Annotated in this window: 103 protein-coding genes, 2 tRNA genes, 2 pseudogenes and 1 riboswitch (2 of these 108 cut by a window edge); of the genes and pseudogenes, 47 read left to right on the top strand and 60 right to left on the bottom strand. The window is 72.2% G+C overall.

From position 1 onward, the window contains the following. Positions 1-738: the 5' portion of a helix-turn-helix domain-containing protein gene (locus tag ACQP0T_RS06880; protein ID WP_433871815.1), read on the bottom strand. It extends 108 nt beyond the left edge of the window; the window shows 738 of its 846 coding nt (coding positions 1-738); its start codon is at positions 736-738; its stop codon lies off the left edge, out of view. A gap of 148 nt (positions 739-886) precedes the next feature. Between ACQP0T_RS06880 and ACQP0T_RS06875 the strand changes: the two genes are divergently transcribed. The 6 genes from ACQP0T_RS06875 (at position 887) to ACQP0T_RS06850 (ending at position 3,450) form a co-directional block, all read left to right on the top strand. Further along, positions 887-1,114 (top strand): zinc finger protein, encoded by a 228-nt coding sequence (locus ACQP0T_RS06875; protein ID WP_433871814.1) that lies wholly within the window; start codon positions 887-889, stop codon positions 1,112-1,114. Next, positions 1,111-1,320 carry a hypothetical protein gene (locus tag ACQP0T_RS06870; RefSeq protein WP_433871813.1) on the top strand — a complete coding sequence of 70 codons (210 nt, stop codon included), beginning with the start codon at positions 1,111-1,113 and terminating at the stop codon, positions 1,318-1,320. Before ACQP0T_RS06875 ends, ACQP0T_RS06870 begins: the two co-directional genes overlap by 4 nt. Further along, positions 1,317-1,604: a hypothetical protein gene (locus tag ACQP0T_RS06865; RefSeq protein ID WP_433871812.1), complete on the top strand. Its 288-nt coding sequence runs from the start codon at positions 1,317-1,319 to the stop codon at positions 1,602-1,604. The genes ACQP0T_RS06870 and ACQP0T_RS06865 overlap by 4 nt, the downstream gene beginning before the upstream one ends. A 172-nt stretch (positions 1,605-1,776) precedes the next feature. Then, complete coding sequence (locus tag ACQP0T_RS06860) at positions 1,777-2,526, top strand: DddA-like double-stranded DNA deaminase toxin (RefSeq protein ID WP_433871811.1); 750 nt, start codon at positions 1,777-1,779, stop codon at positions 2,524-2,526. Further along, complete coding sequence (locus ACQP0T_RS06855) at positions 2,523-2,963, top strand: Imm1 family immunity protein (protein WP_433871810.1); 441 nt, start codon at positions 2,523-2,525, stop codon at positions 2,961-2,963. Before ACQP0T_RS06860 ends, ACQP0T_RS06855 begins: the two co-directional genes overlap by 4 nt. Positions 2,964-3,012: 49 nt before the next feature. After that, positions 3,013-3,450 (top strand): Imm1 family immunity protein, encoded by a 438-nt coding sequence (locus ACQP0T_RS06850; protein WP_433871809.1) that lies wholly within the window; start codon positions 3,013-3,015, stop codon positions 3,448-3,450. A 3-nt stretch (positions 3,451-3,453) separates the two neighbouring features. Here ACQP0T_RS06850 and ACQP0T_RS06845 read toward each other — a convergent pair whose 3' ends face one another. Next, on the bottom strand, positions 3,454-4,293 hold the full coding sequence (locus ACQP0T_RS06845) for a sigma-70 family RNA polymerase sigma factor (protein ID WP_433871808.1): 840 nt from the start codon (positions 4,291-4,293) through the stop codon (positions 3,454-3,456). A 126-nt stretch (positions 4,294-4,419) separates the two neighbouring features. On the opposite strand from ACQP0T_RS06845, the gene ACQP0T_RS06840 reads away from it, so the two are divergent. After that, a complete protein-coding gene (locus ACQP0T_RS06840) occupies positions 4,420-4,773 on the top strand; it encodes a DoxX family protein (RefSeq protein WP_433871807.1) in 354 nt (117 codons plus the stop codon). A gap of 188 nt (positions 4,774-4,961) precedes the next feature. Here ACQP0T_RS06840 and aceA read toward each other — a convergent pair whose 3' ends face one another. Further along, the gene (gene aceA / locus ACQP0T_RS06835) at positions 4,962-6,272 is read right to left on the bottom strand and encodes an isocitrate lyase (protein ID WP_433871806.1); all 1,311 of its coding nucleotides are present in this window, start codon (positions 6,270-6,272) and stop codon (positions 4,962-4,964) included. Between the two features lie 118 nt (positions 6,273-6,390). Between aceA and ACQP0T_RS06830 the strand changes: the two genes are divergently transcribed. Then, the gene (locus ACQP0T_RS06830; RefSeq protein WP_433871805.1) at positions 6,391-7,857 is read left to right on the top strand and encodes a helix-turn-helix domain-containing protein; all 1,467 of its coding nucleotides are present in this window, start codon (positions 6,391-6,393) and stop codon (positions 7,855-7,857) included. An 84-nt stretch (positions 7,858-7,941) separates the two neighbouring features. Here ACQP0T_RS06830 and ACQP0T_RS06825 read toward each other — a convergent pair whose 3' ends face one another. Both ACQP0T_RS06825 and ACQP0T_RS06820 read right to left on the bottom strand, forming a co-directional pair. Then, entirely contained in the window at positions 7,942-8,814 is an 873-nt protein-coding gene (locus tag ACQP0T_RS06825) for a LysR family transcriptional regulator (protein WP_433871804.1), read from the bottom strand. A gap of 12 nt (positions 8,815-8,826) precedes the next feature. Beyond that, a complete protein-coding gene (locus tag ACQP0T_RS06820; RefSeq protein ID WP_433871803.1) occupies positions 8,827-11,172 on the bottom strand; it encodes an arylsulfatase in 2,346 nt (781 codons plus the stop codon). Positions 11,173-11,398: 226 nt separating this feature from the next. On the opposite strand from ACQP0T_RS06820, the gene ACQP0T_RS06815 reads away from it, so the two are divergent. After that, positions 11,399-12,151, top strand: a complete 753-nt coding sequence (locus ACQP0T_RS06815; protein WP_433871802.1) for a class I SAM-dependent methyltransferase — start codon at positions 11,399-11,401, stop codon at positions 12,149-12,151. A gap of 42 nt (positions 12,152-12,193) precedes the next feature. Then, entirely contained in the window at positions 12,194-13,621 is a 1,428-nt protein-coding gene (locus tag ACQP0T_RS06810) for a diguanylate cyclase domain-containing protein (protein ID WP_433871801.1), read from the top strand. Positions 13,622-13,730: 109 nt separating this feature from the next. On the opposite strand, the gene ACQP0T_RS06805 is transcribed toward ACQP0T_RS06810, so the two are convergent. Then, positions 13,731-14,273 carry a YceI family protein gene (locus ACQP0T_RS06805; protein ID WP_433871800.1) on the bottom strand — a complete coding sequence of 181 codons (543 nt, stop codon included), beginning with the start codon at positions 14,271-14,273 and terminating at the stop codon, positions 13,731-13,733. A gap of 115 nt (positions 14,274-14,388) precedes the next feature. On the opposite strand from ACQP0T_RS06805, the gene ACQP0T_RS06800 reads away from it, so the two are divergent. Then, entirely contained in the window at positions 14,389-14,853 is a 465-nt protein-coding gene (locus ACQP0T_RS06800; protein WP_345364672.1) for a MarR family winged helix-turn-helix transcriptional regulator, read from the top strand. A 152-nt stretch (positions 14,854-15,005) separates the two neighbouring features. Here ACQP0T_RS06800 and lepA read toward each other — a convergent pair whose 3' ends face one another. Then, positions 15,006-16,862 (bottom strand): translation elongation factor 4, encoded by a 1,857-nt coding sequence (lepA, locus tag ACQP0T_RS06795; protein WP_433871799.1) that lies wholly within the window; start codon positions 16,860-16,862, stop codon positions 15,006-15,008. A 129-nt stretch (positions 16,863-16,991) separates the two neighbouring features. On the opposite strand from lepA, the gene ACQP0T_RS06790 reads away from it, so the two are divergent. Further along, positions 16,992-17,522 (top strand): class I SAM-dependent methyltransferase, encoded by a 531-nt coding sequence (locus ACQP0T_RS06790; protein WP_433871798.1) that lies wholly within the window; start codon positions 16,992-16,994, stop codon positions 17,520-17,522. Positions 17,523-17,580: 58 nt separating this feature from the next. On the opposite strand, the gene ACQP0T_RS06785 is transcribed toward ACQP0T_RS06790, so the two are convergent. The 3 genes from ACQP0T_RS06785 to ACQP0T_RS06775 all read right to left on the bottom strand — a co-directional run bounded on the left by ACQP0T_RS06785 (position 17,581) and on the right by ACQP0T_RS06775 (position 19,848). After that, positions 17,581-17,958, bottom strand: coding sequence for a VOC family protein (locus ACQP0T_RS06785; RefSeq protein ID WP_433871797.1), 378 nt, complete (start codon positions 17,956-17,958; stop codon positions 17,581-17,583). 35 nt (positions 17,959-17,993) lie between these two features. Further along, positions 17,994-18,857: an EamA family transporter gene (locus ACQP0T_RS06780; protein ID WP_433871796.1), complete on the bottom strand. Its 864-nt coding sequence runs from the start codon at positions 18,855-18,857 to the stop codon at positions 17,994-17,996. Positions 18,858-19,041: 184 nt separating this feature from the next. Next, positions 19,042-19,848, bottom strand: a complete 807-nt coding sequence (locus ACQP0T_RS06775; RefSeq protein WP_433871795.1) for a TSUP family transporter — start codon at positions 19,846-19,848, stop codon at positions 19,042-19,044. A gap of 233 nt (positions 19,849-20,081) precedes the next feature. Here ACQP0T_RS06775 and rpsT point away from each other — a divergent pair, with 233 nt between their 5' ends. After that, complete coding sequence (gene rpsT, locus ACQP0T_RS06770) at positions 20,082-20,342, top strand: 30S ribosomal protein S20 (protein WP_345364658.1); 261 nt, start codon at positions 20,082-20,084, stop codon at positions 20,340-20,342. Between the two features lie 46 nt (positions 20,343-20,388). Here rpsT and holA read toward each other — a convergent pair. Continuing rightward, a pseudogene (gene holA, locus ACQP0T_RS06765) lies at positions 20,389-21,371 on the bottom strand (DNA polymerase III subunit delta). A gap of 96 nt (positions 21,372-21,467) precedes the next feature. Beyond that, positions 21,468-21,596: riboswitch (SAM riboswitch) on the top strand. A 12-nt stretch (positions 21,597-21,608) separates the two neighbouring features. Between holA and thrC the strand changes: the two are divergent. Then, complete coding sequence (gene thrC / locus ACQP0T_RS06760; RefSeq protein ID WP_345364654.1) at positions 21,609-22,880, top strand: threonine synthase; 1,272 nt, start codon at positions 21,609-21,611, stop codon at positions 22,878-22,880. 223 nt (positions 22,881-23,103) lie between these two features. Here thrC and ACQP0T_RS06755 read toward each other — a convergent pair whose 3' ends face one another. The 6 genes from ACQP0T_RS06755 to ACQP0T_RS06730 all read right to left on the bottom strand — a co-directional run bounded on the left by ACQP0T_RS06755 (position 23,104) and on the right by ACQP0T_RS06730 (position 29,219). Further along, positions 23,104-25,458: a ComEC/Rec2 family competence protein gene (locus ACQP0T_RS06755; RefSeq protein ID WP_433871794.1), complete on the bottom strand. Its 2,355-nt coding sequence runs from the start codon at positions 25,456-25,458 to the stop codon at positions 23,104-23,106. Then, positions 25,455-26,264 (bottom strand): ComEA family DNA-binding protein, encoded by an 810-nt coding sequence (locus ACQP0T_RS06750; RefSeq protein ID WP_433871793.1) that lies wholly within the window; start codon positions 26,262-26,264, stop codon positions 25,455-25,457. Before ACQP0T_RS06750 ends, ACQP0T_RS06755 begins: the two co-directional genes overlap by 4 nt. 143 nt (positions 26,265-26,407) lie before the next feature. Beyond that, positions 26,408-27,268 (bottom strand): DegV family protein, encoded by an 861-nt coding sequence (locus ACQP0T_RS06745; RefSeq protein ID WP_433871792.1) that lies wholly within the window; start codon positions 27,266-27,268, stop codon positions 26,408-26,410. 15 nt (positions 27,269-27,283) lie between these two features. After that, entirely contained in the window at positions 27,284-27,898 is a 615-nt protein-coding gene (locus tag ACQP0T_RS06740; protein ID WP_433871791.1) for a histidine phosphatase family protein, read from the bottom strand. After that, positions 27,895-28,287 carry a ribosome silencing factor gene (gene rsfS / locus ACQP0T_RS06735; protein WP_433871790.1) on the bottom strand — a complete coding sequence of 131 codons (393 nt, stop codon included), beginning with the start codon at positions 28,285-28,287 and terminating at the stop codon, positions 27,895-27,897. The genes ACQP0T_RS06740 and rsfS overlap by 4 nt, the downstream gene beginning before the upstream one ends. A gap of 125 nt (positions 28,288-28,412) precedes the next feature. After that, entirely contained in the window at positions 28,413-29,219 is an 807-nt protein-coding gene (locus ACQP0T_RS06730) for an inositol monophosphatase family protein (protein WP_433871789.1), read from the bottom strand. Positions 29,220-30,430: 1,211 nt separating this feature from the next. On the opposite strand from ACQP0T_RS06730, the gene ACQP0T_RS06725 reads away from it, so the two are divergent. Both ACQP0T_RS06725 and ACQP0T_RS06720 read left to right on the top strand, forming a co-directional pair. Next, positions 30,431-30,751, top strand: coding sequence for a chorismate mutase (locus ACQP0T_RS06725; RefSeq protein ID WP_433871788.1), 321 nt, complete (start codon positions 30,431-30,433; stop codon positions 30,749-30,751). A gap of 409 nt (positions 30,752-31,160) precedes the next feature. Then, positions 31,161-31,304 (top strand): hypothetical protein, encoded by a 144-nt coding sequence (locus ACQP0T_RS06720; protein ID WP_433871787.1) that lies wholly within the window; start codon positions 31,161-31,163, stop codon positions 31,302-31,304. A gap of 25 nt (positions 31,305-31,329) precedes the next feature. Here ACQP0T_RS06720 and nadD read toward each other — a convergent pair whose 3' ends face one another. The 5 genes from nadD to ACQP0T_RS06695 all read right to left on the bottom strand — a co-directional run bounded on the left by nadD (position 31,330) and on the right by ACQP0T_RS06695 (position 35,487). After that, positions 31,330-31,953 carry a nicotinate-nucleotide adenylyltransferase gene (nadD, locus tag ACQP0T_RS06715; protein ID WP_345364638.1) on the bottom strand — a complete coding sequence of 208 codons (624 nt, stop codon included), beginning with the start codon at positions 31,951-31,953 and terminating at the stop codon, positions 31,330-31,332. Between the two features lie 105 nt (positions 31,954-32,058). Beyond that, the gene (locus tag ACQP0T_RS06710) at positions 32,059-32,280 is read right to left on the bottom strand and encodes a ferredoxin (protein WP_345364636.1); all 222 of its coding nucleotides are present in this window, start codon (positions 32,278-32,280) and stop codon (positions 32,059-32,061) included. Continuing rightward, on the bottom strand, positions 32,277-33,506 hold the full coding sequence (locus ACQP0T_RS06705) for a cytochrome P450 (protein WP_433871786.1): 1,230 nt from the start codon (positions 33,504-33,506) through the stop codon (positions 32,277-32,279). Before ACQP0T_RS06705 ends, ACQP0T_RS06710 begins: the two co-directional genes overlap by 4 nt. A gap of 102 nt (positions 33,507-33,608) precedes the next feature. Beyond that, a complete protein-coding gene (locus tag ACQP0T_RS06700; protein ID WP_433871785.1) occupies positions 33,609-34,133 on the bottom strand; it encodes a TetR family transcriptional regulator in 525 nt (174 codons plus the stop codon). A 49-nt stretch (positions 34,134-34,182) separates the two neighbouring features. Further along, on the bottom strand, positions 34,183-35,487 hold the full coding sequence (locus ACQP0T_RS06695; RefSeq protein WP_433871784.1) for a glutamate-5-semialdehyde dehydrogenase: 1,305 nt from the start codon (positions 35,485-35,487) through the stop codon (positions 34,183-34,185). A gap of 105 nt (positions 35,488-35,592) precedes the next feature. Here ACQP0T_RS06695 and ACQP0T_RS06690 point away from each other — a divergent pair, with 105 nt between their 5' ends. After that, the gene (locus tag ACQP0T_RS06690) at positions 35,593-37,713 is read left to right on the top strand and encodes a RecQ family ATP-dependent DNA helicase (protein ID WP_433871783.1); all 2,121 of its coding nucleotides are present in this window, start codon (positions 35,593-35,595) and stop codon (positions 37,711-37,713) included. 505 nt (positions 37,714-38,218) lie between these two features. Here ACQP0T_RS06690 and ACQP0T_RS06685 read toward each other — a convergent pair. Together ACQP0T_RS06685 and ACQP0T_RS06680 are read right to left on the bottom strand one after the other, a co-directional pair. Beyond that, a complete protein-coding gene (locus ACQP0T_RS06685; protein ID WP_345364626.1) occupies positions 38,219-38,413 on the bottom strand; it encodes a DUF397 domain-containing protein in 195 nt (64 codons plus the stop codon). Positions 38,414-38,415: 2 nt separating this feature from the next. Next, positions 38,416-39,270, bottom strand: a complete 855-nt coding sequence (locus tag ACQP0T_RS06680; protein ID WP_433871782.1) for a helix-turn-helix domain-containing protein — start codon at positions 39,268-39,270, stop codon at positions 38,416-38,418. Positions 39,271-39,496: 226 nt separating this feature from the next. On the opposite strand from ACQP0T_RS06680, the gene ACQP0T_RS06675 reads away from it, so the two are divergent. Both ACQP0T_RS06675 and ACQP0T_RS06670 read left to right on the top strand, forming a co-directional pair. Next, complete coding sequence (locus ACQP0T_RS06675) at positions 39,497-39,694, top strand: zinc finger protein (protein WP_345364622.1); 198 nt, start codon at positions 39,497-39,499, stop codon at positions 39,692-39,694. Positions 39,695-39,790: 96 nt separating this feature from the next. Further along, positions 39,791-41,059, top strand: coding sequence for an MFS transporter (locus tag ACQP0T_RS06670; RefSeq protein WP_433871781.1), 1,269 nt, complete (start codon positions 39,791-39,793; stop codon positions 41,057-41,059). Here the strand turns inward: ACQP0T_RS06670 and proB are convergent, their stop codons facing one another. The 4 genes from proB to rplU all read right to left on the bottom strand — a co-directional run bounded on the left by proB (position 41,060) and on the right by rplU (position 44,338). Further along, the gene (gene proB, locus ACQP0T_RS06665) at positions 41,060-42,169 is read right to left on the bottom strand and encodes a glutamate 5-kinase (protein WP_433871780.1); all 1,110 of its coding nucleotides are present in this window, start codon (positions 42,167-42,169) and stop codon (positions 41,060-41,062) included. Beyond that, complete coding sequence (gene obgE, locus ACQP0T_RS06660) at positions 42,166-43,659, bottom strand: GTPase ObgE (RefSeq protein ID WP_433871779.1); 1,494 nt, start codon at positions 43,657-43,659, stop codon at positions 42,166-42,168. Before obgE ends, proB begins: the two co-directional genes overlap by 4 nt. 98 nt (positions 43,660-43,757) lie before the next feature. Next, positions 43,758-44,015: a 50S ribosomal protein L27 gene (gene rpmA / locus ACQP0T_RS06655; protein WP_345364614.1), complete on the bottom strand. Its 258-nt coding sequence runs from the start codon at positions 44,013-44,015 to the stop codon at positions 43,758-43,760. Positions 44,016-44,029: 14 nt separating this feature from the next. Continuing rightward, positions 44,030-44,338, bottom strand: a complete 309-nt coding sequence (gene rplU / locus ACQP0T_RS06650; protein WP_345364612.1) for a 50S ribosomal protein L21 — start codon at positions 44,336-44,338, stop codon at positions 44,030-44,032. 458 nt (positions 44,339-44,796) lie between these two features. Between rplU and ACQP0T_RS06645 the strand changes: the two genes are divergently transcribed. Together ACQP0T_RS06645 and ACQP0T_RS06640 are read left to right on the top strand one after the other, a co-directional pair. Further along, on the top strand, positions 44,797-46,482 hold the full coding sequence (locus tag ACQP0T_RS06645) for a hypothetical protein (RefSeq protein ID WP_433871778.1): 1,686 nt from the start codon (positions 44,797-44,799) through the stop codon (positions 46,480-46,482). After that, the gene (locus ACQP0T_RS06640; protein WP_433871777.1) at positions 46,479-47,429 is read left to right on the top strand and encodes a glycosyltransferase family 2 protein; all 951 of its coding nucleotides are present in this window, start codon (positions 46,479-46,481) and stop codon (positions 47,427-47,429) included. Before ACQP0T_RS06645 ends, ACQP0T_RS06640 begins: the two co-directional genes overlap by 4 nt. An 89-nt stretch (positions 47,430-47,518) precedes the next feature. Here the strand turns inward: ACQP0T_RS06640 and ACQP0T_RS06635 are convergent, their stop codons facing one another. The 9 genes from ACQP0T_RS06635 to ACQP0T_RS06595 all read right to left on the bottom strand — a co-directional run bounded on the left by ACQP0T_RS06635 (position 47,519) and on the right by ACQP0T_RS06595 (position 59,200). Beyond that, positions 47,519-48,130 carry a VC0807 family protein gene (locus tag ACQP0T_RS06635; RefSeq protein WP_433871776.1) on the bottom strand — a complete coding sequence of 204 codons (612 nt, stop codon included), beginning with the start codon at positions 48,128-48,130 and terminating at the stop codon, positions 47,519-47,521. After that, positions 48,127-49,596, bottom strand: a complete 1,470-nt coding sequence (locus tag ACQP0T_RS06630; RefSeq protein ID WP_433871775.1) for a carboxylesterase/lipase family protein — start codon at positions 49,594-49,596, stop codon at positions 48,127-48,129. Before ACQP0T_RS06630 ends, ACQP0T_RS06635 begins: the two co-directional genes overlap by 4 nt. Next, complete coding sequence (locus tag ACQP0T_RS06625) at positions 49,593-50,195, bottom strand: TetR/AcrR family transcriptional regulator (protein WP_433871774.1); 603 nt, start codon at positions 50,193-50,195, stop codon at positions 49,593-49,595. Before ACQP0T_RS06625 ends, ACQP0T_RS06630 begins: the two co-directional genes overlap by 4 nt. Before the next feature lie 119 nt (positions 50,196-50,314). Then, a complete protein-coding gene (locus tag ACQP0T_RS06620; protein WP_433871773.1) occupies positions 50,315-53,311 on the bottom strand; it encodes a translation initiation factor IF-2 N-terminal domain-containing protein in 2,997 nt (998 codons plus the stop codon). A 164-nt stretch (positions 53,312-53,475) separates the two neighbouring features. After that, on the bottom strand, positions 53,476-54,270 hold the full coding sequence (locus ACQP0T_RS06615) for a TIGR03936 family radical SAM-associated protein (protein ID WP_433871772.1): 795 nt from the start codon (positions 54,268-54,270) through the stop codon (positions 53,476-53,478). Between the two features lie 218 nt (positions 54,271-54,488). Continuing rightward, positions 54,489-56,453, bottom strand: coding sequence for a TIGR03960 family B12-binding radical SAM protein (locus tag ACQP0T_RS06610; RefSeq protein WP_433871771.1), 1,965 nt, complete (start codon positions 56,451-56,453; stop codon positions 54,489-54,491). An 89-nt stretch (positions 56,454-56,542) separates the two neighbouring features. Beyond that, positions 56,543-57,085 (bottom strand): N-acetyltransferase family protein, encoded by a 543-nt coding sequence (locus ACQP0T_RS06605; RefSeq protein ID WP_433871770.1) that lies wholly within the window; start codon positions 57,083-57,085, stop codon positions 56,543-56,545. Positions 57,086-57,090: 5 nt separating this feature from the next. Next, entirely contained in the window at positions 57,091-57,501 is a 411-nt protein-coding gene (gene ndk / locus ACQP0T_RS06600) for a nucleoside-diphosphate kinase (protein ID WP_345364592.1), read from the bottom strand. A gap of 172 nt (positions 57,502-57,673) precedes the next feature. Then, the gene (locus ACQP0T_RS06595) at positions 57,674-59,200 is read right to left on the bottom strand and encodes an alkaline phosphatase D family protein (RefSeq protein ID WP_433871769.1); all 1,527 of its coding nucleotides are present in this window, start codon (positions 59,198-59,200) and stop codon (positions 57,674-57,676) included. A gap of 136 nt (positions 59,201-59,336) precedes the next feature. On the opposite strand from ACQP0T_RS06595, the gene ACQP0T_RS06590 reads away from it, so the two are divergent. Continuing rightward, positions 59,337-60,434, top strand: coding sequence for a zinc-binding dehydrogenase (locus tag ACQP0T_RS06590; RefSeq protein ID WP_433871768.1), 1,098 nt, complete (start codon positions 59,337-59,339; stop codon positions 60,432-60,434). 38 nt (positions 60,435-60,472) lie between these two features. Here ACQP0T_RS06590 and ACQP0T_RS06585 read toward each other — a convergent pair whose 3' ends face one another. The 3 genes from ACQP0T_RS06585 to ACQP0T_RS06575 form a co-directional block, all read right to left on the bottom strand. Then, positions 60,473-60,922, bottom strand: a complete 450-nt coding sequence (locus ACQP0T_RS06585; RefSeq protein ID WP_433871767.1) for a DUF4233 domain-containing protein — start codon at positions 60,920-60,922, stop codon at positions 60,473-60,475. Beyond that, positions 60,919-62,286 carry a bifunctional tetrahydrofolate synthase/dihydrofolate synthase gene (gene folC, locus ACQP0T_RS06580; protein ID WP_433871766.1) on the bottom strand — a complete coding sequence of 456 codons (1,368 nt, stop codon included), beginning with the start codon at positions 62,284-62,286 and terminating at the stop codon, positions 60,919-60,921. The genes ACQP0T_RS06585 and folC overlap by 4 nt, the downstream gene beginning before the upstream one ends. Positions 62,287-62,485: 199 nt before the next feature. Further along, the gene (locus tag ACQP0T_RS06575) at positions 62,486-65,119 is read right to left on the bottom strand and encodes a valine--tRNA ligase (RefSeq protein ID WP_433871765.1); all 2,634 of its coding nucleotides are present in this window, start codon (positions 65,117-65,119) and stop codon (positions 62,486-62,488) included. Between the two features lie 117 nt (positions 65,120-65,236). Here ACQP0T_RS06575 and ACQP0T_RS06570 point away from each other — a divergent pair, with 117 nt between their 5' ends. Next, entirely contained in the window at positions 65,237-67,534 is a 2,298-nt protein-coding gene (locus ACQP0T_RS06570; protein WP_433871764.1) for an FdhF/YdeP family oxidoreductase, read from the top strand. A 47-nt stretch (positions 67,535-67,581) separates the two neighbouring features. Here the strand turns inward: ACQP0T_RS06570 and ACQP0T_RS06565 are convergent, their stop codons facing one another. Both ACQP0T_RS06565 and ACQP0T_RS06560 read right to left on the bottom strand, forming a co-directional pair. Continuing rightward, positions 67,582-67,689 carry an MFS transporter small subunit gene (locus ACQP0T_RS06565; protein WP_433871763.1) on the bottom strand — a complete coding sequence of 36 codons (108 nt, stop codon included), beginning with the start codon at positions 67,687-67,689 and terminating at the stop codon, positions 67,582-67,584. Beyond that, the gene (locus ACQP0T_RS06560) at positions 67,689-69,020 is read right to left on the bottom strand and encodes an OFA family MFS transporter (protein ID WP_433871762.1); all 1,332 of its coding nucleotides are present in this window, start codon (positions 69,018-69,020) and stop codon (positions 67,689-67,691) included. The genes ACQP0T_RS06565 and ACQP0T_RS06560 overlap by 1 nt, the downstream gene beginning before the upstream one ends. Positions 69,021-69,172: 152 nt before the next feature. Between ACQP0T_RS06560 and fdhD the strand changes: the two genes are divergently transcribed. Next, positions 69,173-70,009, top strand: coding sequence for a formate dehydrogenase accessory sulfurtransferase FdhD (gene fdhD, locus ACQP0T_RS06555; protein ID WP_345364574.1), 837 nt, complete (start codon positions 69,173-69,175; stop codon positions 70,007-70,009). A gap of 38 nt (positions 70,010-70,047) precedes the next feature. Then, a complete protein-coding gene (locus ACQP0T_RS06550; RefSeq protein ID WP_433871761.1) occupies positions 70,048-70,938 on the top strand; it encodes an alpha/beta hydrolase in 891 nt (296 codons plus the stop codon). 17 nt (positions 70,939-70,955) lie between these two features. Here the strand turns inward: ACQP0T_RS06550 and ACQP0T_RS06545 are convergent, their stop codons facing one another. The 5 genes from ACQP0T_RS06545 to tig form a co-directional block, all read right to left on the bottom strand. Next, entirely contained in the window at positions 70,956-71,531 is a 576-nt protein-coding gene (locus tag ACQP0T_RS06545) for an alpha/beta hydrolase (protein WP_433871760.1), read from the bottom strand. A gap of 154 nt (positions 71,532-71,685) precedes the next feature. Then, on the bottom strand, positions 71,686-72,966 hold the full coding sequence (clpX, locus tag ACQP0T_RS06540; protein ID WP_345364568.1) for an ATP-dependent Clp protease ATP-binding subunit ClpX: 1,281 nt from the start codon (positions 72,964-72,966) through the stop codon (positions 71,686-71,688). 369 nt (positions 72,967-73,335) lie between these two features. Further along, a complete protein-coding gene (locus ACQP0T_RS06535) occupies positions 73,336-73,968 on the bottom strand; it encodes an ATP-dependent Clp protease proteolytic subunit (RefSeq protein ID WP_345364566.1) in 633 nt (210 codons plus the stop codon). A gap of 92 nt (positions 73,969-74,060) precedes the next feature. After that, a complete protein-coding gene (locus ACQP0T_RS06530; protein WP_345365040.1) occupies positions 74,061-74,636 on the bottom strand; it encodes an ATP-dependent Clp protease proteolytic subunit in 576 nt (191 codons plus the stop codon). Between the two features lie 253 nt (positions 74,637-74,889). Further along, positions 74,890-76,299: a trigger factor gene (gene tig / locus ACQP0T_RS06525; RefSeq protein WP_433871759.1), complete on the bottom strand. Its 1,410-nt coding sequence runs from the start codon at positions 76,297-76,299 to the stop codon at positions 74,890-74,892. A gap of 168 nt (positions 76,300-76,467) precedes the next feature. Here tig and ACQP0T_RS06520 point away from each other — a divergent pair, with 168 nt between their 5' ends. Beyond that, entirely contained in the window at positions 76,468-77,325 is an 858-nt protein-coding gene (locus tag ACQP0T_RS06520) for a sucrase ferredoxin (RefSeq protein WP_433871758.1), read from the top strand. A 41-nt stretch (positions 77,326-77,366) separates the two neighbouring features. Here the strand turns inward: ACQP0T_RS06520 and ACQP0T_RS06515 are convergent, their stop codons facing one another. Both ACQP0T_RS06515 and ACQP0T_RS06510 read right to left on the bottom strand, forming a co-directional pair. Next, on the bottom strand, positions 77,367-77,537 hold the full coding sequence (locus ACQP0T_RS06515; RefSeq protein WP_433871757.1) for a hypothetical protein: 171 nt from the start codon (positions 77,535-77,537) through the stop codon (positions 77,367-77,369). 119 nt (positions 77,538-77,656) lie between these two features. Continuing rightward, positions 77,657-77,730, bottom strand: a tRNA-Pro gene (locus ACQP0T_RS06510). 150 nt (positions 77,731-77,880) lie between these two features. On the opposite strand from ACQP0T_RS06510, the gene ACQP0T_RS06505 reads away from it, so the two are divergent. The 5 genes from ACQP0T_RS06505 (at position 77,881) to ACQP0T_RS06485 (ending at position 82,441) form a co-directional block, all read left to right on the top strand. Next, a tRNA-Gly gene (locus ACQP0T_RS06505) sits at positions 77,881-77,954 on the top strand. A 188-nt stretch (positions 77,955-78,142) separates the two neighbouring features. Beyond that, complete coding sequence (locus ACQP0T_RS06500) at positions 78,143-79,612, top strand: MDR family MFS transporter (protein WP_433871756.1); 1,470 nt, start codon at positions 78,143-78,145, stop codon at positions 79,610-79,612. Between the two features lie 46 nt (positions 79,613-79,658). Then, complete coding sequence (locus ACQP0T_RS06495) at positions 79,659-80,297, top strand: 2'-5' RNA ligase family protein (protein ID WP_433871755.1); 639 nt, start codon at positions 79,659-79,661, stop codon at positions 80,295-80,297. 67 nt (positions 80,298-80,364) lie between these two features. Next, a complete protein-coding gene (locus tag ACQP0T_RS06490; protein ID WP_433871754.1) occupies positions 80,365-81,576 on the top strand; it encodes a GNAT family N-acetyltransferase in 1,212 nt (403 codons plus the stop codon). A 154-nt stretch (positions 81,577-81,730) separates the two neighbouring features. Beyond that, on the top strand, positions 81,731-82,441 hold the full coding sequence (locus tag ACQP0T_RS06485) for a hypothetical protein (protein WP_433871753.1): 711 nt from the start codon (positions 81,731-81,733) through the stop codon (positions 82,439-82,441). A 5-nt stretch (positions 82,442-82,446) separates the two neighbouring features. Here the strand turns inward: ACQP0T_RS06485 and ACQP0T_RS06480 are convergent, their stop codons facing one another. From ACQP0T_RS06480 to ACQP0T_RS06470, 3 genes are read right to left on the bottom strand one after another with little or no spacing between them, the layout of a single operon-like run. After that, the gene (locus tag ACQP0T_RS06480) at positions 82,447-83,253 is read right to left on the bottom strand and encodes an Fpg/Nei family DNA glycosylase (RefSeq protein WP_433871752.1); all 807 of its coding nucleotides are present in this window, start codon (positions 83,251-83,253) and stop codon (positions 82,447-82,449) included. Between the two features lie 30 nt (positions 83,254-83,283). After that, the gene (locus ACQP0T_RS06475; RefSeq protein WP_433871751.1) at positions 83,284-83,619 is read right to left on the bottom strand and encodes a hypothetical protein; all 336 of its coding nucleotides are present in this window, start codon (positions 83,617-83,619) and stop codon (positions 83,284-83,286) included. A gap of 25 nt (positions 83,620-83,644) precedes the next feature. Next, entirely contained in the window at positions 83,645-84,115 is a 471-nt protein-coding gene (locus ACQP0T_RS06470; protein ID WP_345364544.1) for a ribose-5-phosphate isomerase, read from the bottom strand. A gap of 62 nt (positions 84,116-84,177) precedes the next feature. On the opposite strand from ACQP0T_RS06470, the gene ACQP0T_RS06465 reads away from it, so the two are divergent. The 9 genes from ACQP0T_RS06465 (at position 84,178) to ACQP0T_RS06425 (ending at position 96,978) form a co-directional block, all read left to right on the top strand. After that, positions 84,178-84,969: an MBL fold metallo-hydrolase gene (locus tag ACQP0T_RS06465; protein ID WP_433871750.1), complete on the top strand. Its 792-nt coding sequence runs from the start codon at positions 84,178-84,180 to the stop codon at positions 84,967-84,969. Positions 84,970-85,094: 125 nt separating this feature from the next. After that, the gene (locus ACQP0T_RS06460) at positions 85,095-85,400 is read left to right on the top strand and encodes an ESX-1 secretion-associated protein (RefSeq protein ID WP_433871749.1); all 306 of its coding nucleotides are present in this window, start codon (positions 85,095-85,097) and stop codon (positions 85,398-85,400) included. Beyond that, positions 85,397-89,542: a hypothetical protein gene (locus tag ACQP0T_RS06455; protein ID WP_433871748.1), complete on the top strand. Its 4,146-nt coding sequence runs from the start codon at positions 85,397-85,399 to the stop codon at positions 89,540-89,542. Before ACQP0T_RS06460 ends, ACQP0T_RS06455 begins: the two co-directional genes overlap by 4 nt. Then, positions 89,539-90,405: an immunity 49 family protein gene (locus ACQP0T_RS06450; RefSeq protein ID WP_433871747.1), complete on the top strand. Its 867-nt coding sequence runs from the start codon at positions 89,539-89,541 to the stop codon at positions 90,403-90,405. The genes ACQP0T_RS06455 and ACQP0T_RS06450 overlap by 4 nt, the downstream gene beginning before the upstream one ends. Positions 90,406-90,740: 335 nt before the next feature. After that, positions 90,741-91,355, top strand: coding sequence for a YbaB/EbfC family nucleoid-associated protein (locus ACQP0T_RS06445; protein ID WP_433871746.1), 615 nt, complete (start codon positions 90,741-90,743; stop codon positions 91,353-91,355). Beyond that, on the top strand, positions 91,355-91,696 hold the full coding sequence (locus ACQP0T_RS06440; protein ID WP_433871745.1) for a WXG100 family type VII secretion target: 342 nt from the start codon (positions 91,355-91,357) through the stop codon (positions 91,694-91,696). The genes ACQP0T_RS06445 and ACQP0T_RS06440 overlap by 1 nt, the downstream gene beginning before the upstream one ends. Then, the gene (locus ACQP0T_RS06435) at positions 91,693-96,069 is read left to right on the top strand and encodes a hypothetical protein (protein WP_433871744.1); all 4,377 of its coding nucleotides are present in this window, start codon (positions 91,693-91,695) and stop codon (positions 96,067-96,069) included. Before ACQP0T_RS06440 ends, ACQP0T_RS06435 begins: the two co-directional genes overlap by 4 nt. After that, positions 96,023-96,493, top strand: a complete 471-nt coding sequence (locus ACQP0T_RS06430) for a hypothetical protein (protein WP_433871743.1) — start codon at positions 96,023-96,025, stop codon at positions 96,491-96,493. The genes ACQP0T_RS06435 and ACQP0T_RS06430 overlap by 47 nt, the downstream gene beginning before the upstream one ends. Before the next feature lie 59 nt (positions 96,494-96,552). Then, positions 96,553-96,978, top strand: a complete 426-nt coding sequence (locus ACQP0T_RS06425) for a hypothetical protein (protein ID WP_433871742.1) — start codon at positions 96,553-96,555, stop codon at positions 96,976-96,978. Here ACQP0T_RS06425 and ACQP0T_RS06420 read toward each other — a convergent pair. Together ACQP0T_RS06420 and ACQP0T_RS06415 are read right to left on the bottom strand one after the other, a co-directional pair. Continuing rightward, positions 96,971-97,615, bottom strand: a complete 645-nt coding sequence (locus tag ACQP0T_RS06420; protein ID WP_433871741.1) for an endonuclease V — start codon at positions 97,613-97,615, stop codon at positions 96,971-96,973. The two genes, ACQP0T_RS06425 and ACQP0T_RS06420, sit on opposite strands and share 8 nt — an antisense overlap. 3 nt (positions 97,616-97,618) lie before the next feature. Next, positions 97,619-98,233, bottom strand: coding sequence for a mycothiol-dependent nitroreductase Rv2466c family protein (locus ACQP0T_RS06415; protein ID WP_433871740.1), 615 nt, complete (start codon positions 98,231-98,233; stop codon positions 97,619-97,621). 230 nt (positions 98,234-98,463) lie between these two features. On the opposite strand from ACQP0T_RS06415, the gene pepN reads away from it, so the two are divergent. Next, entirely contained in the window at positions 98,464-101,046 is a 2,583-nt protein-coding gene (pepN, locus tag ACQP0T_RS06410) for an aminopeptidase N (RefSeq protein WP_433871739.1), read from the top strand. Between the two features lie 409 nt (positions 101,047-101,455). On the opposite strand, the gene ACQP0T_RS06405 is transcribed toward pepN, so the two are convergent. Both ACQP0T_RS06405 and ctaJ read right to left on the bottom strand, forming a co-directional pair. Continuing rightward, the gene (locus tag ACQP0T_RS06405; RefSeq protein ID WP_433871738.1) at positions 101,456-101,953 is read right to left on the bottom strand and encodes a DUF5130 family protein; all 498 of its coding nucleotides are present in this window, start codon (positions 101,951-101,953) and stop codon (positions 101,456-101,458) included. Further along, on the bottom strand, positions 101,940-102,200 hold the full coding sequence (gene ctaJ, locus ACQP0T_RS06400) for an aa3-type cytochrome oxidase subunit CtaJ (protein ID WP_345364515.1): 261 nt from the start codon (positions 102,198-102,200) through the stop codon (positions 101,940-101,942). Before ctaJ ends, ACQP0T_RS06405 begins: the two co-directional genes overlap by 14 nt. Positions 102,201-102,611: 411 nt before the next feature. Here ctaJ and ACQP0T_RS06395 point away from each other — a divergent pair, with 411 nt between their 5' ends. Next, on the top strand, positions 102,612-102,959 hold the full coding sequence (locus ACQP0T_RS06395) for a hypothetical protein (RefSeq protein WP_433871737.1): 348 nt from the start codon (positions 102,612-102,614) through the stop codon (positions 102,957-102,959). Positions 102,960-103,029: 70 nt separating this feature from the next. On the opposite strand, the gene ACQP0T_RS06390 is transcribed toward ACQP0T_RS06395, so the two are convergent. Next, the gene (locus tag ACQP0T_RS06390; protein ID WP_433871736.1) at positions 103,030-103,530 is read right to left on the bottom strand and encodes an HNH endonuclease; all 501 of its coding nucleotides are present in this window, start codon (positions 103,528-103,530) and stop codon (positions 103,030-103,032) included. A gap of 373 nt (positions 103,531-103,903) precedes the next feature. Between ACQP0T_RS06390 and ACQP0T_RS06385 the strand changes: the two genes are divergently transcribed. The 5 genes from ACQP0T_RS06385 (at position 103,904) to ACQP0T_RS06365 (ending at position 110,318) form a co-directional block, all read left to right on the top strand. Continuing rightward, positions 103,904-106,018 (top strand): prolyl oligopeptidase family serine peptidase, encoded by a 2,115-nt coding sequence (locus ACQP0T_RS06385; RefSeq protein WP_433871735.1) that lies wholly within the window; start codon positions 103,904-103,906, stop codon positions 106,016-106,018. Positions 106,019-106,204: 186 nt separating this feature from the next. Beyond that, positions 106,205-107,185 carry a mechanosensitive ion channel family protein gene (locus ACQP0T_RS06380; protein WP_345364509.1) on the top strand — a complete coding sequence of 327 codons (981 nt, stop codon included), beginning with the start codon at positions 106,205-106,207 and terminating at the stop codon, positions 107,183-107,185. A 73-nt stretch (positions 107,186-107,258) separates the two neighbouring features. After that, complete coding sequence (locus tag ACQP0T_RS06375) at positions 107,259-107,642, top strand: globin (RefSeq protein WP_345364507.1); 384 nt, start codon at positions 107,259-107,261, stop codon at positions 107,640-107,642. 224 nt (positions 107,643-107,866) lie between these two features. Further along, complete coding sequence (locus ACQP0T_RS06370) at positions 107,867-108,844, top strand: DUF3459 domain-containing protein (protein ID WP_433871734.1); 978 nt, start codon at positions 107,867-107,869, stop codon at positions 108,842-108,844. Positions 108,845-108,983: 139 nt separating this feature from the next. Next, positions 108,984-110,318 carry a heparan-alpha-glucosaminide N-acetyltransferase domain-containing protein gene (locus tag ACQP0T_RS06365; protein ID WP_433871733.1) on the top strand — a complete coding sequence of 445 codons (1,335 nt, stop codon included), beginning with the start codon at positions 108,984-108,986 and terminating at the stop codon, positions 110,316-110,318. 92 nt (positions 110,319-110,410) lie between these two features. Here the strand turns inward: ACQP0T_RS06365 and ACQP0T_RS06360 are convergent, their stop codons facing one another. The 3 genes and pseudogenes from ACQP0T_RS06360 to ACQP0T_RS06350 form a co-directional block, all read right to left on the bottom strand. Next, complete coding sequence (locus tag ACQP0T_RS06360) at positions 110,411-111,052, bottom strand: hypothetical protein (protein WP_433871732.1); 642 nt, start codon at positions 111,050-111,052, stop codon at positions 110,411-110,413. Beyond that, entirely contained in the window at positions 111,045-111,476 is a 432-nt protein-coding gene (locus tag ACQP0T_RS06355) for an acyl-CoA thioesterase (protein WP_433871731.1), read from the bottom strand. Before ACQP0T_RS06355 ends, ACQP0T_RS06360 begins: the two co-directional genes overlap by 8 nt. Positions 111,477-111,529: 53 nt before the next feature. Further along, positions 111,530-114,011: pseudogene (locus ACQP0T_RS06350) on the bottom strand (NAD-glutamate dehydrogenase) (it continues 2,470 nt past the right edge of the window).

Here is a 114,011-nt window from a genome sequence, read left to right as displayed (position 1 = left end):
GACGGCCCTCGCGTCGGTGATCGTCGCAGACGTGTCGTAGTGCTCGAACTGCACAACAGGCTTGGTACGAGCGAATTCAACGAGCGCCCAAGCACCGCTCAACGCAGGCCCGGCTGGTCGGTCGATGGGCAGTACGCGCATGTCGATGTTCGGAAAGCCACTGAACTGCCGCAGTTGCCATAGCTGCTCGACCATCACATCGTTCGGGCACGGCGGATACCGGAGGGCGACTTCGCCTACGAAGGCGACGAGATTCTTGGGCGCGTTGCCGGACAGCACGTGTTGTCGACCGATGCGCACGTGCGCCCTCTGATTCGCTTCGCCACGACTGGACGCACCGAAAGCAGTGATGATGTGCCGGGCATAGTCGTACGTCTGCAACAAGCCAGGCACCATCAGCGGTTCGACGTTGATGATGGTCTTAGCGGTCCGTTCGTACTCCGTCAGCACGGCCAGTTGCTTGTCCACTCCGGGTGCGACCCAGTTGGGGTCCGCGGCATCCCGTGCGAGCTCGATCATCCGGTCGCGATCAGCACCGTTGACACCGAGCACAGCGAGGACAGTGGCCGTATCGGCCTCCGTCGGTATCAGTTGTCCGTTCTCCCATCGGGAGATGTGCGATCCGCTGCGTCCGACGGCCTCAGCAAGTCGCCGCATCGACAGGCCGCGCCGCTCCCGCGCTTGCCGAAGCTCGGCCCCCAGAGCACGAGCGCGCGGGGTATCTGCGCTGCTGACCATGCCGTGATCCTATGCCGCAGCACATCAGCCTCGATGTACACCCGATCGAGGACTTCTCAAAGTGTTGCCCACACCTCATGATCGTTGCACGCACCGTTGCACGCAACAAGTGAAGTTGTTGCGGATCTGATCAAACGAGGTGGCGACCATGATCTACCGACCGCATCCGTTCAGCTGGTTTCCGAGCGCCGAGGAGCGGCACGCGACCCCGTCGGAGGACTGGCGGCACGAGGGCGCCGTCGCGTCGCTGTGCGGGCGCACGCTCGCGGGCGACGACTCCACCGTGGCGTGGTTGTGGCCCACCTGCGAGCCGTGCGACGTCGAGGCGCACCGCATCGCGGGCGTCCCGATGCACCGGAAGGCGGCGCCGCGATGACCGGACTCGGCCCGCTGCTGCGGGACATGCGCCTGACCATGATCGCCGTGGGCTGCATGGCGCAGAACATCGACGAGGGCTACCACCCGACCCCCGCCGAACTCGACGAGCTCGCCCGCACCACCGCTCTGCTCACCGAACGGTTCCGCGACGCGGCGGGCATCTCCGCACCGCTGGTCGTCGACGCCCGGAGGACCGACCGGTGAACGCGCCCGGCTGGCTGCTCGCGGCGGGCTTGGTGCTCGCCCCGCTGGCCGCCCTCCTGGTGCGACGGCACCGCGCCCCGGGACGCCACCGCCTCGCCCCGCTGCCGGTCGAACCGCCGACCGCGCGACCGCCCCGCCGGGTGTCGTGGAGCGGCGACCTCGCCGACGCGCTCGCCGACGAACCCACCCGCGTCCTCCCCCGCCTCGCCCCGCGACCGCCCACCTCGTACGCGCGCGATCCCGAGACGCTGCGTCGGCTCCTCGACGGGCTGCGCGCCCTGTGAGACCCGGCCCGACGCCGACCGCACCCGATGCTCGGCGCCGGACCGCGGCCGACCGGTGCCACCCGCGACCACCGGTCGGTCTTCCACTCCGCATCGGCGCCACAGGCGGTGCCGGGCGGAAGTGTCGGTGCGCTGGGCTTCACTGGGTTCCGCACCTCACACAGGAGGTTCCATGTCAGCGGTCGAGGAGCTGGCCCGCGCGCTCTCGCACGTCGAGGCCACCCTCACCCGCGCCCGCGAATCGCTCGCCCTCGCCCAGGACCTGTGGGACGAACGGCACGCCGCCCTCGCCGTGCTCGACGGCACGCGCGATCCCGAAGCGCTCGACGCGATCCAGGCCCACACCGCAGCGGGCGAGGAGATGTTCCGCGGGTGGCAACTCCTCGCCCAGGTCATCGCCACCGTCAGCGCGTACCGGGAAACGCTCCTGGTCGTCCAGGCGGTCGACGACACCCCTCCCAGCGCACCACATCCGTCGACGACCGGTCGGATCCCGACCGACGCGGCCCGGGACCGGTCGTGGATCGACGGAGTCCGCTCCCGGCTCCCCGGCCGCGATGGAGGCAAAGGACAAACAACCGGACTCGCCTACGACCGAGACGGCAACGAGCAGCGGATTGTCAGCGGACGCGAGGAAGTCTCCGAGCGGGTACGGATCGCTCTCCACAATTCCACAGCGTTTCCGGAACCAAATCCACTCGGCGCTCCCGGCGTGTACACCCACGTCGAAGCGAAGTACGCCCAAATGATGCGGGACGCGGGGCAGACCTACGGCGTGGTCGTCCTGAACAATGACATGTGCTTCGGACCCCGGAACTGCGCAGCCGCCGCGCGCGCCCTCCTTCCCACCGGCGCCACGCTGCTGGTCTGGGAGCCGGGAGCCACGAAACCCATCGTGATCGAAGGACAGGCAAGACCATGACCACCACAGAAGCGCCTACCGTCATCACGGCGATCATCGGGCGGGAATTCCACTACGCCCGGACGTCGGCCGAGCTCGAAGCGGTGCTCGACCTGCTCCTCGTCGATGGCGAGTCGCAGGTGTTCCAGTGGGACAGGCCCTGCCGCCAGAGCAAGGACGGGGCGATCAACGAGTTCCCGGCGGACCGGCTGCGCCTGACGTGCCGCGACGGTTGGGGAGCGCTGAACTACATGAGCCCGGGCACGCACGGCGACTTGGTCGATTCCCTCGGCGCGGAAGAAGCACCACCCGTGTTGCCGTTCGACGAGGAAGGCGACCTCTGGTTCCCCAGGTCCGCGTCCCTACCGCTGGCCGAGGTTCGGGACGCCGTGGCGGAGTTCTGCCGCACCGGCCTCCGCCCCACCTGCGTGCGGTGGCAGCCCGGCCACTGGTACTGAGCGAAAGAAGGCGAAGGGACCGCCAGGCAGCCGTGTTCGAGGGGAAGGCATGACAGCGGTTCAGCAGTACGTCACCGCGGTGCTCGACGGCGAGCGCCGCCATGCTCCGGCCGACACCGCCGACGAGCTGATCGACACCGCGCTGGCGACCGAGCGGGAGCGCGGCGCTTTCCTGTACGTCGCGGCGTCGCCCTTCGACGGCGCGGTCGAACATCGGCCAGGACACCAGATGCGCGTCAACGTGGACGAATCCCGGCGCTGGGGCGCGATCTCCTACGTCGCCGAAGGTGCACGGGGAGGCGCGTGGAACACGCGCAACCCGGCCCCACCGGCCGCGACGACCGTGTGGTTCGACGGCTCGACGCCCACGGCCTTCCCCCGCTCAGCGGTGTTGCCGCTGGCCGAGGTTCGGGAAGCCGTGGCGGAGTTCTGCCGCACCGGCCTCCGCCCCACCTGCGTGCGGTGGCAGCCCGGCCACTGGTACTAGGCGTCACGCCGCCGCCAGGACGTCCGCCGCGCCGACCCGGGTGATGGTGATGCGGGTGATCCGGGTGCCGCGCGTGGCGATCTCGATGGCGGCGAGGGGATGACCGCCGGGCGCGATGACGTCGACCACGCGCCCGTCGAGCCGCATCGGCGCGCTGGCGCGGATGCGGTCGGCGAACAGCCCGGTCTCCGCCGCGATCGCGACCGCGCCGGTCACCGTCGTCGCGGCGCCCGGCGGCAGCAGCGCGGCGTCGGCGGTGCGCACGCAGCCGGGCGCCAGCAGCGCGACCATCCGGTGCAGGTCCCCGCCGCGCGCGGCGCTGAGGAACGCCGCCACGACCTCGCGGTGCTGGGCCGAAGCCTCCGGAACCTCCTCGCCTCCCCCGATCCGGGCGCGGGCCCGGCTGGCCAGCTTCTTGGCGTTGCCGGGCGTGGTGCCGAGGGTGGCCGCGACCTGGCCGAACGGGACGGCGAACAGGTCGTGCAGCACGTAGGCGACGCGCTGGGCCGGGGGCAGCCGCGCGAGCAGCACCAGCAGCGCGCGGGACACGTCCTCGCGGCGGAGGAAGTCCTCGTCGGCGGCGATCTGGGCGGCGGGGAGCTCCGCCGCGAGCGGCACCACCTCGCCGCGCCGGCGGCGGGCGCGCAACTGGTCCAGGCACACCCGCGTCGTGATCGTGGTGAGCCACGCGTCCGGGTTGTCGACGCCGTCGCGGGGCGCGGCCCGGGCGCGCAGCCACGTCGTCTGCACGGCGTCCTCGGCGTCGTGCGCGGAACCCAGCATCCGATGGGCGAGGGACAGCAACCTCGGCCGGGCGGCCTCGAACTCCTCGATCGATCCCACTGCGATGTCACCTTTCGCGTGCGCGAGACGTCAGGACGGTGGAGCGACCACGTCCACGCACCCGGAAGGCGACGTCATGAGCATACCGACCCGGACCACCTCTCCCGGCGCGCGGCGAGGCCCCGCATGAGCGCGCTCGCCGTCGCGACGGCCGCCTGCATCGCCGCGAACCTGTTCATCGCGATCGCGGACCTCCGCCGGGCCGGGTTCGTGCTGGCGAACTCGGCCGAGGTGGGACTCCGCCCGTCGGCGCTGCCGCACCTCGCCGCGCTGAAGGCGGCGGGCGCGATCGGCCTGGTCCTCGGCTTCGCCGGTCTGCCCTGGCTGGGCCTGGCCGCCGGGATCGGCCTGGTGCTGTTCTTCGTCGGCGCGGTCGGTGCGCACGTGCGGGCGCGGGTGTTCCACAACATCGGCTTCCCCGCGCTCTACCTCCTGCTCGCGCTGTGCGCGGTCGCGCACTTCGCCCTCGCGGTCGGCTGAGCGCGCCGCCACCCACCTGCCAACGACGACGCCGAAAAGCGGGCGGGGACCCGACGCCTGGGTTCCCGCCCGCTTCCGCACCATCGCGATCTAACCGACACCCCGCCACAGGGCCGCTTGGTGCGTTCGGGGTGGCCGACCCGATTTCCGGGGAGTCACGGGCCGACCACGGTCCTTGGGCTCGTCCATCAGAACTGGGCGGTCTCGGTCGAACCGGCCAGCGCGGTGGTCGAGGAGTTCGGGCTGACCGCCGTGCTGATCAGGTCGAAGTAACCGGTCCCGGCCTCCCGCTGGTGGCGGGTCGCGGTGTAGCCGTCGGCCTCGGCGGCGAACTCCCGCTCCTGCAGCTCGACGTAGGACGTCATGCCGTCGGCGGCGTAGCCCTTGGCCAGGTCGAACATGCCGTAGTTCAGCGCGTGGAAACCGGCCAGCGTGATGAACTGGAACTTGTAGCCCATGTGCCCCAGCTCCCGCTGGAACTTGGCGATCGTGCTGTCGTCGAGGTTCTTGCGCCAGTTGAACGACGGCGAGCAGTTGTAGGCCAGCATCTGGTCCGGGTACTCGGCCTTGACCGCCTCGGCGAACCGGCGCGCCACGTCCAGGTCCGGCGTGGAGGTCTCCATCCAGATCAGGTCGGAGTGCGGCGCGTAGGCCAGCGCGCGGGTGATGCACGGCTCGATCCCGTTGCGCACCTTGAAGAAGCCCTCCGGGGTGCGCTCCCCGGTCAGGTACTGCTGGTCGCGCTCGTCGACGTCGCTGGTCAGCAGCGTCGCGGCCTGCGCGTCGGTGCGGGCGATCACCAGCGACGGCGTCCCGGCGACATCGGCGGCCAGCCGCGCGGCGTTGAGCGTCTTGACGTGCTGGCTGGTCGGGATGAGCACCTTGCCGCCGAGGTGGCCGCACTTCTTCTCGGAGGCGAGCTGGTCCTCCCAGTGCACCCCGGCCGCGCCGGCCGCGATCATGCCCTTCATCAGCTCGTAGGCGTTGAGCACACCGCCGAAACCGGCCTCGGCGTCGGCGACGATCGGGGCCATCCAGTGCAGCGGCTCGGTCGAGGTCTCCTCGGCCTCCGGGTCCAGCGCCTCGGACCAGGTGATCTGGTCGGCGCGCTGGAGGGCGTTGTTGATCCGCCGGACCACCGACGGGACCGAGTTGGCCGGGTAGAGGCTCTGGTCGGGGTAGGTCTCACCGGCGAGGTTGGCGTCGGCGGCGACCTGCCAGCCGGACAGGTAGATCGCCTGGAGCCCGGCCCGCACCTGCTGGACGGCCTGGTTGCCGGTCAGCGCACCCAGCGAGTTGACGTAGTCCCGCTCGTGCAGCAGCGCCCACAGCCGCTCGGCGCCCTGCCGGGCGAAGGTGTGCTCCTCCTGCACGGAGCCGCGGAGGCGGACGACGTCCTCGGCGGTGTGGGTGCGCTCGATGCCCTGCCACCGCGGGTTGGTGTCCCAGTCCCGCTGGAGTTCCTCGGCGGCCTTCTTCGCCTGCTCGCGGATGCCCATGACGTTCACCTTTCCGGATCTCTCGCGGCCTCGATGAATCCAGTCTTGCCCGGCGTCCGGCGAATCGGGAGAAGATTTCACGCTTAATTTCGTCGATTTTTCTGCTAGCATCAACGCCATGACCGGGTTCGTCGATGAAGAAGACCGAAGTTTTTCCACCGAACACGACCTTCTGGTCTTCGGTCAGCGGCTGCGCCACTTGCGCCGCTCCGCCGGGCTGACGCTGGTCGAGCTCGGTGAGCGGGTCGGGCGCGCGCCGTCCCAGCTCTCGCTGCTGGAGAACGGCCACCGCGAGCCGAAGCTGTCGCTGCTGCGCTCGCTGGCCGAAGCGCTGGGCACCTCCGTCGACGAACTGCTGTCCAAGAAGCCGCCGAACCGCCGGGCCGAGCTGGAGATCGCCGTGGAGCGCGCCCAGCTCGACTCGATCTACCAGCGGCTGTCGCTCCCGCCGCTCAAGGTCGGCAAGCGGGTGCCCACCGAGGCGCTGGAACACGTGCTGGCGCTCTACGAGGAGCTCAAGCGGCGCGAGACCAAGCAGGTCGCCACCCCGGAGGAGGCCCGCAAGGCCAACGCCGAGCTGCGCGGCACCATGCGCGAGCACGGCAACTACTTCCCGGAGATCGAGAAGTCCGCCGCGAACCTGCTGGAGCGGATCGGCTACCAGGGCGGGGCGCTGTCGGAAGGGCTGATCCAGTCCTTGTCCAGCCACCTCGGCTACGGCCTGCGGTTCGTCACCGACCTGCCGCGCTCGGTGCGCTCGGTGACCGACATGAAGAACCACCGGATCTTCCTGCGCCGGGAATCCCTCGGGATGCACAGCCCGCGCACCATCCTGCTCCAGACCCTCGGGCACCTCACCCTCGGCCACGGCCAGCCGCGCGACTTCGCCGACTTCCTCCGCCAGCGGGTCGAGGCCAACTACTTCGCCGCCGCCGTGCTGGTGCCCGAGCAGACCGCGGTGCCGTTCCTGCGCAAGGCCAAGGAGGACCGGGACCTGGCCGTGGAGGACCTCCGCGACGTGTTCTCGGTGTCCTACGAGATGGCCGCGCACCGGTTCACCAACCTGGCCAGCCAGTACCTCGACCTGGTCTGCCACTTCGTGCGCAACGACGAGACCGGGATCATCTACAAGGCCTACGAGAACGACGGGCTGGTGTTCCCCAGCGACGCCACCGGCGCCATCGAGGGCCAACGGATGTGCCGGTACTGGGCGGGCCGGCAGGTCTTCGCCGCCGCGGACCGCTACTCGACGTACTACCAGTACACCGACAAGCCCGGCGCGACCCACTGGTGCGTCGCGCACGTCGACACCAGCCGGGCCCGCGACTTCGCCATCACCCTCGGCGTCCCCTACGCCGAATCGCGCTGGTTCCGGGGCCGCGACACCACCAACCACGCCAAGTCCGGCTGCCCGCACGGCGAGTGCTGCCAGCGCCCGCCCGCCGAGCTGGCCAGCCGCTGGGAGGGCATGGTCTGGCCCTCGGCCCGCGCCCACTCGCACGTCCTCTCGGCGCTGCCCTCGGACACCTTCCCCGGCGTCGACGAAGCCGACGTCTACGCCTTCGTCGAAGCCCACCAGGACTGAGCCCGCACCCGTTCGGGATGTGAGTGAGCGGGTACTCGGGCAAGGGTGCCCCTCACTCAGCACACTTCGGGGTGAGGCCGGTCCTCAGCGGTGGTCGGCTAGGCGTTCGGCGAGGCGGACGAACTCGGCGGCCGCCGGGGAGAGCGGGCCGGGGCGCCAGAACAGCACGCCGCGGCGCACCACTCGGGGACGCAGCGGGCGGACCGCCGCTCCGCGCGCGGCGGCGTCCTCGGCCATCGCGCGGGGCAGCAACGTCGCCCCCGCCCCGGCGAGCACCAGCGGCACCACCATCGCCTGGTGCGCGGTCTCCACCGCCACCGACGGATCGCCCACGACGTCCTCGATGACCGCGCGGGTCGCGGTGCCGCGCGGCGTCGTCACCCAGTCCAGGGTGCTCAGGTCGGACACGCCGAGGCGGGCCCGGCCGGACGCGCCGTCCGGCGGCAGCACCGCGAACACCTCCCGGCCGCGCAGCACCAGGCCGGACAGCTCGCCGACCGCGTTCTCGGCGGCGTCGACCATGCCGAGCTCGCACTCCCCCGCCCGCACCGCCGAGGTCACGTCCGAACCGAGCTCCGGGTCCGAGATCCGCACCGCCACCCCCGGGTGCTCACCGAGGAACAGCCCGACCAGCTCCGCGAGCGGGTCCACCGCCAACGTCGTCTGCGCCACCACGTCGAGCCGACCGGACGAGAGCCCGAGCACCCGGCGCACCGAATCCGTGGCGGTGGACAGGTCGCGCAGCACCTGCCGGGCCGGGGCCAGCAGCGCCTCCCCGGCCGCGGTGAGCACCACGCCGTGCGGCAACCGCTGGAACACCCGCCCGCCCAGCTCCGTTTCCAGGCTCCGGATGGCGTGCGACAACGACGGCTGCGCCACGTGCAGCGCCTGCGCGGCCGCGGTGAAGCTGCCGTGCTCGGCGATGGCCAGGAAGTACTCCAGCTCCCGGCGCTCCATCCGGCCTCCGGATCACTCGTGCGCCGCGGCGAACCGCCGCTGCGCCGCCACGTCGCTGTGCCCGTCGTCGCCGAGGTCCACCCGCAGCTCCACCAGCCCGCCGGAGAAGCGGTTGTCGACGACCGGGTAATCGTCGGTCACCGGGCTGGCGCGGTCCACTCCGATGTCGAAGGTCTCGTCGAAGGCGAAGTAGTACGGGATGGTCGCCTCGACCCGGCCGTCGGCGACCTGCTCGTCGTCGACCACCAGCGCCACCGAACCGCCCCGGCCGACCCCGCCGCCGTCGTAGTCGAACGCCATCCGGACGGTGTGCTCCCCGGGCGCCAGCGGCTCCGGCGCCCGGATCGTGGTCACCTCGCTGCCGAAGTGGTTGTAGGCGTAGCTCGGCCGCCCCTCGTGCAGGTAGAACGACCAGCCGCCGAACCGGCCGCCCTGGGCGACCAGCACCCCTTCGGCGCCGCCCTCGGGGATCCGCACCCGCGCGGTCACCGCGTGCGACCGGTTCTTGACGTTCGGGGCGGTCTCCTCGGTGAGCCGCTTGGCACCGGCGTGGAAGCTGACCGACCGGCGGTCGCCCATCAGGTCCAGCCGCCCGGCTTCGCGCGGGTTCTCCCGCTCGGTCATCCGGTCGTCCAGCGGCAGCACCCCGTACCGGGCGGCCTCGGCCAGGAACAGGTCCTGGAGCTCGCGCAGCTTGCGCGGGTGCTCGGCGGCCAGGTCGTGCGACTGCGTCCAGTCGCTGCGGGTGTCGTAGAGCTCCCAGACGTCGTCGTCGAAGGAGCGGCGCCCGCCGTCCTGCACCATCACCCACGGCGTGCCGTGCCGGGTGACGGCCATCCAGCCGTCCCGGTAGATCCCCCGGTTGCCGACCATCTCGAAGTACTGCACCCGGTGCCGGTCCGGTGCCTCGGCGTCGTTGAAGCTGTAGAGCATGCTGGTGCCCTCGATGGGCTGCTGCGGGACGCCGTCCACCTCGACCGGGTGCGGCAGGCCCGCCGCCTCCAGGATCGTCGGCACGACGTCGATGACGTGGTGGAACTGGTCGCGCCGCCCGCCGCGCTCGGCGATGCCGGCCGGCCAGTGCACGATCATCCCGTCGCGGATGCCGCCGAAGTGCGAGGCGACCTGCTTGGTCCACTGGTAGGGCGTGTTCATCGCCAGCGCCCAGCCCACCGGGTAGTGCGCGTGCGTGGTCGCGTCGCCCAGCGCCGCGTCGTGGGAGTTGATGAACTCCGCGCTGTCCGGGATGCCGCTGGCGAAGCGGTGCTCGTTGAGGGTGCCGCCGAGCCCGCCCTCGGCGGAGGCGCCGTTGTCGCCGAGGATGTAGACGAACAGCGTGTTGTCCAGCTCGCCGAGCTCCTCCAGCGCGTCCACGAACCGGCCGACCTGGTCGTCGGTGTGCTCGGCGAACCCGGCGTAGAGCTCCATCAGCGACGCCGCCGCGCGCTGCTCCTCGGCGGAGAGCTCGTCCCAGTGCGGCACGCCCTCCGCCCACGGCGCCAGTTCCGCGTCCGGCGGCACGACGCCGAGCTCCTTCTGCCGCTGCAAGGTGATCTCGCGCTGGCGGTCCCAGCCGTGGTCGAAGGCGCCCCGGTACTTCTCCCGGTATTCGGACGGCACGTGGTACGGCGCGTGGGTCGCCCCGAAGGGCAGGTAGGTGAAGAACGGGTTGTCCGGCTTGAGCGAGCGCTGGTCGCGCACCCAGTCGATCGCCTGGTCCACCAGGTCCTCGGACAGGTGGTAGCCGTCCTCCGGCCGCCGGTCCGGTTCCACCGGCGTGGTGCCGTCGAACAGCACCGGGTACCAGTGGTTCATCTCCGCGCAGAGGAAGCCGTAGAACTTGTCGAAGCCCTCGCCGGTGGGCCACCGGTCGAACGGTCCGGCCGCGCTGACGTCGCGGGCCGGGGTCTGGTGCCACTTGCCGAACGCCGCGGTGCTGTAGCCGTTGCCCTGCAGGAGCTGGCCGATGGTGGCGGCGCTGCGCGGCCGGATGCCGCAGTAGCCCGGCGCGGCGCTGGCCATCTCGGTGGTCACGCCCATCCCGACGGAGTGGTGGTTGCGCCCGGTCAGCAGCGCCTGCCGGGTCGGCGAGCAGATCGCGGTGACGTGGAAGCGGTTGTAGCGCAGCCCGCCGTCGGCCAACCGGTCCGCGGTCGGCATCCGGCACGGACCGCCGAACGCGCTCGGCGCACCGAAGCCCATGTCGTCCAGCAGCACCACGACGACGTTGGGCGCCCCGGCCGGCGCGCGCAGCGGCTGCCTCGGGGCGAACGGCGGGTCCTGGTCCCGGACGTCGCCGGCCGTCGCGGTGGGGCGCTGCGGATCCGGGATGGGCAACCGCTCGCGGGACACGTTCACTGTCGACCTCCTGCACGCACGCGGAAAGGGCTGGTGCGCCGAGGACTTTCCCAGAGCGCGGCGGCGGTCACCAAACATCCCGACGGCTCCCGGAGGCGCCGCGCGTCACATCCGGCCGGTGCCGCCGCAGGTCAGCGGATCGCGATCGACCCGGAGACCGGTTCTCGATCCACGCCATAAACGGCGCCTATGGACGGGTCGCGGCCGGCGGGTGACGATGGCGTGCGTGGTGACGTCGTGGGACGACCCGGAGATGGCGGAGGCGTTCGGCGAGTTCGACCCGACCCTGTGGTGGGTGGCCGGGTACGGGCACCTGCCCGCGGCACTGGGACCGGCGACCTCGGTGCTCGACGTCGGCTGCGGGACCGGGGACATCACCCGGTGGCTCGCCGACGTCGTGGGAGCGCGCTGCCGCGGGGTCGACACCTCCGCGGCGATGATCGAGCGGGCCCGCCGCGCCGAGCCCCCGGGCGTCCGCTTCGACCTGATCGAGCCCGGGCGGCTCGACCCGGTGCCCGACGGATCGGTCGACGCCGCGCTCGCCGCGTTCGTGTTCGTCTGCGAACCCGACCTCGCGGTGCTGCGGCGGACCGCGGCCGAGGTGTTCCGGGTGCTGCGGCCGGGCGGCCGGTGGGTGGTCCTGGACTCCAACCCGGAGACCACGGGGGTGGACTTCGACGGGTTGCGGCAGGGCGAACCGGGGGTCGACTACGCCGCCGGCCGGCCGATGCCGGTGGACATGCCGCGGCGGGACGGCACCTCGGCGCGCATCTGGGACGTCTTCTGGCCGACCCGGACCTACCGCGAGCTGCTCGAAGGGGCGGGGTTCACGGGAGTGGCGGTGCGAGCACCGGTGCCCGCCGAGGACGTGCCGCCGCAGTCGCTGCTACCGCCACCGGTCGCCGCCCGGGCGTGGCGGGCGCGCCACCACCGGCGGGCACCGTTCATCCTGGTGAGCGGCACGCGACCCACCGGCTGATTGCCGGGCCCCGGCCGCCGCCCTGTGGCACGGTTCTCGGCTATGACCAGTGCGCGTACCGAGGGGGCGCGATGGTGGCCGGTGGTGGTCATCGGCGTGGTCGGGTTGGCGATCGCGGTGGTGGCCTCGGGGCGCCTCCAGCCACCGGCGGTGTGGCTGGTGGCCGATGCGATCGGGCTGGTGGCCGCGGTGGCCGCCGGGACGGCGTTCGCGATCACCGCGTTCCGGCGGCCGGGACGGCAGCTCTGGCGGGTGACCATGGCGGTGGCCGTGCTGGGCTGGGCCACCGGGCAGGCGATCTGGACCTGGCACCGGGTCATCGACCTGCGGCCGATGACGTTCCCGGACATCGAGAACATCTTCTTCTTCATGCTGCCGGTCGGGGTGCTGGCCGCCTTCGTCCACATCGCGCGCACCGAGCGTTCCGGGCGGCGCGGGTACGACCGGGCCGCTCCCTTGCCGGTGCTCGTGCTGGACTGCCTCATCATCATCGGCGGGCTGGCCGCGCTGCTGTGGGAGACCACCTACGGCGCCCCCACCGGCCAGCGGCGCTCGCCGGGCGAGCCGTTGACCATGTTCTACACGATCACCGACCTGGTGCTGATCCTGCTCGCCATGCTGGTGGCGATCACCCTGCACAGCCTGTGGCAGGAGCGGCTGGCCTGGATCATCGGCGGGCTGCTGGCCATCGCCTGCTCCGATGCCGGCTACGCCTACATGATCAGCGCCGGGATCCCGGCGCCCCCGGCCACCGACGCCGGGTACATGCTGGGACCCGCGCTGCTGTTCATCGGCGCGACCGTCCCGGAGCGGTCGGGCCGCCAGCGGCGGACCCCGGCCCTGCTAGCGCTGCCCTACCTCCCGCTGGCCGCGGTCTGCGGGATCGTGCTGCTGCACGCGGGCACCTGCCGACCGGCCGAGATCTACTTCCTGGTCGGCATCGTCATCCTCGTCGTGGTGCGGCAGCTGCTCACCCTGCGCGAGCTCTACGACGCCCACGACCGCCTCAGCCACCAGGCCACCCACGACCCGCTGACCGGGGTGGGCAACCGCGCGCTGCTCACCGACCGCCTCACCGCCGCCCACGCCATGCCCCGGGCCCGGGCGCTGCTGTACTGCGACATCAACGAGTTCAAGGCGATCAACGACGAGCACGGCCACCCCGCCGGGGACGAGCTGCTGCGGATCACGGCCCAGCGGTTGCTCGACATCGTCCGCGCCACCGACACCGTGGCCCGCATCGGCGGTGACGAGTTCGTCGTCCTGCTCGACCCGGCGCCGACCGAGCACCGGCCGCTGATCGACCGCATCGCCCAACGCCTGGCCCACCCGGTGCCCTTGCGCACCGGCGCGGTGCGCATCACCGTCAGCATCGGCTACCACCCGCTGCCCCCGGACACCGATCCGGAGCAGGCCCTCGCCCACGCCGACGCCGCGATGTACCGGGCGAAGCGCGACGACACCGGGTGAGCGGCGCGCCGCCGCGGGTGCTCAGCGGCCTTCCCGCGTGCAGGCCCCGGCGCCGTGCCGGGCGGCGCCCGCACCGGGACGGCCGCTGAGGTTTCCGCCGCACCGCCCCTCAGGACTGCTTGACGGCCGAGACTTCCAGCTCCAGCGTGACCTTCTCGCCCACCAGCACGCCGCCGGTCTCCAGGGCCGCGTTCCAGGTGAGCCCGAAGTCCTTGCGGTTGATCACCACCGAGCCCTCCAGCCCGATCCGGACGTTGCCGAACGGGTCCTGGGCCTGGCCCTCGTAGCTGAACGGCACGGTGACCGAGCGGGTGACGCCCTTGATGGTCAGGTCGCCGGTGACGTCGTAGGAGTTGTCGCCGGTCTGCTCGATCGCCGTCGAGGTGAAGGTGATCTCCGGGTACTCGGCGGCATCCAGGAAGTCGTTGGTGCGCAGGTGGCCGTCGCGGTCGGCGTTGCGCGTGTCGATGCTGTCGACCTTGATGCGCAGGGCGACCGAGGACGCGGACGGGTTGGCGCCGTCGATGGTCGCGGTGCCCTCGAAGTCGTTGAACGCACCGCGCACCTTGGTGACCATCGCGTGCCGCGTGACGAAGCCGATGCGGGTGTGGGTCGGGTCGAGCGCGTACTGCCCGGTGAGCTGCTCGGTCATGGCGCACCTCCAAGTAGTTGACGTGTCACCAACAAAGGTGCCACGGGTTCGTGGACGCGTCAACCAATTGCTCCTGTGCGGCGGAGCACCCGCGACGAGCCCATACGATGGAGGCATGACGGGGACCCGGTGGCTCGACGAGCACGAGCAACGCACGTGGCGCGCCTACCTGGCGATGAACGCCCGGCTCAACGCGCGGCTGCACCGCCAGCTCCAAGCCGACTCCGGGTTGTCCCTCGCCGACTTCGACGTGCTGGTGCAGCTCACCGACCGGCCGGACGGGCGGGCCCGCATCTCCGAGCTGGCCGGTGCGATGCAGTGGGAGAAGAGCCGCCTGTCGCACCACCTCGGGCGGATGCTGCGGCGCGGCCTCATCGCGCGCGAGGAATGCCCCGAGGACGCGCGCGGGGCCTTCGCCGTGGTCACCGAGCAGGGCCGGGACGCCATCGAGCAGGCCGCGCCCCGGCACGTCGAGACCGTCCGGGAACTGCTCTTCGACCAGCTCGACACCGACCAGGTCGACGCCCTGGGCACGATCGCCGACGCCGTCCTCGACCGCCTCGACGACCCGCGCGCCTAGCGCCGGGGCCGCTGTCGCCGGGCCCGCGCGGCCTTCTGCTGGCCGTACCGGCGGACAGCTCCACCAGATCGGCCAGCGCGCACGGGCGGGGCCGCGGACCGGTCGCCACCGCAGCGGGCACCGACACGATCCGCGGCATCACCTCGTGCGGGCTACTTCTTGCCCTTCTTGCCGTCGTCCTTGCCCGCGGACTCGTCGGTGGACAGCGCGGCGACGAAGGCCTCCTGCGGGACCTCCACCCGCCCGATGGTCTTCATCCGCTTCTTGCCCTCCTTCTGCTTCTCCAGCAGCTTGCGCTTGCGGCTGATGTCACCGCCGTAGCACTTGGCGAGCACGTCCTTGCGGATGGCGCGGATGGTCTCCCGGGCGATGATCCGCGACCCGACGGCGGCCTGGATCGGCACCTCGAACTGCTGTCGCGGGATCAGCTCGCGCAGCTTGGTCGCCATCTTGGTGCCGTAGGCGTAGGCGGCGTCGCGGTGCACGATCGCACTGAAGGCGTCCACCGGCTCGCCCTGGAGCAGGATGTCGACCTTCACCAGGTTCGACGTTTGGGTACCGGCCTCCTCGTAGTCCATCGAGGCGTACCCGCGGGTGCGCGACTTGAGGTGGTCGAAGAAGTCGAACACGATCTCGGCCAGCGGCAGCGTGTAGCGCAGCTCGACGCGGCTCTCCGACAGGTAGTCCATGCCGGCGAGCTGACCGCGGCGGGACTGGCACAGCTCCATGATCGTGCCCACGAACTCCGACGGCGCGATCACCGTGCACTTGGCGATCGGCTCGTGGACCTCCTTGATCTTGCCCTCGGGCCAGTCGGAGGGGTTGGTCACCTCCAGCTCGGTGCCGTCGTCCTCGATCACGTCGTAGACGACGTTCGGCGCCGTGGAGATCAGGTTCAGGTTGAACTCGCGCTCCAGGCGGTCGCGGGTGATCTCCAGGTGCAGCAGACCGAGGAAGCCGCAGCGGAAACCGAAGCCCAGCGCCCCGGAGGTCTCCGGCTCGTAGGTCAGCGCGGCGTCGTTGAGCTGGAGCTTGTCCAGCGCCTCGCGCAGCAGCGGGTAGTCGCTGCCGTCCACCGGGTAGAGACCCGAGTAGACCATCGGCTTGGGCTCGCGGTAGCCGGGGAGCGGCTCCGGGGCGCCCTTGCGCTCCGAGGTGACGGTATCGCCGACCTTGGACTGCCGGACGTCCTTCACCCCGGTGATCAGATAACCGACCTCGCCGACGCCGAGTCCGCGGGAGGCCTTGGGCTCCGGCGAGATGATGCCGACTTCGAGCAGCTCGTGCGTGGCGCCCGTGGACATCATCTTGATGCGCTGTCTGGGCTCGATCTTGCCGTCGACCACCCGGATGTAGGTGACCACACCCCGGTAGGTGTCGTAGACGGAATCGAAGATCATCGCCCGTGGCGGCACGTCCGCGACGCCCTCCGGGCGCGGGATCTGCCGGACCACCTCGTCGAGCACTGCACCAACCCCTTCACCGGTCTTGGCCGAGACCCGCAGCACGTCCTCCGGCTCACAGCCGATGATGTGCGCGAGTTCGGCGGCGTATTTGTCCGGTTCGGCGGCGGGGAGGTCGATCTTGTTCAGCACCGGGATGATCTGGAGGTCGTGCTCCATCGCCAGGTACAGGTTGGCCAGCGTCTGCGCCTCGATGCCCTGCGCGGCGTCGACGAGCAACACCGCCCCCTCGCAGGCGGCCAGCGACCGGCTGACCTCGTAGGTGAAGTCGACGTGCCCTGGGGTGTCGATCATGTGCAGCACGTGATCTTCCCCGCCGACGGACCAAGGAAGGCGCACGTTCTGCGCCTTGATCGTGATCCCCCGCTCCCGCTCGATGTCCATCCGGTCGAGGTACTGAGCCCGGTACGCGCGCTCCTCCAGCACCCCGGTGAGCTGCAGCATCCGGTCGGCCAACGTGGACTTGCCGTGGTCGATGTGCGCGATGATGCAGAAGTTCCGGATGCGCTCCGGGTCGGTGAAGGTGGTATCGGCGAAACTGCTCACTCAGTGTTCCTCGCGGACGTCGGCAGGGTGGAGGGACCCGCACATGGTCCCACGAGGCGCCCTGACCTCGATGCCCAACTCCGGGTCATCCCCGATGCACCGCCGCGTCGCCGGTGCTGAGCTGGACATATGGGTGAAACGGACAGTCGGGACCGAGGAGCGCCGCTGCACCGCTCGCGCGGTCCGCTGGGTCGGACGGCGCAACGATCGCGAGGCCGGGCGGACGCCGTCGTCGAGGAGCAGGTCGTGCGGCTGGCCGGGCTGACCGGGACGGACGAGGTGCTGGTCCTCGGCCCCGGGGCGGCGCTGCGCCCGGCGGCCGACCGCGCCCGCCGGGCCACCGCCGACCCGGCCGAGGCGCCGTTCGACGTCGTGCTCAGCACGCACGACGCCCACCGGTGGCCGGACCGGCCGACCGCGCTCGCCGACCTGCTCGACCTGCTGCGCCCGGACGGCGAACTCCTCCTCTCCGCTCCGGAGGAGTCGCTGCCGGGATCCCGGCCCGGCCTGGACGCCGACCTGCGGGCCTGCGGATTCGTCGAGGTGCAGAGCTGGCTGTGGCACCCACCGGGCGCCGTGCTCCAAGTCCAGGCCCGGGCACGCCGCCCGCAGGACGCCGAGGGCCGACCACAGGCCCCGCGTGATCACCCGACCCGGTGAACTTTTGCCAGGTGGGGGGCACCCAGCACACGAACGGGTGGAAGAAGCGCGTGGCGGGCTACTCGCCTCGGGTGTCGACCCGCAGGGGGTGGTCGGCGGGGACCTCGACGAGGACGATCCGCATCCCTTCCGGGTCGGCGATCCAGGCCTCGTCCAGCCCCCACGGCTGCCGGGCGGGTCCGGCCAGCACCTCGACGTGGTCGCGCACCCGCTCGAACTCCGCCCGCACGTCCCGGACCTGGAGGAACAACACCTGGTCCGGGCTCGTGCCGTGCTCACCGGCCCCCGACACCTCCAGGTAGCCGCCGCCGGTGAAGAACACGGTGCCGACCGCGAACTCGCGGGAGACGGCCAGCCCGAGCACGTCCCGGTAGAAGCGCACCGACCGCTCGCGGTCGCGGGGCCGCAGGATCAGCCTGCTGCTCAAGATCTCCATGCCCCGTTCATACCCACCGAGCACCCCCGCCACCATCAGGCGATACCCAGCAGCACCACGCCGGCCAGCACGACGGCGGCACCGCTCAACCGGCGGACCGGCCGGTCCTCGCCCAGCAGGCGCCAGGCCAGCAGCCCGGCGAGCACGATGCTCAGCTCCCGCGCCGGGGCGACCAGGCTCACCGGCGCGAGCCGCATCGCGAACAGCACCAGCGAGTAGGCCAGCGGGGACAGCACCGCCACGGCGAGCACCTCGCGGCGGTGCGCGCGCCAGACCCGCCCGAGCCGCCCCGGGTCGGCGAGCGCGCGCGGGCTCAGCAGCAGCGTCCGCAGCAGCGTGCTGGTCCACTCGTACAGCAGCGGGGAGAGCCCGAGCGCGGTCACCGCGTAGGCGTCCCACGTGGTGTAGATGCCGATCAGCGCGCCGCAGAGCAGACCGAAACCGACACCGGTGAGCCCCGCTCCGGCCCGCGGCAGGCCGTCGGAGAAGCCGATCACGAGCACCCCGAGCACCACCAGCGCACCGCCCAGCACGCCCAGCGCACCGGGCCGCTCGCCGAGCACCACCACGGCGATCACCATCGCCAGCATCGGCCCGGTCCCCCGTGCCAGCGGGTACACCACGGACATGTCGCCGACCGCGTAACCGCGTTGCAGCACCACGGAGTACGCGGCCTGCACCACCGCGCCGACCACCCCGCCCAGCACCCAGGAACGCCACGGCGGGACCCCGTCGACCAGCAACGCCCCCGCGGCCACCGGCAGGTACAGCACCGTCGAGCAGCCGGCGGTCAACCAGACGAACACCGCTCCCCCGGAACCGGCGCGCTTGGCGAAGAAGTTCCAGCCCGCGTGCGCGAACGCGGCGGCGACGACGAGCAGGACGGCGGTCAGGCCCACGAGGCTCCCTCCGGGTCGCGCGGGCGCGCGGTTCCTCCTGTCCCGTGAGAGGGGCGACCGCGCTCCGAAGCGGACGCCGTGCCGCTCGGACCCGACCCGCCCGCTGCTGGTCGTCGGCGCTGGAGCGCGGCGGCGGCGGAACCCCGGGCACAACCGGGAGCGGACTCCACGCCGCCGCACCGGCCTAGATCCCCGCCGCGACCTTCCAGCCGAGGCTCACCACCAGGCCGACCGCCACGGTCAGGAACACCCGCCGCACGAAGCCCGATCCGCGCCGGGAGGCCAGCGACGCGCCCAGCACGCTGCCCGCCGCGTTGCTCACCGCCATGCACAGCCCGAGCCCCCACAGCACCTTCCCCGCCGGGATGAAGAACAGCAACGCCCCCACGTTCGTCGCGACGTTGACCACCTTCGCCGTCGCCGAAGCGGTGAGGAAGGCGAACCCGACCAGCCCGACCAGCAGGAACACCAGGAACGATCCGGTGCCCGGACCGGCGATGCCGTCCCAGAACCCGAGCAGGACCCCGCCGAGCAGCATCACCACGAGCTGGCCGCGCCTGCCGAACCGCGGGGCGTCGACCGAACCGAGGTCGGGCCTGCGCCAGGTGTGGACGGCGACCACCACGATCGCGGCGAGCACCACCGCGTTGAGCACCCCGGACGGCAGCGCATCGGCGAAGATCGCACCACCGAGGGAACCGAGCAGCGCGAGCAGCGCCATCGGCAGCGCGCTGCGCCAGTCGATCGGCGTCCGCTTGGCGTAGGTGCGGGCCGCCGCGGCGGTCCCGGCCACCGAGGCGACCTTGTTGGTGGCCAGCGAGTGGATCACCTCACCGCCCGGGACCAGCAGCAGCATCGCGGGGAGCTGGATCAGCCCGCCGCCGCCCACGATCGCGTCGACCGCGCCCGCCAGGAACGCGGCCGCGCAGAGGAACAGCAGTCCGGCGAGGGAGAGATCGGCGAATCCGGGCCAGGCCAACGCGTCGAGCACGAGGGCTCAGCTTAGATTCGCCCGGAGACCGCCTCGCGCAGCGGGCGCTCACCCGGGGGCGGCTCCCGAGGCGGTGCCCTCGAGCGGGGCCGAGGTCGGCGCCGGGGCGGCGCGCGCCCGCTGTTAGCATGGACGACCGTGCCGTGCGGCGTTCCGACCAGGAGGAAAGCCGCGCTCCCGCAGCGCGGTGCCAATTCAGCGCGGCCGACCATCGACGAGGAAGAGGCGCACCAGTGGCCAACATCAAGTCCCAGGTCAAGCGCATCCGGACCAACGAGGCCAACCGCCAGCGCAACAAGGCGGTCAAGTCCAGCGTGAAGACCGCCATCCGCAAGTTCCGCGAGGCCGCTGCCGCCGGTGACAAGGACAAGGCCATCGAGCTGCAGCGGGCCGCCGCCCGCGCGCTCGACAAGGCCGCGAGCAAGGGCGTGCTCCACAAGAACCAGGCGGCGAACCGCAAGTCCGCCATGGCTCAGCGCGCCAACTCGCTCTGAGGCACCACCCGAGGCGCCCTCTCCCCGCGCGGGGGAGGGCGCTTCGTCAGTTCCGGGCCCCGCGCAGGTCGACCAGCCGCAGCACGGTGCGCTCCAGCGCATAGCCCGCGTCCGCGGCCATGCCCTTGACCTCGCCGTTGACCTGAGCGGTGAGCTGCAACGCGGCGGACAGGCTCGTGCTGTTCCAGCCGCGCGCCTGGGCCAGCGCCTTTTTGACCTTCCAGGCGGGCATCCCGAGCTCCCCCGCCAGCCGGTACGGATCGCTGCGGCCGACCGAGGCGACCCGGCCGATGGTGCGGACCGACTCGGCGAGCGCGTCGGCGATGAGCACGTGCGGGACCCCGAGCTGCAGCGCCCAGCGCAGCGCCTCCAAGGCCCCTCCCGATCTCCCGTGACGGCCTTCTCCGCGACCGCGAACCCGGTGACCTCGGCGCGACCCCGGTGGTACCGGCGCACCGATTCCTCGTCGACCCTGCCGCCGGTGTCGGCGACGAGCTGGGTCGCCGAGGAGGACAGCTCGCGCAGGTCGGTGCCCACCGCGTCGATCAGCGCCGAGACCGCGGCAGCGTCGGTCTTGCCCCCCGCCCGCCGCACCTCGTCGCGGACGAACGCCTCCCGCTCGGCGGGTTTGGTGATCCGGTTGCACTCGGTGACCCGCGCGCCGAGCTTGCGCAGCGCCGCCGGGAGTTCCTTGGCGTGCTTGGCGCGACCGCCCCCGCTGTGCACCACGACGAGCACCACGCCGTCGGCGGGTTCGGCGGCGTGCGCGAGCACCGCTTGGGCGATCTCCTTGCCCGCGTCCTGCGCGGACTCGACGGCGATCACCCGCCCCTCGGCGAACAGCGACGGGCTGAGCATCTCGTCGAGCTCCGGAGGGGTGAGGTCGCTCACCTTCACCCGGCGCAGCTCGGCCGTCGGGTCGGCCGCGCGCGCCGCCCCGGCCGCCGCGTGCACGGCGCGCTCCACCAGCAGTTCCTCGTCGCCGAGGACCAAGTGCAGCGGGTCCGGGAGCACCGGCGGTGAGCTCATGCGGGCATCGTCGCACGGGGGTCCGACCGTCCCGCCATCTGGATCGGCCTGGCCAGATCCGCGACAGCTGCACTAGCGTTGCCGCCACAACCGAACAGCTCATCCAGAGGGGCAGAGGGAACGGCCCGTCGAAGCCCCGGCAACCATCGTCGATGCAGCGTGCGCTCCGCGTGTCCGCCGACGATCAAGGTGCCAATTCCGACCCGTCCGCGGGACAGATGAGGAAAGGACCTCGCGATGACCGCTGCTGCCCACTCCCCGGCCACCACCGGGAAGACGTTCGACCTGGGTCCGGCCGCCGAGCTGGTGTCCAAGGAAGAGGGCCACCGCCAGCCTCTGGCCCCCGAATTCGTCTCCCTCGAAGACTTCTCCCCCCTCGAAGTCGCCTACGACTTCGGCCGGGTGCGGCGCGAGGACATCGAAGCCGGTCCCCGCTCGATCTGGCGCTACAAGCACCTCCTGCCCGTGCCGAGCACCGTGGAGCAGCACCCCAACACCGAGCCCGGCTGTACCAGGCTGGTCCGGGCCGACAACCTCGCCAAGGCGCTGGGCGTCAAGCAGATCTGGATCAAGGACGACACCGGCAACCCGACCCACTCCTTCAAGGACCGGGTGGTGGCGGTGGCGCTGGCCGCGGCGCGCGAGTTCGGCTTCAAGGTGCTGGCGTGCCCGTCCACCGGCAACCTCGCCAACGCGGTGGCCGCCGCGGCCGCCCGGGCCGGCTGGGATTCCGTGGTGCTGGTCCCGAAGACCCTGGAGCGCGCCAAGATCCTGATGAGCGCGGTCTACGACGGCTCGCTGCTCGCGGTGGACGGCAACTACGACGACGTCAACCGGCTGGCCACCGAGCTGGCCGGGGAGCACGAGGACTGGGCGTTCGTCAACGTCAACGTGCGGCCGTACTACTCCGAGGGCTCCAAGACGCTGGCCTTCGAGGTCGCCGAGCAGCTCGGGTGGCGCAAGCCCGAGCAGATCGTGGTCCCGATCGCCTCCGGTTCGCAGTTGACCAAGGTCTACAAGGGGTTCAACGAGTTCGCCCAGCTCGACTTGATCGAGGATTCGCCGGTGCGGATCTTCGGTGCGCAGGCCTCCGGGTGCTCGCCCGTCTCGTCGGCGTTCAAGGGCGGGCACGACGTGGTGCAGCCCGTGCGCCCGGACACCATCGCCCGCTCGCTGGCCATCGGGGCGCCCGCGGACGGCCCGTACGTGCTCGACATCGTGCGCAAGACGGGCGGGGCCATCGAGGACGTCACCGACGAGGAGGTCGTCGAGGGCATCCGGCTGCTCGCCCGCACCGAGGGGATCTTCGCCGAGACCGCGGGCGGGGTCACCGTGGCGACCGCCAAGAAGCTGCTGGAGGCGGGCAAGCTCGACCCGGACGCCGAGACCGTCCTGCTCATCACCGGTGACGGGCTGAAGACCCTGGACGCCGTGCAGGACGGCATCGGCCCGAAGGCCACCGTCGCCCCCAGCACCGAGGCCGTCGACGAAGCCCTCGGCCTCCGCTGAGCCGCGGGCGGCCGGGCCTTCCCACCCGGTCGCCCGCCCCACCGGCTCGCGCTGAGCACGGATGAGCCCGGCGGCGCGGTGCCGCGCACCCGGTGGGTCTTCGGCACCGCCGTCGAGCCCGCCGCTGCGGGTGGCCGCAGCTGCGCCGACCCGAGACGGGCCGGGATGCTGCTCGGGACCGCGGCAGCGTGCGCTGGGCCGCGGTGTCGAGATCACCTCCTCGTCAGCGGTGATCCGCGCGGAGCGGATCACCGCGGCTGACCGTGCGCGGTCCGGGCAGGACCGCGATATCACCTTCCAGATCGGTGCGCCGCACGGCCGTGGCCGCCCGGCGCAGCTCGCCGAGGATGAGCGGGCTCGGATGTCCGTAGCCGTTGTCGTCGCCGACGCTGACCAGGGCCACCCGTGCGCCGACCGCCCGGAGGAAGCGCGGTGCCGTGTAGCGGGAGCCGTGGTGCGGGACCTTGAGCACATCGGCGCGCAGGTCCGCCTCGGAGGCCAGCAACCCGGACTGCCCCGGCAGCTCGACGTCACCGGTGAGCAGCACCCGCCCCGCCCGGGTGGTGGCCATGAGCACCACCGAGGCGTCGTTGGCGGCCTCCGCCGACCCGGTCAGCGCGAACTCGCCGCGCGGGCCGAGCACGTCGAGGACCAGGTGCGGCCAGCGGGTGCGTTGCCCGGCGACGAGTTCGAGCACCGGCACCCGATGTCCGCGCGCCAGCGCGGCGATCTCGCGCATCGCCCAGGCCGGTTCGCGCAGCGGCCCGATGCCGATCGCACCCACCGGGTGCTCGCGGACCACCCCGGCGAGACCGCTGACGTGATCTGCGTGCAGGTGGGTGAGCACCACGAGCGGAACCCGCCGGACGCCGAGCCGCCGCAGGCACTCGCCCATCAGGGCCGGATCCGGGCCGGTGTCGACCACCACCGCTTCAGCGGGTCGCCCGGTCGCCAGGACGAGGCCATCGCCCTGCCCGACGTCGCAGGCCACGACCGCCCACCCGGCCGGTGGCCAGGGCGCGACGGCTCCGCGCACCGGGACCAGCACGATCCAGGCGCCCAGCACCCCGACGACGAGCAACCCGCGCACCCGGCGGAACCGCAGCGCCACCAGCAGCACGACCGTCAGCCCGGCGAGCAGCAGGCCGCCGGAGAGCCCGCTCGGCCAGTCCAGCACCGCGCCGGGCACCGCAGCGGCGTGCTCGGCGACGGCCAGCACCCAGGCCAGCTCCGGCGCGGCCAGCAGGACGCAGAACTCTCCGAGCCAGCCGGCCACCGGGTGCAGGACCGTGGCCAGCACGCCGAGCACCGTCGCCGGTGCCACCACCGGACCGGCGAGCAGGTTCGCCACCACCGACACCAGGCTGATCTCGCCGGAGAAGGCCGCGATCAGCGGTGCCGTGACGACCTGCGCGGCCAGCGGGACGACCAGCACCTCCGCCGGACCGGGAGGAACGCCCCTGCGGTGCAGGGCCGCCGCCCAGGCCGGGGCCAGCACCACCAGGCCCGCCGTGGCCGCCACCGACAGCGCGAACCCCAGGCTGGTCGCCAGCTCCGGCACCACCAGGACCAGGCCGACCACGCTCGCCGACAACGCGGGCAGCGCGGAGCGCTCCCGGCCGAGCACGAGCGCGAGCAACGTGATCGCGCCCATCACCGCCGCGCGCAGCACGCTCGGTTCCGGCCCCGCTAGCACGACGAAGCCCGCCAACGCCGCACCCGCCGCCAGCGCGGAGACGACCGGACCGGCGCCGACCAGCCGCAGCAGCAGGAGCGCCGCGCCGCAGACGATCGCCAGGTTGGCCCCGGAGACCGCCGTGAGGTGCGCGAGCCCCGCGGTGCGGAAGTCCGCTTCGACCTCCGCGGGCAACCGCCCGGTGTCACCGACCACCAGCCCGGGCAGGAGTCCGGCGGCGGCAGGTTCCAGCACCGCCGTGGCGGCGACCCGCAGCCCCTCGCGGAGCTCCTCAGCGGTGCGCTGCCAGCCCGGAGGTGCGGTGACCCCGTGCGGTGGCCCGCGGACCTGCACCGCCGCGATCGTGAGCTCTCCGCTGCGCGGTGGCACGACCCGTCCCTCCACCAGGACCCGCTGTCCGGCGATGAGGTCCCGCCACGACGCGCTGGGCACCAGCAGCACCACGGCGCCGTGGCTCGGTGCCCGCCGCCCGGCCTGGCCGAGCGAACGGAGTTCCGCCCGCACCAGCGACCGGTCCTGCGCCCGCCGAGCGCCGTAGGAGCCGCCGCGCAGCGGCACCGGCGCGTCGGTCAGCTCCACGCCGACCACCGCCCGACCGCCCCGCTCGGCGAGCCCGCGGAGCGGATGGTCCTCGGCGGCCCGTCCGCGCTGCGCCGTTCCCGCCGCGGCGATCCCGGCCAGCACCAGCACCACCAGCAGCGATCGCCCCCAGCGCCGGGAACCCGCCACCGCCCAGAGCACCGGAACCGCCACCAGGGCCAGCACCGCGACCACCGCCGCCACCACCCACCCGAGCAGGAGCCCGGCGAGGGTCACCGCCCACACGGCGAGCGCGGCGGGGGCCAGCCGCAAGTCCAGCGGCTGCGGGCGGAGCGCGCTCATGTCCGCACCAGGTCGCGGAGCCGGGAGAACCGGACCTCGCCGATGCCGTCCACGTCCCGGAGCTGTTCCACCGAGGTGAAGCGGCCGTGTTCCGCGCGCCAGCGCACGATCCGCTGGGCGGTGACCTCTCCGACGCCGGGCAGTTCATCGAGTTGTTCCTCCGTCGCGGTGTTCAGGTCGAGCTTGCCGGGTTCGCCGGGCGAGGCCCCAGGCGCTCGCGCGAGCGCCTGGGGCGGCACCGGCACGGCGACGTAGAGCTGTTCGCCGTCGACGAGTCGGCGGGCGAGGTTCAGGGCGGTGATGTCGGTACCGGGCACCGCACCGCCGGCCGCGTCGAGCGCGTCCGCGACCCGAGCGCCTGGCGGCACCGTGACGAGTCCCGGCTCGGCCACCCGTCCGACGACGCTGACGACCAGCTCCTCCGGGGGAGCCGACGTGGTGGTGGCCGCTGCGGCGGGGGTGATGAGCGGCGGTGGCGGCGCCGGTTCCGCGGCGGGTCCGCGGCCCAGCAGGGTGAGCCCGAACACGACCACCAGCACCGCGGCCACCGCGCCGATCGCGAGCAGGCCCAGTCGCCCTGGGTCCACTCTGGACCGCGCGAGCGATTCCGGCAGCCAGCGCCTAGCCCACCGCGAGAGCGGCGAGTCGTTGCGCGGGCCGTCCGCTGCGGCGGTGTAGTCGGGTCCGGCGCGGGTTTCCGCCTCGTCGGAACGCGCCCGTTGGCGCAGTTCCGCCAAGCGGGTGCGCGGATCGGTGTCGTCGTCCACATCGGAGCGCCGATGCCTGGCGCGGTCGAGATCGAACATGCCACGACGGTAGGGCGGCGCGAACACACCGCGCACCAACGTTTTTCAAATCTGTGGACAACTGCGTCCGCTGTGGACAACTCACTGGCGGATGCAGCCCGTTCGGGTCGAATCCGGTTCCCGGACGGGTGAGTCGCAGTGGCTCAGGACCCGCTCCGCCACCCGCCGGGCAGGACCACGACCCCGACCGCCCCGGGCCCGATGTGCGCGCCGATCACCGCGCCGACCTCGGAGACCACGCACTCCAAGCGCTCCCCCAGCTCGGTCCGGAACCGGTCGGCGAGCTCCTGCGCCCGGTGCGGTGCGGCGAGGTGGTGCACCGCCAGCGCCACCGCACCGGCGCCGGCCGCCTTGAGCGAGACGTCGACCATCCGATTCGTGGCGCGGGCGCTGGTGCGCACCTTCTCCAGCGCTTCGATCCGCCCCTCCCGCACGTGCAGCAGCGGCTTGATCGCCAGCGCGGTGCCCAGCAGCGCGGCGGCGGTGCCGATCCGGCCACCACGGCGCAGGTGCTCCAAGGTCTGCACGGAGAAAAGCGTGGTGGTCCGCGCCGCGGTCGTCGCGGCAGCCCGCTCCACCTCGGCCAGCGACCCGCCGGTCCGCGCGACCTCCGCGGCCGCCAGCACCGAGAAGCCCAGGCCCATCGCGGCCGACCGGGAGTCGACCACGGCGATGCGCTCCGGAGCCACCTCCGAGGCGGCCAACCGAGCCGCCTGCCAGGTGCCCGACAGGTTGCGGGACAAGTGCACCGAGACCACCCCGTCGGCACCCGCGTCCAGCGCCGCCCGGTAGGCGGCGGCGAACTCCTCCGGGGCGGCACCAGAGGTGGTCACCCGGTGCGTGCGGGCGAACGCGCGCGCCAGCTCGCCCGGCCCGAAGTCAGGTTCGTCGAGCGCACCGGCGCCGTCCACGCTGACGTGCAGCGGAACGCTCCGGACGGCGTACCGCCGCGCGCATCCGGGAGGCAGGTACGCCGTCGAGTCCGTCACGACTGCGATGGCCACGCGGCAACCCTACGTTCAGCCGTGGACACCGGCGTTGTAGGCGAGCAGGCGCCACCGGTCATCGGTGGCACCGCGCTTGCGCAGGACGACCCAGTGGCAGTTGCCGACCCCGCCGAAGGAGGGCCACAGCTCCACCGGCAGCCGGAGCAGCTTCGCGGTGAGCGCGGTGATCAGACCGCCGTGGGCGCACAGCAGAGCGGTGCCGCGCGGCTGCTGCTCGAGTTCGAGCACGACCTCGTGGGCGCGTTCGGCGACCTCCACCCGGGATTCGCCGCCGGGCGGCGCCCAGGTCGGGTCGGAGCGCCAGGTGAGCATCGCACCGGGCCAGCCGTGCTCCACCTCGGCGCCGCTGAGCCCCTGCCACTCACCCAGGTGGGTTTCGCGCAGCCGCTTGTCCAGCCGCACCGGGATGTCGCTGAGCGCGCTGAACGCCGCTGCCGTCGAGCGCGCCCGGCGCAGGTCCGAGCACATCGCGACCTCGGGGCTGAACCCCGCGATGGCCGGGGCGGCGGCCGCCGCCTGCTGCTCGCCGACCTCCGTCAGCGAGGTGTCCAGGTGACCCTGGATGCGGCCGGCGAGGTTGTGCCCGGTCTCGCCGTGCCGCCAGAGCACTAACCGCTCGAGGCTCACCCCTCGCCGTCCCGGTCCTCGTCCGCGGGCTGCGCATCGGTGAAGTCGATCCGGGGGCAGTCCTTCCAGAGCCGTTCCAGCTCGTAGAAGGAGCGCTCCTCGTCGTGCTGCACGTGCACCACGACGTCGACGAAGTCCAGCAGGACCCACCGGCCTTCGCGGGCGCCCTCCCGGCGGACCGGCTTGCTGCCGACCGCGCGCATCTTCTCCTCGACCGAGTCGACGATCGCTTCGACCTGCCGCTCGTTGGGCGCCGAGGCGATCAGGAAGCAGTCGGTGATGACGAGCTGTTCGGAGACGTCCAGCAGGACGACGTCGGTGGCCTTCTTGTCGGCCGCGGCCTGCGCCGCGACCAGGGCCAGCTCGCGGGCGTTGTCGGTGGCTGCCACGTCACTCCTCTCGGGTGGGCTCGGTGCGCACCCACGCGTGTAGAGGATAGCCAGCGCGCACCCGATCACCCACAGCCCGTCGGTCCCAGCCCGGACCACCCGTCGGGATGAACACCGCTTCGGGCTCACCTGCCTCGGGGCAGGAGGCTGCGCCGCACCAGGGCCAGCAGGTCCTCGCTGATCCCCGGCGCCACCGCGATGGTCTCGGCGGAGTCGGCGGTGTGCGGCCGGCCCGATGCGTCGAACACGTGCGCCCCCGCCTCCCGGGCGAGCAGCACGCCCGCCGCGGTGTCCCACGGGTTGTTCGACAGGATCACGGTGGCGGCGGTGCGCCCGCTGGCCACCCACGCCAGGTCGAGCACGGCGGAGCCGAACATGCGGACCCGCTCCACCTCGTCGGCCAACGCCGCGACCAGCCGGAGCCCCCGCTGGTTGTGCTCGGCGGAACCGTCCCCCGCGGCGAAGTCACCCATCGACACCAGCGCCCGGCTGAGGTCGGTGATGCCGCTGGCCCGGAGCCGTTCACCCCCGCCGTAGGCGCCTTGCCCGGCGATCGCCGAGAACTCCAGGTCGAGGAACGGGCACGCGATCGCGGCGACGACCGGCTCCCCGCGCCGCACCAGGGCCAGCGAGACCGCGCACAGCGGCAGGCCGCGGGCGAAGTTGGAGGTGCCGTCGACCGGGTCCAGCGTCCACACGCACTCCTGCTCCCCGGCCCCCTCCCGGTAGCCGTGCTCCTCGCCCAGGAACCCGTGCTCCGGGGTCCGCTCGGCGAGGAAGGCGGAAAGCTCCCGCTCCACCGCGAGGTCGACGTCGGTGACGTAGTCGCGCTCGGCCTTCTCCCGGACCTCCACCGACGTGCTGGTCCGCACCAACTCGGCACCGATGCGCACCGCCTCGCACGCGATCCGACCGGCCTGCTCGTAGCTCATCCGCGCCTCCCGCCTAGGGCCTCCCCGGGCAAGGGAACCAGAGGCGGCAGCGGCCTTCCAGCCGTCAGCCGCCCACTCCAGCGCTGGTGCGGCCGGTTCGATCACTGCGAGCGCAAGTGGTGCGCGAGCCCGTCGGGGCCGTGCACGACGGCCGGATGGTGCCAGGCCGGTGCGGGCCAAGTTCCAGGAGATGCTGCTCGACAGAGGCCATCACCGGTTCGGGTACTTCTTTTGCGCGCGTCCGGCCGCGCACCGAAAGCCGCAACCTGGCCCAGCCCGGGGCGACCTCGACGACGTGGGGCGGGTCGTTGCTGCAGATGTCGTGGATCGCGAAGGGTCCCTCCGGGCAGTCGAGCGACCACTCCGCTGCCATGTCCCAGTCCCGGTCGACTTCTCCGAGAGGCGCGTCGTGCTTGCGGACGCTGAGATCGATCGGTCCCCGGAACGTTCCGCACAGGACGGACGGCCACCCAGTTTTCCGCACCGACGAAAAGGCCATCCCGGGAAGCGGGCCACATGTCGTCGAGCCCGGGCGAGAAACGGATGTGGTACTGGCCGTCCATAGCGGTGACGCGCAATACCACAGCGCCGCGTTCTTCACGCACGAGCGAATTCTCCTTCTACGAACGTTGAAGCAGGCTGGATCAGTCCCGAATCGGAGGTGAGGCCGGGACCACAGTTTCCCTGGTCGGACTGGCGCGCTGCTCGCGATGCCGTGAGGACCACTCCGAGATCCCATCGGCTTCCGGCTCCGCGTGGACCGGGAACGGCGAGGGTCAGCGAGTTCCACACCAGCGCGTTCGCCTCAACGGAACCATCGCGTCGACCAGCTCGCGGACGCCCCCGACCAGCCGCGTCCCGCAACGGGATTCCCCTGCGGCCGGGCATTCATGGTCCCCACTCCGCCGCTGGTGCGGCGGGTGCGGGGTGGTAGAGGCCGCGTTTGGTGATGAAGTGCACCTTTGGGCTTCTGCGACCAGCGACAACCTCCCCAAAGACAGCCGTGACCAGGACAAACAGTGCTGGTCGCTTGTCGTTCGTTTTCCGGCAGTCGCCGTACCGGCTTGTACCGGATTTGTACCGTCACATCCGTTCAAAAACGAGTTTCATTAACGATCAACTAGGTGGGAGGATGCGCTCTGGTCCTTTGGTCGACCAGGTCTTTGCGCCTGCGCGGCCGGGCCTGGACGACATGCCCGACGGAGGAGATCATGAGCGACATCGACCACCACGAATTTGACAGCCTCGCGCAGGTCAGGGCAGATATCGATGAGATTGACCGCAGGCTTGTCGACCTTCTTGCGACCCGAGGTAGGTGCGTCCAGCGCGCCGCCACCTTCAAGCGGGACGAAGTAGAAGTTCGCGGCCCCCAGTCACGCATCGATCACATCATCACGCGCGCACGTGCGGCTGCGGTCGACCTTGGTGCAGACCCCGCCGTCGTGGAGGCAACCTTCCGCGCCATGATCAAAGCCTTTATCGACGCCGAGCTCACCATCCACGCCACGCTCGATAAGAGCGAACTTCAGTAGCTCAAGGGAGGGCCTCTGTCCTCACCCCGTCGACCTGGCGAAGCCCTCATCAGGCCGTGTCAAGGGGGCAACCCTCGATTGCCACGTGACGCCTGTGCACGGCTTGCCCCCTTGACGCGGACCAATAGCCCTTGTGGAGGTCGATGGGGTGAGGACAGAGCAGCCACGACCGAACCGCAGCCGTCGTGCACGGCCCCCTCACCCTGTTGGCCTGCCTGTCCGGCGAGGACATCTCTTTCTTCCTTTGCGGCCCCTCCGTGGTTCCAGGCCGCCTGCTTTCCTCTCGCGCCCGGACGCCGGATAGCCGGGGCCGACGCCAGCCGCACGCCCGGCGTCCGGCTTGGCCGGGCGCACCAGACAGCAGGCAGGCGGCCCGGAGGGGCCGCCCTTGATCCACTCGGGGGCGTCGGTGAAGACGGTCCAGCTGGCCTTGGGGCACAGCACTCCGACCATCACGCTCAACACCTACGCCCACGAGTGGCCCGAAGCAGTGGACCGCACGCGGACCCTCGTGGACTCCGCGTTGAACCTGCCTCCCGGAGCGGGTGGCTGAGTCGTACCGAGGATGTACCGGATGATCATGGCCCCCACTCCGCCGCTGGTGCGGCGGGTTCGGGGCGGTAGAGGCCGCGTTTGGTGATGTACTGGACGATGCCGTCCGGGACGAGGTACCAGACCGGCAGACCGGCGTTGACCCGGGAACGGCAGCCGGTGGACGAGATGGCCAGCGCCGGGATCTCCACCAGGGAGACGGTGCCCTGGGGTAGGTGGGCGCCGTTCAGCGAGTAACCCGGTCGGGTGACGCCGATGAAGTGGGCGAGGTCGAACAGCTCCTCGATCCGGTGCCAGGACAGGATCTGCTCCAGCGCGTCGGCGCCGGTGATGAAGTAGAGCTCGGCATCCGGGAACTCCGCGCGCAGATCGCCGAGGGTGTCGATGGTGTAGGTGGGGCCTCCCCGGTCGATGTCCACCCTGCTCACCGAGAACCGGGGGTTGGAGGCGGTCGCCACCACCGTCATCAGGTAGCGGTCCTCCGCCGGGCTGACGAGCTCGTGGCTCTTCTGCCACGGCTGCCCGGTCGGCACGAAGATGACCTGTTCCAGCCCGAACTGGGCCTGGACCTCACTGGCAGCGACCAGGTGGCCGTGGTGGATGGGATCGAAGGTGCCTCCCATGACCCCGATCCGGCGCCTACGCGACATAGCCACCAAGCCTAGAGAAGTCGACCGGAGGCGCCGCACGGCGGGCCCGCCGCTCGCGGTGCCCGGTCGGCGGCTCAGCGCGACCGGGCACCGGCTCCGACGGGTTCAGTCCTTCGGGGCGACGACTTCCCCGGAGGCGGCCTCCTTGACCAGGATTGCCTCGACCGGGCACGACTCGGCGGCGTCCACGACGTCCTCGTCGGGCTCGACCGAGGAACTCTTCGCCTGCGCCACGCCCGCGACGAGCTCGAAGTGGTCCGGGGCGGTCCCGGCGCACATGCCCGAACCGATGCAGCTCTCGGTGTCGACCTCGACCAACCAGCTCACAGCCGGCCCTCCTCTCGGTTGGCCCCCTGATCATCCCACGAGATCGGCATGTACAGCGGCCCCCGCACGAGCATTCCGGTCTTCCACCGCAGGTCCGCCTCCGAATCGGCGAAGCGGAGCCCGGGCAGCCGGGTCAGCAGCGTGCGCAGCGCCACCTGCAGCTCCAGCCGGGCCAGCTGGGCGCCGAGGCAGTGGTGCGGGCCGTGGCCGAAGCCGATGTGCGAGGCCTCCGAGCGCAGCAGGTCGAGCTGGTCGGGGTCCTGGTACACGGCCTCGTCGCGGTTGGCCGAGGACAGGCTGACCAGCACCGGGTCCCCGGCGCGCACCGTGACGCCGCCGAGCTCGACGTCCTCCAGCGCGTAGCGCGGGAACGCCGAGGCGACGCCGAGCGGGACGTAGCGCAACAGCTCCTCGACGGCGGTGGGCACCAGGTCCAGGTCCGCCCGCAGCTCGGCGAGCCGCTCGGGATGGGTGAGCAGGACGTAGACGAAGTTCGGGATCTGCGTCGCGGTCGTCTCGTGCCCGGCGACGAGGATGCCCGCCGCCAACTGGACGAGTTCCTGCTCGGTGAGCCGGTCCTCGTCGTCGCGTGCGCTGATCAGCGCGCTCATCAGGTCGTCGCCCGGCTCCTGGCGGCGCCGGTCGATCAGCCCGGCCATGTAGCCGTGCATCCGGCCGATGTAGTCCTCGGCCTGCTCCGGGGTGAGCTTGGTGGTGGACAGGAACGCGTCCGACCACACCCGGAAGTCCGCGCGGTCCTCGAAGGGCACGCCGAGCAGCTCGCAGATCACCGCGATCGGCAGCGGCAGCGCGAAGTCCTCGACGAGGTCGGCCGGGGCGCCCTCGCGCAGCATCCCGTCGGCGAGCCCGTCGGCGATCTCCTGGGCGCGCGGGCGCAACCGCTCGACGCGGCGCGCGGTGAACGCCTTGGCCACCAGCTTGCGCAGCCGGGTGTGATCCGGCGGATCCATCGCCAGGATGCCCATCGCCTGCCTGCGCTCCCGCAGCCTGGGCTCGTCGCGGCCGACGCTGGCCGCGCGGCTGAAGCGCGGGTCGCCGAGCACGACCTTGGCGTCCTCGTAGCGGGTCGCGAGCCAGGCTGACTCGCCGAACGGCAGCTGGATGCGGGAGAGGGGCTCGCTCTCCCGCAACCGGGCGTAGAAGGGGTCCAGGTTGAGCCGGTCAGCCTCGCTGAAGGGGTACGTCCTCGGCTCCGTGGTGGTCATGCGCAACTCCCGGGGAACGAACGGCTGTAAGCACGCGCTTACATTCGCACCGTACGCTTCCGCCGGTGAACGACGCACCAGTCGATCAGCTCGACGAGCCGATCACGAGCCCGCGCGGCCGTCCGCGCCCTCCAGCAGCACCGCCACCGACCGGGAGACGTGCTCGACGATCGAGTCCGGATCGGCCGAGGTCAGCGGCTCCTTGCCGAGCACCGAGCGCAGCATCCCGATGCCGAACAGCCAGGCCAGCACCAGATCGGCCCGCAGCTCGGCGTCCGGCTCCGCGGTCAGCTCGGCGAGCCGGGCCGAGTACCGACCGCCCAGCTCCTCGCGCAGCACCTGCGCCGCCCGCTCGTCGGTGTAGGACCGCAACAGCGCCACCAGCGGGTGATCGGCACCGCGTTCCCCGGCCAGGACGGCCTCCAGCAGCCGGGCCGGGAGCTCGGCCGCGGGGTGCTCGTCGAGCAACCGGGCGCCGCTGCGGTTCAGCACGGCCGCGAACAGCTCCTGCTTCGAGCCGAAGTACCGGAACAGCAGCGCCTGGTTGACCTCGGCGCGGGCGGCGACGTCGCGCACCGTGGTCCGGTCGAAGCCCCGCCCGGCGAACAGCTCGGTGGCGGCGTGCAACAACGCCTCTTTGGTGCCGGCCGCATCGCGCCTGCGACCGGTGCCCACCTCAGCTCGAGGGCCGGACGTGTCCGTCACCGAAGACCAGCCATTTGGTGGACGTCAGCTCGGTCAGCCCCATCGGGCCCCGCGCGTGCAGCTTCTGGGTGGAGATGCCGATCTCGGCGCCCATCCCGAACTCGCCGCCGTCGGTGAACGCGGTGGAGGCGTTGACCATCACCGCCGCCGCGTCGACCTGCGAGGTGAACGCCTGCGTGGCGCGGACGTCGGTGGCCACGATCGCCTCGGTGTGCCCGGACCCGTGGGCGCGGATGTGCGCGACCGCCTCCGGCAGCGACCCCACCACGGCCACCGCGATGTCCAGCGACAGGTACTCGGTGTCCCAGTCCTGCTCGGTGGCGGGCACCACGTTCGCCCCGCCCGCGGCGACCACCCGCTCGTCACCGTGCACCGTCACCCCGGCGGCGTCGAGCTCGGCGAGGGCGCGGGGCAGGAACTCGGCGGCGATCGACTCGTGGACCAGCAGGTTCTCCGCCGCGTTGCACACGCTGGTGCGACGCGCCTTGGAGTTGAGCAGGATGCGCAGCGCGGTGTCGAGGTCGGCGGAGGCGTCCACGTAGACGTGGCAGTTGCCCGTCCCGGTCTCGATCGCGGGCACCGTCGCCTCCTCCACCACGGCCGCGATCAGACCCGCGCCGCCGCGCGGGATGACCAGGTCGACCAGGCCCCGGGCGGTGATGAGGTGGCGCACCGAGGCGCGGTCGTGGCAGGGCAGCAGCTGGACCGCGTCGGCGGGCAGCCCGTGCTCGCGGAGCACGTCGCCGAGGACGCCGACCAGCGCGGTGTTGGACGCCTCCGCCGAGGACGAGCCGCGCAGCAGCACCGCGTCACCCGCCTTGAGGGTGAGCCCGGCCGCGTCCACCGTGACGTTGGGACGGCCCTCGTAGACGATGCCCACGACGCCCATCGGCACCCGGACCTGCTGCAACCGGAGCCCGTTGGGCAGCGTGCTGCCGCGCACCACCTCGCCGACCGGGTCCGGCAGGCCCGCGACCGTGCGCAGCCCGTCGGCCATCCCGGCCACCCGCTGCTCGGTGAGGACCAGCCGGTCGATCAGGCCCTCGGCCGTGCCCGCGTCCCGGGCGGCGGTCACGTCGCGGTCGTTGGCCGCGATGATCTCCGGCGCGCGGCGCACCAGGGCGTCGGCCATGTCGTGCAGCAGGGCGTCCTTGTCGGCGCGGGTGAGCCCGGCGATCGCGGCGGCGGCCTCGCGGGCGCGGGAGGCCGCCTCGCGCACCTGCGCGCGCAGCTCGTCGCCGGTGGCCTTGGCGGGGGCTTCGGTGCTGGTCGTCACCCCTCCAGCGTAGTCGGTGCGGGCAACCGCATTCCGCCACCGCACCCGCGACCCGCCGCGGTCCCCCGGCCCCCGCGCGTCGGTCCGGTGCGGTAGGAATCGGGCATGGACGAACACGCGCTGCGCGAACTCGCCGAGGACCGCCTCCGCGCGCTGGCCGGACCCGAGGCCGCGTTGCGCGAGGACCAGTGGAGCGCCATCCGGGCCCTGGTGCTGGAACGGCGCCGGGCGCTGGTGGTGCAGCGCACCGGGTGGGGCAAGTCCGCCGTCTACTTCATCGCCACGGCGCTGCTGCGCGAGCTCGGCGAGGGTCCGACGGTGATCGTCTCGCCGCTGCTCGCGCTGATGCGCAACCAGGTCGAGGCGGCCGCCGCCGCCGGGGTGCGGGCCGCGACGATCAACTCGGCCAACCCGCAGGAGTGGGCCGACATCGAGGAGCAGGTCGCCGTCGGCGACGTCGACGTGCTGCTGGTCAGCCCGGAACGGCTGAACAACCCCGACTTCCGGGACGCCATCCTGCCCGAGCTGACCCACAGCGCCGGGCTGCTGGTCGTCGACGAGGCGCACTGCATCTCCGACTGGGGCCACGACTTCCGGCCGGACTACCGCAGGCTGCGGACGCTGCTGACCGAGCTGCCCGAGGGCGTCCCGGTGCTGGCCACCACGGCCACCGCCAACGACCGCGTCGTGCAGGACGTCTCCGAGCAGCTCGGCGTCGGCGGGGAGTTCGCCGACGCGCCGGGCGCGGTGGTGCTGCGCGGCTCGCTGGACCGGGAGAGCCTGCGGCTCGGGGTCGTCCGGCTGCCCACCGCGCAGGCCCGGCTCGGCTGGCTCGCCCGGCACCTGGCGGAGCTGCCTGGTTCGGGGATCATCTACACCCTCACCGTCGCCGCCACCGAGGAGGTCGCCGGCTACCTGCGCGAGCAGGGCTACGAGGTGACGTCGTACTCCGGGCGCACCGATCCGGCGGAGCGCCAGCGCGCCGAGGAGGACCTGCTCGGCAACCGGGTCAAGGCGCTGGTGGCGACCTCCGCGCTGGGCATGGGCTTCGACAAGCCGGACCTGGGCTTCGTGGTGCACCTCGGGGCGCCGTCCTCGCCGATCGCCTACTACCAGCAGATCGGCCGGGCCGGTCGCGGGGTGCGGCGCGCCGACGTGCTGCTGCTGCCCGGCCCGGAGGACCAGGAGATCTGGCGCTACTTCGCCTCGCTGGCCTTCCCGCCGGAGCAGGTGGTCCGCTCGGTGCTGACCACCCTTTCCCAGCACGACGTGCTGTCCACGGCCGCGCTGGAACCGCACGTGGAGCTCGGCCGGACCCGGCTGGAGATGGTGCTCAAGGTGCTCGACGTCGACGGCGCGGTGCGCCGGGTGAAGGGCGGCTGGACCGCGACCGGCCAGGAGTGGAGCTACGACGCCGAGCGCTACGAGCGGATCGCGGCCGAACGCGCCGCCGAGCAGCGGGCGATGCTGGACTACCTCGCCACCGACGGCTGCCGGATGGAGTTCCTGCGCCGCGGGCTGGACGATCCGCACGCCGAGCCGTGCGGCCGGTGCGACAACTGCACCGGGGCCGGGTACGGCGCCGACGTCGACGACGACGCCGTGCGCGAGGCGGCGGAGCGGCTGCGCCGCCCGGGCATCGACCTCGGCCCGCGCAAGACCTGGCCGAGCGGGATGGACGCGCTCGGGGTGCCGGTGTCGGGCCGGATCCCGGCCGCCGAGCAGGCCTCGACCGGCCGGGCGGTGGGGCGGCTCACCGACATCGGGTGGGGCAACCGGCTGCGGGAACTGCTGGCGGCGGGCGCCCCGGACCAGGAGCTGCCGGAGGACCTGTTCCAGGCGTGCGTGCAGGTGCTCGCGGCGTGGGACTGGGAGCAGCGCCCGGCCGGGGTGGTGGCGCTCGGCTCGCGGACCCGGCCGGTGCTGGTGCGCGACCTGGCGTCGCGGATCGCCGCGATCGGCCGGCTGCCGCTGCTGGGCGAGGTGGCCACGAACCCGTCGACGACGCCGCGGCGGGCGACCAACAGCGCGCAGCGGGTGGCGACGACGTGGCGGCAGTTCGCGGTGCCGGAGGAGCTCGCCGGGAAGCTGGCCGCGCTGGACGGCCCGGTGCTCCTGATGGACGACTGGACCGACACCGGGTGGACGCTGGCCGTGGTGAGCCGGCTGCTGCGGCAGGCCGGTGCGCCCGCGGTGCTGCCGTTCGCGCTGGCGAGCACCGCCTGAGGACTGCCGCGGGGGCCCTCACCCGGGTCGTGACCTGGTAAGGGGCACCCTTGCCCGGGATAGGACCGCTTTCGCCAATGGCCTGCGTGGCGGTGCGGGCAGCGGGACCTCAGCGGTCCCCTCGCTCCGGGAGCCGCTCCTGATGTACCAACCAGGTACACGGCGTCGCGGCTGTCCTCCGAGAAGAAGACCGCTGAGAACCCGCCGCTGCGTACCTCGTCGCATGCGGCTCCGCCGCATCCTGGTAACGGCCCCGTACCGGGACGAGGGTGCCTCTCACCTGTCTCGTCCAGGTGCCGGGCCGGGCCGGGTGGCGCCCCGGGCGGCTGCCGTTTCGAGCGGCCGCGGCGGGCTCCACAACGGGCGGCGACAACAATTCATACGAAAGTGTGAGAGCAATACCGAGGACTTGAGTCCGCGGCGGCTATATTCACAAGAAAGGGTGATCCTTTCAGTGAGCCGCGTGATCGGGGCCCCGACCCGTGCAGTCGGGGGCCCCAAGGGCTCAGGGTTCGTACCTTCCGGACTTGATCCCGGCGAGGAACGACTCCCACTGCGTCCCGGATACGGAGAAGTACCCGGCAGCGCGGTTCTTCGAATCACGCACCGCAGCCCCGTCATCAACGCGGCCGACCTCGACGCAGTCGGTCTCCTGGGCGGACCGACTGGACTTGCGCCAGCCGACTGGTGGTGACGTCATCATCATTTCGCAATGGCCTCCATCTCGTGTGCCCGTTCGGCGATGAACGCGATTGATTGGGCGGGGTCCAACGCCAACGAGAGCAGGGTAGTGATCGCGTCGACGTATTCTTCAGCGAGACCTGGGTTGTAGAGGAATGCCGAGGAACGGTAGTGTTCCAAATGAACTATCGGCCGCGCCTTGGGGAACTCGAATACCACGAACGGGCCTACGTGACCGGGGTGCCAGACCGTCGACCCGCTGCGGATGACCCGGACGTCGACGCCCTCCCACTCGGCGATCTGCTCGACCTTCCGCAACTGGTCGGCCATCACCTCCGGCCCGCCGATCGGCTCGCGCAGCGCGTTCTCGCTGATGATCGCCGTTAATCTCGGGGCGTTGCGGGTGGAGAGCACTTCTCTGCGGCCCAGGCGCATGAGCACCAGCTTCTCGACCTCGCCGACCGGCTTGCCGCGCATCACCGCCCGGGCGTAGTCGGAGGTCTGCAGCAGGCCGGGGATCAGGCCGGTGGCGACGTTGGTGATCCGGGTCGCGGTGCGCTCGAACTCGATCAGCGCGGTGAGCTCCTGGTGCACTCCGGCGCGGTCCGCGGTGAGCCAGTTCGGGGTGTCGGCGTCCCGCGCCATCTCCACGAGGCGGTCACGTTCGGTCGCCGATACACCCAATGCGGTGACAAATGCGGCCACTACTTCCGGGGCCGGAACCGACTTCCCGGTTTCGTACCGCATCAGCTTGACGTGGTTGGTCTCCAGTTCTTGTGCCAGTGCGCGCAGGCTCCTGCCCGCGTTCTCCCGTGCTTCGCGCAGCTCCGCGCCGAGCGCTCGGGCCTTCGGGGTGCCACCAGTGGTACGCATCATGAAACATAGCGAAACAGAATTCGCGTCTCAGAACTACTACCTGTTCAGGGAATAGCCCATCTGTTTCAGTACCACCAGAATGGTACTCACCCATCCAGCGGCTCGGTCGCCGCACCGCCTGGAAGGCCCGGCCGAACGGCGACGGACACCGCGCCGACGACCGGACCTCACTGCCCTACCGGCGGTCGGCGACCGACCCGTCCCCCCGAAGGAGTCGGTGATTCCCGTGCCTCATCCCTTCCGGTGGCAACCCGGCGACGGACTCCGCCACGCGACCACGAATTCCTACGGCGACCGCGTCACCGCCCTGTGCGGGGCCTCGGTGAGCAGCGACAACTCCCAGACCGCGTGGCTGTGGAAGACCTGCCCCTCCTGCGACGTGAGCGCCCACGAGCTCGCCGGCGTCCCGATCGTGCGGCGGTGACCGCACCGCGGACGCGCCTTCCGCTCGGGTGATCAGCGCCGTACCGTGTCGGCACCCGTGCGGAGGCAGGAGTGTTCGATGGCGCAGACCCCGGCAGTGCCCGAAAGACCCGAGAAGCACCGGTTGCCGCTGCGGACGCTGGTCGCGGCCAGCATCGGCAACGCCGTCGAGTGGTACGACTGGTCCATCTACACCGCCTTCAGCGTCTACTTCGCCGCGGCGTTCTTCCCCGGCGACCTGGCGCTGATCAACACCCTGGCGACCTTCGCGCTGGCCTTCTTCTTCCGGCCGCTCGGCGGCTGGCTGCTCGGGCGCTTCGCCGACCTGCGCGGGCGCAAGACCGCCATGCTCGTCACGATCAGCCTGATGGCGGGCGGATCGCTGCTGATCGGCATCCTGCCCACCTTCGAGACGATCGGTTGGGCGGCACCGGCGCTGCTGGTGCTGGCCCGGATCGCGCAAGGGCTCTCCCTCGGCGGCGAGGTGTCCAACGCCTCCGCCTACCTCGCCGAGATCGCCCCGCCCGACCGCCGCGGCCGGTACTCCGCGTTCTTCTACATCTCCACCGGCAGCGCGCTGCTCATCGCCTCGCTGCTCGGCTACGCGCTGACCGCGCTGCTGACCCAGGAGCAGCTGGAGGACTACGGCTGGCGGATCCCGTTCGTCCTCGGCGGGCTGCTGGGCCTGGTGGGCATGTGGCTGCGGCGCACGCTCACCGAGACCGAGCAGTTCGAGGACAACCGGACCAAGGCCAAGGCGCTGAAGAACCCGCTGTGGCTCACCCTGTCCCGGCACCCCAAGGCCGTCGGCCAGCTCGTCGCCTTCAGCATGCTCTCCACGCTCTGCTACTACACGTTCTTCAGCGCGCTGACGCCGTTCGCGGTGGAGAACCGGGGCGCGGCGGGCACCGACGTGTTCCTGGCGCTGTCCATCGCCACCGCGCTGTTCATCGTGCTGCAGTACCCGATGGGGGCGCTGTCGGACCGGATCGGCCGCAAACCGCAGCTGCTGGTCTGGTCCGCGGCGACCGCGGTGCTCATCGTCCCGCTGTCCACGCTGGTGCGGCCGGGGCTGGTGAACCTGCTGGTGGTGTTCGGCGTGGGCATCGTGCTCTACACCGCGATGACCTCGATCGCCCCGGCGATCATGTCCGAGTTGTTCCCCACCGAACTGCGCGGCCTGGGCATCGGCGCCTGGTACAACCTCACGGTGGCGATCTTCGGCGGCACCGCGCCGCTGGTCATCCAGGCCCTCGCGCGGGTGGAGCTGTCCACCGCGTACTTCTGGTACGTCGCCGTCGGTTCCGCCGTGGCGTTCGTGGTGATCCGCACGCTGCCCGAGACCAGGGGCAGCGAGCTGCGCTGATCAGCGCCGCGGCACCAGGTCGTCGGCGTGCACGACCTCCCGGCGCTGCTCCGGCGGCAGCTCGAAGCTGGACCGGCCCATCAGCTCCGGGAACTCGCCCGCGTCGTAAGCGACCACGCCGCGGGCGACCACGGTGCCCGCCGGGCCGACCAGTTCCACGACGTCACCGCCGTGGAACTCCCCCTCCACGGCGGTGACCCCCGCGGCCAGCAGCGACCGGCGGCGGTCGACCACCGCGGCCACCGCGCCATCGTCCAGCCACAACCGGCCGCTGGCACCGGCCGCGTAGGCCAGCCAGAACCGCCGGGCCGAGAGCCGGGCGCCGGTCGCGGCGAACGCGGTGCCCACGTCGGCCGGGCCCAGCGCCCGATCGGCGAGGTCGGCGGAGGTCAGCAGCACCGGGATGCCCGACGAGCACGCCACCCGGGCGGCCTGCACCTTCGAGGCCATCCCGCCGGTGCCCACGCCGGAGGCGCCGGTGCTGCCCGCCCGCACGCCGACCATGTCCTGCTTCCCGGACACCTCGCGGACCGCCGAGGCGTCGCCGTTGCGGGGGTCGCCGTCGTAGAGCGCGTCCACGTCCGACAGCAGCACCAGCGCATCGGCGCCGACCAAGTGCGAGACCAGGGCGGCCAGCCGGTCGTTGTCGCCGAAGCGGATCTCGGAGGTGGCCACCGTGTCGTTCTCGTTGACCACCGGAACGACCCCGAGCCGCAGCAACCGGTGCAGGGTGCGCTGGGCGTTGCGGTAGTGGCCGCGGCGCACGACGTCCTCGGCGGTGAGCAGCACCTGCCCCACCGTGAGGTCGTAGCGGGAGAACGATTCGGCGTAGGCGTGCGCGAGGGCCTGCTGCCCCACGCTCGCGGCGGCCTGCTGGGTGGCGAGGTCCTTCGGGCGGCGCACCAGTCCCAGCGGGGCCAACCCGGCGGCGATCGCACCCGAGGAGACGAGCACCACCTCGGTCCCGGCGGCGACGCGGGCGGCCACGGTGTCCACCAACCGGGCCAACCGCGCGCTGTCCAGCCCGTCGCTCGCCGTGGTCAGCGACGACGAGCCGATCTTGACCACGATGCGCTGGGCCGCCGCGACCGCCTCCCGGGTCGCGCTCACCGCTGTTCCTCCTCGTCGTCCTCCTCCGGGCCGATGTAGCGCCCGTGCTCGTCGAGCGAGGTGCGGCGGGCCCGCTTCGCGGACTTGCGGTCCGCGGCCCCGATCCGGTCATCGGAGTGCAGGCGCTGGTCGGTGCCGCGCCGACCGAGCACCCCGGCGACCCCGGCGGGCGTGGACGGCTCCCAGTCGAAGGTCATCCGGCCGATGGTCACCTGGCTGCCGGGTTCCGCCCCGCGTCGGGCCAGCTCGTCCTCCACGCCCAGCTTGGCCAGGCGGTCGGCCAGGAAGCCGATCGCCTCGTCGTTGTTGAAGTCGGTCTGGCGCACCCAGCGCTCCGGCTTCGCGCCGCGCACCACGAAGGCGTCCTCGGCCTCCGGGTCCGGCTCGACGCTGAAGGAGTCCCCGTCCACCGCCGCCGGGCGGACCACCACCCGCGCCGCTTCCGGCTCCGGGAGCTGCTCGCGGTAGCGCTGCACCTCGGCAGCCAGCGCGAAGCTCAGCTCGCGGAGCCCGTCGCGGCTGGCGGTGGAGACCTCGAACACCGGCCAGCCCCGCGCCGCCACGTCCGAGCGCACCAGGTCGGCGAGCTCCCGGGCCTCCGGCACGTCCATCTTGTTGAGCACCACCAGGCGGGGCCGCTCGGCGAGCTCGGCGCCGCCGTGCTCGGCCTGCAGCGCCGGGGTGTAGCGGGCCAGCTCGGACTCCAGCGCGTCGATGTCCGAGAGCGGGTCGCGCCCGGGTTCGAGGGTGGCGCAGTCGACCACGTGCACCAGCACGGCGCAGCGCTCGATGTGCCGCAGGAAGTCCAGGCCCAGACCGCGCCCCTCGCTGGCGCCGGGGATCAGCCCCGGCACGTCGGCGACGGTGAACACCACGTCGCCCGCGGTGACCACGCCGAGGTTGGGCACCAGCGTGGTGAACGGGTAGTCGGCGATCTTCGGCTTGGCCGCCGAGAGCACCGAGATCAACGAGGACTTGCCCGCCGAGGGGAACCCGAGCAGGCCGACGTCGGCGACCGACTTCAGCTCCAGGACGAGTTCGCGCTCCTCGCCGCCCTCGCCGAGCAGCGCGAAGCCCGGCGCCTTGCGGGCCCGCGAGGCCAGCGCCGCGTTGCCCAGGCCGCCCCGCCCGCCTTCGGCGGCGACGAACGTGGTGCCGTTGCCGACCAGGTCGGCGAGCACCTCGCCGTCCGGGGTGAGCACCACGGTCCCGTCCGGGACCGGCAGCACCAGGTCGCCGCCGAGGGAGCCGTTGCGCATCCCGCCCTGCCCGGGCTTGCCGTTGGTCGCGCGGGCGTGCGGGCGGTAGTGGAAGTCCAGCAGGGTGTGCACGCCCGGGTCCACGACGAGCCGGACGTCCCCGCCCCGCCCGCCGTTGCCCCCGTCCGGACCGCCGAGCGGCTTGAACTTCTCCCGGTGCACCGAGGCGCAACCGTTGCCCCCATCGCCCGCCGCGATGTGGATGGTCACGCGATCGACGAAGCGCGACACAGTGCCTCCAGGGTGGTCCGTGCGTGAACGAAAAAAGACGAGAGGCGGGCCCGAAACGGAACCCGCCCCTCGTCAGGAGCTCGAAGCCGGGGGTCGGGTCAGACCTCGGCCGGCACGATGCTGACTGCCTTGCGACCGCGGTGCCGCCCGAACTCGACGGTGCCCGCGGACAGGGCGAACAGGGTGTCGTCGCCACCGCGGCCGACGTTGAGGCCCGGGTGGAACTTGGTGCCCCGCTGGCGGACGAGGATCTCGCCCGCCTTGACGACCTGGCCGCCGTAGCGCTTCACCCCGAGGTACTTGGGGTTCGAGTCGCGGCCGTTGCGAGAGCTGGATGCGCCCTTCTTGTGTGCCATGACTGCTCAGGTCCTCACTTGTTGATGCCGGTGACCTCGACGCGGGTCAGCTTCTGGCGGTGACCCTGGCGCTTGTGGTAGCCGGTCTTGTTCTTGAACTTGTGGATGCGGATCTTGGGGCCCTTGGTCTGCTCGACCAGCTTGCCCGTCACCGAAACCTTGGCCAGCGCGTCGGCGTCGGCGGTGACCTCGGAGCCATCGACGACCATCAGCGCCGGGAAAGTGATCTCGGAGCCCGGCTCGCCATCGAGCTTCTCGACCTCGACGACGTCCCCGACAGCCACCTTGTACTGCTTGCCGCCGGTCTTGACGATCGCGTACATGAGTCGGAAGTCTCCTGCTGCTCGGTTTCGCTACTTCACCAGGTCTGCGGCGGACGTCCACCTCCGTGAGACCGGAGGATTCCTACCACGCCGCCGGTGCAGCGTCTCGGTGGGTTCCCGCCCCGACAGCCTGGCCGCGCGAGCGGCCGTTCCCGGAACAGGCGTTTAACCTCTCCGCCCGTCCGGCGGCGAGAAATCTCCCGACCATCATACAAGGTGCCTGCGCGACCCCGGAGGACCGGTCCGGCGAACCGATGTGGTGGGCGTGCGCGGCCCGGCGGCGGAGCGCCGACCGCGGCGGTTCACCCGCCGAAGCGGGCCGGATCAGCGTACGAGCGGCGTGCCCGGGGGTCAAATCCCGCTCCGGAACACCGCGCTGATCGTCAACCGGCCCTCGCGGAGGGTCGACCTTGTTACCGTGGTCCCGCTCGTTCGAGGGACATCGGGGGAAACTGGGCGTGACTGACATCGCATCCGATACCGGCGCCGCCCCCGGGAGCCCGCCCCGCCGCCGCGACCGGTTCGGGCCGCCGCTGCTGGCCCTGCTGGCCGCGGTGCCCCCGCTGATGATGCTCCGGGAAGTGCTGCGGTACCCGCAGATGCACTTCTTCGACTACTGGTGGGTGCTGCTCGACATCACCCACCCGGACGGCTCGCTGCGCCCGGAGGCGCTGCTGGGCTTCCGCAACGAGCACCCGTTCGTGCTGCCGAGCCTGCTGTTCTGGCTCAGCGCCCGGTTCGGCGGCGGGCTCAACCAGCCGCTCGGCCTGCTGATCATCGCCTTCGGCGTCGGCTGCGTGCTGCTGGTGCTGGCGATGCTGCCGAAATCGCTGACCCGCTGGCAGCGCGCCGCCCTGCTCACCGCGACCTCGACGCTGGTGTTCAACCCGCACGGCATCCACAACTACGTCCGCTCGATGAGCGGCGCGTCCTGGATCCTGGCGATGCTGCTGGTGCTGGCCGCGCTGCTGGCGATGCAGCGGCGGCGCGGGGTCCTCGCGGTGCTCGCCGGGCTGCTGGCCTCGATCAGCTACGGGACCTCGTTCGCGGTGTGGCCCGCGCTGGCGCTGGTGGCCTGGCTGCGCGGTTACCGGCGCCGCTGGGTCGGCACGCCCCTCGTGGTGGGCGTGCTGGTGGTCGCGGCCTGGCTGGTGCTGCGCGGCCCGCAGGGCGGGGGCGGCGGCTCCCCCACCGACGACCCGGCGCAGGCGCTGCTGACCGGGCTGTCCATGCTCGGCATGGTCTGGACCGGGACCGAACCCGCGATCGCGCTGCTGGCCGGGGTGGGCGGTCTGGCCGTGCTGGTGCTGCACGCCCGGCTGGACCCGCAGCGGCGCGCGGCGAGCGCCGAGTGGTGGGGCCTGGCCACCTACGCCCTCGGGTGCGCGGTGATGATCGCCGGATCGCGCGCCGCGTTCGGCGAGGACGCCGGGTTGCAGAGCCGCTACAACAGCATGACCGCCGCGCTGTGGATCGCGGTGCTGGTGATCGTGGTCGCCTGGCCGCGCCGCCCGGACCTGCGCGCGATCGTCGTCGGCGCGACGGTGCTCACCACGGTGGCGATGGGCGCCCCGATGGCGCAGGAGGTGCGCGACGACGCGCCCAACCAGCGGCTGCTGGCGATCGCGGCGCGGACCGGCGCCACCGACACGGTGACCGACCGATTCCCGGAACCGGACCGGCTGCTGCCCCGGCTGCGGGCCCTGCACCACTACCCCTTCAACGAGCACTTCGACCTCGGCTGCCCGGACGGCACCGGGATCGGCGACCGGGTGGACACCGGCGGCTGGCGGGTGCCCAGCGTCGGCAGCCTCCGGGAGCCCCGCCCCGGCGGTTGGGACGTGGTCCTCAACGCCGAGACGGACCAGGTGCGCGGCGGGACGCGGGTGGTCCAGGGCTGGGCGATCTCCGGCATCGAACGCGCCCGCTGCGTGGTGCTGGTCGACCACCTCGGCACCGTGGTCGGCGCCGGGGTGACCGACCTGCCCCGGCCCGACGCCGAGGCCGACACGGTGGGCACCGAGATCGGGCTCGGCTTCCGGGCGGTGGCCCCGGCGCGCACGGGACCGCTGCGGGTCGCCTTCCACTTCCCCGACGGCTGGTGGATCCGGCCGCTCACCGACAACCCCGAGGTGGTCTCGTGAGCGCGCCGATCGAGGTCTCGCTGCTGGCCCCGGCCAAGGACGAGGCCGACAGCCTGCCCGAGCTGTTCGCCCAGGTGCGCGCCGCGATGGACGGCCAGCACCGGACCTGGGAGCTGATCGTCGTCGACGACGGCAGCACCGACGGCAGCTGGCGGCTGGTCGAGGAGCAGGCGCGGCACGATCCCCGGGTGCGGGGCATCCGGCTGCGCCGCAACTTCGGCAAGGCCGCCGCGCTGGCCGCCGGGGTCGCCGAGGTGCGGGGCGCGCTGCTGGTGACGATGGACGCCGACCTGCAGGACGACCCGGCCGAGATCCCGCGCCTGCTCGACGAGCTCGACCGCGGCGCCGACCTGGTCAGCGGGCACAAGGCGCAGCGCAAGGACCCGCTGGGCAAACGGCTGCCGTCGAAGGTGTTCAACCGGTTCACCGGGCTGATCACCGGGCTGCGGCTGTCCGACCACAACTGCGGGCTGAAGGCGGCCCGCACCGAGGTCTACCGCCGGGTGCCGCTCTACGGCGAGCTGCACCGCTACATCCCCGCGCTGGCCCACCAGCTCGGCTACCGGGTGCGCGAGCTCGCGGTGCACCACCGCCCCCGGGTGCACGGCCGTTCGCACTACGGCTTGGAGCGCTACGTCCGGGGTGCGCTGGACCTGCTCACGGTGGTCGCGCTGACCCGCTACGGCCGCCGTCCGGCGCACCTGTTCGGCGGCCTGGGACTGCTGTCGGGCACCCTCGGCACGCTGATCCTGCTGTACCTCACCGGCGTGTGGGTGTTCACCGCCCAGTCGATCGGCACCCGGCCGCTGCTCACGCTGGGCATCCTGCTGGAGGTGCTCGCGGCGCAGCTGATCTCGGTCGGCCTGCTCGCCGAGCTCGTGCTGCACCGCACCGGCCGCACCGACGACGTGGCGGTCCTCATCACCGAGCAGACCGGGGACGGCTGACCGGCACCTCACCCGCGAAGAGACGCTCGGCATCACCCGCTTCAGGCGGGTCGACGAGGTGAGGGCTCAGCCCACGGACGGGTGGCGGCTCAGCCGAGGACCGCCGCGACGCGGGGGCGCCGCACGTAGCACTGGCTGGCCACTTGGAGCAGGAGCAGCGCCAGCACCCACTGCGCCGTGCTGAGCACCGGAACCAGGTCGATCGGCAGGGTGAAGGCCAGCACCACCTGGAGCACCGCCTCGACCAGCAGCGCCACGCCCCACACCACCGTGAGCCGCCGCCACACCCGGCGGAAGGGCTCCGACGTCGCCCAGCGCTCGTCCCAGTCGTGGTGCGTCGACGCCCCGGAGAGCATCCGCGCCAGGCTGAACATCACCGGCTTGCCGAACAGGGTGAGCAGCACCCCGACGCCGCACGCCGCGAACACCCACGCGTCCTTGGCCAGCAGCACGCGGGGACTGCCGGTGATCGGGATCAGCGCGATGCTCAGCCCGATGATCACCAGCACGAAGGCGCCCAGCCGGTCGATCCGCCTGCGCACCACGAGTCCCCACACCAGCCGCAGCGCCGGGGCGACGGCGCCGAGCAGCAGCGCGTGCAGCTGCGAGAACCCGGCCGCGCGCAACCCGTAGAACAGCGCGATCGGCAGCACCAGGTCGGTGGCGATCGGGAGGAGCTGACCGCGCCACGCCGCGTTCACCGCCGGCTCCAGAAGTCGAGCCGGTGGTCGGCGGCGAAGTCGGCCGGACCGATCCGGTCCGGGCGCAGCGACTGCACGTGCGGGCGCTCCGGGGTGAACGCGGGCCAGGCGGGCAGCCCGTTATCGCCGGGATCACCGGTGCGGGCGAAGCGGGCCCAGTACCGGTTCATGGTGGCGGCCAGCCGCCACTGCGCGTCGGTCAGCGGGGCCGGTTCGCCGAGGTCGAACTGGTAGACGACCTCAGCCGAGTGGTGCGCCCCCGGTGGGAAGCCCGGCGGGAACGGCACGATCGGCGGCGCGTCGCGATCGGCGAACTCGTAGCCGAAGGTGGTGGTCGCCGCGCTCAGCGCGTGCATCAGCTCCCAGCAGGACGCGGCCCACGCGCCGTCGCTGAGCACCCGCGCCCAGCTCAGCCCCGGCGATTCCGCCGCCGGGTAGCGGGCCCGGACCTCGTCCGCGTCCGGGCCGAACGCCTCGGCCAGCAGCTCCCCGTAGGACTGCTCGGTGATCTCCTCGTAGAACAGCGCCACGAACAGCCGCGCCTCGTCCCGGGTGCCGCCGACCAGCACCGGCACGTCGGCCACCCGGCCCGCCCGCACCGCTTCGTCGGGCGCGACCGGCAGCACCGGTCCGCCCCAGGCGGGCCGGGTGAAGACCGAGCTGACTCCCAGCAGCTCGGTCACCGGGACGCGGCGCAGCCGGTCCGCGGCGTCCGGGTCGTCCGGCCGGGTCCATCCGAGCTCATCGGCGATCTGCGCGCCGACCCGGTCGAGCTCGGCGGTGGGCATCCACATCGAGTCGAGGGCCGGCTGGAACGGTCCGAAGGTGCCCGCGGGCGGTCGCATCAGCGGGAACCCGCTCTGCACCGCGGCCCGGTGCAGCAGCCCGACCGAGCCCGGCGCGACCAGGTGCGCGGTGGTGCTCAGCCCGCCGTAGGACTCGCCGAACAGCATGACGCGGTCCGGATCGCCGCCGAACGCCGCGATGTTGCGCCGCACCCAGCGCAGCGCCGCCTGCTGGTCCTCGATCCCGTAGGCGCCACCGCCGGGCAGTGCCGGGTGCCCGAAGAACCCGAAGACCCCGAGCCGCGAGTTCGGCGTGACGACCACCACGTCCTCGTCCACCGCGAGCCGGTGCGCGTCGAACAGCGCGCCCGCGCCGTTGGTGCCCCCGCCGCCGTGCAGCCAGACCAGCACCGGCTTGCGCCCCGGCGTGCGCGGCGCGGTGACGTCCAGGACCAGGCAGTCCTCGTTCTCGCTGGCCACCCCGGCGAAGGACTGCGCGATCTGCGGGCACGGGCAGCCGGGTTCGGTGGCGTCGCGCACGTGGGACCACGGTTCGACCGGCTGCGGCGAGCGCCAGCGCAGCTCGCCCACCGGCGGTGCGGCGTAGGGGATGCCCTGGAACAGCACGTGCTCGTCGGCGACCCGGCCGCGCACGCGGCCCGAGTCCAGCTCCACGATCATGTCGGGTCCTCCCTGGTCGCCCGGTCGACGGTGGTGACGAGTTCGCGGGACCACGTCTCGGGGTCGCGGTCGATGTCCTCGCCGAGGCGCAGCGCGACGCCGTCCAGCGCGTGCCGGACGGTCACCGCCATCACGTCCGGGTCGAAGTCGCGGAACTCGCCGGTGCGCTGCCCGGCCCGCAGCAGCTCGGCGAGGTCGGCGAGCTCGCGGTCCCGGGGCCCCGACCGGTCGTCGCCCCGCCTGCCGAGGGTGATCTCGGTCAGCGCCCGGACGTGGCGGTGGTGCGTGCGGTAGTAGGCGACGCTGGCCTCCACGAACGCGAGCAACTGCCCGCGCGCGGTCTGCTCGGCGTCGATCCGCCCGCCGACGAGCTCGGCCGCCTCCGCGTAGATGTCGGTGACGACCTGGTCCATCAGGTCGTCCTTGCCGCGGAAGTGGTACGAGATCATGCCGGTGCTGCTGAGCCCGGCGCGTTCGGCGATCCGGCCGAACGACGTGCTCGGGTAGCCGCGTTCGACGATCACGTCGATCGCCGCCCGCACGATCTGCGCCCTCCTCCCCTGCTCGGTGAAGGATCGCGGCTCGTCGTTTGCTCGCATGAGCAAAACATAGCACAACCAAGCAATAGATAGCCTGGACAAGCAAAACCCCATGCCCGGAAATGCGAAACGGCCGACCCGTCCGGAGACGGATCGGCCGTTTCGCCGCACTTCAGAACTCAGCCCTGGGCGGAACCTCCGCCCGGGGCGCCCGCCGGGCGGGACGCGGCCCGGCGCGTCCGGCGCACCGCCGCCGCCGGAGCGACGGCCGGAGCGGACTCGGCGGGAGCCGAGGACGGCTCCGGGTTCGCGACGACCACCGGGGCCACCGCGCCACCGGTGGAGCTGCCCGCCGGACGGCTCGCCTTCCGGCGGGCCCGGCCGTTGCTCGCGGCCTGCGGTTCCGGCTGCTCCGCCTCGGTCCGGGCCGGCTCGGGCCGGGCCGGCTCGGGCCGCGGCTGCTCACCGGACCGGTCCTCGCGCCGCGACTCCGGCTTCGGCTCGGTCCGCTCCGGCTTCGGCGGCTCCGGCTCGGCCCGCTGCTCGGCGGCCTTGGCCTCGGCCCGCTGCTTGTCGGCCTTGGCCTGCTTGTCCGCCTTCTTGTCGTCCTTGGACCGCTGCCTGTCGGACTTGGCCGGCTTCTCGTCCTTGGCCGGCTTCTCGGCCTCCGGCTTGACCTGCTCGGTCTTGGCCGACTCGTCCTGCTTCGGCTTCTCCTGCTCGGCGGTCTCGGCCTGCTTCCCGCGCTGGCGGTTGCGCCGACCACCACCACCGCCGCCGCCGTTGCCGCCGCCCGCGTGCTGGTGCATCACCGGATCGGTCGAGACGATGACACCTCGGCCCCGGCAGTGCTCGCAGGTGTTGCTGTAGGCCTCCAGCAGACCGGTGCCGACCCGCTTGCGGGTCATCTGCACCAAGCCCAGCGAGGTCACCTCGGCGACCTGGTGGCGGGTGCGGTCCCGGCCCAGGCACTCGGTCAGCCTGCGCAGCACCAGATCGCGGTTGGACTCCAGCACCATGTCGATGAAGTCGATGACGATGATGCCGCCGATGTCGCGCAGCCGGAGCTGGCGCACGATCTCCTCGGCCGCCTCCAGGTTGTTCCTGGTGACGGTCTCCTCCAGGTTGCCGCCGGAGCCGGTGAACTTGCCGGTGTTGACGTCGATCACCGTCATCGCCTCGGTGCGGTCGATGACCAGGTAACCGCCCGAGGGCAGCCACACCTTGCGGTCCAGCGCCTTGGAGATCTGCTCGGTGATGCGCTGCTCGGTGAACACGTCGTTCTTGCCGACGTGCTTGTGCAGCCGGGCCATCAGATCGGGCGCGACGTGCTGGACGTAGGCCTCGATGGTCTCCCAGGCGTCGTCGCCCTGGATGGTCAGCGAGGTGAAGTCCTCGGTGAACAGGTCGCGGACGACCTTGATCAGCAGGTCCGGCTCCTCGTACAGGAGCTGCGGCGCCTGCGCGCCCTTGACCTCGGACTTCTCCTTGATGACCTCCCACTGGGCCTGCAAGCGGCGCACGTCGCGGTCCAGCGCCTCCTCGCTGGTGCCCTCGGAGGCGGTCCGGATGATCACGCCCGCGTTCTCCGGCACGATCCGCTTCAGGATCTCCTTGAGGCGCTTGCGCTCGGTGTCCGGCAGCTTGCGGCTGATCCCGGTCGCGCCGCCACCGGGCACGTAGACCAGGAACCGGCCCGGCAGGCTGATCTGGGTGGTCAGCCGGGCGCCCTTGTGCCCGACCGGGTCCTTGGTGACCTGCACCAGCACGCTGTCGCCGGTGGACAGCGCCTGCTCGATGCGGCGCGCCTTGCCCGCCAGCCCGGCGGCGTCCCAGTCGACCTCACCGGCGTAGAGCACGGCGTTGCGACCGCGCCCGATGTCCACGAACGCCGCCTCCATGCTGGGCAGCACGTTCTGCACCCGGCCGAGGTAGACGTTGCCGACCAGCGAACCGGTGCCCGAGGAGGTCACGAAGTTCTCGACGAGGACGCCGTCCTCCATGACCGCGATCTGGGTCTGCTCGCCGCTCTGCCGGACCACCATCTGGCGGTCGACCGACTCGCGGCGCGCCAGGAACTCCGACTCCGACAGCACCGGGGCGCGCCTGCGGCCCGCCTCCCGGCCGTCGCGGCGCCGCTGGCGCTTGGCCTCCAGCCGGGTGGAGCCCTTGATCGCGCGCACCTCGTCGTCGCTGCTGGCGTCCTGGCGCTGCTCGGGGGCCTCGCGGACGTGCACGACGGTGTTCGGCGGGTCGTCCTCGCGACCGCCGCTCTCGTCGTCCGCCCCGCCCTTGCGGCGGCGCCGCCGACGTCGGCGCCGGTTCGACTCGCCGCCCTCGGACTCGGTCTCCTCCTCGGCGGGCTTGGCGGGCTTGGCGGTGGAGTCCTCGGAGTCCTCCGACTCGTCGTACTGCGCCTCGCCGTCGCCGTCACCGCCGCGACCGCGCCCGCGACCACGGCGGCCGCGACGCCGCCGACGCCGACCGGCCTGCTCGGCGTCCTCGTCCGACTCGGCCTCCGCCTCCGGACGGGACTCCTCGGCCTCCTTCGGCGCGCTCTCCTTCGCCGGGGCCTGCTCGCCCTTGGCCGGGGCCTCCTTGGTCTGCTTGGGGCCCTTGGCCGGCTTCGCCTGCTCCTCGGGCTTCTTCGCCGGTTCCTCGGCCTTCTTCGCCGGGGTCGACGGGCGGGCCTCCGGCGGCTCGGGCGCGAGGAACATCGCCTGCGGCGCGGCGAAGGACGGGGACGGCTCGGTCGAGGCCGGCTCGCTCGACGCCGGGGCCTCGAAGGTGGCGTCGGGCACCGAGGGGCGCTCGGCGGGCTGCTCCGGGACCTCGGTCCGCTCCTCCTCGGCGGGCTGCCCAGCACTCTCCTGCGCAGCGCTTTCCCGCGCAGCGCTTTCCCGCGCCGGGGCCTGCTCGTCGGCGTCGGCCACCAGCTCGGGCTGGATCTCCCGCGCGACGCGCAGGGCGGTGTCCCGGTCGATGTTCGACTGCGCGCTGCGGACCTCGGCGCCGAACGAGTTCAGGGTGGCGATGACCTCGCGGCTGCTCGTGCCGAGCAGCTTGGCCAGTGCGTGCACCCGGAGCTTCGCGGGCAGTTCGATGCCCTGCGCGTCCTGGTCGGGTGTGGCCGATTGCCCGCTGGTGCGCCCAGCGGGTGTGTCCATGTTCAACATCCAGCTCCTCCGCCCCCGGGCGCGTCCCGTGGACGCGGCCGCACAGAGGCATGTGCGTTATCGGTCTCCGCCGCCCTCGGGCGGCGGCAATTCTGGTGGTCCCCCTCCGCACCGACCGGGTGGCCGGCGATCACGCGGTGGAGCGACGACGCCTGCGCCGCCCGTCACCCGGCCTTGGGTTCTCCCACCGGGTCACGATCGCCGCCTGAGTCCCGGGCCAACGGGTCCGCGATCCCTCCTCCGTCGTCGAGCCGACCTTGCTCCAGCCGGGTCGCTCTGACGGCGGCCGACGGTGCCAGACCGGCGACGACACGCAGGGCGCTCAGTACGTCGTCGGGTCGTACGACAGGCGTTGCCTGACGGACGACCGTTACAAGTATCCCATACGGTTCGGCGGCGTTCGGCCAATCGTCCACTCGGGGGACAGAAACGTCCGTTCCGTCACTCAGCGCAACCAGTTCGCGACTGTCCAGCGCCTCCGCCGCGACCACCGCCGCCCGGGCGTCGAAGGTCCTCCTGCCGTCCTTGGTCATGCGTTCGACCAGCACCTCGTCGGCCGCCCGCAGCGCCCGGACCGCCGCCGCCAGCTCCGCGACCGGGGTGCCCGGCAGGTCGATCCGCCACCGGCTGACCTGGAGCCGGTCCGCCAGCGGGCCCGGCTCCGCCTCCACCGCCGCGAGCAGGTCGATGCCCGGCGGCAGCGCCGCGTCGAGCTCACCGCGCAGCACCTCCGGATCGAGCCGCTCGACGAGTTGCAGTTCGACGTACTCCGCCTCGCTGGCCGCCCCGGTGGGCGAGGCGCCCGCCCAGGAGACCTTGGGGTGCGGGCTGAAGCCCTGGGAGTACGCCATCGGTACCCCGGCGCGGCGCAACGCCCGCTCGAAGGAGCGGGCCACGTCGCGGTGCGAGGTGAACCGGAGCCTCCCCCGTTTGGCGTAGCGCAGGCGCACCTTCTGCACCGGTGGCGCCGAGGGATTGGGATGATCGTGCCGACTCAGGATGCCCTCCCGACCTGCTCGCCGGGCGGACCTCCCGGCCCGCACCACCGGCGATGCTCGCTTCCACAAACCGCCTTCCGCGGCACCCGCCCGCGCCGGAAGCGCGGTGGGTGCCGTCGGAGGGAAAAGTACCGGCCCGGCGCGTCGCGCGCACCGGCCGCGACGCGCCCGCCGCGGGCTCAGCCGCCGGACAGGGCCGGGTTGGTCACCGGCGCACCGCGGCCGACCGGCGAGATCGGCAGCAGCGGCCGTCCCGACGGCCCCATCTCGATGTCGGTACCCATCGTCGGGCAGACGCCGCAGTCGAAGCACGGGGTCCAGCGGCAGTCGTCCTGCTCGCGGGCCTCCAGCGCGTCCTGCCAGTCCGCCCAGAGCCACTCCTTGTCCAGCCCGGAGTCCAGGTGGTCCCAGGGCAGCACCTCGTGCTCGCCGCGCTCCCGGGTGGTGAACCAGGCCAGGTCCACGCCCAGCGGCGCGAGCTCGGCCGCCGCGCAGTCCACCCAGCGCTGGTAGGAGAAGTGCTCGTTCCAGCCGTCGAACCGGCCGCCCTCGCGCCAGACCCGCTCCACGACCCGGCCGAGCCTGCGGTCGCCCCGGGACAGCAGTCCTTCGATCATCGACGGCTTGCCGTCGTGGTAGCGCATCCCGATGTTGCGGCCGAGCTTGCGGTCGGAGTTGACCGCCTCCCGCAGCTTGCGCAGCCGGTCGTCGATGGTGTCCGGATCGGTCTGCCCGGCCCACTGGAACGGGGTGTGCGGCTTGGGCACGAAACCACCGATGGAGATCGTGCAGCGGATGTCCTTGCGGCCCGAGACCTCCCGGCCCGCCCGGATGACCTCCTTGGCGATCTCCGCGATCTGCAGGACGTCCTCGTCGGTCTCGGTGGGCAGCCCGCACATGAAGTAGAGCTTGACCTGCCGCCAGCCGTTGCCGAAGGCCGCCGAGACCGTGCGGATGAGGTCCTGCTCGGAGACCATCTTGTTGATCACCCGGCGGATCCGCTCGCTGCCGCCCTCCGGGGCGAAGGTCAGCCCGGAGCGCCTGCCGTTGCGGGACAGCTCGTTGGCCAGGTCGATGTTGAACGCGTCCACCCGGGTCGAGGGCAGCGACAAGCCGGTGTTCGTGCCCTCGTAGCGGTCGGCGAGGCCCTTGGTGATGTCCTGGATCTCGGAGTGGTCGGCGGAGCTCAGCGAGAGCAGCCCGACCTCCTCGAACCCGGTCGCCTCCAAGCCCTGCTGCACCATCTGCCCGATGCCCTCCGGCGAGCGCTCCCGCACCGGGCGGGTGATCATGCCCGCCTGGCAGAACCGGCAGCCCCGGGTGCAGCCGCGGAAGATCTCCACGCTCATCCGCTCGTGGACGCTCTCGGCCAGCGGGACCAGCGGCTGCTTCGGGTACGGCCACTCGTCGAGCTCCATGGTGGTCCGCTTGAACACCCGGTGCGGCACCCGCTCCCGGTTCGGCCGGACCGCCTCGATGGTCCCGTCGGCGCCGTAGTCGACGTCGTAGAACTTCGGCACGTAGACACCGCCGGACTCGGCCAGCCGCAGCAGCAGCTCGTCGCGCCCGCCGGGGCGCCCCTCGTCCTTCCAGCGCCGGATCGCCTCGGTGACCTCCAGGACGGCCTGCTCGCCGTCGCCGAGCACCGCGGCGTCCAGGAAGTCGGCGACCGGTTCCGGGTTGAACGCGGCGTGCCCACCGGCCAGCACCACCGGGTGCTCCTCGGTGCGGTCGACGGCGTGCAGCGGGATGCCCGCGAGGTCGAGGGCGTTGAGCAGGTTCGTGTAGCCCAGCTCGGTGGCGAAGCTGACGCCGAGCACGTCGAAGGCGCCGACCGGGCGGTGCGCGTCCACGGTGAACTGCGGGATGCCGTGCTCGCGCATGAGCGCTTCGAGGTCCGGCCAGACCGCGTAGGTGCGTTCGGCGAGCACGTCGGGCAGCTCGTTGAGGATCTCGTAGAGGATCATCACGCCCTGGTTGGGCAGGCCGACCTCGTAGGCGTCGGGGTACATCAGGCACCACCGCACGGTGGTGTCGTCCCACGCCTTCGCGGACGCGTTGAGCTCACCGCCGACGTACTGCACCGGCTTGGACACCTGGGGCAGCAGCGGTTCCAGCCTGCCGAAAACGGACTCCGCACTCACGGCGACCAGGGTAGAGGGCCGCGGCGGCGGTGGTGGGAGGTGGGCGAATCGCGGGTGCCGCGCCGCAGGCGGCACCCGCGACCGGCGGCTCAGACGTCCCGGGTGAACCAGATGTCGTCGCGCTCGTCGCCCTCGGCGACGCGCACCGCGCCCGGCCACCGCCCGCGCTCGACCCAGTCCCGGGCCGTGTAGAAGCCCTCCAGGTCGTGCCCGCTGCGGGCTTGCGCGGACAGCTTCTCCAGGCCCATCGCCTGCGCGGCGACCAGCACCGCGTCGTGCAGCCTGCCGCCCCAGCCCTTGCCCTGGAGCTGCGGGTCCACGGCGAGCCAGCCGAGCTCACCGGTGTGCCGCCGGGCGGGCAGGGGATCGGGCCGCAGCACCGCCATGCCGACCAGGACGTGCTGCTGGCCGATGGTGATGAGCTGGATCCGGCGGGCGCGGACCTCCTCGACCAGGTCCGTGGCGACCGCGCGCAGCTCGTCGACGGTGCTGGTCGGGGTGAAGCCGATCGGGCCGCCCGCGACGGTGACCCGGCCCCACAGGTCGGCCAGCGCCTCGGCGAGGTCGGGGTGCGGGGTGTCCACCCGGTGCGGGCCGCTGACGAAGCCCTCCGGGTCGATGTCGTCGGCCACTGCCCTCAGCCCTCCGGGAACCAGAGCTTGATCTCGCGCTCGGCGGACTCCGGGGAGTCCGAACCGTGCACCAGGTTGTACTGGACCTCCAGGCCGTAGTCGCCGCGCAGGCTGCCCGGCGCCGCCTTCTCCACCGGGTCGGTGCCCCCGGCGAGCTGGCGGAAGGCCGAGATGGCGCGCGGACCTTCGACGATGGCCGCGACGACCTTGCCGGTGGTGATGAACTCGACCAGCGAGCCGAAGAACGGCTTCTCGGCGTGCTCGGCGTAGTGCTCCTCGGCGACCTGCCGGTCGACGGTGCGCAGGTCCAGGGCGACCAGCTTCAGGCCCTTGCGCTCGATCCGGCTGATGACCTCGCCGACCAGGCCGCGCTCGACGCCGTCGGGCTTGACCAGGACCAGGGTGCGCTCGCTCACGGGATGGGTTCTCCTTCTCTGCCGGGGCGCCGGAGCGACCTGCTCGCGCCCGATTTGCCCGCCAGCGTATCGATGCAGGTGACGCCCGCCATCCAGGGGCCCGATCACCCGTCCGGGAGCTGCGCGGGGGCACCTTCCTCCGGCTGTGCCGGAGGAAGGTGCCCCCACCGGATCAGCGTCCTGCGGCCGGGAGTTCCTTGGACCAGAGCGAGCGGCCGGTGCTGTCGCGCAGGTCGACGCGCAGGGCACGGGTGCGGCCGTCGATGGTGACCTCGCCGAAGTGCTGGAAGCCTTCCAGCGGCGAGGCGCCCTGGCGGGTCGGGGCGCTGACGAACACCCGCTCGGGCCCGAACGTCGGGTCCAGGTCGTTGGGCCCGAACGCACCGGCGTGCAGCGGGCCCGAGATGAACTCCCAGAACGGGTCGAAGCCGTCGAACGCGGCGCGCTCCGGGGAGTAGTGCACCGCCGCCGAGTAGTGCACGTCGGCGGTCAGCCACACCACGTTGCGCACCCCCCGCCCGGCGATCCGCTGGAGCACCCGGGCCAGCTCGGCCTCCCGGCCGTTGGGCACGCCGGGCCGCGCGTTGGCCACGCCCTCGATCCGGTCGCCGTCCGGGATGATCGTCCCGATCGGCATGTCGGAGGCGATCACCTTCCAGGTCGCCCGCGACCGGGCGAGCTCGTCGACCAGCCAGCGGGCCTGCCGGGCGCCGAGGATCCGCTCCGGGCTGGTGCCCGCCGAGTTCGGGTCCCGGTAGCTGCGCATGTCCAGCACGAACACGTCGAGCAGCGGACCGTGCGAGACCTTGCGGTAGATCCGGCCGTCCACCGCGTCCTGCCTGCGCACCGGCTGCCACTCGTGGAACGCCCGGAACCCGCGGGCGGCCAGCACGTCGACCCGCTTCTCGGTGTACTCGTCGGAGTCGAGGATCTCGCCCGGGTACCAGTTGTTGGTGATCTCGTGGTCGTCCCACTGGACCAGCTGCGGCACCCGCGCGGCGAAGTGCCGGACGTTGTCGTCGAGCAGGTTGTAGGCGTACTGGCCCCGGTACTCGTCGAGCGTCTCGGCGACCTTGGACTTCTCCGGGGTGACGAGGTTGCGCCAGACCCGGCCGTCGGGCAGCACCACCGACTCCTCCAGCGGCCCGTCGGAGTAGACGGTGTCCCCGCTGTGCAGGAAGAAGTCCGGCTCGCGGGCGGCCATCGCGCGGTAGATCGTCATCCCGCCGACGTCCGGGTTGATCCCCCAGCCCTGGCCGACGACGTCGCCGGACCACACGAACCGCACGTCCCGCCGGTCCTGCGGCGCGGTGCGGAAGTGCCCGGTCAGCGCCTCGCTCCCGGCCCGCCCGTCGAGGTCCTCGGCGACCACCCGGTAGTGCCACTCGGTGCCCGCGGGCAGGCCCGCCACCCGCACCTCACCGGTGCCGTCGGTGGCCGGGGTCAGCAGCGGGCCCCGGATGCGGCGGGGGTTGCGGAAGCCGGGGTCGCGGTCGACCTCGACGAGCATCCGGGAGGGGCGGTCGGCCCGGGTCCACACCACGGCCCCGTCCGGCCGGGGATCGCCGAGCTGCACGCCGTGGGTCAGCTCCGGGCGTCCGCGCCGGGCCATCGCGGTGCCGGGCAGCAGCAGGCCGCCGGCGACCGCGCCGGCCGCGCCCCGGCGGAGCAGCGCGCGCCGGTTCAGTTCGGAAGTCATGCCGAGGTTCTACAAGGACCGCGGGTCCGGTGGGCGACGGTGAGCTGAACCGGCGGTGACCCCTGGTGCGTGACCTGCCCCACCCGCTAGCTTGAGCGTCATACCGACCGGACGGTCTGATCCAGGAGGTCCGTGGATGCGCGCCGCCGTGCACACCGCCCCGAACGAACCGATGCGGATCGAGGAGCTCGCCGACCCGCACCCGAGGACCGGCGAGGTCGCCGTCGACGTGCGCTCCTGCGGCGCCTGCCACACCGATCTGCACGTGCTCAAGGGCGAACTGCCGTTCCCGGTGCCCGCCGTGCTCGGGCACGAGGTGGCCGGGGTGGTCGCCGAGGTCGGTCCCGGCGTCACCGAGCTCCGGCCGGGCGACCCGGTGGTCACCAGCTTCATCATGCCGTGCGGCGGGTGTCCGCCGTGCGCGCGCGGCGAGGAGGAGATCTGCCAGCGCTTCTTCGCCTACAACCGGGGCAAGGGGCGGCTCTACGACGACGAGACGCGGCTGTTCCGACCCGACGGCGAACCGGTCTGGATGTACTCGATGGGCGGACTCGCCGAGCGCTGCGTGACCCCGGCGACCTCGGTGTACCGGGTGCCGGACGGCGTGGCGCTGGCCGACGTCGCCTCGGTCGGCTGCTCCACCATGACCGCCTACGGGGCGCTGCGGCACGCGGCCGACGTGCGGGTCGGCGACACCGTGGCGGTGGTCGCCGCGGGCGGCGTCGGCTCGGCGCTGGTCCAGCTCGCCGCCCTGTTCGGCGCCGCGCAGGTCATCGCGGTCGACATCAGCGACGAGAAGCTGGCCGGGGCCCGGGAGCTCGGCGCCACGCACACCGTCAACTCCGCCGCCACCGACGCCCCGGAGGCCGTGCGCGAGCTCACCGGCGGCCGGGGCGTCGACGTGGCCTTCGAGGCGCTCGGTGCGGTGCCGACCTTCGAGATCGCCCGCGACTCGGTGGTGGAGGGCGGGCAGGTCGTCGTGGTGGGCATCGCCGCGCGCGGTACCACCGGCTCGTTCGACCTCGCGTCGATCGCCCGGCGCAAGCTCCAGATCAAGGGCTCCTACGGCGCCAAGCCGCGCCGGGACATGCCGGTGCTGCTCGACCTGGTGGCGCGCGGGCTGCTGCGACCGCAGGACGCGATCAGCCGCCGCTACGCCTTCACCGAAGTGCAGCAGGCCTACGACGCGCTGCGCCGGGGCGAGACGATCGGCCGCGCCGTGATCGACCTGTAGCGCCGGACCGATCGGGGCGTCAGCACCGGATCCCCGCCTCAGGCCTCCTGCGGCGGGTGGCCGGGCGGGTGGCCGAGCTGGTCGTAGAGGCGTCCCTCCCGCATCCGCTTGGCCACGTCGTTGCGCAGGTGCAGGACGTAGCCCCAGATCGCGGCGAAGATCAGCCCCATGATCCCGATGACCGGGTGGATGATCCAGCACAGCACGAGCGCGACCTGCAACCCGAGGGCGAAGCGCAGGCCCCAGGACCGCCGCTGCACGAACGCCGCGACCAGCAGCAGCACCGCGAGCGCCGCCACGACCGCGATGCCCGTCGTGCTCAGCCCGCCGCCGAACTTCCAGATCACCGGCCAGGCCAGCGCGAAGGTGAGGAACTCGAACACCAGCGTGCCCGCCATGACGCCGCGCAAGCCCTTCCACGGGTCGCGGACGCCCTCGGGCGCCTCGGGCAGCCCGTCGGCGCGGGACGCGGTCCCCGGATCGTTCATGCCGGCTCCTTGCCGAACAGGGCGCGGCCTTCGCCCGCCGTCACCACGGAACCGGTGATCACCACACCGCCGCCGGACACCGAGCCGCCCGGGTCCTCGGTCTCCTCGGCGAGCTGGATCGCGGTCTCCACCGCGTCGTCCAGCCGCGGCTCCACCACGATCCGGTCCGGGCCGAAGAGGTCCCTGGCGATGCCGGCCAGCTCGTCGGGATCCAGCGCGCGCGGCGAGGACGTCCGGGTCAGCACGACCTCCTCGACCACCGGCTCCAGCTCGGCGAGGATGCCGCGGGCGTCCTTGTCGCCGAGGACGCCGACCACGGCCACCAGGCGCCGGAAGGAGAACTCCGAGCTCAGCGCATCGGCCAGGGCGCGGGCGCCGTGCGGGTTGTGCGCCGCGTCGACGAGCACGGCGGGGGCGCTGCGCACCCGCTCCAGCCGTCCCGGGCTCACCACCGCGGCGAAGCCCTCCCGAACGGCCTCGACGTCGAGCTTGCGCTCGGCACCGGCCCCGAAGAACGCCTCCACCGAGGCGAGGGCGACCGCGGCGTTGCGCGCCTGGTGCTCGCCGTGCAGCGGCAGGAAGATCTCGTCGTAGACCCCGCCGAGCCCCTGCAGGCTCAGCACCTGGCCGCCGACGGCGACGGTGCGGGAGAGCACGCCGAACTCGTGGCCCTCGCGGGCGACCGTGGCGTCGACCTCCGCCGCCCGCTCCAGGATCGGTCGCTGCGCCTCGGCCTGCTGGGCCGCCACGATCGCGATCGAACCGGGCTTGATGATCCCGGCCTTCTCCGCGGCGATGGAGGCGAGGTCGTCGCCGAGGTACTCGGCGTGGTCCAGCGCCACCGGGCAGACCACCGCGATGGTGGCGTCGGCGACGTTGGTGGCGTCCCAGGTCCCGCCGAGGCCGACCTCGACGATCGCCGCCTCGACCGGGGCGTCGGCGAAGGCGGCGAAGGCCATCCCGGTGAGCACCTCGAACTTGCTCATCGGCACGTCCCCGCGGGAGTCCACCATGGACACGAACGGCGCGACGTCGCGGTAGGCGTCGACGTAGCCCTCCGGGCTGATCGGCGCCCCGTCGACGCCGATCCGCTCGGTGGCGAGCTGCAGGTGCGGACTGGTGTAGCGGCCGGTCCGCAGCCCGAGGCGGGTCAGCAGCGCGTCGGTCATCCGGGTGGTGGAGGACTTGCCGTTGGTCCCGGCGACGTGCACCACCGGGTAGCCGCGCTGCGGCTCGGCGAGCAGCTCGGTGAGCGCCCGGATGCGGTCCAGCGACGGCTCGATCTTGGTCTCCGGCCAGCGCTCGTTGAGCTCGGCTTCCACCACGCGCAGCTCCTGCAGCGCGGCGGGATCGATCCCGGACACGGTCACCCCCTGGCACGACGAACGGCGAGGTCAGTCTACGTCCCGCGAGCACCCGCCCCCTCGCCGGGAACGGCAGCGGGCCCTCACCCCGGCGCCGCCCGCGCCCGACCTCACCCGGAAGGGGAATGAGTGAGGGGCACCTTCATCCGGCTATGTCGGATGAAGGTGCCCCTCACCTGGAATGGATCAGCTGATCGGGTCAGGCTTCCGGGAGGGCGGCCAGGCGGGCGTTGATCCGCGCGATGTCGGCCTGCGCCGCGTCCCGCCGGAGCTTGATCTTGTCCACCACCTCGGCCGGGGCCTTCTCCAGGAAGGACTGGTTGGTGAGCTTCTTGTCGGTGCCCGCCAGCTCCTTCTCCGCCGCCGCGAGGTCCTTGTCCAGCCGCTTGCGCTCGGCGGCGACGTCGACCGCGCCGGAGAGGTCCAGCGCGACCGAGACGGTCCCCCCGGTCAGGCCCACCTCGATCGAGGCGGAGGTGGTGAAGCCGTCGCCGGGCTCGGTGACCCGGGCCAGCGAGCGCACCGCGGCGAGGTGGCCGTCCAGCCCCAGCACCGCCAGCCCGTCGAGCTCGGCCGCGACCCGCTGGCCCGGCTTGAGCCCCTGATCGGAGCGGAACCGGCGGATCTCGGTGATCAGCTTGCGCACCGCCCCGATCCGCTCGGCGGCGACCCCGTCGGGCTCGGTGCCGGTCGGGCTGGGCCACTGCGCGACCACGACCGAGTCGCGGCCGGTCAGCGTGGTCCACAGCGCCTCGGTGATGAACGGGATCGTCGGGTGCAGCAGCCGCAGCAGCACGTCGAGGACGTGCCCGAGCACCTCGCGGGTGCGCTCCGCCCGGTCGCCGCCCTCGTCGAGCTGGACCTTGGACAGCTCCAGGTACCAGTCGCAGAACTCGTCCCAGGTGAAGTGGTACAGCGCCTCGGTGGCCTTGCCGAACTGGAAGTCCTCCAGCAGCTCGTCCACATCGGACACGAGCTGGTCGAGGCCGTCCACGATCCACCGGTCGGCGTCGGTGAGACCCGCGCGCTCGGGCAGCCGCTCCGGCGACCGCGCCCCGTTCATCAGGGCGAACTTGGTGGCGTTGAACAGCTTCGTGCAGAAGCTGCGGGAACCGGAGACCCACTCCTCGCTGATCGGCGAGTCCGCGCCCGGGTTGGCGCCGCGGGCCAGCGTGAAGCGCAGCGCGTCGGCGCCGTAGTCGTCCATCCACACCAGCGGGTCGACGGTGTTGCCCGCGGACTTCGACATCTTCTTGCCGTGCCCGTCGCGGACCATGCCGTGCAGCGCGATCACCTTGAACGGCTCGGCGCCGTCCATCGCGTACAGCCCGAACATCATCATCCGGGCGACCCAGAAGAACAGGATGTCGTAGCCGGTGACCAGCACGCTGGTCGGGTAGAACTTGCGCAGGTCCGCGGTGTCCTCCGGCCAGCCCATCGTGGAGAACGGCCACAGCCCGGAGGAGAACCAGGTGTCGAGCACGTCCTCGTCCTGGGTCCAGCCCGGCCCCGACGGCGGCTCCTCGTCCGGTCCGACGCAGACCATCTCGCCGCCCGGGCCGTGCCACACCGGGATCCGGTGGCCCCACCAGAGCTGCCGGGAGATGCACCAGTCGTGCATGTTGTCGACCCAGTCGAAGTAGCGCTTGGCCATCTCCGGCGGGTGGACCTGGACCTGACCGCCGCGCACCGCGTCCCCCGCGGCGCGGGCCAGCGGGCCCACGTCGACGAACCACTGCATCGACAGCCGGGGCTCGATCGGCTCCTTGGAGCGCGAGCTGTGCCCGACGGTGTGCAGGTACGGGCGCTTCTCGGCAACGATCCGGTCCTGCTCGCGGAGCCGCTCGCGGACCGCGACCCGGGCCTCGAACCGGTCCATGCCGTCGAACTCGGTGCCCGTGCCGGTGATCCGGCCGGACTCGTCCATGATCGTCGGCATCGGCAGGCCGTGCCGCTTGCCGATCTCGAAGTCGTTCGGGTCGTGCGCCGGGGTGACCTTCACCGCGCCGCTGCCGAACTCCGGGTCCACGTGCTCGTCGGCGATGATCGGGATGGTCCGGCCGGTCAGCGGCAGCTCGATCTCGGTCCCGATCAGGTGCGTGTAGCGCTCGTCGTCGGGGTGGACGGCCACGGCGGTGTCGCCGAGCATCGTCTCGACGCGGGTGGTGGCCACGACGATGGCGTCGGCACCGCTGCCGTAGCGCATCGAGACCAGTTCGCCCTCGACCTCGCGGTGCTCGACCTCGATGTCGGAGATCACCGACTGCAGCGCCGGCGACCAGTTCACCAGCCGCTCGGCGCGGTAGATCAGGCCGTCGTCGTGGAGCCGCTTGAAGATCGTCTGAACCGCGCGGGACAGGCCGGCGTCCATGGTGAAGCGCTCCCGGCTCCAATCCACGCTGTCGCCGAGGCGGCGCATCTGGGACAGGATCGCCCCGCCGTGCTGCTCCTTCCACTGCCACACGCGGTCGACGAAGCCTTCGCGGCCGAGGTCGGCCGGCTCCAGGCCCTCGGCGCGGAGCTGCCGCTCGACCAGCGCCTGCACCGCGATGCTCGCGTGGTCCATGCCCGGCAGCCACAGCGCCTCGTAGCCCTGCATCCGGCGGCGCCGGGTCAGCACGTCCATCAGGGTGTGCTCGTAGGCGTGCCCGATGTGCAGGCTGCCGGTCACGTTCGGCGGCGGGATCACGATCGAGAACGGCGGCTTGTCGCTGTCCGCGTCGGCGGTGAAGTACCCGGCGTCCACCCAGCGCTGGTACAGCTCGGCCTCTACGTCGGCCGGGTTCCAGCTCGACGGGAGTTCACGGGGCTGCGCGGCATGGGTCTGTGTCACGGACCGGATTCTACGAGGGTCGCCCCGCGCCGGTGCGCGGGCGGGTCCACCTGCGACGATGCCGATATCGGACACCCGGTGACGATCTCCGGGGAATCGAGGCGGAGGCTGGGGCGCATGGCGAAGCGCGCACCTGTTGAGGACATCGACGAAACCGAGCTGACCGTCGGACGACCCGGCACCGCGGCGGCGGGCGTCAAGGGGGTGCTCGTGTCGCTGCGGCGCGGCGTCGAGCAGATGGGCGTCGGCCGCACGATCCGGACGCTACCGCTGCTCAACCAGCAGGCCGGGTTCGACTGCCCCGGCTGCGCCTGGCCGGACCCGCGCGAGGCCGACGGCGACAAGCGCAAGCTGGCGGAGTTCTGCGAGAACGGCGCGAAGGCGGTCGCCGAGGAGGCCACCACCCGCCGCGTCGGGCCCGAGTTCTTCGCCCGCCACCCGGTCGCCGAGCTGGCGGGCAAGACCGACTACTGGCTCGGCCAGCAGGGGCGCCTGACTCACCCGGTGGTGTTGCGCGAGGGGGACACGCACTACCGGCCGATCGAGTGGGACGACGCCTTCGACCTCATCGCCGAGCGGCTGCGGGCGCTGGACTCCCCGGACGCGGCGGCGTTCTACACCTCCGGCCGCACCAGCAACGAGGCCGCGTTCCTCTACCAGCTCCTGGTCCGCTCGTTCGGCACCAACAACCTGCCGGACTGCTCGAACATGTGCCACGAGTCCTCCGGGGCGGCGCTGACCGAGACCATCGGCATCGGCAAGGGGTCGGTCTCGCTGGCCGACCTGGAGCACGCCGACCTGGTGCTGGTGGTCGGCCAGAACCCGGGCACCAACCACCCCCGGATGCTCGCCTCGCTGGAGAAGGTCAAGCAGCGCGGCGGCCGGATCGTCGCGGTGAACCCGCTGCCGGAGACCGGGCTGATGCGGTTCAAGAACCCGCAGAACGCCCGCGGCGTGGTCGGCGAGGGCACCGCGCTGGCCGACGAGTTCGCCCAGATCCGCCTCGGCGGCGACCTGATGCTGTTCAAGGCGCTGAACTCGCTGGTGCTCAAGGCGGGCGCGGTCGACCAGGAGTTCGTCGACGCCCACACCCACGGCTACGCCGAGTTCGCGGCGCAGGCCGGGGACCTGGACTGGGAGGCCGTGACCACGGCCACCGGCCTGGACCGGGAGCAGATCGAGCGGATCGCCGAGATGGTGATCTCCTCGGAGCGCACCGTCGCCTGCTGGGCGATGGGGCTCACCCAGCACAAGCACGGGGTGGCGACCATCCGCGAGGTGGTGGACCTGCTGCTGCTGCGCGGCATGATCGGCAAGCCCGGCGCCGGGGTCTGCCCGGTCCGGGGCCACTCCAACGTGCAGGGCGACCGCACGATGGGCATCTGGGAGAAGATGCCGGAGGAGTTCCTCGACGCGCTGGATGCGGAGTTCGGCATCCGCTCGCCCCGGCACCACGGGCTCGACACCGTCGACGCGCTGCGCGCCATGCAGGACGGCCGGGTGCGGGCGTTCCTCGGCATGGGTGGCAACTTCGTCTCGGCCACCCCGGACACCGAGGGCACCATCGAGGCGCTGCGCGGCTGCGACCTCACCGTCCAGGTCTCGACCAAGCTGAACCGCTCGCACGTCGTGCCCGGGCGCACCGCGCTGATCTTGCCCACCCTCGGGCGCACCGAGCGCGACGTGCAAGCCGCGGGAGCGCAGTTCGTCACCGTCGAGGACTCCATGTCGGTGGTGCACGCCTCGCGCGGCAGGCTCGCGCCCGCCTCCGACGCGCTGCTGTCCGAGGTCGCCATCGTCAGCCGGCTCGGGCAGGCGCTGCTCGGCGACGACCACCCGGTGCGGTGGGCCGAGTTCGAACGGGACTACGACGCGATCCGCGACCGCATCGCCCGCGTGGTGCCGGGCTGCGAGGACTACAACGCCCGGGTCCGCGAGCCGGACGGCTTCGTGCTGCCGCACCCGCCCCGGGACAGCCGCAGCTTCCCCACCGCCACCGGCAAGGCGAACTTCACGGTGAACACCGCCGAGCCGATCGTGATCCCGGAGGGGCGGCTGCTGCTCCAGACGCTGCGCAGCCACGACCAGTACAACACCACGATCTACGGCCTCTCGGACCGCTACCGCGGCATCGAGGACGCCCGCCGGGTGGTGCTGGTCCACCCCGACGACCTCACCGGGCTGGGCTTCGCCGACGGCGACGTGGTCGATGTGGTCTCGGAGTGGACCACCGCCGACGGCACGGCGGAGGAGCGCCGCGCCGAGCGCTTCCGGCTGGTCGGCTACCCCACCGCCCGGGGCTGCGCGGCGGCCTACTACCCGGAGGCCAACCCGCTGGTGCCGTTGGGCTCGGTCGCCGACGGCTCCAACACCCCGGTCTCCAAGGCGATCATCATCCGCTTCGAACGCCGCTGACGGCCGCGCGGCGCCCGGCTCACCCACCGGGCGCCGCGCGGGGTCGTTCAGCCGGTGAAGAGCTGGGCGACCTTGAGGATGAGTTCGTACAGGCCGTAGGCGAAGGGCAGGCCCACCCAGGCCCAGGACAGGGTGAGCAGTCCGCGACGGGGCATCAGCGATCCCCTTCCGGTTCGTGGTGCTTGGGATCGACCGGGCGCACCAGTTCGTTGGCGGCGAAGCCGACGCAGAGCAGGCCGATCATGATGTACAGCGACGTCGAGTACAGCGCGGCGCCGGTGGCCCCGGCGGCCTCCTGGGAGTCGGCGACCGCGTTGATGATCAGCGGCCCCAGCACTCCGGCGGCCGACCAGGCGGTGAGCAGCCGACCGTGGATCGCACCGACCTGGTAGGTGCCGAACAGGTCCTTGAGGTAGGCGGGCATGGTCGAGAAACCACCGCCGTAGAACGACAGGATCAGCATCGCGCAGAGCACGAACACCGGGATGCCGCTCGCGCCGAACAGCACGATCCCGAGGTAGAGCAGGATGCCGCCGCCGAGGTAGAGGCGGTAGATGTTCTTGCGCCCCACGATGTCCGATGTGGACGACCAGATGAACCGGCCCGCCATGTTGGTCAGCGACAGCAGCGCGACGAACCCGGCCGCCGACGCGGTGGCCACCGGGGTCGAGGTCCCGGCGAAGAAGTCGACGATCATCGGGGCGGCCTTCTCCAGGATGCCGATGCCCGCGGTGACGTTGCAGCACAACACGATCCACAGCAGCCAGAACTGCGGCGTGCGCAAGGCCGACTTCGCCGAGACGTCGGCCGTGGTGACCATCCGGCCCGACGTCGCCGCCGGGCGCCCCGGCGGGGTCCAGTCGTCGGCGGGCACCCGGATCAGCAGCACGCCCAGGGTCATGAACACCGCGTACACCACGCCGTGCACCAGGAACGTCTGGGCGATCCCGGTGGTGTCGGTGCCGAACGCCGAGAGCATCCGCGCCGACCACGGCGAGGCGATCAGCGCACCGCCGCCGAAGCCCATGATCGCGATGCCGGTCGCCATGCCGGGGCGGTCCGGGAACCACTTCATGAGCGTCGAGACCGGCGAGATGTAACCGATGCCGAGGCCGATGCCGCCGACCACGCCGTAGCCGAGCACCACGAGCCAGTACTGGCCGGTGGCCACCCCGAGCGCCGAGATCAAGAACCCGGCGGAGAAGCAGACCGCGGACACCGCCATCGCCCAGCGCGGCCCGTTGCGCTCCACCCACGTTCCGCCGACCGCGGCGGACAGACCGAGCATCACGATGCCGAGCTGGAACGGCAGCGCGCTGAGCGTGCCGCTGAGCCCGAGCGAACCTTCCAGCGGTGGTTTGAACACGCTCCAGGCGTAGACCTGACCGATCGCGAGGTGCACCGCGAGCGCGGCCGGTGGCACCAGCCACCGGTTCCAGCCGTCGGGTGCGACGATGCGATTGCGAGCGAGAACGGCCGCGACCATTGAGACCTCCCGCCCCGGGGCTGTGCTGATCGGCGCCGTCCCCGAGGGCTGTGCGTTCCGAGAACCCCGTCTCACGGGGCTGTGCCGATCAAGGCGCGCCGAGCATACTGTGTACATCGACGGAGAACGAGAGCCTCGTGGGAGGTGCTGACATGGGTCGCGTCACCGCACGGCGCCCGGTCCTGCGGATCACCGCGGAGGGCACCCGCAAGCGCCCCGATGCGCTCGCGGCCGAAGAACCGCTGGAGATCCGGGTCAACGGCACGCCGCTGACGGTCACCATGCGCACCCCCGGGCACGACGTCGAACTGGCGCACGGCTTCCTGCTGACCGAGGGCGTCATCCAGGACAAGCACGAGCTGGCCAGCGCCCGCTACTGCGACAGCCCCGGTCCGGACGGGCGCAACACCTACAACGTCCTCGACATCACCCTGGCGCCGGGCGTGGCCCCTCCCGACACCTCGGTGGAGCGCAACTTCTACACCACCTCGTCGTGCGGCGTGTGCGGCAAGGCGGCGCTGGACGCGGTGAAGCTGAGCACCCGGCACTCCCCCGCCGAAGACCCGCTGCGGTTGCCGGTGGACACCCTGATCGCGCTGCCCGACCGGCTGCGGGAGGCCCAGCGGGTGTTCGACAGCACCGGCGGCCTGCACGCGGCCGGCCTGTTCGACGCCGACGGCCGCCCGCTGGTGGTCCGGGAGGACGTCGGCAGGCACAACGCGGTCGACAAGGCGCTCGGCTGGGCGCTGCTGGACGGCCGCATCCCGCTCGGCGGCTGCGTGCTGATGGTCTCCGGACGCGCCTCGTTCGAACTGGTGCAGAAGGCCGCGATGGCCGGTGCGCCGATGCTCTCGGCGGTGTCGGCACCGTCCTCGCTGGCGGTCGACCTCGCCGCGGAGCAGGGCATGACCCTGGTCGGCTTTCTGCGCGGCACGACCATGAACGTCTACACCGGACAACACCGGATCGTGACGAACGGCATGACGTGAAGTCGCCGCGACCGCCCGGTCCTTGGCACGATGAGGGCATGCGGCACGGTGACCACCGCGCCCGCCGCCTCATCACGCGGCGCAGCGCGCTCAGCGCCGGGCTGGCCGGACTGGCCACGCTCGGGCTGGCCGGTGACGCCCTCACCGACCCACCGCGCCGCGCGGTCCCGCTGGCCGACCAGGTGAACGTGGCCGTCGAGCAGGTCTACTCGCGGGCCCGCAACCAGCCCGTCGAGATGGTGACGATGTTCCCGAAGAACGTCGACCCCCGCGGCCTGCAGGTGTGCCTGATGCTGCACGGCCGGTTCGGCGACGCCCGCGACTCCGCGGGCGGGCTGCCCGCCTGGCTCACCGCGTCGGTGGCCGCCGGGCGCATCCCGCCGTACGCGTTCCTCGCCGTCGACGGCGGGGCCAACAGCTACTGGCACCGCGCTCCCGGGGACGACCCGATGTGGATGCTGCTCGACGAGGTGCCGCACTGGCTCGCCCAGCGCGGCCTCGGCGACCGGTGGGGTCAGCCGTTCGCGGTGTCCGGCATCTCGATGGGCGGCTTCGGCGCGCTGCTCTACACCCGGCGGCGCCGCGAGCAGGGGCACCCGGTGGACGCCGCCGGGGTGGTCTCCCCGGCGCTGCTGACGAGCTGGCGGCAGATGCGCAAGCGCCGCGCGTTCGTCGACGAGGCGGCGTGGGCGGAGCTGGACCCGCTGCGGCACGTCGACGCGCTCGGGGACGTGCCGCTGGGCGTGTGGTGCGGCACCGACGACCGCTTCATCCTGGGCACCCGGCGGTTCATCGCCCGCGCCGACCCGGAGGTCGCCTCCACCACGCCCGGCGGGCACAACAGCCGGTACTACCGCAAGGCGCTGCCCCAGCTCGTCGACTTCATCGGTGCCCACCTCGGCACCGGCACCAGCACCAGCCGCCGCTGAACCGACCGCGGGGCCGTTCAGACCAGGCGCAGCCGCCGCGGTGACCGGTCTTCGGTGCGGGGTTCGCCGTCGGAGCGGTCGGCCACCGGCAGCACGCCGTGGAGCGCCCACCGCAGCACCGACGGCCACGGACCGTACCCGGCGTCGAGGTCCAGCCGCCCGCCGTCGAGGATCACGTCCAGGACGACCTGGAGATCGGCGGCGAGGTCCTGGGTCTCCGGCAACCGCGGGTCCCCGGTGCCCGCCACGATGCGGGTCGAGGCGGCGACGCGGCGCAGTGCACGGGCGTCGGGCGGGCGGGGTACCGCTGGTGGCGCGACCAGCAGCACCCGGTCGGCGCGGCGCTCGTCGTCGGAGGCGGAGGCCGCGTGCTCGAGCCAGCGGAGCGCACCGGCGGCGTGCGCGGCCACGGCGAGTTCGGCCTCCGGCGCGACGGCGGCGAGCCCGGCGCGCAGCGCCTCGGGGGCGGCGGCGTCGTCGATCCGCTCGACCGGCACGTCGTGCTCGCGGAGCCGACCGGCGAGCCACTGCTGCCAATGCCACGGCCCGGGACGGGCCTCGCCCAGCACCAGCAGGACGTGCAACTCGGTCATGGGCCGCTCCCGGTCTCGGTTCCACCGACCGACCCATGATCAGCTATGCCCCGGGACCGCGCAGCGGAGACACCCCCGTTCGGGGGTCACTCGGTCGCACCGGCGACCGCCGCGGGAGGGCTCCGGTACCTGTCGGCCCGCTACTGCGCGGGGCTCAGGCCGACTTCTCCCGGCGCTCCCGCCTGGTGGCCTGCCGGGCCACGATCGTCGGGTTGACGTTCTCCCGGACCGTCTGCTCGGTGATGACCACCTTGGCGACGTCCGCGCGGCTCGGGATGTCGTACATCACCGGCAGCAGGACCTCCTCCAGAATCGCGCGCAACCCACGCGCCCCGGTGCCCCGCAGGATCGCCTGGTCGGCGATGGCCTCCAGCGCCGTCTTGGTGAACTCCAGCTCGACGTTGTCCATCTCGAACAGCCGCTTGTACTGCTTGATCAGCGCGTTGCGCGGCTCGGTGAGGATGCGGACCAGCGAGGCCTTGTCGAGGTTGGTCACGCTGGCCACGGTGGGCAGCCGACCGATGAACTCGGGGATCAGGCCGAACTTGATCAGGTCCTCGGGCATCACGTCGGCGAAGTGGTCGGCGGAGTCCAGGTCCTCCTTGGAGCGCAGGTCGGCGCCGAAGCCGACGCTGTGCTTGCCCACCCGGTCCTCGACGATCTTCTCCAGCCCGGCGAACGCGCCCGCGACGATGAACAGCACGTTCGTCGTGTCGATCTGGATGAACTCCTGGTGCGGGTGCTTGCGCCCGCCCTGCGGCGGGACGCTGGCGGTGGTGCCCTCCAGGATCTTCAGCAGCGCCTGCTGCACGCCTTCGCCGGAGACGTCCCGGGTGATCGACGGGTTCTCGCTCTTGCGGGCGATCTTGTCGACCTCGTCGATGTAGATGATGCCGGTCTCGGCGCGCTTGACGTCGTAGTCGGCGGCCTGGATGAGCTTGAGCAGGATGTTCTCGACGTCCTCGCCCACGTAGCCGGCCTCGGTGAGGGCCGTGGCGTCGGCGATGGCGAACGGGACGTTGAGCATCTTGGCGAGCGTCTGCGCCAGGTACGTCTTGCCGCAGCCGGTGGGGCCCAGCATCAGGATGTTGGACTTGGCCAGCTCGACGGCTTCCTCGCCGCGGCCCTCCCGGCGCTCCCCGGCCTGGATGCGCTTGTAGTGGTTGTAGACCGCGACGGACAGGTTGCGCTTCGCGGGGCTCTGCCCGATGACGTACTGGTCGAGGAACTCGTGGATCTCGGCGGGCTTGGGCAGCTCGTCGAGCTTCACCTCACCCGCTTCGGCGAGTTCTTCCTCGATGATCTCGTTGCAGAGATCGATGCACTCATCGCAGATGTACACGCCGGGGCCGGCGATGAGTTTCTTGACCTGCTTCTGGCTCTTCCCGCAGAAGGAGCACTTCAGCAGGTCGCCGCCGTCACCGATACGTGCCATGACCGCTGACCCCGTCCCCTCCGGCGCACCGTCCGGTGGTGCGCCTGACCGTAACTGTCCTCGACGGTACCTGCCGTTCCCCGCGTTCGGGGAGACTCACAGTGTCCGCCACCCACGCCCGTGGCACCGCCACCGCGCTCCTCGGCGTGTCGGTCGGGCTCGGCCCCGGGCGTGGCGCGGCGGCGACGCCCGCGCACCACGCCCGGAAAGCCCTGACCACCGGCTCGGCCGAGCAGTCCCGGGAAGTGGGACGAATCCCACCATCCCAGGTGGTGGCCCCGGACCCAACCGGTTTTACCAGCACCTGCCGCCGGAGCCGCTGCGCCGGTCCGCACCGGCGCGACCACCCGCACCGCGCGGGCCAGATCCCTACGACTGCTGGTCCGAGAGCTTCCGGTACGGCACCACCTCGTCGAGGATGCCGTACTCCACCGCCTGCTCGGCCGTGAGGATCTTGTCCCGGTCGATGTCCTCGCGGATCTGCTCCGGGGACCTGGCGGTGTGCTTGGCCAGCGTGTTCTCCAGCAGCTCGCGCATCCGGTGCACCTCGGCCGCCTGGATCTCCAGGTCGGAGACCTGGCCGTAGATGCCCTCCACGGACGGCTGGTGGATCAGCACCCGGGAGTTCGGCAGCGCCTGGCGCTTGCCCTTGGTGCCCGCGGCGAGCAGCACCGCCGCCGCCGAGGCCGCCTGGCCCAGGCAGATGGTGCGCACGTCGGGGCGGACGTACTGGATGGTGTCGTAGATGGCCATCAGCGCGGTGAACGAGCCACCGGGCGAGTTGATGTACATCTGGATCTCGCGGTCCGGGTCGTCGGACTCGAGGAAGAGGAGCTGGGCCATGACGTCGTTGGCCGACGCGTCGTCGACCTGGACGCCGAGGAAGACGATGCGCTCCTCGAACAGCTTGTTGTACGGGTTCGATTCCTTGACCCCGTACGCGGTGCGCTCGACGAAGGAGGGCAGCACGTACCGGGACTGCGGAGGCTGGTATGAGCTCACGACGGTGACTCCTCGTTGGTTTCCGGCCCGGTCCTGGGCGGCACCGGGGGTGCCGGCGGCCAAGGTCCGGGGACCACGTCCGGTGGCTGGGGTTAGCTGCGCGGCAGGTTGGCGGCCGTGGCGACGTGGTCGACGAACCCGTACTCGCGGGCCTCCTCGGCCGCGAACCAGCGGTCGCGGTCGGAGTCGGCGAGGATCTTCTCCACCGACTGACCGGTCTGCTCCGCGATGAGCTGAGCCATCTCCTTCTTGTGCCGGGAGAACATCTCGGCCTGGATCGCGATGTCGGAGGCCGTGCCGCCGAGGCCGGCGGACGGCTGGTGCATCATGATCCGCGCGTGCGGCAGCGTGTAGCGCTTGCCCTTGGCCCCCGCCGAGAGCAGGAACTGCCCCATCGAGGCGGCCATGCCCATCGCGACGGTCGCCACGTCCGGCTTGATGAGCTGCATGGTGTCGTAGATCGCCATGCCCGCCGTCACCGAACCGCCCGGCGAGTTGATGTACAGCGAGATGTCGCGGTCCGGGTCCTCGGCCGCCAACAGCAGGAACTGCGAGCAGATCTGGTTGGCGATGGAGTCCTCGACCTGGGAGCCGAGGACCACGATGCGCTCCTGAAGAAGACGCTCGTAGACCGAGTCGTTGAGAGTGAGTCCGGTGTTCGACCGCATGTACGGCGACTGCGCGTCGGACACCGGACCAGTCAGATGCTGCGTCACGTCTCCCTGCCTTCTCCCACAACGGGTCTTCCCACCCGGAGCCGCCGCGCCCGCCGCTTCCACAGTGGACCAGGTCGCCGCTCCCCCGGGATGATGTCGGTGTGTCCCTCTCGGGTGATCCGCTAATAACGACCCTAACGAACGTGGGCGGCACCAGCTTCCCAGTACCGCCCACGTTCGCTTAGAGCATGTTCTCCGAGTCGCGTCACTCCGCCTTGGCGGGCTCCCCCGGCTTGGCGTCCTCGGCGACCTCGCCCTCGACCTCACCGGTCTCCTCGGCGGCGGGCGCCTCCTCCTGCGAACCGAACAGCTCGTCGAGGTCCAGCTCGTTGCCCGCGGAGTCGGTCACGGTGGCCTGGCGGACGACCGTGAACAGCGCCTTGCTGCGCCGGACGTCGGCGAAGATGGCGCCGAGCTGGTTGGCCTCCTGGGCCTGCTGCACGAACTGGTCGGGGCTCATCCCGTTCCGCTGCGCCTGGTAGATGATCCGCTCGGTGAGCTCGTTGTCCGAGACGGTCACCTGCTCGGCGTCGGCGATGGTGTCCAGCAGGAGCTGGGTCTTGACCGCCTCCTCCGCCTCCTTGCGGGTCTCGGCGTCGAACTCCTCGCGGGTCTTGCCCTGCTCCTGCAACGAGGCGTTGAACTGCTCCTCGTCGTGGTCGAACGGGTGCACCGCGTCGTGCTGGCGCACCTCGACCTCGGACTCGACGACCTTCTCGGGCAGCGGGATGTCGGTGGTCTCCAGCAGCGCTTCCAGGATCTTGTCCCGGGCCTCCACGCCCTGCTGCATCCGCTTCACCCGACCGAGGCGCTCGCGCAGGTCGGCGACCAGCTCGTCGACCGTGTCGAACTCGCTGGCCATCTGGGCGAACTCGTCGTCGACCTCCGGCAGGTGCCGCTCCTTGACGGAGTTCAGGGTCACCGTCACCTCGGCGTCGCGGCCGGTGTGGTCCCCGGCGACGAGCTGGGTGGTGAAGGTCGCGGTCTCGCCCGCGGAGAGCCCGATCAGGGCGTCGTCGATGCCGTCGATGAGCTGGCCGGAGCCGATCTCGTAGGACAGGCCGCTGGTCTGCGCCTCCTCGACCGCCTCGCCGTCGACCGTGGCGGACAGGTCGATGCTGACGAAGTCGCCCTGCTGCGCCGGGCGCTCGACACCGGCGAGGGTCCCGAACCGGGCGCGCAGCGAATCGAGCTGCTCGGTCACCTCGTCCTCGGTGACCTCGACGTCGTCCACGCTCACCGACAGCTCGCCGAAGGCGGGCACGGTGATCTCGGGCCGGACGTCGACCTCGGCGGTGAAGGCGATCTCGTCGCCGTCCTCGATCTTGGTCACCTCGATGTCCGGGCGCCCGAGGGTCTGCACCTCGCTGCCGTTGACGGCTTCGAGGTACTTGGCGGGAACCGCTTCGTTGACGACCTCGTCGAGCACGGGGGCACGACCGATGCGGCTCTCCAGGACCCGCGACGGGACCTTGCCCGGCCGGAAGCCGGGGATGCGGACCTGCTGGGCGAGGGCCTTGTACGCGCGGTCGAAGTTCGGCTTGAGCTCGTCGAACGGCACCTCGACGTTGATCCGGACGCGCGTCGGGCTCAGGTGCTCGACGGTGCTCTTCACGTGGTCTCCTAGTGCGAACGTGCTTGACTCCCGGCGTTGCCGCAGGCGTGGCCGTGGCCACGTCCAATGATGCCGGGCTGACCTCCGAGTCTATTGCTTCGACCGGGGACGGCTGGCCCGGGGGCGCCGGAGCACCGCCCCGGAGCACCGGCGTGCTTGGGTGGAGCGGTGCACGAGGACTCCTGCGCCGCGCTGTCCGCCGATCTCGCCGAACCGCTGGCGGGCACCGCGGCCGTGACGACCGGCTGGCTCTGCCTCGAACAACCCGGACCATGGGGGCGCGACGCCCCGGTGCAGAGCGGGCTGGACCCCGACCTCGGCCGCGAGCTCGCCGAGCGGGCCGGGGCGCACGGCCTCCGGCTCCAGCTCATCCGGCGACCCGGCAGGCACGCCGACACCGGCGCGCCCCGGACCGCGCTGGTGGCCCGCAGCACCCCGGGCGGGGCGCTGCGCCGGTTCGAGGTGGACGACCCAGCCGCGCTGCTGGACCTGGACCTGTCCGCCGCCGACCTCGGCCGACCCGCGGACCCGGTGCTGCTGGTCTGCACGAACGGGCGGCGGGACCGGTGCTGCGCGCTGCTCGGCCGGGACCTGGTGCGCGAGCTGGGCGACCGACCGGACGTCTGGGAGACCTCGCACACCGGCGGCCACCGCTTCGCCCCCGCCTCGGTGCTGCTGCCCAGCGGCTACACGTTCGGGCGACTCGACGGCGCGGCGGCCCGCGAGGTGCTGGCCGCGGCCGGGCGCGGCGAACTGGCGCGCACCGGCTGCCGCGGCCGGTCCCCGTGGTCGCACGCCGGGCAGGCCGCGGAGCTGGCCGTGCGCGAGCTCGTCGGCGAACACCGGCTGGACGCGCTGCGCGTCGACGAATCCGGGGCCGACCCGGTGGTCGTCCACCAGGACGGGCGCCGCTGGCGGGCGGTGGTGCGCGAGCAGCCGCTGGAGCCGCCGCGGCCGAACAGCTGCGGCGGCGCCCCGGTCCGCCCGAGCACCACCTCGGTCACCTCGGTGGACCCGCTGCCCTGATCTTCCCAGGACCGGTGCTCAGGTCCTCCCGCGGCCGGTGCTCAGCGACCGGCCCCCGCCGCGCCGAGCTCGGTCGGCGTCACCGCCGTGACGATGCCGCCGGGCGAGTCGGAGCCGGTGGGCGCCGGACCGGGCACCCACAGCGACACGCCGACCAGCGCGAAGGTGAGCGCCCCGAGCACGCCGCAGATCAGGACCGCAGGCCGGTGCACGCGCGACGCGATCGTTCTTCCCTCATCCACACCGGGGCAATCGGTGCGCGACCACGGACCGTTACCGGTCCGGGCACGAGGAACCGGTCGCCCACCGAAGCGAGCGACCGGCCGCGACGTCGGGGTGGCGGGATTTGAACCCACGACCCCTCGCACCCAAAGCGAGTGCGCTACCAAACTGCGCCACACCCCGTCCGACGTGCGGCGCACCCGGAAACCCCGGGTGCGTTGCCGGAAGCCTATCGCGACCCGCTAAGGTGGAGCACGCAAGGTCGAAAAGGCGCCAGACCCGCTGCGGAACACCCGCTGCGGGCCGCCATGCGCCGACGGTTCGGCCAGGCACGCGGGCGTAGCTCAATGGTAGAGCCCCAGTCTTCCAAACTGGCTACGCGGGTTCGATTCCCGTCGCCCGCTCCACCGGTGGCCCGGTCGCCTTCGTCGCGACCGGGCCGCTCGTCATCGGTGGGTGATCCGACTCACCGGCCGGGAATACCGCGCCGCCCGAGCGGTTGGATTCGGACGGTGACGCGGGCGGTATCCCCCTGGACGGGTGGTGCCGCGCGGCCCGCGTCGCCGCAGCGCCGAAACCGTCGAGGGGGACCCGGGTGCGCCGACTCGAATACAAGTGGCTGGTCGGGATCACGTTCGTGCTCGGTCTGATCATGCAGATCCTGGACGTCACGATCCTCAACGTCGCGCTGGCCACGCTGGGGCGCGAGTTCGGCGTCGGGCCCGGCGGGCTGCAGTGGGTGCTCACCGGCTACATGCTCAGCCTCGCGGTGTTCATCCCGTCCTCCGGCTGGATCGCCGACCGGTTCGGCAGCAAGCGCACCTTCCAAGCCGCGGTCGTCATCTTCACGGCGGCCTCGGTGCTGTGCGGGATCTCCACCGAGCTGTGGATGCTGATCGGCGCCCGCATCCTGCAGGGCGTCGGCGGCGGGATGCTGGTACCGGTGGGGCAGGCGATGCTGTTCCGCGCCTTCCCCGCGCACGAGCGGGCCAAGGCCGGGGCGGTGCTGGCCATCCCGGTCACCATCGCGCCGACGCTGGGTCCGGTGCTCGGCGGCGCGCTCGTGGAGTACGCGAGCTGGCGGTGGATCTTCTTCATCAACGTGCCGGTCGGCGTGCTGGCCCTGCTGTTCACCGTGCTGTTCCTCAAGGAGGAGGTCCGGGAGCGGCCGGGGCGCTTCGACCTGCCGGGTTTCCTGCTGGCCGGTTCCGGCCTGGCCGCACTGCTGTTCGGGCTGGACCACGGCGCCCAGCAGGGCTGGTCGGACCCGGTGGTGTGGACGGCGCTGGGCTCCTCGGTGGTGCTGATCCTGGGCCTGGTGTGGCGGGAGCTGAGCACCTCGGAGCCCATCCTGGACCTGCGGCTGCTCGGCGAACGGATGTTCGGCACCGGCAACGCGCTGCTGCTGGCCCAGACCGCGGCGATGTTCGGCGTGCTGTTCCTGGTGCCGCTGTACCTGCAGAACCTGCGCGGCGCCTCGCCGCTGGAGGCCGGACTGGCGCTCATGCCGCAGGCGCTGAGCATGCTGGTGGTGACCCAGGTGGTCAGCCGGGTCTACGGCCGGATCGGCCCGAAGCGGCTGATCCTGGCCGGGTTCGGCGTGCAGCTCCTGGTCGTCGGCGGGATGCAGCTCCTCGGGCTGGACACGCCGATCTGGGCGCTGGCGGGGCTGCTGGTGGTGCAGGGCGTGGCGATGGGCCTGCTGATGACGCCGTTGCAGACCGCGACGTTCGCCCGCACCGCGCCGGAGTCGATGGGCCACGCGAGTTCGATGTTCAACGTGAGCCGCCAGGTCGCCACCGCGCTGGGCACCGCCGTGGTGGCGACCCTGCTGGTCGCCGCGACCGAGCTCGCCACCTCCACTGTGGATCCGTCGGTGCCCGCCGAGCTGGCCCGGGCGCAGCTCGCCGGCTACCACGGCGCGTTCCTGGCCGGGGCGGTGTTCACCGTGCTGGGCATCCTGCTCGCGCTGCGGGTGCGGGACGCCGACGCGGCGCCCACGCTCGACCCGGAATGGCGCGAGACCCTGGCGGGTGAACGCGCTCGGGAGCGAACCGTGAGATAGGTCAACAGTGCTTCACAACGAGGACGCGCGGTGCAGTATGTGGGGGGTGACCGCCGACATGCCGCACGCCGATCAAGTCCGCAACCACGCCCGCTGGCGCCCGGGCTGGCACGCCGGACGCACCAGCTACGCGTGGCTGCTGCCGTTCTCCGATCAACCGGGTCTGCGCACGCTCGTGAACAACTACCAGTACGCCCTGCGCGAGCTGCCCGGCTTCGACCTGGTGCCGCTGGAGTGGATGCACATCCTGGTGCAGGAGGTCGGCTTCACCGACGAGATCGACGACGCCGCGCTCGACTCGCTGGTGGCCGAGACGCGCTCCCGGCTGGCCCAGATCGCCCCGTTCACGCTGGTGTTCCAGCGGGCGCTGGTGCAGCCGGAGTCGCTGTCGCTGCCCGCCGAGCCGCAGACGACCGTGACCGAGCTGCGCTCGGCGGTGCGCGGCGGCGCGGCGGCGGTGCTGGGCGAGGGCGGTCTGCCGCCGGTGCCGGAGGACGTCGACCGGCACGTGAGCCTGGCGCACTCCACCACCGAGGGCCCGGCGATCTTCGCCGTCGCCACGCTGAGCGCGACCGAAGTGGACCCGGCCACGGCGAAGGTCGGGGCGCTCTCCCTGGTCGAGCTCAACCGCGACCACTCGTGCCCGGAGTGGCGACCGGTCACCCAGGTCCCCCTCGGCGCCTGAGGTCCACCCTCCCGGGTGAAGCGGGCCGCGGCGGAAAACCGGTTGCCGCGCCCGGTACAACCGGATCATGGCGGACATCAGCACGCGGGACCTCGGCCCGGCGGACCACGACGCGTTCCACTCGGTGCTCAAGGCGTCCTTCCTCGACGCGGAGTCGGACGAGGCCCGGGAGCGCAGCCGCGCCGAGTTCGGCCACGCGCGGTCCCTGGGCGCCTTCGACGGCGACGAGCTGATCGGCGGGTGCGCCGCCCTGGACCGGACGCTGATCGTGCCCGGCGCGACCGGGGTACCGGTGGCCGCCGTGACCAACGTCGGGGTGGCTCCCGGCCACCGCAGGCGCGGCGTGCTCCGCGCGCTGATGCGCGAGCAGCTCCGCGGGCTGCGCGGACGCGCCCCGATCGCCGCGCTGTACGCCTCGGAAGGCGGGATCTACGGGCGGTTCGGCTACGGACCCGCGACCCAGCAGGTCTGGCTGGCGGTGCCGCGCGGCGCCCGGTTCCGGCCCGACGTGGCGATCGACGAGCGCCCGGTCCGGGAGGTCGGCCTGGACCGGGGGCTGGCGGCCGTCGCCGAGCACCACCCGGTGGTCGCCGCGGACCGCGTCGGCTGGTTCACCCGGCACGACGAGCTCTGGCGGCTGCGGACCGTCGAAGCACCGGGGCGGGGCGGCAAGGGGCCGGTGCGCTGCGCCGTCCACCCCGGCGGGTACGCGTTGTACCGCGCCGAGCACGGCTGGGGCCTGCGCGGACCGAGCTACACCCTGCACGTCACCGAGCTGGCCGCCGAGACGCCGCAGGCGTACGCGGCGCTCGTGCGCTACCTGCTCGACGTCGACCTGGTCGCCGAGGTGCGCTGGTCCCACGCCGCCGTGGACGAACCGGTGCTCGCGATGCTCGCCGATCCCCGCCAGGCGCTCCGGGAGGTGACCGACGGGATCTGGGTCCGGCTGGTCGATCTGCCCGAGGCGCTGACCTCCCGGCGCTACCCGATGGCCGGGCCGGTGGACGCCGTCCTCGACGTGACCGACCCGGTGTGCCCGTGGAACGCCGGCCGCTGGCGGCTGCGCATCGCCGACGGGGCCGCCGAGGTGACCCGCAGCGAGGCGGCACCGTCGGTCGCGGTCGACGTCGCCGACCTGGGGGCGGTCCACCTCGGCGGCACGACGCTGGGCGAGCTGGGCCGGGCCGGGCGGATCGCCGAGCACTCCCCCGGCGCGCTCCAGCAGCTCTCCCGGGCCTTCGCCGGCGACCGGCCGCCGCACTGCCCCGAGCCGTTCTGAGGAACCCGCTCCGGCGCGCCGCCGAGCTCCCGCCGGGTCGAGCCGCGCCTCCGGCGCACCCCGCTGGAAGGGCGCTGACCTGCACTTCCCGCCCCGCGGGCGGGCCCGTCGCGGGGTAGGGTCGAGGGTGAACCCCGGCGGTCTGGAGGCTCCGGTGGAAGCGCTCATCGTCATCGTCCTGGCAGCCCTGGTGATCGTCGGCGGGCTCTGGTGGGCCCGCCGCGCGGCGGCGGCCAAGCACCGCCGCGAACTCGACGACGCCCGGGCCGAGGCCCGCCGCTGGGTCGAACGGCTCGGCGGTCAGGTCCTGACCCTGACCGGCACGAACGACGCCGCCCGCCAAGCCCTCGCCGACGCCTCCGAACGGCACCAGGCCGCGCTGTCCCAGCTCGACCAGACGACCACGACCACGCGGGCGGAGCTGACCACCGGCACCGCGCTGGAAGGGCTCTACTACATCCGCGCGGCGCGCACCGCGATGGACCTGGACCCGGGACCGGAGCTGCCGGAGCTGGCCGGTCGGCGCGGCGCGGGCCAGGTCACCGAGTACCGGGACGTCGAGGTCGACGGCGAACGCGAGGTGGCCTCGCCGACGCCGACCGAGCGGACGCCGTACTACTACCCGGGCGGGCCGGTCGCGGGACGACCGGTGCCCGAGGGCTGGTACAGCCGCGCGTGGTGGCAGCCCGCCCTGGTCGCGGGCGCGTGGGGGCTGGGCACGCTCGCGGTCACGTCGGCGCTGTTCAGCGGGATGGCGGGGGTGCCGGCCGAGGCCCACGCCGACGACCTCGACGGAACCCCGGGCGGCGACGAGGGCGGCCTGGACGACCTGGACTTCGGCGGCTTCGACTTCGGCGGCTTCTGACGGACTCAGGGCTGGCAGGCGGGGCACCAGTAGAGCTTGCGCCCGACGAGCTCCTCCAGCGCCACCTCCGCGCCGCACACCAGGCAGGGCATCCCGGCCCGCCGGTAGACGTACACCTCACCGCCGTGCCGATCCTGGCGCGGCGCGCGGCCGGTGACCTCGGGCAGGTGCTCGGGCCGCACGGTGTCGATCCGCCCGATCCGCACGCCGTCGGCCATCAGCTCGGCGAGGTCGGCCCAGATCGCCTCCCACGTCCCGCGGTCCAGCGCGCGACCGGGCGTGCGGGGGTCGATGCCCTGCCGGAACAGCACCTCGGCCCGGTAGACGTTGCCGACCCCGGCGAGCACGCCCTGGTCCATCAGCAGCGCGGCGATGCTGGTGCGCGACCGCGCGATGCGCGCCCACGCCCGCTCCGGCTCGGCGTCGGAGCGCAACGGGTCGGGGCCCAGCCTGGCGCGCACCGCCTCGGCCTCCGGCCCGGTGAGCAGTTCGCACCGGGTGGGGCCGCGCAGGTCGGTGAAGTGGGTCGCGCCGACCAGCCGCATCCGCACCTGGCCGCGCGGGGTCTCCTCGGGCAGCGGGGATTCGGCGAACGTGCCGTAGAGACCGAGGTGGACGTGCACGATGCGGTCCGGCCCGTACACGTGGAACAGGTGCTTGCCGTGCGCTTCGGCGCCGCGCAGCACCGCGCCGTCGAGCAGTGAGGCGCTGTCGGCGAAGCGCCCCTGCGGGCTGCGCACCTCCACCGGGGCGCCGGCGTAGCGCTCCCGGTGCAGCAAGGCGAGCCGGTGCAGGGTGTGTCCTTCGGGCATGTCACTCCGCTCCGATCGGTCGGGGCCGCGTCACGGCAGCAGCACCCACAGCAGGACCGCGCCGAGCACCTGGAGCAGGGTGCCGCCGAGCGCGACGACCCCGCCGATGCGCAGCGCCTCCCGCACCGACCGCACCCGGAAGGCCAGGACGGTCCCGGCGAGGGTCGCCAGGCACAGCACGGCGAAGCCGCCGACGAGCGACCACAGCGCGACGTCGAGCGCGCAGGACGGCCGCGAGCACAGCGCCAGCACCAGCTGCGGCGCGAACGTGCGGTGCACCAGGTGGACCACCAGCGTCCCGAGCGCCGTGCCACCGAAGGCCACCACGGGCGCGAGCAGCGCGGCGCCCGGGCGCGGCTGGTCCATCCGATCCTCCGTCGGGTGAGCGCCCTCAGTTGCCGGGCAGCGCCGGCGGCTCACCCGTCTTCTCGTAGTCCGACAGCAGGTCGATCCGGCGCTGGTGCCGGCCGCCCTCGAACTCGGTGCTCAGGAAAGCCTCGACGATCGCCTCCGCCTCGGCCTGGGTGTGCATCCGGGAACCGATCCCGGCCACCTGGGCACCGTTGTGCTTGCGGGAGAGCTCGGCGGTCTCGACGCTCCAGGCGAGCGCGGCGCGGATGCCGGGCACCTTGTTCGCCGCGATCTGCTCGCCGTTGCCGGAGCCGCCCAGGACCAGCCCGAGGCTGCCTTCGTCGGCGGCCACCCGGCGGGCGGCCTCGACGCAGAACGGCGGGTAGTCGTCGAGGGCGTCGTATTCTGCGGGACCGACGTCGGTGACGTCGTGACCGCGCTCGGTCAGCCAGGTGACGAGGTGGTTCTTGAGTTCGAAGCCCGCGTGATCGGAGCCAATGTAGACGCGCACGCGGGCAGTGTGCCAAACCCCGCTCGGACAGCGCGCACCCCGGTCGGTGCCATCATCACCGGATGAGCTGGCAGGAGATCGCCGCCGGGGTCCTGGTGCGCAGGCACGACGAGCTGGACCTGACCACCGGGCTCGTGCTCGGCACCGGGTCGGCGGTGGTGATCGACACCGGCGGCGACGAGGTGCGGGGCGCCGGGTGGGCCGCGGAGGTGCGCGGGATCACCGCGCTGCCCGTGCAGGTCGTGCTCACCCACGCGCACTTCGACCACTGCTTCGGCACCGCGGCGTTCCGGCCCGCGCCGGTGTGGGCGCACGCCGGTTTCCCGGCGCACCTGGCCCGCACCGCCGAGCCGCAGCGCGCCCGCTGGTCGCGGCACTACCGGGAACGGGGCGAGACCGCGCTGGCAGCGGCGCTGGAATCCGCACGGCCGGTCGAGCCCGACCGGCTGGTCCGCGACGGGGCGGAGCTCGACCTCGGCGACCGCCGGGTGCGGCTGCACCACCTCGGTCCCGGGCACACCGACCACGACCTCGTGGTCGAGGTCCCCGACGCGGCGGTGACCTTCGCCGGGGACCTCGTCGAGCAGGGCGGGCCACCGGACTTCGAGGACGCCGATCCGCTGCGCTGGCCGACCGCCGTGGACCGGCTGCTCGCACTCGCCCCCGAGGTCGTGGTGCCCGGTCACGGCACTCCGGTCGATGCCGCTTTCGCCCGCGCCCAGCGCGAGGACCTGGCCGCGCTCGCCGCGCTGTGCTCGGCGGTGGCGGCGGGGTCGCTGCCGCGCGCGGCGGCCGTTGCCCGCTCCCCGTTCCCCGCGTCGACGACGACGGCCGCGCTGGACCGCGTCCGGTGACCCGAGCCTTGGGCCGTTCGGCGCAAGTTGCGCGGCCGTCCGGCCGCATTGGGCGGTGAAGGGGCACCGCTGCCGACGGCGGGGCGTCATCCTCGATCGAGGTCTGCTCGAGGGGGAGGGCCACCGTGGCGAACCGGATGAACGTCGTCGTGGCGAACCTGCGCGCGCACGCGTCCGCAGTGGACGGTGTGGTGGACCAGCTCGGCACCGCGGTCGACGCCTCGCAGCAGGTGTCGCTGGACAACGACGCCTACGGCATCCTGTGCCGCCCGTTCGCGTGGATGATCGATCCGGTGGAGCAGCAGGGCATCGAGGCCCTGGAGAAGGCCGTCGAGGCGATGCAGGAGACCGCGGACAACATCCGGGCCACCGCTGAGGACTACGAGTCCGTCGACGAGGGCAACAGCGACAGCCTCGGGAGCCTGGCGTGACCAACCCCTACGTCGTCACCGAGGACACCCTCCCGAAGGACCCGAACGCCGCGCCGGAATCCATCACCGGCATCGGCATCCTCGAGTCGTTCCACGACGTCCAGAGCCTCAACGACGAGTCGAGCTGGGTCGAATCCGGCCTGGCCTACGGCGGCATGGCGATGGAAGCCGTCAGCATGGTCGTCGATCCCATCGGCACCCTGCTCTCCTACGGACTGTCCTGGCTGATCGAGCACGTCGAACCGCTCAAGGAGGCGCTGGACTGGTTCGCCGGCGACCCCGACGGCGTCCGCGCCTACGGCGCCACCTGGGCCAACGTCTCGCAGGCCGTGGGCCAGGCCGCGCAGCAGTACTCCCAGGCCGTCGAGGCGCACACCGCGGAGTGGACCGGCTCGGCCGGCGACGCCTACCGCCGCTACGCCGCCGAGAAGGGCGAAGCCCTGGTCGGCGCCTCCGAGCTGGCCAACACCATCAGCACCGTGGTCACGGTGATGGGCGAGGTCGTCTCGTTCGTCCGCGAGTTCGTCCGCGACCTCGTCGCCGACTGCATCTCGCGGCTGATCACCTACGCGCTCGAAGCGCTCGCTCCGCCGCTGGTGTCGCTGTCGTGGGTCGTGCCGCAGGCGGTGGCGTTCATCAGCAAGACCGTCACCAAGATCGCGGACATCGTCCAGAAGCTGACCAAGACGATCAGCAACGTCTCGCCCAAGCTGGGCCGGATGGTCGAGGCGTTCTCCAAGGTCATGGAACTCCTCGGCAAGCTGGGCAAGAAGGCCGGGGAGGCGGCGGGGTCGGCGATCTCGACGGTCGGCCGGGTGGCGGACAAGATCGACATCCCGGGTCGGATGGCCGACCGGCTCGCCGAGAGCACCTGGGGCAAGGTCGACGACGCCTTCGGCACCAACATCACCGGCCGGAACAGCCCCGACGCCCCGAACGTCGACGGCGGCGACGGCTCCAGCCCCAGCACCGGAGGCGACGACCCCGGCACCACCCCGAGCACCGGAGGCAACGGGCCAGGGCCGACCGGCACCGGCGGCGACGGCACGAGCCCGAGCACGGGCGGCACCGGCCCGGGACCAACCGGCACCGGCACGAGCCCCACCAGCCCGAGCACCGGAGGGAACGGGCCAGGCCCGACCGGCACCGGCGGTGACGGCACGAGCCCGAGCACCGACGGCCCGGGACCGACCGGCACGGGTGAGACTCCCAGCACCCCCAGCAGCCCGGGCACCGACGGCAGCACCCCCGATCCGAACAGGACGGACGGAAACACCCCCAGCACCGGAGGGAACGGTCCCGCCCCGAACGGCACCAGCGGCGACGCCCCCAGCACCTCCAGCACCACGGGAGACGCGCCCGGCACCGGTCCGAGCCCGCTCGGCAGCAGTTCTCCCGACGGCGTAGGCGGAACGAGCCCGAGCACCTCACCCGGCACCAGCCCCGGTGTCTCCGGCGGGACCGGCCCCGGCGGCACATCACCGTCCCCCGGACCGACGTCCACAACGGACGCACCGACGGGCAACAGCCCAACGCCACCCCCGGCCAGCAGTCCGGAACCGCGCACGACGTCCTTCACCGGCGACCTGTCCGGCGGCGGAGGGTCGACTCCGTCCACACCGGCCGGTGGCGCAACGCCGAGCACACCGTCCACACCGGACAGCGGATCGACACCGAGCGGCCACGTCCCGTCGCCGAGCGGAACGAGCGGCACCACGCCGACCACGCCTTCCACGACGAGTTCGTCGAGCGTCGACGCCCCGGCGGGACCGACCCCCCAAACCCCTGCCCCCGGCGCGCCACGCCCCGACCAACCGACGGGCACCACCCCAGCAGGCGGCGCGATGGGCGGAGCCACCCCGGGCGGCGCCGGCGGACCCAGCGGCGGGTCCCCCAGCGGCCCGACCGCCCGCCCAGGCCCCGGCGGCGGCTGGACCGGCACGCCGGGCAGTCCGGGAGCGGCCCGACCACCGTCCACACCGGACACCCCCGCGCCACGCCCGCGAGGCGGCGACACCCCACCGCGCGCCACACCGCAGCGACCCGACGCGCCCACTCCCCGCCCGGCCCCGCAGCGCCCCCAGGGCCTCGGGGGCGAACCACCGCGTCCCCGCCCCGACACCGCGCGTCCGGACGGCGGCAGGCCGCAGCCCCCGGGCCAGCAACCACCGAGGCCGAACGCGGGTGGCCCCGCGCAGCAACCACCGAGGCCGTCCACCCCCGGGCCGACCAGGCCGGACGGGTTCAGCCCGGACCCGAGCAAGCCCGACATGGTGAAGCCGGACGCGGGCAAGCCGGACCCGACGAAGCCGGAGTCGACCACACCCAACGCCACCAGCAACGACCCGGCGAAGCCGGACACCACGAGGCCCGACACCGAGAGGCCGGGAGACCGCCCGCCGAACGCCGACAAGCCGCGCGATCCGGACGGCGGCGACCGACCGGCGGACGCGCAGCCGAGGCAGGACCCCGACCGCCCGGCGGACGCGGACAACCCCAGGCCGGGCACGCCGGAGTACGAGCGCAAGATCGACGAGGGCGTCGACCACCTGCGCGACAACCGCACCGACGCGGGCGCCTCGGGCCACACCGACCCGAACATGCAGGACCTCGCCCGCCGGGTCCCCGACGACGGCGAGCACTTCACCCTCGACGCCCACATGGGCCCGGACGGCCGGATCCAGATCGGCGACCGCAGCTACTCGGTGGACGAGTTCGCCGACCTCATGCGCCGCAACCCGGACTGGAACGGCAAGCCGATCCGCCTGGTGAGCTGCGACTCCGGCGACTTCGCCGCCGATCTGTCCCGCAAGCTCGAAGTCGACGTCACCGCCCCGCGCGGCAAGGCCTGGACCGACGGCCAAGGCCAGGTCTTCGCCAGCAGCACCGACCCCGACGGCGGCCCGGGCTGGCCCCCGGACGGCGGCTGGGACACCCACAGCCCCGACGGCACCAGCTCCCCCGCCAGCACCGACGGCTTCCACCCCACCCGAGACGGCGAAGACCCCGGAACCAGGCCCGACGACGCCGAGGCGCGGGGTAAGGACGGGCAGGGCCCCAAGCCCGATTGGCGCGATGTCAAAGGACCCAATTCGGAATTGTCGCCGCGCGAAAAGGTCGCGGACTTCTCAGAAAATGGCTACATCAGGCAGCATTATTACTTGCGCCCCAAGGAAAACCCTACCGAACTCGTGTGGCGCGACGGCAACAGCAATACCGACGCCTATGGGGAAAAGCGTCTTCACGTTACCCTTTCCGATGGGAAACCGACGCTCGCGAGCGACTTGCCGCCGCCGCTCCCCTACAACCCGAAAAGCGAGACATCCGGCACCTTTTCCTCGGAACAACAACCAGCCCTGCGCAGCGAAATTCGCAACAACATGGAGCAATATCGCAGGGATAGCGATGATCGAACTTTGGACCTCAACAACCGAAGTGAAATTAGTGCCGACGCAAGGACAGCCCAGGAAAAGTTCGACGAGGCAGCCACAACAGCGAAGCAGGAGCACGGGTTGCCGTCGGATGCGAAGTCGAGCGCAGTAGAAAAGCACGTTGACCCCGAGGTAGTCGCAGAAAAGAAGTATCACGCAACCATCCGCACCAAGCTTGGGGAGGAGACAGGAGAAGCCGCCGCACGAGAATTCAGCGAAGATTTCATCCGGCAAAACTGGGGAGATGATGCCTCGGTGGAGGCGATCTCCGCGGAAGATAGAGCCGACAAGGGCAATCACCACGAGACGCCCGACGACTCGGATGAAACCAGCGGACGAAGCGGTTCCGGAGAATTCGACCAGATCAGGGAACCTATCGAGGGAGAATTTCTCATCACCGAAGCCAAGGCTTCGAGTGCCGACTACGAAGACCGCTGGGACACGCAGCGGAACGAACGGGTCCAGCAGGGTCACCCTGAATACATGAGAACCGTACTGGCGGAGATGCGGGCACGTGGCGAAGTCGAGCTCGCGGACCGAATTGAAACCGCCTACGATCTCGATCTGCTTGACGGAAGAGAGCCACCTCGAGTCCGCTACATCGGAGTCAAGGCAACGCTCGAGCCAGACCCAGACGGTGGTAGCATTATTGGCTATGAAGCCATCGAGTTCGACCTGACACCGCAAAACGACGACAATTCGGACGCATGATGCACATCGTTGAGCGCCACCCAGTCGAAAACGCTGGCTTCCTCGCGGACAACGCTCCGCGTCTCGCAGCGAGCTTCGAGCGAAATCTATCACTCGTCACGCAGCTCCCCAAGAAGTTAACAACTCTCATGGATACCGCTCTTCTCGAACTCGGCAGCCGCTGCGCCCTCGACCCCCAGGCAACGGAACAAGGAACCTGGGATTCCCTTGCACGCGCTTCCCAAGCTTCCTGCGCAATATTCGAATCCGCGACAACGGCTTCAGAGACCTCTGATTGCCTCATCAACGGCGAGTTCTACCCGATCCCTCGAATCGGACCGACTCATTTCAGCACACCGAACAACTGGCTGACAGCGCTTTGGCTCGCCATGATCACCCGCGACTTCGCGCGGCTACGCATGCTCGCAGCAGTTGACGAGAGCATTTTTCAGCCAAGTCGAAGCGACTATGACACGTACATCTATTCCTGGATCAACACACTCCAGGCATACTTTTCAGACCAAGCAGAACAGGTCGCCCCGAATTTCGAAGCAACTTCCCGACTCCTGGCTCCGGAGCACACCGAAAAGAGCAGCGCGACGAAGTTGCGCCTGACAACAGGCCCTCAATTGCTTCTCTTTCTCGAGCTCGCAAGTGCCAATGAAGACGGTTTCAACGAAGCGCTCGGGGAGAGCCTCGAAAGCCATCGAGAGTTCTGGTCGCCCGATGCCAGCGAGCAGCGAAGCCCGGTAGGCTACATCGCCTTGGCCCCACTCGCCATGGCATGTGTCGCGCATGATTCCGGAATGAACGTCCAAGTTGAATCGGACTACCTCCCCGTAAATCTTCTTACCGGGTACTGGACCAACGCCTTCCAATTCTGAGACGAGCGCGGGTCGAACTCGGCACGCGCGAAGTTCGAGGAGGACCGGGTGAACATCCTCGACGTGAACCGGCCTTCCGCGGCGTGACCCGCCACGACGTCCGCCGGAACGGTCCGCGATCATTTCAGCACTGAACGCGCACGCACGACCGGACGAGTACCAGCGCCGTTACCTCCCACACCGCCCGAAGCCGACATACCGCCTACTCCGTTCGGAGCAACGTCAGGGCTGAACGGGGTCTTTCCCGGCCCCCGCGGCACCGGTGGGGTTCGGCGAACGTCATTCTCATTGGGGTTGATCGATCGTCGTCGCGATGCGCCGGGAGGGTGTCGGAGTTGCCGGAACAGGACGGAGCCGCCGCGCGGCGGGCTGAGCTGGAGAACCGCAACGCCGCGCTGCGCAACCAGATCGACGGGATGCTGTCCGATCTGCGGCAGCAGACCGCGGAGATCGGGCGCAAGCAGGCGGAGGCCGCGCAGCGCACCTACGAGGTGACTTCCGAGGACGGCCTGGTGACCGTCCGGGTGGACGCCACCGGGACGGTGCAGCAGGTCGCGCTCTCGTCGAAGGCGTTCGCGCGCAGCACCCCGGAGCGGCTGTCGCAGACCATCACCGGCGTCGTCCGGGAAGCCTCCGGGACCGCGCAGCGCGCCTTGCAGGACGAGCTCGCACCGAGCGGGCCGCTGCCCGAGCTCTCCGACATCGTGCCCGGGGCGCCGTCGTTCCAGGACCTGCTGCCCTCGCGCGGCACGCTGCTCACCCCGCCCGATCCCGACGCCGAGCGGGCCGCGCAGCCGCGTTCCCCGGGGCGCCCGGCACCGCCCGAGGAGCCGCGCCCGGCCTCCGCACCGCCACCTGCCGCGCCACCGCGGGCGCCAGCGCGCCCGGCCGCCTCCGAACCGGACGACGACGAGCCGCGGGACACCTTCCTGCTGCGGGAGGACCGCTGATGGCCGACGAAATGGAGATGCAGCCCGAGGAGGTCCGGTCGGGCGGCGCGAAGATCGGCGCGGCCGGTGGCGACCTCGACGGGGTGCTGAACACCCTGCGCTCCGCGCTGGAGGCCGAGGGCGAGTGCTGGGGCACCGACGAGGCCGGGGAGAACTTCGCCAAGGAGTACACCAAGGGCCGGGACGACCTCTTCGACGCGCTGGAGAAGACCGCGCAGGCGCTCGGCGACATCGACGACAACCTCAAGGGCACCGCGGACGACACCGAATCCCGCGACCTCGACTCCGCCGTGAACATCGGCCGGTCCGGCCAGGTCGAGAACCGGAGGCGGACCACATGAGCATCGAGATGCCCGAGGAGATCAAGTGGCTGGTCCCGCTCGTCGTCGGCCAGTCCTGGCCCGAGGGCGACGAGGACGCGATGCGTCGGATGGCCGATGCCTGGCGCGCCGCCGCCGAGGGGGTCGACGGCGTCCACGTGGAGGCCAACCGGGGCGCGGAGCAGGCCAAGGGCGCGATGCGTGGCCGCACCGCCAACTCCTTCGACGATCTCTGGAAGGACATCGGCGACGGTGACGAGGCCGCCCTGCCGCAGCTCAAGAAGGCTTGCGAGCAGCTCGCCGAGGCCTGCGACAACGCCGCCCTGGAAGTCGAGCACACCAAGCTGACGATCATCGCGACGATGATCGCGCTCGCCGCGCAGATCGCCGCGATGATCGCCGCCGCGCCGTTCACCTTCGGCGCCTCGACCGCCGGGATCGCCGCCGCCCAAGGCGTCACGCGCGTCGTCGTGATGCAGATCTTCCGCCAGCTCATCATCAACATCGCGATCGAGATGACCCTCTCGCTGGGCATCGAGTTCGCCGTGCAGAGCATCCAGATCGCCTCCGGCGAGCGCGACGGCTACGACCTCAAGAAGTTCGGCGAGGCCGCGATCAGCGGTGCCATCGGCGGCGTCGTGGGCGGCCTGTTCGATGGCGTCGGAGGCGCGATCGGCCGCGGTATCGGGGGCGCGGCGGGCGACAGCGTCGGCGGCTCGATCGTCAAGGAAGGCATCACCGGCGCGGCCGAAGGCACGGTCAGCAGCGTCGCCGAGCAGTTGATCATGGAAGGCGAGATCGACCCCGGCAACGTCGGCATGGCTGCCGCTTCGGGCGGGTTCACCGGCGGCACGATGGGCGGTGTCGGGGCCGGCGTCGACAACATCAACGTCCCCGACGTCCCCGACGCCGGCGGCGGTGGTGGTGACCGTTCGGCGCCCGGACCCGGGGACGCGCCCCCGCCCGACACCGGCGGGTCCGACTCGCCCACCGGCGACCGGAGCGCGCCGTCGGACGGCGGCCCGGCCGCGCCGCCGGACACCTCCACACCACCGCCCTCGGACGAAGGCTCGACGACCGGCGACGGCGCCACGCCGCCTCCCGCTTCCGACACCCCGGCGCCCGACAACTCGACGTCCGAGACCCCGGCGCCCGAGACTCCGGCGCCCGACAGCTCGACGTCCAGGGGAGGCGACGGAGCCACCACACCCCCGGCCGGGGACACGCCCACCGCATTCGCGGGCGAGGGCGCCTCGGGCGGCGACGGAGCGACCACGCCTCCCCCGGCGGCCGAGACCCCCTCGACCCCACCGGCACCGGAGGTCCCGACCGCCGGTCCGCCCCCGACGGGCGGCGGCACCCCCACGCCGCCCTCGGGAGGAGCCGGGCCCGGCACGCCCGCGCCGGACACCTCCGGCAGCACGCCGCCGCCCGGCGACAGCACGACGAACACCCCGCCGCCCTCCTCCAGCGTCCCCGACGCAGGGACGCGGGACGCCTCCGACGGCCCCAGCACGTTCGGGTCCACGCCCACGCCGGACAGCGGCACCACCCCACCGCCGGACGGCGGCTCCCAGCCGTCCCCGGACTCCACACCGGACAGCGGCACCGCACCGCCGTCCGACCGGAGCCCGGCACCGGACGGCAGCACCACGCCGCCGGACACGAACACCGCACCGGCCCCGGAGTCCACACCGGACGGCGGTACGACCCGGGACGGCTCGGACGACCGGGGCCCGACGCCGCCCAGCGAGGGCCCGGACAGCGGCAGCTCGCCGCGTCCGGACGGCGAATCCCGGCCGTCCCCGGAGACCGGCCCGACCCCGGACGGCGACGCCTCCCGCGGCACCACACCGGAACCGAGCCCCGACCGCGGAACGACCCCGTCCCCCGACGGACCCGGGAACACCCCGTCGCCGGACCGGGGACCGGCCCCGGACACCGGCAACGGGCCGACACCGGACGCCCCGCGCCCCGAGTCCTCCGACACACCCGCGCCGCCTCCGCGCGACGTCGGCCCGACACCGCCCGACGGCAACGGCCCACCGCCGCGGACGGACTCCACACCACCGAACGACCAGCCGGCGGCGGGCGGCGGAGCCCCTGGCGTCCGCTCGCCGGGCGGCCCGGAGGGCGGCCCGCGACCGGATGGCGGACCACGTCCCGACAACGGACCGAATCCGGACGACGGGCCGGTCCCCGGTGCACCGATCAGCTCCTTCCCGACCGGTCCGACACCCGACCGCCCCACGGGCCCGTCGAGCACGACATCGGCCAACGTGGACGCACCACCGGCGCCTCCGGCCGCGGGTCCGCTGCCGACCGCGCCCCCGCCGCGCGGCGACCAGCCCGCACCCGGCGGCAGCGTGACGCCCGGACCGACGCCGAGCGGCCCGCCCCCGGCAGGACCGACCCCCGGTGGTCCGACACCGGGTGGCCCCGGCCGTTCGGGCGGCTCTCCGGGCCCCGCCGACCGCCCCGGCGGTGGCGACGCACCGCCGCGCGGTGACTCCCCGAAGGGCGGCGACACCCCGCGCCAGCCGGACCGCTCCGCCGCCGGTCCGCCCCCGCGCGGCGGCACCGACACCTCGCACGGACCCGGATCGCGCCCGGCCGATGGCCCTCCTCCGCGGGGCGACATCGCGCTGCCGCACCGCCCCGCGCACCCGACCCCGCAGGATGGACCGGCTCCGAATTCTCCCGGCGGACCGCCGCCCCGGTACCAGGAGATCGCCGAAGCCGAGGCGTACCGCAACCCGACGCCGAGCGGCTCGTCCTACCACAAGGATCCGGCGATGCTGGATCTGGCGGAGCGGGTCAAGCCGGACCTCGTCCCCGTGCGGGACCAGAACGGCGACATCGTCAAGCGCAACAACAAGACGGTCGAGACGCCGGAGCACCACACCGTCGATGTGCACGCCACGCCGGACGGGAAGGTGAAGATCGGCGACAAGACGTTCAGCCCGAGCGAATTCGCCGACATGCTCCGCCGCGACCCGAACTGGGACGGCCAGAAGCCGATCCGCTTGGTGGCGTGCAACTCGGGCAACGACAGCAGCGGCCTGGCCAAGAACTTGTCCCAAGAGCTCGGGGTCCCGGTGACCGCGCCCACCGGGCTGGTGTGGACCGACAGCGACGGGCGCGTCTTCAGCTCGGCGGGCGGCAACTCGGGCGGGGTCGCCCCGAAGTGGCCACCGGACGGCGGGTGGACAACCCACCACCCCGACGGCAGTACCACCCCTGCCAGCACGGACGCGTTCCACCCCTCCCAGGACGGCAAGGACCCGGGTGCGCTGCCCAAGGACTGGACCGGCGGTTCGGGGAAGCAGTACGACCTGCCTCCCATGAAGAAGACGACGATCCTCAACCCGGCGCAGGACGGTGGGCCGTATCCGGGGAAGCCGTCGTTGCCGAAACCGGCGACACCCGCGTCCCTCCCCGACCCGATCACCACCTACGACCGACCGAAGGACAGCGAGTTCGAGCGGGGTTCGAACGACCCGAAGGGCAAGAGCCCGGTCACGATCCCCGATCCGAACCACCCGGACAAGAACCTGCGGGACATCGGAAACAAGACGTCCTTCAGCAGTTTGCCGGACAAGAAGGGCGTCAAGCTGGAACCGAACACCCGGTACGACTACCCGAGCCGCGGAGCCAGCTTCTTCACCGACGACAAGGGCAAGATCAAGTGGGTCGAGGTCGACTCCACCAAGACCCACGACCCGAACGCCAAGAATCCGGACAACCGGGGCAACATCGAACTCCGCAGGGACGCGTTGCGCCCCGATGCCCAGTACAAGATCGACAACAACTGGCAGTTCAACACCGACGGCAACGGGCAGACCGTCAAGATGTCGGGAACGCCGCACTACAAGGACGCGCCGAACAAGCTCCCGGACGAGAACTACTACCGGGATAGCACTTCGCAGGGGCACGCCGGCGAGGAAGGCCGGAAGGTGCACCCGCAGTGGAACTGGGCCGGTGGCCACCTGGCCGCGCATGAAGCGGGCGGGCCCGGCGAGAGCATCAACATGTACCCGCAGCGCGAGACCTCCAACAGCGGTCACGAGAGGGAGGGGATGACCAACCGGGCCTCGTGGCGGTACGTCGAGAACATGCTCTCCGACGCGCACACGCGGGGGAGCACCATCGAACGGATCGAGGTGAACGCGCCCCGCGGTCCCGACGGCATCCCCGTCAGCGCGACCTACCGGTGGATCGAAACCGACAAGCACGGCACGGTGACGGTGAACGAGGTCGAGTTCCCGAACGTCGCGAACTACAACCACCGGGATTATGAGAAGTACAACCCCAAGGGCAGTGGTGGAACGAAGCGGAAGCAACCCGATGGCTCCGGACAACCTTCCAAGAAACCCAAGAAGTCCAAGCCCTGAGGAGCTCGTCGAGGAGGTCCTCGGGCTCCTGCGGGCGGATCTGCCGGAGGACTGGGCGCGGCTGCGGCTGGACTTCCGGGACGCCGGGATCAGCCAGGCGGTGCTGAGCGGGACGCGGCAGAACGGGCAACCGCTGCTCGACCCGCTTCCCGCGGGCGTCAGCGCGCTGCTGCGCGAGGTGCGCGCGGCGATGTACGAGCCGGGGCGCGGCACCTGGTTCTCGGCGCACGTCGAGCTGCGCCGGGACGCCGAGCCCGAGGTGCGGTTCAACTTCACCGACGACCCGCAGTGGTCGCCGACGATCGCACCGACCGCGTTCGTGCTCGACCACGAGCGGTTCCCGCGCGACGACGAGCACGTCCCGGACTGGCTGGCCGCCCGGTTCGCCGAGGCCGCCGAGTTCGAGGCGGAGTGGGAGGGGTGACCGGTGATCGCACCACTAGACTGCCGCCCGTCCATCCCCGGCAACCACAGGAGCAACGCATGAGCCAGACCGACGGGATGGGACCCGTCGAGCAGAAGGAGCTGCTCGACGAGGTGGCCACCACCCTCCTCGCCGCCGCGCCCGAGGGGTGGCAGCTCCTCGCGGTCGAGTACAAGTCCATCGGGCAGCACGTGGAGATGGGCGCGGGCGCGCAGGACGCCGCGGGCAACATGCTCGACTGGACCCCGCCGGACGAGGTGCACCCGCTGTTCTGGCGGTTGCGGGTCGGCATGTACGACGGCGGGCTCGGCACCTGGTTCTCGGCGTTCTTCCGGATGAGCCCGCCGGACACCTACGAGATCTACTACAACCGGGACAGCGAGCTGGCGTGGGACGCCACGGACGCCGACTACGCGCAGGAGCAGGAGATGTTCCCGCGCGACGAGGAGAACCTGCCGGACTGGTTGCGCGCCCGGATCAGCTGAGCTCGCGGCCGAGCCGGTCGGCGGTGCGGGTGGTCTCGGGCAGCCGGTGGTGCGGGGCCAGCCGCAGCACCAGCTCGCACGCCGAATCGAGGTCGCAGCGGTGGCCCACCGAGACGAACACCGGTTTGACGCCGCGCCGGGTGCGCAGCGCGCGGCCGACGACCTCGCCGTCGAGCAGCAGCGGGCTGGTGGCGCCGCGCTCCTCGCCCGGCGGGTCGTAGCGGCCCAGCGCGGTCTTGCCGACGCCGATGCTGGGCAGGCCGGTGAGCACCCCGAGGTGGCAGGCCAGCCCGAACCGGCGCGGGTGCGCGAGGCCCTGCCCGTCGCAGACCAGGACGTCCGGTGACGTCGTGAGCCCGTCCAGGGCGCGCAGCAGCGACGGCGCTTCGCGGAAGGCGAACAGCCCCGGCACGTAGGGGAAATCGGCGGTGCCGCGGACCGCGCGGCGGTCCACGGTGGACAACGTCTCGACGTCGAGCACGGTGACCGCGGCGACCAGCCGGTCCGACCCGGGGAGGTAGGCGACGTCGAGCCCGGCCGCGGTCCGCACCGGCGGCAGCGGCCGGTCGGCGCGGACCAGCGGGCGCAACCGCTCCTGGACCGCGACCGCCTCGGCCGCGGTGGTGGGCCGCTCCACGGCTCAGTCGAACCGCGGGTCCTCGGTGCGGGTGCGCTTGAGCTCGAAGAAGTACGGGTTGCGGGCCATCGCGACCGCGCCGTCGAACATCGTGCCCGCCTCCTCGCCGCGCGGGATGCGGGTGATCACCGGGCCGAAGAACGCGACGCCGTCGACGTGCAGGGTCGGGGTGCCGACCTCGTCGCCGACCGGGTCCATGCCCCGGTGGTGGCTGGCCCGCAGCGCCTCGTCGTGCTCGGTGCTGGTCGCGGCCTCGGCCAGCGACGCGGGCAGCCCCACCTCGGCCAGCGATTCCGCGGTGACCTGGGCGAAGTCCCGGTTGCCCTGGTTGTGGATCCGGGTGCCCATCGCGGTGTAGAGCGGGCTGAGCACCTCGTCGCCGTGCTGCTGCGCGGCGGCGATGAGCACCCGCACCGGGCCCCACGCCTGGGCCATCAGGTCCTGGTAGTCGGCGGGCAGGTCGCGGCCCTCGTTGAGCACGGCGAGGCTCATCACCTGGAACCGCAGGTCGATGTCCCGGACCTGCTGCACCTCCAGGATCCACCGGGAGCTGACCCAGGCGAACGGGCACGCGGGGTCGAAGTAGAAGTCGACCTGGGCTTTGGCGGCTGCACTCATCTGGGGACTCCTCGGTCGGCTCGGTTCGAACGCTGCCATTCAACAACAACCCCGCGCCACCCCGCCGTCTTCCCGGTTTCACCGTTCGGACCACCGCCCCGCCGGGTGATCGTGCCGACACGCCGACAGCACGCCGGAGCCGCACGCGCCGGGGCGCGTCGACATGATTTGATGCCTCCGCCGGTGCGGCACACCGGCGAGGCCATTCCCGACGAACAACGAGGTGATCCGTGGCACCGCCGAACCTCACCCGCGAACAGGCCGAGCAGCGCGCGGCGCTGCTCCAGGTCGATTCCTACGTGGTCGACCTCGACCTCTCCGGTGGCGCGGGCGGTCCCGAGGTGGAGACCTTCGGCTCCACCACCGCGGTGCGCTTCCGCAGCGCCGAGGTCGGCGCCGAGACGTGGATCGACCTGATCGCCCCGCGGATCCGCAGCGCCGTGCTCAACGGCATCGAGCTCGACCTCGCCGACTACGACGAGTCGCGCGGGCTGCGGCTGCCCGACCTGGCCGAGACCAACGACCTCGTCATCGCCGCCGACTGCGCCTACACCAACACCGGCGAGGGCCTGCACCGCTTCATCGACCCGGTCGACGGCGGCGTCTACCTCTACAGCCAGTTCGAGACGGCCGACGCGAAGCGGATGTTCGCCTGCTTCGACCAGCCGGATCTCAAGGCCACCTACCAGCTCACCGTCGACGCGCCGGCGAGCTGGAAGGTCATCTCCAACGCCGCGGCCGAGGTCACCGACCTCACCACCGACGTCCGGCGGCACGCCTTCGAGACCACCCGGCCGATGTCGACCTACCTGGTGGCGCTGGTCGCCGGGCCGTACGCGGAGTGGCGCGACGAGTTCCCCGGCGACGACGGCCAGGACCCCATCCCGCTGGGCCTGTACTGCCGCGCCTCGCTGGCCGAGCACCTCGACGCCCAGCGGCTGTTCACCGAGACCAAGCAGGGATTCGCCTTCTTCCACAAGGCGTTCGGCGTGCCGTACCCGTTCGGCAAGTACGACCAGTGCTTCGTGCCGGAGTTCAACGCGGGCGCGATGGAGAACGCCGGCTGCGTGACGTTCCTGGAGGACTACGTCTTCCGCTCGAAGGTCACCGGCTACCTCTACGAGCGCCGCTGCGAGACCGTGCTGCACGAGATGGCGCACATGTGGTTCGGCGACCTGGTCACCATGCGCTGGTGGAACGACCTGTGGCTCAACGAGTCGTTCGCCACCTGGGCCAGCGTGCTCGCGCAGGTCGGCGGCACCGAGTACCGGCACGCCTGGACCACCTTCGCCAGCGTGGAGAAGTCCTGGGCCTACCGGCAGGACCAGCTCCCCTCGACCCACCCGGTCGCCGCCGACATCCCGGACCTGCAGGCCGTGGAGGTCAACTTCGACGGCATCACCTACGCCAAGGGCGCCTCGGTGCTCAAGCAGCTCGTCGCCTACGTGGGGCTGGAGGGCTTCCTGTCCGGGCTGCGGGTCTACTTCCAGCGGCACGCCTGGGGCAACGCCACCCTCAACGACCTGCTGGTCGCGCTGGAGGAGGCCTCCGGGCGGGACCTGTCCTGGTGGAGCGCCGAATGGCTGGAGACCACCGGGCTGAACATGCTGCGGCCGAAGTTCGGCACCGACGAGGACGGGCGGTTCACCTCCTTCGCGGTGCTGCAGAGCCCGGCGCGGCCCGGCGAAGGCGAACTGCGCACCCACCGGCTCGCGATCGGGATCTACGACGACGACCCGGAGACCGGCAAGCTGGTGCGCAGGCATCGGGTGGAGCTGGACGTCACCGGCGAGCGCACCGAGGTCCCCGACCTCGTCGGGGTGCACCGCGGCAAGCTGGTGCTGGTCAACGACGACGACCTCACCTACTGCTCGCTGCGCTTCGACCCCGAGTCGCTGGCGACCCTGATCGACCGGATCGCCGACGTCGAGGAGTCGCTGCCCCGCGCGTTGTGCTGGTCGACCGCCTGGGAGATGACCCGGGAGGCCGAGCTCAAAGCCCGCGACTTCGTCAGCCTGGTGCTGGGCACCTCGTCCGAGGCCGGGATCGGCGCGGAGAGCGAGATCGGCGTGGTGCAGCGGGTGCTGATGCAGACCCAGACCGCACTGGCGTCCTACGTGGACCCGTCCTGGCAGGCGGAGGGCTGGGCGCGCTACTCCGCCCGGCTGATCGAGCTGGCCACCGCCGCCGAACCCGGTTCGGACCACCAGCTCGCCTTCGTCAACTCGCTGACCGGTTCGGTGCTCGACGAGGACCAGGTGGCGGTGCTGCGCGGCTGGTACGACGGCACCGCGCCGCTGGAGGGCCTGCTGGTCGACACCGACCTGCGCTGGCAGCTCCTGCAGGCCCTGGTGGCGCACGGCGCGGCCGACGAGTCGGAGATCGAGGCCCAGCTCGACCAGGACCAGACCGCCACCGGGCGGCGGCGCGCCGAGCGGGCGCGGGCGCTGATCCCGACCGCGGCGGCCAAGGAGCTGGCCTGGAACCGGGCGGTGCACGACGACGAGCTGCCCAACGCGGTCAGCGACGCGATCATCGCCGGGTTCCAGCACCCCGCGCAGCGCGACCTGCTCACCTCGTACGTGGCGCGGTACTTCGCCGAGATCGACGAGGTGTGGCAGCGGCGGTCCAGCGAACGCGCCCAGCCCACCGTGATCGGGCTGTTCCCCTCCTGGGCCGTGCAGGACGACACGGTGGCCGAGGCCGACGCGTGGCTGGCCGGTGAGCACCCGGCGGCGCTGCGCAGGCTGGTGTCCGAGGGCAGGGCGGGGATTGTGCGGGCACTAGCAGCCCGCCAATTCGACCGTTCTTAGTTTGTTGCGCACTCGCCCTGCGTGGCGGTGCGGGTGGCGGAACCTCAGCGGCCTTCTCGCGGTTGAAGGTGTGGTGGTCCCGTTGCTTGGGGGTGCGGGTGGCGGAACCTCAGCGGCCTTCTCGCTCCGGGCGCCCTTCTTGATGGATCGCCAATACACGGCATCAGGGCGTCCTCGCGAGAAGGCCGCTGAGAACCCGCCGCGGTGCCGGTGCCGTGCGTGGGGTACTGCGGAAGCGGCTTTCGCCGCTTGCCTGACGGGGGTTGCTGGTGGCGCGTGCGTTCTGCTGAAGCGGCTTTCGCCGCTTGCCTGGCGGTGGCGGCGCGGGGTGAGCTGGGCTTGGCTTCCCGGTGCGGAGACACGACGGGGCCCGCGAGGTGGTTCGCCTCGCGGGCCTGTGGTCGGGCGGTCAGTGGGCGGAGCGTGCTTCGACTCGGGCGCCGGCTGCGTCGGAGAGCATCCGCAGCCCACCGATCAGCCCGTCGATGAGCTCGTCCTCCTTGAAGGAGGCGACCATGCTCATCGCGGCGAGCTGGCAGCTCCGGTCCGGGATGCGCCGGTACGCCTCCTCGCCGGTGACGATCTCGAACTTGCGCTCCCCCGGCGACACCGCGATCAGCACGCCTTCGGCCGCGCGGGCGCCGAGGGTGGCGTGCATGTCCTCGGCCTGCGCCCGGGAGTCCTCGCCCAGGCCGCCGACGTAGACGGCGAACTCCAGGCCGGTGGTCCGGGTGGACAGCGCGATCGCCTCGTCGACCCGGGCGAGCTGCCCCGGGCTGAACGGCAGCCGGGGGCGGTCCGGCTCGATCCGCCGGGCGATCGAGAGCCGCCCGGTCGGCGTCACCACGCCGCCGGTGTCGTCGCTCTCCTGAGCCGCGAACAGGGCGGCGTCCTCACCACGTGCCACGTGCGCCTCCCCGGGCGGTGCTGGGCTGCTGTTCATCCGGTCCGAGCTCGGACTCCACGTCGGTGACCGGCCCGGCGGCGTTGACCCGCGCGGGATCGGCCACCCAGAACACCGGGGCGAAGTCCCACCCGTCCCCGCGCCGGCGGCGGGGCCGGGCGAGCTTGGGCCACAGGACGATGAGCGTGACCACGGCGTAGACGGCCACCGGGACGACCGCCAGGGCGAGCACAGTCTGCAGGACACTCACGCCCGTACGGTATCCGATGACGTGGCGCACGTCGTCCTCTTCCGGCAGCGGGTCGCCGGTCCACCCCGGAACCGATCGCACCCGGTCGGAACTTCGCGAAGCGGACGCGAATTACCCACGGTCACGAGTCGCCTGTGGTATAACTCACCTCCGATCACTCGTACGGCGGAGCCGTCGCCGTCGAATGGAGTCCATCCAGACGTTTGCAGTCGGCGGCGACTTGGCGGCTTGTTCGGGACCAATTTTGGCCATAGTTTTTCACCTGTATGGGCCTTGCATATTTGATCAACCACGTTCAAGTCGCCGTTCGAATGCAGGAGGCACACCATGTCGATCTTCGAAACCGCCGTCCAGAGCAGCATTCTCACTCTTCCGGTGAATGATCAACCGCTGCGCGACCACGGAGTGCGAATGGCCGGGCCCGAGTCCCGGAGCGGCGTGCGCATCAGCGGGGCGCGGCGCGGCGTCCGAATCAGCGCCCACCAGCGGGGTGTCCGGATCAGCGGTCGGGGACGGGGCGTGCGCATCAGCGGCTCCCGCGGGGTCCGGATCAGCGGGCAGCGCGGCGTCCGGATCAGCGGGGACCACCGCGGCGTGCGGATCAGCGGCTCCGCGGGCGTGCGGATCAGCGGTCAGCACGGGGTTCGGATCAGCGGTTACCGCGGGGTCCGGATCAGCTCGCGGCGCGGGGTGCGCATCAGCGGCCACCACCGGGGCGTGCGGATCAGCGGGGTGCGGCGTGGCGCGGGCGTGCGCTGAGCCGGGCGGGAACCGCTCGGTACCGGGAGGCGGCGCGCGACCCCGCGAGCTGCGGCCCCGGCGCAGCCGCTCAGGCGGCCGAGTCGCCCAGGTACGGGAGCCAGAGCGGGTCCGTCTCGGAGAGCCCGGCGAGCAGCCGCCAGTGCCTGCCGCGCGGCGCCCGCGGCGCGACCGGGAGCTGCCAGCCCAGCTCGCTGAGCGTGCGGTCGGCCTTGCGGTGGTTGCACTTGCGGCAGCAGGCGACGCAGTTCTCCCAGGAATGCGGCCCGCCCTTGCTGCGCGGCACCACGTGGTCGATCGTCTCGGCCCGCGCTCCGCAGTAGACGCACCGGTGCGCGTCGCGCAGCATCAGCGCCGACCGGGTCAGCGGCACGCGCCCCCGGTAGGGGACGCGGACGAAGGTGCTGAGCCGGATCACCGACGGCACCGCCAGGCTCTCGCTGGCGGAGTGCAGCACCTCGCCGGCGGCGTCCCCGTGCACGACCTCGGCCTTCCCGCACACCACCAGCACGATCGCGCGGCGCAGCGGCAGCGCGGTCAGCGGTTCGAAGGTGGCGTTGAGCAGCAGCACCCGGCGCTTGCTCCCGGGGGCTGGCCGGGCGGCCGGTCCGGCGCGCGCGTGACCTGGCACAGCGCGGTCCGGGGGACGAGCCCGTGGGCCGCGCCCCGCGGCGCCGATTGTCGGGTCGGTTGTCGGTCGGGCACGCGACCACCTCCACCGGGTATCGGCCTAAGTCGAACACAGAACCCCGCGCGAATGCACGTGTGATTCGCTGCACCACGTGAACGAGCGGCGAATTGCGGACGCATTCGCGGTGAAGAAAACATGCCCGCGCGCGCATCAGCGGATAAATGATCATTCCGGGTGAATCCCGCCGTTTTCGGTGGGAACGATCTCCGCGAGACCTCGGCTCGATCACCGCGCCCACGTACAGTCGGCGACCGTGACCGACGTTCAACCAGCGAATCTGACCTACCCGCGCGCGCAGCGCGAGGACATCGTCGAAGATCTGCACGGGCACCGGGTGGCCGATCCGTACCGGTGGCTGGAGGATCCCACCGATCCGCGCACCGAGGCGTGGTCGGCGCAGCAGGACGTGCTCGCCCGCGAGAAACTGGAGTCGCTGCCCGGCCGCGACGCGATCACCGAGCGGATGCGGTCGCTGCTGTCGGCCGGCTCGGTGTCGGTCCCGCAGTGGCGGGGCGGGCGGGCGTTCTTCACCCGCCGCGAGGCCGACCAGGAGTTCGCGGTGCTCACCGTGCGCGAACCCGACGGCACCGAGCGGGTGCTGCTGGACGTCACCGCGCTCGACCCGTCGGGGCTGACCACGCTCGACACCTGGTCGCCGAGCCTGGAGGGCGACCTGCTCGCCTACCAGGTCTCGGTCGGCGGCGACGAGGAATCGCTGCTGCACGTGATGGACGTGACCACCGGCGAGCTCGTCGAGGGGCCGATCGACCGCTGCCGCTACTCGTCGATCTCCTGGCTGCCCGGCGGCGAGGAGTTCTTCTACATCCGCAGGCTCGCCCCCGAACTGGTGCCCGAGGGCGAGGAGCAGTTCCACCGGCGCGTCTGGCGGCACCGGGTGGGCGGCGACCCCGAGCAGGACGTGCTGGTGCACGGCGAGGGCCAGGACCACACCTTCTACTACGGCACCACCGTCTCGCGGGACGGCCGCTGGCTGGTCATCGAGGGCAGCCCGGGCACCGCCCGCCGCGACTCGGTGTGGATCGCCGACCTGTCCACCGGCGAGGCCGCCCCGCCGCTGCGCCAGATCGTCGACACCACCGACGGCTACCGTGTCTCGTCGTGGGTGGAGCGCGACGGCCGGCTCTACGTGATGACCACGCTGGACGCGCCGCGCTGGCGGCTGTGCGTGGCCGATCCGCGGCGGCCGGAGCCGGAGCACTGGACCGAGCTGCTCGCCGAGGAGCCCGACTCGGTGCTGGAGGCGGTGCGCTGGTTCGACGACGGCGCGGACCCGCTGCTGGCGGTGCTGCGCACCCGGCACGCGGTGTCCGAGCTGAGCCTGCACCGGCCGTCCGACGGCGCCCGCGTCGGCGACGTCCCGCTGCCGGGCACCGGCCAGATCATCGGCCTGACCACCGTCGACGAGCGCACCGAGCACGACCGGGACCGGCTGTGGATCGGCTGGACCGACTTCGCCACCCCGCCCTGCGTGCACGTCCACTCCCGCGCCACCGGGGAGACCGCCCTGGAGCGCTCCGCACCCGGCGCGGTGGACCTGCCCCGGGTGCGCACCCAGCAGATCACCTACACCTCGTCGGACGGCACGCCGGTGCGGATGTTCCTGATCAGCTCCACCGGCGCCCCGGACCGGCCGCGCCCGGCGCTGATGACCGGGTACGGCGGGTTCTCGCTGTCCCGCGAGCCCGGCTACGCGCCGACCGCGCTGGCCTGGGTCGCCGCGGGCGGCGTGTGGGCGCTGCCCTCGCTGCGCGGCGGCGGCGAGGAAGGCGAGGACTGGCACCTCGCCGGGATGCGGGAGCGCAAGCAGAACACCTTCGACGACTTCCACGCCGCCGCGGCGCACCTCGTCGAGCAGGGCTGGACCACCCCCGAGCAGCTCGCCATCACCGGCGGCTCCAACGGCGGTCTGCTGGTGGGCGCGGCCCTGACCCAGCGCCCCGACCTCTACCGGGCGGTGGTGTGCTCGGCGCCGTTGCTGGACATGGTGCGCTACGAGCGGTTCCTGCTGGGCCGGACGTGGAACGAGGAGTACGGCACGGCCGACGACCCGGAGGAGCTCGGCTGGCTGCTGTCCTACTCGCCGTACCACAACGTGACGAAGCACACGGAGTACCCGTCGGTGCTGTTCACGGTGTTCGAGTCGGACACCCGGGTGGATCCGAACCACGCCAGGAAGATGTGCGCCGAGCTCCAGCAGGCCACGGCCTCCGACCCCGCGCAGCGCCCGGTGCTGCTGCGCCGGGAGACCGAGGTCGGGCACTCGGCCCGTTCGGTGTCCCGTACTGTGGGGTTGGCGACCGACCAGCTCGCCTTCCTCGCGGAGGCGACCGGGCTCGCGGTCGACTGAGGCCCTGCCGGACGTGCCGGGGCTCTCGACGGCGGGCCCCGGCACGCCCGGCAATGGTGCCGCGCGCAGGTGACCTCGGATCTCGTGGGCGGCGGGGCGTTCGCGATACCCGGACGGGTGCGGTCGACCTGCGCCGCTCTGTTGCCGTTTCCCCCGAACGACAGCACGGAGAAAACCCCCGAAGCCATGAACCTGCCGTTACTCACCCAGCCGAGCTGCGTCGAGGAAGTCGGGACCTGGTGCCACACCGTGTGGACCTGGACCGGCAACCACTGGATGGCGATGTACTCCGACCTGCTCATCGCCAAGCCGCTGAACATCCTCGTCATCCTGCTCGTCGCGTTCATCATCCGGTACTTCGTGCACCGCACGATCACCCGGATCACCCGGGGCGGCGGCGGCAAGACGCCGAAGCTGCTCCAGCCGATGAAGGAGCGGCGCGCCGACACGCTGACCGCCGAGCTGCTCTCCGAGCGGCGCAAGCAGCGGGCCCGCACCATCGGCTCGGTGCTGAAGTCGGTGGCGACGTTCGTCATCTTCGGGCTCGCCGTGATGTACGTGCTCCAGGTGCTCAACATCCCGCTCGGACCGGTGCTGGCCTCGGCCGGTGTGCTCGGTGTCGCGGTCTCCTTCGGTGCGCAGAACCTGGTCCGGGACTTCCTGTCCGGGATGTTCATGATGGTCGAGGACCAGTACGGCGTCGGTGACGTGGTGGACCTCGGCGAGGCCATCGGCACGGTCGAGGCGGTGGGCCTGCGGGTGACCACGCTGCGCGACCTCAACGGCACGGTCTGGTACGTCCGCAACGGCGAGATCCTGCGGGTCGGCAACTCCAGCCAGGGCTTCGCCGTCGCGGTGGTCGACTTCCCGATCTCGCACAACAGCGACGTGCAGAAGGCCATCGAGGTGGCCACCCAAGTCGCCACCGAAGCCACCTCGCGCGACCCGCTGGCCAAGGACGTCCTGGAGGCGCCGGAGATGCTCGGCGTGGACTCGATCACCGCCGACACCATCACGCTGCGGCTGACCACCAAGGTCCGGCCCGGTCAGCAGTGGGCGGTGCAGCGGCGGCTGCGGGCCGAGATCAAGCAGGCCTACGACGACGAGGACATCAAGCCGCCCTACCCGTTCGGGCGGCCGGTGCCGCCGACGAGCCCGGCGCAGTGACCGCGACCCGGGGTTGGCTCCGCCGCACCCCGGGCGGCAGACTTCCCCGGGCGTTCGCTGAGAGGATGGTGTGGTGACTTCCGTGGAGACCTTCTACGAACAGGTGGGCGGCGAGGAGACCTTCCGCCGGATCGTCGCCCGCTTCTACCAGGAAGTGGCCGCCGACGAGCTGCTGCGGCCGCTGTACCCGGAGGAGGACCTCGGCCCCGCGGAGGAGCGGCTGCGGCTGTTCCTGGTGCAGTACTGGGGAGGCCCGCACACCTACTCCGACCAGCGCGGCCACCCGAGGCTGCGGATGCGGCACGCGCCGTTCAAGATCGGCCCGGCGGAGCGGGACGCCTGGCTGCGCTGCATGCGGATCGCCGTCGACGAGGAGAACCTGGCGCCGGAGCACCGGGAGCAGCTCTGGAGCTACCTGGAGATGGCCGCGCACAGCATGGTCAACTCCTGGTTCTGAGGGCCTGCCGTGGCACCCGCGGCGGAGGGCGCCGCTCCGCGAAGAACGAGACGACCGCACGGACAGGCACCGAGGAAGGACGCCAACGTGGCAAGGCCCCGCGTCCCCGCACCGCGCCGGGCGTGGTCCACCGCCACCGCTAACACGATGAGGTGGAACACCCCCTGATGTGGCCGGCACGCACTGATCCCTGGTACGCGGATGCGGTGTTCTACCGCATCGGCGTGCGTTCCTTCGCAGACGTCGACGCCGACGGGGTGGGCGACCTCGACGGCTTGCGCGATCGGCTCGGCTACCTCGAACTGCTCGGGGTGGACGCGCTCGTGCTGGCCGGGATCGACCCGGCGGCGGCCGGGCTCACCCGCTTCCTGTCCGAAGCGCGCCACGCCGGTTTCCGGGTGCTGGCCGCCGCCGACGTCGACCCGGCGCGGACCGATCCGCAGCAGGCGCTCGCACCGTGGCTGGAGCACGAGATCGACGGGTTCCACCTGGCTCCCCGGGAGGACCCGCACGGGGCGCTGGCCGACGCGGTCGCGCGGATTCCCGAGCACGTGGTGATCGGCAGCGGCGAGGGTCCGTGGCAGCTCGACTTCAACATCGACCTGCCGATCGCCGGGTTCCACGCCGAAGCGGTGCAGTCGGCCGTCACCCGGGTGCTCGCACCGGGCGGTCGGCGACCGGCCTGGGCGATGGCCAGCCGGGACACCGAGCGCAGCCGCAACGCCGCCGCCCTCACCCCGGTCCGGGCGATGGCCCTGGTGCAGCTCGCGCTGCCCGGTGCGGTGTGCCTGCGCCACGGCGAGGAGCTGGGCCTGCCGGGCAACCAGCGCATCACGATGCCGTGGGAGGGCGAGCACCCGCCGTTCGGGTTCTCCGCCGCCCAGGTCGACTGGTCCACCATCCCGCCGGAGTGGGCCGCTTTCACCGCCGAAACCCAGCTCGAGGACGAGGGATCGACGCTGTCGCTGTACCGGCACGCGATGGAGGCCCGCGCCGCGCACCCCGCGTTCCGCGGCGAGGAGATCGAGTGGTTCGGCGCCCCGGAGGGCTGCTTCGCCTTCCGCCGGGTGGGCAGCACCCTGATCTGCGCGCTCAACACCTCCACCGCCCCGGTCCCGCTGCCACCGGGCGAGGTGCTGCTGTCCAGCCGGCCGCTGGTCGACGGTCAGCTCCCGGTCGGCACGGCCGCCTGGCTGGTGTGACCGCGGGACGGTCCGGGGCCGGGCGTGCGCCGCTCGCCCCCGGGCCGGAGGTCCGGGTGCAGTAGGCCGACCTTCCTCCGGACGGCCGCCGCGGGGCCGGTAGATTCTCCGGGTCCCGCCGCCGAGCGCCCAGGAAGCCATGACCGCCTCCCCACCCGAGCTGACCCCACCGCCGCGGGAGGACGTCCGCACCCGTCGCCTGATCGGCGTCGACATCGCCCGGTTCGTCGCGGTGCTCGGCATGTTCGTGATCCACTTCGGCGCGCCGTTCCTGAGCGGGACGGGCGAGGCGCGGGCCGCGCAGTTCGCCAGCGGCCGGGCGACGGCGCTGTTCACCGTGCTGGCCGGGGTCTCGCTGGCGCTGCTGTCCGGGCGCGGGGCACCGCTGCGGGGGACCGCCCTGCGCACCGCGCGGACCCGGATCGCGGTGCGGGCCGTGCTGCTGGTGGTGCTGGGCATCGCGCTGGCCTGGGCGACCGCACCCGCCGGCTTCCTGCTGACCGTGATCATCCCCTTCTACGGGATGTACTTCCTGCTGGCGGTGCCGTTCGTGGGCCTGGGCGCCCGCGGGCTGGTGATCGCCGCGTCGGTGGCCGCGCTGGTCGGCCCGCAGCTCTCCTTCCTGCTGCGCTCGGGGATGGCGGCCGACACCCCGCTGGCGCTGCTGGTCGACTCGATCAACGCCGTCGACCCGGGACACCTGCTGGCCGCGTCGGGCGTCTTCGACCTGCTGCTGCTCGGGTTCTACCCGGCGGCCTCCTACCTCCCGCTGGTGCTGGCCGGACTCGCGGTGGGGCGGCTGGACCTGCGCTCGGGGGCCGTGCGGCTGCGCCTCGGCCTGGTCGGGACGCTGCTGGCGGTGGGTTCCGCCGCGCTGTCGCAGGCGCTGGTGGAGTGGTTCGGCGTCGACCCGGAGGGCATGGCGCAGGGCGCGGTGCCGGTCGACCACCCGGAGTGGCTGCTGGCGGGCGTCGCGCACAGCGGGACCACGTTCGAGCTGGCCGGTTCCGGCGGCATCGCGCTGGTGGTCCTCGCGATGTGCCTGGAGCTGGCCGACCGCACCGGCCGGGTGCTGCTGCCGCTGGCCTGGGCCGGATCGATGGCGCTGACCCTCTACGCGCTGCACGCCCTGGTGATGACCTGGCAGATCGTGGTCGGCGGCTGGGTCCTCGGCAGCGCCCCGGAGTTCCTGGTGGAGCTCGCGAGCCTGGGACCGGCGATGCCGGAGCTGCCGGACCTGCCCGACTTCCCCCGGGACGGGCACCGGCCGGAAGGCGTCATGGCCTGGGTGCACGCCTCGATGCCGGAGCTGTTCCTGCTGTTCTCGCTGGTCTTCGCCGCGGCCTGGCACCGCCGCTTCCGGCGCGGCCCGCTGGAGGGGCTGGTCAGCGAGGCCGTCGCCCGGGTCACCACCGCCCTCACCCGAGCTCCCGCCGCCGCGGCCCCCGAGGTGCGCGCCGAACGCCACCCCTGACCGCATTCCACCCGGAAGGGTGGTGAGTGAGGGGCACCTTCATCCGGCTAAGTCGGATGAAGGTGCCCCTCACCTGGAAAAAGATCAGCTGATCAGGTGAAGAGGGGGAGCAGGGCGTGCCTGCGGCGCACCACCGCGCCGAACCGGGAGTCCAGCCGGAGCCACGAGTCGGTGGCGCTGACCCGCACGATCTCCTCCTCGGCGGGGCCGCTGACCAGGAAGCCCATGCCGGAGAGCACGAACAGGCAGCGCAGCGGCACCTTCACCTCGTACCCGGAGCCGCTGACCGTGAACACCTCCTGGTCCAGCAGCGAAGCGGGCGGGGTGCCCTTCGGGCCGACGTTCTCCTTGGCCACGTCGATGCCCCGCTCGGCGACCTCGCCGACCAGCCGGGCGGGCAGGTCGTCCACCCGCCGCCAGCCGCCCGGCGGGGGCAGCTCGCTGCGCCACATCAGGTCGCGCGGCGGCCCGGGGTCCATCACCGGCCCGCCGGCGACGGTGAGCGCGGCCAGCAGGTCGCCGCCCGAGACGCTGACGTCGTCGGGCACCACCGAACCGGTCACCGACCGGGTGCACAGGGCGTCGAACGGCGTCGCCGCCCAGACGTCGAGCCGGTCGGTCCCGGCGCGGTTGCGCATCCGCACCACCGCCTGCCCGTCCAGCCGCACCGCCCGGGCGACGAACGCACCCAGGTCCTCGCGCTCGACGGCGTCGTCCATCCGCAGTTCAGGCACGGCCGAGCTCCGGTTCCGGCACCTCGACGCACCACTCGTCGAGGAACTCGCGCTCGTCGGTGGACAGCCGCCGCGGGCGCCCGGCGCGCAGGTCGTAGGGCACCATCAGCGTCTCGGCCGTGGCGACCACCTCGTCGGCGTGCGCGGTGTAGTCGAGCACGAACGACGCGGCCTTGAGCTCGCGCACCGACATCTGCACCTGCAACGTCCCGGACCGGTAGTTCAGCGGGCTGTGGTAGTCGATCACCACCCGCGCCACCACCATCCCCTCCGCCATGCCGAGCAGACCGCGGCGCTCGGCCTCGGTGAACAGCAGCTCGGCCCGGGCCTCCTCCAGCAGCGTGATCGTCCTGGCGTGGTTGACGTGCCCGAACGCGTCCATGTCGGACCAGCGCAACGGCACCTCGGCTACGAACGCGCCCACGACGAGCTCCCCCTTCCGCTGTGCGGTGGGCGCCCGTCCGGACGCCCACGTCCTCACCTGACCATGCTGCGCAACTGCCGCGCCGCCACCGACAGCGTCGCCAGGTCGAGCAGACCCGAATTGGTGATCTGCTCCAGCGACGACCGGGCGCGGGCCAGCCGCGACGCGTTGAGCGACTCCCACCGCGCGATCTTGTCCGCCGGGGAGTCCTCCGGGTCGCTGATCCGCAGCACGTCGGTGGTGATCTCCCGCAGCGACGCGTAGAAGTCGTCCCGCAGCGCCAGCCGGGCCAGCGAGTGCCACCGGTTGCCGCGCTCCAACCCGTTGACCGCCAGCAGCATCCGCTCGACGTCGAGGTGCTCGGACAGCGTGTAGTACAGCTCCGCGCTCTCCTGCGGGCTGCGCTCGGCGTTCACCCCGCCGTCGCGCTCGGCGAGCTCGGCGACCTCGGTGACGTCCAGCAGCGCGTAGGAGTCGAGCAGGCAACCGACCTCCTCGGCGAGCTCGGCGGGCACGCCCTCGGCGACCCACCGCCGCACCTTCGCGTCGACGCCCTCGGCCGCCCGGCCCTGCACCAGCTCGCGCACCGAACCGGCGAGCCCGGCGACCACCGGCCGGAACCGGCTGATCTCGGCGCCGATGGCCAGCGGCTGCGGCCGGTTGGTGAGCATCCAGCGCGCGGCGCGGTCGAGCAGCCTGCGGCTCTCCAGCACCAGCTCATCGGCGACGGAGCTGGGCACCGCACCGGCGAGCGCGTCGATCCGCCGCCACAGCGAGTGCAGGTCGTAGACCGTGGTGACCACCGCGAACGCCCGCACCACGTCGGTCGTGGACGCGCTGATCTCCTCGGACAGCCGGTAGGCGTAGGAGATCCCCGCGCCGTCGACCACCTCGTTGACCAGCATCGTGGCGATGATCTCGCGGCGCAGCGGGTGCGCCGCGATCGCCGCGGCGTAGCGCTCCCGCAGCGGGGTCGGGAAGTAGTCGACGAGCCGGTCGCTGAACGCCTCGGCGTCGGGCAGCTCCCCCGCCAGCACGTCGCGCTTGAGCGCGAGCTTGACGTGCGCCATCAGGGTGGCCAGCTCGGGACTGCTCAGCCCCTCCCCGGTCTTCTCCCGCTCGCGGATCTGCTTGGGCGCGGGCAGCGCCTCCAGCTCGCGGTCCAGCCCGCTGCGCTTCTCCAGCGAGGTGATCTGGCGGGCGTGCACCGGCAGCATCGGACCGGCGTGCGAGCGGGAGACGCCGAGCACCGCGTTCTGCCGGTGGTTGTCCCGCAGCACCAGCTCGCCGACCTCGTCGGTCATCCCGGCCAGCAGCTCGTTGCGCGCCCCGGTGTCCAGTTCGCCGTCGGTGACGAGCTGGTCGAGCAGGATCTTGATGTTGACCTCGTGGTCGGAGCAGTCCACCCCGGCCGAGTTGTCCAGGGCGTCGGTGTTGACCTTGCCCCGGCGCGGGCGAACTCGATCCGGCCGAGCTGGGTGAGGCCGAGGTTGCCGCCCTCGCCGACCACCCGCGCCCGGAGCCGCTGGCCGTCGACCCGCACCGCGTCGTTGGACTTGTCGCCGACCTCGGCGTGGGTCTCGGTGCCCGCCTTGACGTAGGTGCCGATGCCGCCGTTCCACAGCAGGTCCACCGGGGCCAGCAGGATCGCCTTGATCAGCTCCGGCGGGGAGAGCTGCGCCACCGAGTCGTCGATGCCCAGCGCCGCGCGGATCTGCGGGTTCAGCGGGATCGACTTCAGCGAGCGGGACCACACGCCGCCGCCGGTGCTGATCTTGGTCCGGTCGTAGTCGTCCCAGCTCGACCGGGGCAGCGCGAACAGCCTGCTGCGCTCGGCGAACGAGACCGCCGGGTCCGGGTCGGGGTCGATGAACACGTGCATGTGGTTGAACGCCGCGACCAGCCGGATGTGCTCGGACAGCAGCATCCCGTTGCCGAACACGTCCCCGGCCATGTCGCCGATGCCCACGACGGTGAAGTCCTCGCGCTGGGTGTCCACGCCGAGTTCGAGGAAGTGCCGCTTGACGCTCTCCCACGCGCCCTTGGCGGTGATGCCCATCGCCTTGTGGTCGTAGCCGACCGAACCGCCGGAGGCGAAGGCGTCGCCGAGCCAGAAGCCGTAGGAGCCGGCGACGTCGTTGGCGATGTCGGAGAACGTGGCGGTGCCCTTGTCGGCGGCCACCACCAGGTAGGTGTCGTCGCCGTCGTGGCGCACCACGTCCGGCGGCGGCGCGACCGCCCCGCCGACCAGGTTGTCGGTCAGGTCCAGCAGTCCGGAGATGAACATCCGGTAGCAGGCGACGCCCTCGGCGCGCGCGGCCTCGCGGTCGGCCGCCGGGTCACCGGTGGGGACCGGCGGGCGCTTGACCACGAACCCGCCCTTCGCGCCGACCGGCACGATCACCGCGTTCTTCACCGCCTGCGCCTTGACCAGGCCGAGGATCTCGGTGCGGAAGTCCTCCCGGCGGTCCGACCAGCGCAACCCGCCGCGGGCCACCGAGCCGTAGCGCAGGTGCACGCCCTCCATCCGGGGCG

It is taken from the genome of Saccharopolyspora sp. CA-218241, from assembly GCF_050954615.1.
Classification (GTDB): Bacteria; Actinomycetota; Actinomycetes; order Mycobacteriales; family Pseudonocardiaceae; genus Saccharopolyspora; species Saccharopolyspora cebuensis.
The sequence above is the reverse complement of the archived record's forward strand: the minus strand, read 5'-3'. Positions and strand labels throughout refer to the sequence as shown.

Excerpts from the sequence above, each read along its gene's own strand:
- ACQP0T_RS06875 (WP_433871814.1), top strand. The coding sequence starts at position 887 with ATGATCTACCGACCGCATCCGTTCAGCTGGTTTCCGAGCGCCGAGGAG.
- ACQP0T_RS06870 (WP_433871813.1), top strand. The coding sequence starts at position 1,111 with ATGACCGGACTCGGCCCGCTGCTGCGGGACATGCGCCTGACCATGATC.
- ACQP0T_RS06860 (WP_433871811.1), top strand. The coding sequence starts at position 1,777 with ATGTCAGCGGTCGAGGAGCTGGCCCGCGCGCTCTCGCACGTCGAGGCC.
- ACQP0T_RS06855 (WP_433871810.1), top strand. The coding sequence starts at position 2,523 with ATGACCACCACAGAAGCGCCTACCGTCATCACGGCGATCATCGGGCGG.
- ACQP0T_RS06850 (WP_433871809.1), top strand. The coding sequence starts at position 3,013 with ATGACAGCGGTTCAGCAGTACGTCACCGCGGTGCTCGACGGCGAGCGC.
- ACQP0T_RS06840 (WP_433871807.1), top strand. The coding sequence starts at position 4,420 with ATGAGCGCGCTCGCCGTCGCGACGGCCGCCTGCATCGCCGCGAACCTG.
- aceA (WP_433871806.1), bottom strand. The coding sequence starts at position 6,272 with ATGGGCATCCGCGAGCAGGCGAAGAAGGCCGCCGAGGAACTCCAGCGG.
- ACQP0T_RS06830 (WP_433871805.1), top strand. The coding sequence starts at position 6,391 with ATGACCGGGTTCGTCGATGAAGAAGACCGAAGTTTTTCCACCGAACAC.
- ACQP0T_RS06825 (WP_433871804.1), bottom strand. The coding sequence starts at position 8,814 with ATGGAGCGCCGGGAGCTGGAGTACTTCCTGGCCATCGCCGAGCACGGC.
- ACQP0T_RS06810 (WP_433871801.1), top strand. The coding sequence starts at position 12,194 with ATGACCAGTGCGCGTACCGAGGGGGCGCGATGGTGGCCGGTGGTGGTC.
- ACQP0T_RS06805 (WP_433871800.1), bottom strand. The coding sequence starts at position 14,273 with ATGACCGAGCAGCTCACCGGGCAGTACGCGCTCGACCCGACCCACACC.
- ACQP0T_RS06800 (WP_345364672.1), top strand. The coding sequence starts at position 14,389 with ATGACGGGGACCCGGTGGCTCGACGAGCACGAGCAACGCACGTGGCGC.
- ACQP0T_RS06790 (WP_433871798.1), top strand. The coding sequence starts at position 16,992 with ATGGGTGAAACGGACAGTCGGGACCGAGGAGCGCCGCTGCACCGCTCG.
- ACQP0T_RS06785 (WP_433871797.1), bottom strand. The coding sequence starts at position 17,958 with ATGGAGATCTTGAGCAGCAGGCTGATCCTGCGGCCCCGCGACCGCGAG.
- thrC (WP_345364654.1), top strand. The coding sequence starts at position 21,609 with ATGACCGCTGCTGCCCACTCCCCGGCCACCACCGGGAAGACGTTCGAC.
- ACQP0T_RS06755 (WP_433871794.1), bottom strand. The coding sequence starts at position 25,458 with ATGAGCGCGCTCCGCCCGCAGCCGCTGGACTTGCGGCTGGCCCCCGCC.
- ACQP0T_RS06750 (WP_433871793.1), bottom strand. The coding sequence starts at position 26,264 with ATGTTCGATCTCGACCGCGCCAGGCATCGGCGCTCCGATGTGGACGAC.
- ACQP0T_RS06730 (WP_433871789.1), bottom strand. The coding sequence starts at position 29,219 with ATGAGCTACGAGCAGGCCGGTCGGATCGCGTGCGAGGCGGTGCGCATC.
- ACQP0T_RS06725 (WP_433871788.1), top strand. The coding sequence starts at position 30,431 with ATGAGCGACATCGACCACCACGAATTTGACAGCCTCGCGCAGGTCAGG.
- nadD (WP_345364638.1), bottom strand. The coding sequence starts at position 31,953 with ATGTCGCGTAGGCGCCGGATCGGGGTCATGGGAGGCACCTTCGATCCC.
- ACQP0T_RS06705 (WP_433871786.1), bottom strand. The coding sequence starts at position 33,506 with ATGACCACCACGGAGCCGAGGACGTACCCCTTCAGCGAGGCTGACCGG.
- ACQP0T_RS06690 (WP_433871783.1), top strand. The coding sequence starts at position 35,593 with ATGGACGAACACGCGCTGCGCGAACTCGCCGAGGACCGCCTCCGCGCG.
- ACQP0T_RS06685 (WP_345364626.1), bottom strand. The coding sequence starts at position 38,413 with ATGACGTCACCACCAGTCGGCTGGCGCAAGTCCAGTCGGTCCGCCCAG.
- ACQP0T_RS06680 (WP_433871782.1), bottom strand. The coding sequence starts at position 39,270 with ATGATGCGTACCACTGGTGGCACCCCGAAGGCCCGAGCGCTCGGCGCG.
- rpmA (WP_345364614.1), bottom strand. The coding sequence starts at position 44,015 with ATGGCACACAAGAAGGGCGCATCCAGCTCTCGCAACGGCCGCGACTCG.
- rplU (WP_345364612.1), bottom strand. The coding sequence starts at position 44,338 with ATGTACGCGATCGTCAAGACCGGCGGCAAGCAGTACAAGGTGGCTGTC.
- ACQP0T_RS06630 (WP_433871775.1), bottom strand. The coding sequence starts at position 49,596 with ATGATCGTGGAGCTGGACTCGGGCCGCGTGCGCGGCCGGGTCGCCGAC.
- ACQP0T_RS06625 (WP_433871774.1), bottom strand. The coding sequence starts at position 50,195 with ATGCGAGCAAACGACGAGCCGCGATCCTTCACCGAGCAGGGGAGGAGG.
- ACQP0T_RS06620 (WP_433871773.1), bottom strand. The coding sequence starts at position 53,311 with ATGTTGAACATGGACACACCCGCTGGGCGCACCAGCGGGCAATCGGCC.
- ACQP0T_RS06595 (WP_433871769.1), bottom strand. The coding sequence starts at position 59,200 with ATGACTTCCGAACTGAACCGGCGCGCGCTGCTCCGCCGGGGCGCGGCC.
- ACQP0T_RS06590 (WP_433871768.1), top strand. The coding sequence starts at position 59,337 with ATGCGCGCCGCCGTGCACACCGCCCCGAACGAACCGATGCGGATCGAG.
- ACQP0T_RS06585 (WP_433871767.1), bottom strand. The coding sequence starts at position 60,922 with ATGAACGATCCGGGGACCGCGTCCCGCGCCGACGGGCTGCCCGAGGCG.
- ACQP0T_RS06570 (WP_433871764.1), top strand. The coding sequence starts at position 65,237 with ATGGCGAAGCGCGCACCTGTTGAGGACATCGACGAAACCGAGCTGACC.
- ACQP0T_RS06565 (WP_433871763.1), bottom strand. The coding sequence starts at position 67,689 with ATGCCCCGTCGCGGACTGCTCACCCTGTCCTGGGCCTGGGTGGGCCTG.
- ACQP0T_RS06560 (WP_433871762.1), bottom strand. The coding sequence starts at position 69,020 with ATGGTCGCGGCCGTTCTCGCTCGCAATCGCATCGTCGCACCCGACGGC.
- fdhD (WP_345364574.1), top strand. The coding sequence starts at position 69,173 with ATGGGTCGCGTCACCGCACGGCGCCCGGTCCTGCGGATCACCGCGGAG.
- ACQP0T_RS06550 (WP_433871761.1), top strand. The coding sequence starts at position 70,048 with ATGCGGCACGGTGACCACCGCGCCCGCCGCCTCATCACGCGGCGCAGC.
- ACQP0T_RS06545 (WP_433871760.1), bottom strand. The coding sequence starts at position 71,531 with ATGACCGAGTTGCACGTCCTGCTGGTGCTGGGCGAGGCCCGTCCCGGG.
- clpX (WP_345364568.1), bottom strand. The coding sequence starts at position 72,966 with ATGGCACGTATCGGTGACGGCGGCGACCTGCTGAAGTGCTCCTTCTGC.
- ACQP0T_RS06530 (WP_345365040.1), bottom strand. The coding sequence starts at position 74,636 with ATGCGGTCGAACACCGGACTCACTCTCAACGACTCGGTCTACGAGCGT.
- ACQP0T_RS06490 (WP_433871754.1), top strand. The coding sequence starts at position 80,365 with ATGGCGGACATCAGCACGCGGGACCTCGGCCCGGCGGACCACGACGCG.
- ACQP0T_RS06480 (WP_433871752.1), bottom strand. The coding sequence starts at position 83,253 with ATGCCCGAAGGACACACCCTGCACCGGCTCGCCTTGCTGCACCGGGAG.
- ACQP0T_RS06475 (WP_433871751.1), bottom strand. The coding sequence starts at position 83,619 with ATGGACCAGCCGCGCCCGGGCGCCGCGCTGCTCGCGCCCGTGGTGGCC.
- ACQP0T_RS06465 (WP_433871750.1), top strand. The coding sequence starts at position 84,178 with ATGAGCTGGCAGGAGATCGCCGCCGGGGTCCTGGTGCGCAGGCACGAC.
- ACQP0T_RS06450 (WP_433871747.1), top strand. The coding sequence starts at position 89,539 with ATGATGCACATCGTTGAGCGCCACCCAGTCGAAAACGCTGGCTTCCTC.
- ACQP0T_RS06440 (WP_433871745.1), top strand. The coding sequence starts at position 91,355 with ATGGCCGACGAAATGGAGATGCAGCCCGAGGAGGTCCGGTCGGGCGGC.
- ACQP0T_RS06435 (WP_433871744.1), top strand. The coding sequence starts at position 91,693 with ATGAGCATCGAGATGCCCGAGGAGATCAAGTGGCTGGTCCCGCTCGTC.
- ACQP0T_RS06430 (WP_433871743.1), top strand. The coding sequence starts at position 96,023 with ATGGCTCCGGACAACCTTCCAAGAAACCCAAGAAGTCCAAGCCCTGAG.
- ACQP0T_RS06425 (WP_433871742.1), top strand. The coding sequence starts at position 96,553 with ATGAGCCAGACCGACGGGATGGGACCCGTCGAGCAGAAGGAGCTGCTC.
- ACQP0T_RS06415 (WP_433871740.1), bottom strand. The coding sequence starts at position 98,233 with ATGAGTGCAGCCGCCAAAGCCCAGGTCGACTTCTACTTCGACCCCGCG.
- ACQP0T_RS06395 (WP_433871737.1), top strand. The coding sequence starts at position 102,612 with ATGGCCGGGCCCGAGTCCCGGAGCGGCGTGCGCATCAGCGGGGCGCGG.
- ACQP0T_RS06380 (WP_345364509.1), top strand. The coding sequence starts at position 106,205 with ATGAACCTGCCGTTACTCACCCAGCCGAGCTGCGTCGAGGAAGTCGGG.
- ACQP0T_RS06365 (WP_433871733.1), top strand. The coding sequence starts at position 108,984 with ATGACCGCCTCCCCACCCGAGCTGACCCCACCGCCGCGGGAGGACGTC.